The 115,343-nt window shown below is 61.6% G+C and carries 95 protein-coding genes and 2 pseudogenes (1 of these 97 running past the window's edge); 48 read left to right on the forward strand and 49 right to left on the reverse strand.

What is annotated here, in order from left to right:
• From FRT59_RS16725 to FRT59_RS16735, 3 genes are all read right to left on the reverse strand, one after another.
• A partial coding sequence (locus FRT59_RS16725; RefSeq protein ID WP_153871746.1) for a hypothetical protein occupies window positions 1–240 on the reverse strand: 240 nt, incomplete at its 3' end.
• A gap of 128 nt (window positions 241–368) precedes the next feature.
• The gene (locus FRT59_RS16730) at window positions 369–3,443 is read right to left on the reverse strand and encodes an efflux RND transporter permease subunit (RefSeq protein ID WP_153871747.1); all 3,075 of its coding nucleotides are present in this window, start codon (window positions 3,441–3,443) and stop codon (window positions 369–371) included.
• 2 nt (window positions 3,444–3,445) lie between these two features.
• Window positions 3,446–4,552, reverse strand: coding sequence for an efflux RND transporter periplasmic adaptor subunit (locus tag FRT59_RS16735; protein ID WP_153871748.1), 1,107 nt, complete (start codon window positions 4,550–4,552; stop codon window positions 3,446–3,448).
• Window positions 4,553–4,910: 358 nt separating this feature from the next.
• Between FRT59_RS16735 and FRT59_RS16740 the strand changes: the two genes are divergently transcribed.
• The 3 genes from FRT59_RS16740 to FRT59_RS16750 all read left to right on the forward strand — a co-directional run bounded on the left by FRT59_RS16740 (window position 4,911) and on the right by FRT59_RS16750 (window position 7,935).
• The gene (locus FRT59_RS16740; RefSeq protein ID WP_153839346.1) at window positions 4,911–5,777 is read left to right on the forward strand and encodes a pirin family protein; all 867 of its coding nucleotides are present in this window, start codon (window positions 4,911–4,913) and stop codon (window positions 5,775–5,777) included.
• A gap of 181 nt (window positions 5,778–5,958) precedes the next feature.
• Window positions 5,959–7,404 carry a mechanosensitive ion channel family protein gene (locus FRT59_RS16745; RefSeq protein WP_153871749.1) on the forward strand — a complete coding sequence of 482 codons (1,446 nt, stop codon included), beginning with the start codon at window positions 5,959–5,961 and terminating at the stop codon, window positions 7,402–7,404.
• 93 nt (window positions 7,405–7,497) lie between these two features.
• Window positions 7,498–7,935 carry a carboxymuconolactone decarboxylase family protein gene (locus FRT59_RS16750; protein WP_153871750.1) on the forward strand — a complete coding sequence of 146 codons (438 nt, stop codon included), beginning with the start codon at window positions 7,498–7,500 and terminating at the stop codon, window positions 7,933–7,935.
• Between the two features lie 27 nt (window positions 7,936–7,962).
• Here the strand turns inward: FRT59_RS16750 and FRT59_RS16755 are convergent, their stop codons facing one another.
• Window positions 7,963–10,119, reverse strand: coding sequence for a TonB-dependent siderophore receptor (locus tag FRT59_RS16755; RefSeq protein ID WP_153871751.1), 2,157 nt, complete (start codon window positions 10,117–10,119; stop codon window positions 7,963–7,965).
• A 431-nt stretch (window positions 10,120–10,550) separates the two neighbouring features.
• Between FRT59_RS16755 and FRT59_RS16760 the strand changes: the two genes are divergently transcribed.
• The 6 genes from FRT59_RS16760 (at window position 10,551) to FRT59_RS16785 (ending at window position 25,487) form a co-directional block, all read left to right on the forward strand.
• Entirely contained in the window at window positions 10,551–19,307 is an 8,757-nt protein-coding gene (locus FRT59_RS16760; protein ID WP_153871752.1) for a Tc toxin subunit A-related protein, read from the forward strand.
• 37 nt (window positions 19,308–19,344) lie between these two features.
• On the forward strand, window positions 19,345–21,183 hold the full coding sequence (locus tag FRT59_RS16765; RefSeq protein WP_034119202.1) for a Hint domain-containing protein: 1,839 nt from the start codon (window positions 19,345–19,347) through the stop codon (window positions 21,181–21,183).
• Complete coding sequence (locus FRT59_RS16770) at window positions 21,180–21,734, forward strand: hypothetical protein (protein WP_034119203.1); 555 nt, start codon at window positions 21,180–21,182, stop codon at window positions 21,732–21,734. Before FRT59_RS16765 ends, FRT59_RS16770 begins: the two co-directional genes overlap by 4 nt.
• Window positions 21,731–22,132 carry a hypothetical protein gene (locus tag FRT59_RS16775; RefSeq protein WP_153871753.1) on the forward strand — a complete coding sequence of 134 codons (402 nt, stop codon included), beginning with the start codon at window positions 21,731–21,733 and terminating at the stop codon, window positions 22,130–22,132. Before FRT59_RS16770 ends, FRT59_RS16775 begins: the two co-directional genes overlap by 4 nt.
• Before the next feature lie 65 nt (window positions 22,133–22,197).
• Entirely contained in the window at window positions 22,198–23,229 is a 1,032-nt protein-coding gene (locus FRT59_RS16780; RefSeq protein ID WP_153871754.1) for a phosphotransferase family protein, read from the forward strand.
• Entirely contained in the window at window positions 23,226–25,487 is a 2,262-nt protein-coding gene (locus FRT59_RS16785; protein WP_167524290.1) for a lanthionine synthetase LanC family protein, read from the forward strand. Before FRT59_RS16780 ends, FRT59_RS16785 begins: the two co-directional genes overlap by 4 nt.
• Here FRT59_RS16785 and FRT59_RS16790 read toward each other — a convergent pair.
• Window positions 25,465–26,367 (reverse strand): helix-turn-helix domain-containing protein, encoded by a 903-nt coding sequence (locus FRT59_RS16790; protein WP_034119207.1) that lies wholly within the window; start codon window positions 26,365–26,367, stop codon window positions 25,465–25,467. The two genes, FRT59_RS16785 and FRT59_RS16790, sit on opposite strands and share 23 nt — an antisense overlap.
• Window positions 26,368–26,505: 138 nt before the next feature.
• On the opposite strand from FRT59_RS16790, the gene FRT59_RS16795 reads away from it, so the two are divergent.
• Genes FRT59_RS16795 through FRT59_RS16805 form a run of 3 tightly spaced genes read left to right on the forward strand, consistent with a single transcriptional unit; the run spans window position 26,506 to window position 30,266 of the window.
• A complete protein-coding gene (locus tag FRT59_RS16795; protein WP_153871756.1) occupies window positions 26,506–27,864 on the forward strand; it encodes a glutamine synthetase family protein in 1,359 nt (452 codons plus the stop codon).
• 24 nt (window positions 27,865–27,888) lie between these two features.
• Entirely contained in the window at window positions 27,889–28,977 is a 1,089-nt protein-coding gene (locus FRT59_RS16800) for a polyamine ABC transporter substrate-binding protein (protein ID WP_153871757.1), read from the forward strand.
• A complete protein-coding gene (locus FRT59_RS16805) occupies window positions 28,974–30,266 on the forward strand; it encodes an NAD(P)/FAD-dependent oxidoreductase (protein ID WP_153871758.1) in 1,293 nt (430 codons plus the stop codon). The genes FRT59_RS16800 and FRT59_RS16805 overlap by 4 nt, the downstream gene beginning before the upstream one ends.
• A 511-nt stretch (window positions 30,267–30,777) precedes the next feature.
• Here FRT59_RS16805 and FRT59_RS16810 read toward each other — a convergent pair.
• Window positions 30,778–31,674 (reverse strand): LysR substrate-binding domain-containing protein, encoded by an 897-nt coding sequence (locus FRT59_RS16810; RefSeq protein WP_153871759.1) that lies wholly within the window; start codon window positions 31,672–31,674, stop codon window positions 30,778–30,780.
• A gap of 113 nt (window positions 31,675–31,787) precedes the next feature.
• Between FRT59_RS16810 and FRT59_RS16815 the strand changes: the two genes are divergently transcribed.
• The 3 genes from FRT59_RS16815 to FRT59_RS16825 are packed head-to-tail and all read left to right on the forward strand — an operon-like array spanning window position 31,788 to window position 34,050.
• Window positions 31,788–32,792, forward strand: coding sequence for an aldo/keto reductase (locus tag FRT59_RS16815; protein ID WP_153871760.1), 1,005 nt, complete (start codon window positions 31,788–31,790; stop codon window positions 32,790–32,792).
• A gap of 18 nt (window positions 32,793–32,810) precedes the next feature.
• Complete coding sequence (locus tag FRT59_RS16820) at window positions 32,811–33,608, forward strand: SDR family NAD(P)-dependent oxidoreductase (RefSeq protein WP_034119213.1); 798 nt, start codon at window positions 32,811–32,813, stop codon at window positions 33,606–33,608.
• 25 nt (window positions 33,609–33,633) lie between these two features.
• A complete protein-coding gene (locus FRT59_RS16825; RefSeq protein ID WP_198809818.1) occupies window positions 33,634–34,050 on the forward strand; it encodes an SRPBCC family protein in 417 nt (138 codons plus the stop codon).
• A 6-nt stretch (window positions 34,051–34,056) separates the two neighbouring features.
• On the opposite strand, the gene FRT59_RS16830 is transcribed toward FRT59_RS16825, so the two are convergent.
• From FRT59_RS16830 to FRT59_RS16840, 3 genes are read right to left on the reverse strand one after another with little or no spacing between them, the layout of a single operon-like run.
• The gene (locus FRT59_RS16830) at window positions 34,057–34,575 is read right to left on the reverse strand and encodes a P-loop nucleotide/nucleoside kinase family protein (RefSeq protein ID WP_153871762.1); all 519 of its coding nucleotides are present in this window, start codon (window positions 34,573–34,575) and stop codon (window positions 34,057–34,059) included.
• A gap of 30 nt (window positions 34,576–34,605) precedes the next feature.
• Window positions 34,606–35,742 carry a PAS domain-containing sensor histidine kinase gene (locus FRT59_RS16835; RefSeq protein ID WP_153871763.1) on the reverse strand — a complete coding sequence of 379 codons (1,137 nt, stop codon included), beginning with the start codon at window positions 35,740–35,742 and terminating at the stop codon, window positions 34,606–34,608.
• A complete protein-coding gene (locus tag FRT59_RS16840) occupies window positions 35,732–36,547 on the reverse strand; it encodes an alpha/beta fold hydrolase (protein ID WP_153871764.1) in 816 nt (271 codons plus the stop codon). Before FRT59_RS16840 ends, FRT59_RS16835 begins: the two co-directional genes overlap by 11 nt.
• A 131-nt stretch (window positions 36,548–36,678) precedes the next feature.
• Here FRT59_RS16840 and FRT59_RS16845 point away from each other — a divergent pair.
• A pseudogene (locus FRT59_RS16845) lies at window positions 36,679–36,909 on the forward strand (TPM domain-containing protein); the annotation flags it as partial.
• A gap of 315 nt (window positions 36,910–37,224) precedes the next feature.
• Here FRT59_RS16845 and FRT59_RS16850 read toward each other — a convergent pair.
• The 3 genes from FRT59_RS16850 to FRT59_RS16860 form a co-directional block, all read right to left on the reverse strand.
• The gene (locus tag FRT59_RS16850) at window positions 37,225–37,671 is read right to left on the reverse strand and encodes a hypothetical protein (protein WP_153871765.1); all 447 of its coding nucleotides are present in this window, start codon (window positions 37,669–37,671) and stop codon (window positions 37,225–37,227) included.
• 307 nt (window positions 37,672–37,978) lie between these two features.
• The gene (locus FRT59_RS16855) at window positions 37,979–38,491 is read right to left on the reverse strand and encodes a GNAT family N-acetyltransferase (protein ID WP_153871766.1); all 513 of its coding nucleotides are present in this window, start codon (window positions 38,489–38,491) and stop codon (window positions 37,979–37,981) included.
• A 126-nt stretch (window positions 38,492–38,617) separates the two neighbouring features.
• Window positions 38,618–40,033, reverse strand: a complete 1,416-nt coding sequence (locus FRT59_RS16860; RefSeq protein WP_153839362.1) for a purine-cytosine permease family protein — start codon at window positions 40,031–40,033, stop codon at window positions 38,618–38,620.
• A 250-nt stretch (window positions 40,034–40,283) separates the two neighbouring features.
• Here FRT59_RS16860 and FRT59_RS16865 point away from each other — a divergent pair, with 250 nt between their 5' ends.
• Window positions 40,284–41,195: a LysR substrate-binding domain-containing protein gene (locus FRT59_RS16865; protein ID WP_003190675.1), complete on the forward strand. Its 912-nt coding sequence runs from the start codon at window positions 40,284–40,286 to the stop codon at window positions 41,193–41,195.
• A gap of 125 nt (window positions 41,196–41,320) precedes the next feature.
• Here FRT59_RS16865 and argE read toward each other — a convergent pair whose 3' ends face one another.
• The 5 genes from argE to FRT59_RS16890 all read right to left on the reverse strand — a co-directional run bounded on the left by argE (window position 41,321) and on the right by FRT59_RS16890 (window position 46,081).
• Window positions 41,321–42,466: an acetylornithine deacetylase gene (gene argE / locus FRT59_RS16870; protein ID WP_153871767.1), complete on the reverse strand. Its 1,146-nt coding sequence runs from the start codon at window positions 42,464–42,466 to the stop codon at window positions 41,321–41,323.
• Window positions 42,463–43,140, reverse strand: a complete 678-nt coding sequence (locus tag FRT59_RS16875; protein WP_034119225.1) for a DUF1028 domain-containing protein — start codon at window positions 43,138–43,140, stop codon at window positions 42,463–42,465. The genes argE and FRT59_RS16875 overlap by 4 nt, the downstream gene beginning before the upstream one ends.
• A gap of 11 nt (window positions 43,141–43,151) precedes the next feature.
• Complete coding sequence (locus tag FRT59_RS16880; RefSeq protein WP_034119226.1) at window positions 43,152–43,562, reverse strand: RidA family protein; 411 nt, start codon at window positions 43,560–43,562, stop codon at window positions 43,152–43,154.
• Window positions 43,563–43,586: 24 nt separating this feature from the next.
• A complete protein-coding gene (locus FRT59_RS16885) occupies window positions 43,587–44,918 on the reverse strand; it encodes a flavin-containing monooxygenase (protein ID WP_411828939.1) in 1,332 nt (443 codons plus the stop codon).
• A 560-nt stretch (window positions 44,919–45,478) separates the two neighbouring features.
• On the reverse strand, window positions 45,479–46,081 hold the full coding sequence (locus FRT59_RS16890) for a LuxR C-terminal-related transcriptional regulator (protein WP_153871768.1): 603 nt from the start codon (window positions 46,079–46,081) through the stop codon (window positions 45,479–45,481).
• Window positions 46,082–46,190: 109 nt separating this feature from the next.
• Between FRT59_RS16890 and FRT59_RS16895 the strand changes: the two genes are divergently transcribed.
• Window positions 46,191–47,804, forward strand: a complete 1,614-nt coding sequence (locus tag FRT59_RS16895; protein WP_034119229.1) for an ATP-binding response regulator — start codon at window positions 46,191–46,193, stop codon at window positions 47,802–47,804.
• On the opposite strand, the gene FRT59_RS16900 is transcribed toward FRT59_RS16895, so the two are convergent.
• Window positions 47,794–48,129 (reverse strand): hypothetical protein, encoded by a 336-nt coding sequence (locus FRT59_RS16900; RefSeq protein WP_034119230.1) that lies wholly within the window; start codon window positions 48,127–48,129, stop codon window positions 47,794–47,796. The genes FRT59_RS16895 and FRT59_RS16900 overlap by 11 nt on opposite strands.
• Window positions 48,130–48,304: 175 nt before the next feature.
• Between FRT59_RS16900 and FRT59_RS16905 the strand changes: the two genes are divergently transcribed.
• Window positions 48,305–48,787: a GNAT family N-acetyltransferase gene (locus FRT59_RS16905; RefSeq protein WP_153871769.1), complete on the forward strand. Its 483-nt coding sequence runs from the start codon at window positions 48,305–48,307 to the stop codon at window positions 48,785–48,787.
• Here the strand turns inward: FRT59_RS16905 and FRT59_RS16910 are convergent.
• A complete protein-coding gene (locus FRT59_RS16910) occupies window positions 48,771–49,262 on the reverse strand; it encodes an HIT family protein (RefSeq protein ID WP_153871770.1) in 492 nt (163 codons plus the stop codon). The two genes, FRT59_RS16905 and FRT59_RS16910, sit on opposite strands and share 17 nt — an antisense overlap.
• 317 nt (window positions 49,263–49,579) lie before the next feature.
• Here FRT59_RS16910 and FRT59_RS16915 point away from each other — a divergent pair, with 317 nt between their 5' ends.
• Window positions 49,580–50,773 carry an integrase core domain-containing protein gene (locus FRT59_RS16915; protein WP_153871771.1) on the forward strand — a complete coding sequence of 398 codons (1,194 nt, stop codon included), beginning with the start codon at window positions 49,580–49,582 and terminating at the stop codon, window positions 50,771–50,773.
• A gap of 422 nt (window positions 50,774–51,195) precedes the next feature.
• On the opposite strand, the gene FRT59_RS16920 is transcribed toward FRT59_RS16915, so the two are convergent.
• Window positions 51,196–51,678: a copper chaperone PCu(A)C gene (locus FRT59_RS16920; protein WP_034119233.1), complete on the reverse strand. Its 483-nt coding sequence runs from the start codon at window positions 51,676–51,678 to the stop codon at window positions 51,196–51,198.
• The gene (locus FRT59_RS16925; RefSeq protein ID WP_034106413.1) at window positions 51,678–52,286 is read right to left on the reverse strand and encodes an SCO family protein; all 609 of its coding nucleotides are present in this window, start codon (window positions 52,284–52,286) and stop codon (window positions 51,678–51,680) included. The genes FRT59_RS16920 and FRT59_RS16925 overlap by 1 nt, the downstream gene beginning before the upstream one ends.
• A gap of 194 nt (window positions 52,287–52,480) precedes the next feature.
• Here FRT59_RS16925 and FRT59_RS16930 point away from each other — a divergent pair, with 194 nt between their 5' ends.
• From FRT59_RS16930 to FRT59_RS16940, 3 genes are all read left to right on the forward strand, one after another.
• A complete protein-coding gene (locus tag FRT59_RS16930; RefSeq protein WP_153871772.1) occupies window positions 52,481–52,864 on the forward strand; it encodes a DUF2946 domain-containing protein in 384 nt (127 codons plus the stop codon).
• 62 nt (window positions 52,865–52,926) lie between these two features.
• The gene (locus FRT59_RS16935; RefSeq protein ID WP_153871773.1) at window positions 52,927–53,472 is read left to right on the forward strand and encodes a putative natural product biosynthesis protein; all 546 of its coding nucleotides are present in this window, start codon (window positions 52,927–52,929) and stop codon (window positions 53,470–53,472) included.
• Between the two features lie 97 nt (window positions 53,473–53,569).
• Window positions 53,570–53,776 (forward strand): PLDc N-terminal domain-containing protein, encoded by a 207-nt coding sequence (locus FRT59_RS16940; protein ID WP_034119237.1) that lies wholly within the window; start codon window positions 53,570–53,572, stop codon window positions 53,774–53,776.
• Window positions 53,777–53,841: 65 nt separating this feature from the next.
• Here FRT59_RS16940 and FRT59_RS16945 read toward each other — a convergent pair whose 3' ends face one another.
• Window positions 53,842–54,318 carry a PA2171 family ribosome-binding persister protein gene (locus FRT59_RS16945; RefSeq protein WP_153839371.1) on the reverse strand — a complete coding sequence of 159 codons (477 nt, stop codon included), beginning with the start codon at window positions 54,316–54,318 and terminating at the stop codon, window positions 53,842–53,844.
• A 241-nt stretch (window positions 54,319–54,559) separates the two neighbouring features.
• Window positions 54,560–55,120: a type 1 glutamine amidotransferase domain-containing protein gene (locus FRT59_RS16950; protein ID WP_034119239.1), complete on the reverse strand. Its 561-nt coding sequence runs from the start codon at window positions 55,118–55,120 to the stop codon at window positions 54,560–54,562.
• 207 nt (window positions 55,121–55,327) lie between these two features.
• Between FRT59_RS16950 and FRT59_RS16955 the strand changes: the two genes are divergently transcribed.
• Genes FRT59_RS16955 through FRT59_RS16965 form a run of 3 tightly spaced genes read left to right on the forward strand, consistent with a single transcriptional unit; the run spans window position 55,328 to window position 56,696 of the window.
• The gene (locus FRT59_RS16955) at window positions 55,328–55,537 is read left to right on the forward strand and encodes a hypothetical protein (RefSeq protein WP_034119240.1); all 210 of its coding nucleotides are present in this window, start codon (window positions 55,328–55,330) and stop codon (window positions 55,535–55,537) included.
• Between the two features lie 2 nt (window positions 55,538–55,539).
• On the forward strand, window positions 55,540–55,971 hold the full coding sequence (locus FRT59_RS16960) for a DNA methylase (RefSeq protein WP_153839374.1): 432 nt from the start codon (window positions 55,540–55,542) through the stop codon (window positions 55,969–55,971).
• Between the two features lie 2 nt (window positions 55,972–55,973).
• Window positions 55,974–56,696: a DUF72 domain-containing protein gene (locus FRT59_RS16965; protein ID WP_153872054.1), complete on the forward strand. Its 723-nt coding sequence runs from the start codon at window positions 55,974–55,976 to the stop codon at window positions 56,694–56,696.
• On the opposite strand, the gene FRT59_RS16970 is transcribed toward FRT59_RS16965, so the two are convergent.
• Together FRT59_RS16970 and FRT59_RS16975 are read right to left on the reverse strand one after the other, a co-directional pair.
• The gene (locus FRT59_RS16970) at window positions 56,661–57,446 is read right to left on the reverse strand and encodes a DeoR/GlpR family DNA-binding transcription regulator (RefSeq protein ID WP_153871774.1); all 786 of its coding nucleotides are present in this window, start codon (window positions 57,444–57,446) and stop codon (window positions 56,661–56,663) included. The genes FRT59_RS16965 and FRT59_RS16970 overlap by 36 nt on opposite strands.
• A gap of 311 nt (window positions 57,447–57,757) precedes the next feature.
• Window positions 57,758–58,684 (reverse strand): alpha/beta hydrolase, encoded by a 927-nt coding sequence (locus FRT59_RS16975; protein WP_034119243.1) that lies wholly within the window; start codon window positions 58,682–58,684, stop codon window positions 57,758–57,760.
• A gap of 243 nt (window positions 58,685–58,927) precedes the next feature.
• Here FRT59_RS16975 and FRT59_RS16980 point away from each other — a divergent pair, with 243 nt between their 5' ends.
• The 7 genes from FRT59_RS16980 (at window position 58,928) to uvrA (ending at window position 70,275) form a co-directional block, all read left to right on the forward strand.
• Window positions 58,928–59,515: an NUDIX domain-containing protein gene (locus tag FRT59_RS16980; RefSeq protein ID WP_153871775.1), complete on the forward strand. Its 588-nt coding sequence runs from the start codon at window positions 58,928–58,930 to the stop codon at window positions 59,513–59,515.
• Window positions 59,516–60,213: 698 nt separating this feature from the next.
• The gene (gene lexA, locus FRT59_RS16985; protein WP_153871776.1) at window positions 60,214–60,831 is read left to right on the forward strand and encodes a transcriptional repressor LexA; all 618 of its coding nucleotides are present in this window, start codon (window positions 60,214–60,216) and stop codon (window positions 60,829–60,831) included.
• A complete protein-coding gene (imuA, locus tag FRT59_RS16990; RefSeq protein ID WP_034119975.1) occupies window positions 60,831–61,445 on the forward strand; it encodes a translesion DNA synthesis-associated protein ImuA in 615 nt (204 codons plus the stop codon). Before lexA ends, imuA begins: the two co-directional genes overlap by 1 nt.
• Window positions 61,446–61,452: 7 nt before the next feature.
• Entirely contained in the window at window positions 61,453–62,868 is a 1,416-nt protein-coding gene (locus tag FRT59_RS16995; RefSeq protein ID WP_034119974.1) for a Y-family DNA polymerase, read from the forward strand.
• Window positions 62,844–65,936, forward strand: a complete 3,093-nt coding sequence (locus FRT59_RS17000; protein ID WP_198809820.1) for an error-prone DNA polymerase — start codon at window positions 62,844–62,846, stop codon at window positions 65,934–65,936. The genes FRT59_RS16995 and FRT59_RS17000 overlap by 25 nt, the downstream gene beginning before the upstream one ends.
• Before the next feature lie 110 nt (window positions 65,937–66,046).
• The gene (locus FRT59_RS17005; RefSeq protein ID WP_153871778.1) at window positions 66,047–67,759 is read left to right on the forward strand and encodes an ATP-binding protein; all 1,713 of its coding nucleotides are present in this window, start codon (window positions 66,047–66,049) and stop codon (window positions 67,757–67,759) included.
• Window positions 67,756–70,275, forward strand: a complete 2,520-nt coding sequence (gene uvrA / locus FRT59_RS17010) for an excinuclease ABC subunit UvrA (protein ID WP_153871779.1) — start codon at window positions 67,756–67,758, stop codon at window positions 70,273–70,275. The genes FRT59_RS17005 and uvrA overlap by 4 nt, the downstream gene beginning before the upstream one ends.
• A gap of 118 nt (window positions 70,276–70,393) precedes the next feature.
• On the opposite strand, the gene tkt is transcribed toward uvrA, so the two are convergent.
• Window positions 70,394–72,451 carry a transketolase gene (gene tkt, locus FRT59_RS17015; protein WP_153871780.1) on the reverse strand — a complete coding sequence of 686 codons (2,058 nt, stop codon included), beginning with the start codon at window positions 72,449–72,451 and terminating at the stop codon, window positions 70,394–70,396.
• Window positions 72,452–72,626: 175 nt separating this feature from the next.
• Between tkt and FRT59_RS17020 the strand changes: the two genes are divergently transcribed.
• Window positions 72,627–72,851, forward strand: a complete 225-nt coding sequence (locus FRT59_RS17020; RefSeq protein WP_034119969.1) for an HP1242/YdcH family protein — start codon at window positions 72,627–72,629, stop codon at window positions 72,849–72,851.
• A gap of 139 nt (window positions 72,852–72,990) precedes the next feature.
• Here FRT59_RS17020 and hglS read toward each other — a convergent pair whose 3' ends face one another.
• Window positions 72,991–74,367, reverse strand: a complete 1,377-nt coding sequence (gene hglS, locus FRT59_RS17025; protein ID WP_153871781.1) for a 2-oxoadipate dioxygenase/decarboxylase HglS — start codon at window positions 74,365–74,367, stop codon at window positions 72,991–72,993.
• Between the two features lie 249 nt (window positions 74,368–74,616).
• On the opposite strand from hglS, the gene FRT59_RS17030 reads away from it, so the two are divergent.
• The gene (locus FRT59_RS17030) at window positions 74,617–77,253 is read left to right on the forward strand and encodes an MGH1-like glycoside hydrolase domain-containing protein (protein ID WP_153871782.1); all 2,637 of its coding nucleotides are present in this window, start codon (window positions 74,617–74,619) and stop codon (window positions 77,251–77,253) included.
• A 68-nt stretch (window positions 77,254–77,321) separates the two neighbouring features.
• On the opposite strand, the gene FRT59_RS17035 is transcribed toward FRT59_RS17030, so the two are convergent.
• Window positions 77,322–77,636 carry an SCP2 sterol-binding domain-containing protein gene (locus FRT59_RS17035; protein ID WP_034119964.1) on the reverse strand — a complete coding sequence of 105 codons (315 nt, stop codon included), beginning with the start codon at window positions 77,634–77,636 and terminating at the stop codon, window positions 77,322–77,324.
• 56 nt (window positions 77,637–77,692) lie between these two features.
• Complete coding sequence (locus FRT59_RS17040; protein WP_198809821.1) at window positions 77,693–78,403, reverse strand: histidine phosphatase family protein; 711 nt, start codon at window positions 78,401–78,403, stop codon at window positions 77,693–77,695.
• 193 nt (window positions 78,404–78,596) lie between these two features.
• Between FRT59_RS17040 and sohB the strand changes: the two genes are divergently transcribed.
• Window positions 78,597–79,622 (forward strand): protease SohB, encoded by a 1,026-nt coding sequence (gene sohB / locus FRT59_RS17045; protein ID WP_124386286.1) that lies wholly within the window; start codon window positions 78,597–78,599, stop codon window positions 79,620–79,622.
• 34 nt (window positions 79,623–79,656) lie between these two features.
• On the opposite strand, the gene FRT59_RS17050 is transcribed toward sohB, so the two are convergent.
• Window positions 79,657–81,165 carry an MFS transporter gene (locus FRT59_RS17050; RefSeq protein ID WP_034119960.1) on the reverse strand — a complete coding sequence of 503 codons (1,509 nt, stop codon included), beginning with the start codon at window positions 81,163–81,165 and terminating at the stop codon, window positions 79,657–79,659.
• A 150-nt stretch (window positions 81,166–81,315) separates the two neighbouring features.
• Between FRT59_RS17050 and FRT59_RS17055 the strand changes: the two genes are divergently transcribed.
• A complete protein-coding gene (locus tag FRT59_RS17055; protein ID WP_034119959.1) occupies window positions 81,316–82,212 on the forward strand; it encodes a LysR family transcriptional regulator in 897 nt (298 codons plus the stop codon).
• Here FRT59_RS17055 and dhaL read toward each other — a convergent pair.
• From dhaL to FRT59_RS17090, 7 genes are all read right to left on the reverse strand, one after another.
• On the reverse strand, window positions 82,169–82,816 hold the full coding sequence (gene dhaL / locus FRT59_RS17060) for a dihydroxyacetone kinase subunit DhaL (RefSeq protein ID WP_153871783.1): 648 nt from the start codon (window positions 82,814–82,816) through the stop codon (window positions 82,169–82,171). The genes FRT59_RS17055 and dhaL overlap by 44 nt on opposite strands.
• A 3-nt stretch (window positions 82,817–82,819) precedes the next feature.
• On the reverse strand, window positions 82,820–83,821 hold the full coding sequence (locus tag FRT59_RS17065) for a dihydroxyacetone kinase subunit DhaK (RefSeq protein ID WP_153839528.1): 1,002 nt from the start codon (window positions 83,819–83,821) through the stop codon (window positions 82,820–82,822).
• A gap of 69 nt (window positions 83,822–83,890) precedes the next feature.
• Complete coding sequence (locus FRT59_RS17070; protein ID WP_032876099.1) at window positions 83,891–85,006, reverse strand: MDR/zinc-dependent alcohol dehydrogenase-like family protein; 1,116 nt, start codon at window positions 85,004–85,006, stop codon at window positions 83,891–83,893.
• A gap of 27 nt (window positions 85,007–85,033) precedes the next feature.
• Entirely contained in the window at window positions 85,034–85,789 is a 756-nt protein-coding gene (locus FRT59_RS17075; RefSeq protein ID WP_153871784.1) for an SDR family oxidoreductase, read from the reverse strand.
• A 164-nt stretch (window positions 85,790–85,953) separates the two neighbouring features.
• Window positions 85,954–86,961, reverse strand: coding sequence for a substrate-binding domain-containing protein (locus tag FRT59_RS17080; RefSeq protein ID WP_034119955.1), 1,008 nt, complete (start codon window positions 86,959–86,961; stop codon window positions 85,954–85,956).
• Window positions 86,962–86,995: 34 nt separating this feature from the next.
• Window positions 86,996–87,973 carry an ABC transporter permease gene (locus FRT59_RS17085; protein WP_034119954.1) on the reverse strand — a complete coding sequence of 326 codons (978 nt, stop codon included), beginning with the start codon at window positions 87,971–87,973 and terminating at the stop codon, window positions 86,996–86,998.
• Window positions 87,970–89,457 (reverse strand): sugar ABC transporter ATP-binding protein, encoded by a 1,488-nt coding sequence (locus FRT59_RS17090; RefSeq protein WP_034119953.1) that lies wholly within the window; start codon window positions 89,455–89,457, stop codon window positions 87,970–87,972. The genes FRT59_RS17085 and FRT59_RS17090 overlap by 4 nt, the downstream gene beginning before the upstream one ends.
• Window positions 89,458–89,740: 283 nt before the next feature.
• Here FRT59_RS17090 and rpiB point away from each other — a divergent pair, with 283 nt between their 5' ends.
• The 3 genes from rpiB to FRT59_RS17105 all read left to right on the forward strand — a co-directional run bounded on the left by rpiB (window position 89,741) and on the right by FRT59_RS17105 (window position 93,129).
• The gene (rpiB, locus tag FRT59_RS17095) at window positions 89,741–90,202 is read left to right on the forward strand and encodes a ribose 5-phosphate isomerase B (protein WP_153871785.1); all 462 of its coding nucleotides are present in this window, start codon (window positions 89,741–89,743) and stop codon (window positions 90,200–90,202) included.
• Window positions 90,203–90,265: 63 nt separating this feature from the next.
• Complete coding sequence (locus FRT59_RS17100) at window positions 90,266–91,246, forward strand: sugar-binding transcriptional regulator (protein ID WP_153871786.1); 981 nt, start codon at window positions 90,266–90,268, stop codon at window positions 91,244–91,246.
• 314 nt (window positions 91,247–91,560) lie between these two features.
• Window positions 91,561–93,129: a TerC family protein gene (locus FRT59_RS17105; protein ID WP_153871787.1), complete on the forward strand. Its 1,569-nt coding sequence runs from the start codon at window positions 91,561–91,563 to the stop codon at window positions 93,127–93,129.
• A 28-nt stretch (window positions 93,130–93,157) separates the two neighbouring features.
• Here the strand turns inward: FRT59_RS17105 and FRT59_RS17110 are convergent.
• Window positions 93,158–93,439 (reverse strand): annotated as a pseudogene (locus tag FRT59_RS17110) (thioredoxin family protein); the annotation flags it as partial.
• Window positions 93,440–93,789: 350 nt separating this feature from the next.
• Between FRT59_RS17110 and FRT59_RS17115 the strand changes: the two are divergent.
• The 8 genes from FRT59_RS17115 (at window position 93,790) to FRT59_RS17150 (ending at window position 100,378) form a co-directional block, all read left to right on the forward strand.
• Window positions 93,790–94,638 (forward strand): transporter substrate-binding protein, encoded by an 849-nt coding sequence (locus tag FRT59_RS17115; RefSeq protein ID WP_034119949.1) that lies wholly within the window; start codon window positions 93,790–93,792, stop codon window positions 94,636–94,638.
• Between the two features lie 52 nt (window positions 94,639–94,690).
• Window positions 94,691–95,353, forward strand: a complete 663-nt coding sequence (locus FRT59_RS17120; RefSeq protein WP_153871788.1) for an amino acid ABC transporter permease — start codon at window positions 94,691–94,693, stop codon at window positions 95,351–95,353.
• 11 nt (window positions 95,354–95,364) lie between these two features.
• Window positions 95,365–96,027 (forward strand): amino acid ABC transporter permease, encoded by a 663-nt coding sequence (locus FRT59_RS17125; RefSeq protein WP_153871789.1) that lies wholly within the window; start codon window positions 95,365–95,367, stop codon window positions 96,025–96,027.
• Window positions 96,024–96,806: an amino acid ABC transporter ATP-binding protein gene (locus tag FRT59_RS17130; RefSeq protein ID WP_153839533.1), complete on the forward strand. Its 783-nt coding sequence runs from the start codon at window positions 96,024–96,026 to the stop codon at window positions 96,804–96,806. The genes FRT59_RS17125 and FRT59_RS17130 overlap by 4 nt, the downstream gene beginning before the upstream one ends.
• A gap of 15 nt (window positions 96,807–96,821) precedes the next feature.
• Window positions 96,822–97,211: a RidA family protein gene (locus FRT59_RS17135; protein WP_034119946.1), complete on the forward strand. Its 390-nt coding sequence runs from the start codon at window positions 96,822–96,824 to the stop codon at window positions 97,209–97,211.
• A gap of 169 nt (window positions 97,212–97,380) precedes the next feature.
• A complete protein-coding gene (locus FRT59_RS17140; RefSeq protein ID WP_034119945.1) occupies window positions 97,381–98,145 on the forward strand; it encodes an IclR family transcriptional regulator in 765 nt (254 codons plus the stop codon).
• 9 nt (window positions 98,146–98,154) lie between these two features.
• The gene (locus tag FRT59_RS17145; RefSeq protein ID WP_153871790.1) at window positions 98,155–99,363 is read left to right on the forward strand and encodes an amino acid deaminase; all 1,209 of its coding nucleotides are present in this window, start codon (window positions 98,155–98,157) and stop codon (window positions 99,361–99,363) included.
• A 109-nt stretch (window positions 99,364–99,472) separates the two neighbouring features.
• Window positions 99,473–100,378, forward strand: a complete 906-nt coding sequence (locus FRT59_RS17150) for a sugar kinase (protein WP_153871791.1) — start codon at window positions 99,473–99,475, stop codon at window positions 100,376–100,378.
• A 121-nt stretch (window positions 100,379–100,499) separates the two neighbouring features.
• Here FRT59_RS17150 and FRT59_RS17155 read toward each other — a convergent pair whose 3' ends face one another.
• From FRT59_RS17155 to FRT59_RS17205, 11 genes are all read right to left on the reverse strand, one after another.
• Window positions 100,500–100,775: a peptidylprolyl isomerase gene (locus FRT59_RS17155; RefSeq protein WP_003174397.1), complete on the reverse strand. Its 276-nt coding sequence runs from the start codon at window positions 100,773–100,775 to the stop codon at window positions 100,500–100,502.
• Between the two features lie 43 nt (window positions 100,776–100,818).
• Window positions 100,819–103,356, reverse strand: a complete 2,538-nt coding sequence (locus FRT59_RS17160) for a PAS domain-containing hybrid sensor histidine kinase/response regulator (RefSeq protein ID WP_153871792.1) — start codon at window positions 103,354–103,356, stop codon at window positions 100,819–100,821.
• A 139-nt stretch (window positions 103,357–103,495) separates the two neighbouring features.
• A complete protein-coding gene (locus FRT59_RS17165; RefSeq protein ID WP_153871793.1) occupies window positions 103,496–105,451 on the reverse strand; it encodes an acetoacetate--CoA ligase in 1,956 nt (651 codons plus the stop codon).
• A gap of 169 nt (window positions 105,452–105,620) precedes the next feature.
• Window positions 105,621–106,394 (reverse strand): 3-hydroxybutyrate dehydrogenase, encoded by a 774-nt coding sequence (locus FRT59_RS17170; RefSeq protein ID WP_034119940.1) that lies wholly within the window; start codon window positions 106,392–106,394, stop codon window positions 105,621–105,623.
• A gap of 7 nt (window positions 106,395–106,401) precedes the next feature.
• Window positions 106,402–107,793 carry a GntP family permease gene (locus FRT59_RS17175; RefSeq protein ID WP_034119939.1) on the reverse strand — a complete coding sequence of 464 codons (1,392 nt, stop codon included), beginning with the start codon at window positions 107,791–107,793 and terminating at the stop codon, window positions 106,402–106,404.
• A 282-nt stretch (window positions 107,794–108,075) separates the two neighbouring features.
• Window positions 108,076–109,479, reverse strand: a complete 1,404-nt coding sequence (locus FRT59_RS17180) for a sigma-54 interaction domain-containing protein (protein ID WP_153839538.1) — start codon at window positions 109,477–109,479, stop codon at window positions 108,076–108,078.
• 22 nt (window positions 109,480–109,501) lie between these two features.
• Entirely contained in the window at window positions 109,502–111,073 is a 1,572-nt protein-coding gene (locus FRT59_RS17185; RefSeq protein WP_153871794.1) for an ABC transporter ATP-binding protein, read from the reverse strand.
• 10 nt (window positions 111,074–111,083) lie between these two features.
• Window positions 111,084–112,106 carry an ABC transporter permease gene (locus tag FRT59_RS17190; RefSeq protein WP_167524291.1) on the reverse strand — a complete coding sequence of 341 codons (1,023 nt, stop codon included), beginning with the start codon at window positions 112,104–112,106 and terminating at the stop codon, window positions 111,084–111,086.
• On the reverse strand, window positions 112,106–113,167 hold the full coding sequence (locus FRT59_RS17195; RefSeq protein ID WP_153871796.1) for a microcin C ABC transporter permease YejB: 1,062 nt from the start codon (window positions 113,165–113,167) through the stop codon (window positions 112,106–112,108). The genes FRT59_RS17190 and FRT59_RS17195 overlap by 1 nt, the downstream gene beginning before the upstream one ends.
• Complete coding sequence (locus FRT59_RS17200) at window positions 113,167–115,026, reverse strand: extracellular solute-binding protein (RefSeq protein WP_153871797.1); 1,860 nt, start codon at window positions 115,024–115,026, stop codon at window positions 113,167–113,169. The genes FRT59_RS17195 and FRT59_RS17200 overlap by 1 nt, the downstream gene beginning before the upstream one ends.
• 130 nt (window positions 115,027–115,156) lie before the next feature.
• Window positions 115,157–115,343 carry the 3' portion of a peptidylprolyl isomerase gene (locus tag FRT59_RS17205; RefSeq protein ID WP_034119930.1) on the reverse strand. The gene runs 95 nt beyond the window's last position, so the window shows 187 of its 282 coding nt (coding positions 96–282); its start codon lies off the right edge, out of view; it ends in the stop codon at window positions 115,157–115,159.

Consider the following 115,343-nt stretch of genomic DNA (forward strand, 5'->3'; position numbering starts at 1 on the left):
ACCCACTGGGCAGCGGGCCACGGTGGAAAAATCCGCGTCGCTAAGGCTTACCGAACGCTGCGAATCCCCAACCCGCAACACCCGGTCCATGCCCAGCAACGACGGCATATCCGCCGCATGACTGACCGAGTCCAGCGCCTGCGAATACCAGGCGCCCATCTGCTGGCGGTACTCCACCAGGCTCTGATGAAAGCCATCCAGCTCGTGTTCGATATGGGCAATTTGGGAGGTGTGCTTCATCCGCGAGGACTTCCCACTGGGGAGGGCCACGCGACCAATGCGCTAACGAAAAAAACCATCTGCAATCCCTCGCACTGTTTGATCAGGCGAGGGACTTTGCAGAGGTTTTCAGGGCAGGGGAGTAGAGCTTATCCGGCGGTTGCGTGGGACGTTTCAGCAACCTTGTCGCGCAGCACCAGGCTGCACAGCGCCGGCAGGAACAACAGCGTCAGCACCGTGCCCACCAATACTCCGCCGATCAGCACATAGGCCAGGGACGACCAGAATACCGACAACGTCAGCGGAATAAACGCCAGCGCTGCCGCCAATGCGGTAAGGATCACCGGGCGTGCACGCCGCACCGTGGCTTCGATGATCGCTTCGCGAATCGGCATGCCGTGGTCCTGGTTCTGGCGAATCTGGTCGGTGAAGATCAGCGTGTTGCGCATCAGGATGCCGCCGATGCCGATCAAGCCCAGGATCGCGTTAAAACCGAACGGTTGGTTGAACAGCAGCAAGGTCGGCACCGCACCGATCAGGCCCAGTGGCGCGGTGGCGAAGACCATGAACATCACGCCAAAGGAACGCACCTGGAACATGATCACCGTAAGGGTCAGCAGGATCATGATCGGGAACAACGCCGCCAGGGCCACGTTGGCTTTGGCACTTTCTTCCACCGGGCCGCCGATGTCGATGTGGTAACCGGCCGGCAGCCTGGCGATCAGGGGGTGCAGGTCTTTGTACACGGCCATTTCCACATCGGGCGGTTGTACGCCGTCGATGATGTCGGCGCGCACCTCCACAGTGGTTGCGCGGTTGCGGCGCTTGAGGATCGGTTCTTCCATCACCGCCTGGAAATGCCCGACCTGGGCCAGCGGCACCGAAGTGCCGGTGCTGTTGGTCAGCGTCATGTTATCGAGGTTGGCAAGGTCTTCGCGCTGGCTGCCTTGGGCACGGGCTACCACGGAGACGGTGCGGTTGCCTTCGCGCACTTCGGTGATCGGGTTGCCGCTGAGCAGGGCGTTGAGTTGGGACTTGACCTCGTCGGGTGTGAAGCCGAGCAAGCGCAGGCGATCCTGGTCCAGCAGCAGGCGATATCCGCTGGCGCGCTCACCCCACTCAAGGAAGGTGTCCCGGGTCAGCCGATTGCCGGCAACCACTTGGCGCACTTGCTCGGCCAGCCCGCGCAGCACCTCCAGGTTCGGCCCGGACACACGGAACACCACGGGGAACGGCACTGGCGGGCCGAATACCAATTGCGTGACGCGCACCCGCGCCGCAGGGAATTCGCCGGCAGCGATGCGCTCGCGCATGCGCACTTTCAAGGCGTCGCGGGCGTGGGAGTCTGGAGTTTGCACGATCAACTTGGCGAACGCCGGGTCGGGCATTTCGGGGTTCAACGAGAGGAAGAACCGCGGTGCGCCGCCGCCTACATAGGTGTCGACCATACGTGTCTGCGGCTCCTGCAGCAGGGCTTTTTCCACCTGCGCCGCCACCGTTTCAGTGCTTTTGAATGCGCTGCCGGGCGGCATATACACTTCCAGAATCAGCTCCGAACGGTCGGAATCGGGGAAGAACTGTTTCTTCACCACCGTCATGCCCAGGCCGCACAGCACAAACGCGGCCACCACCAGCCCAGTTACCAGCCAGCGCCCGCGTACGCAGGCTTCTACCAGGCGACGCAGTTTCTGGTAGTAGCGCCCGGCGTAAATTGCATCATGCCCGCCAGGCACAGGCTTGATCTGCGGCAGCAGCTTCACGCCCAGGTACGGGGTGAACACCACCGCCACTAACCACGAAGAAATCAATGCAAAGCCAACGATCCAGAAGATATTCCCGGCGTACTCGCCCGCACCGGATCGCGCGAACCCCACGGGTAAAAAGCCGATGATGGTCACCAGCGTACCGGTCAGCATGGGCGCAGCCGTAGAGCTCCAGGCGTAGGTCGCCGCATGGATACGATCAAAGCCTTCTTCGAGTTTGACCACCATCATCTCGATGGCGATGATCGCGTCATCCACCAGCAAGCCCAGGGAAATGATCAGCGCGCCCAGGGTCACGCGGTCGAATTCTCGCCCCGTGACAAGCATGATCACGAACACGATCGACAGCGTCAGCGGCACCGCTGCCGCCACCACCACGCCCACGCGAAAGCCCAGGGCCAGCAGGCTGATTAGCATCACCACGGCGAGGGCGACGAAGAATTTGAGCATGAACTCATTCACCGCCAGGCTGATGTTTTTCGCCTGGTCGGAGACCTTGACGAAGTTCACGCCCAAGGGCAGGTCGGCCCGGATGCTGGTTTCCTGCGCCTGCAGGCTTTTGTCCAGTTCCAGGCCGTTCCAGTGCTTCTCCATGATCACCCCGAGCATCAGCGCCGGGTCGCCCTGATGGCGAATGCGGTAGCTGGGCGGGTCTTCATAACCGCGGCTGACGCTGGCCACATCAGCGATGCGCAGCACGCGGCCATTGACTTGCAGGGGCACGTTTTCAATCAGCGCCAGGCTGTCGAACGCCCCGTCGATACGGATATACGCGCGAGCGCCGGCGGTCTCGACAAAGCCCGACGGCGCCACGGCGTTCTGCGCGGCGAGGGCGGCAAAAATCTGCTCAGGCTTGATGCCCAGGGTCGCCAGGCGTTCATAGGAAAACTCGACAAACACCCGCTGGGCTTGCTCGCCGAGAATATTGACCTTCTTCACCCCCGGCAAGTTGAGCAAACCCTGGCGCAGAGTCTCGGCCATTTGCACCTGCTGGCGATGAGGCAAGTGCTCGGCTTCCAGGGCGTACAACGCAAAGTAGACATCGGAATATTCATCGTTGAAAAACGGCCCTATTACACCCTTGGGCAGTTTCGCCGCTTCGTCGCTGAGCTTTTTGCGCGTCTGGTAGAACAGCGCCTGGACTTCGCCAGGGCGCGTGGACTCCTTGAAGGTTATGCGCATCGACACAAAGCCGGGTTGAGCGATGGTTTCGACGCGGTCGTAGTAGTCCAACTCCTGCAAGCGTTTTTCCAGGCGGTCGGCGACCTGTTCCTGCATTTCCTCGGCTGTGGCGCCGGGCCAGGCGGCGGCGATGGTCATGACCTTGACGGTAAACAACGGGTCTTCGGCGCGCCCCAACTTGCCAAACGAGAACACCCCGGCGACGAGGATCGCAATGAGCAAGAACAGCGTGACCGCACGGTGTTTGACCGCCAGTTCAGAGAGGTTGATCCCGCGCATGCTCAGTGGTCCTGTTTGCGGTTGAGGGCGATTTCCTGGGCGGGTAGCAAGCGCACCGCGTCGCCGCTGTGCAGCAGGTGCGCGCCGAGGGCAACGATGGTTTGGCCCGGTGACACGCCACTGTCGAGCCACGCGTCTTCCTGGCCGAGGCGGGCGACTTTTACCGGCGCGAAGGTGAGCCTGTTGTCATCGCCAATCAGCCACACGCCGGGGCCTTGGCCTGCGTCCTGCAGTGCGCCAATCGGCACGCGGGTTTGTCGGGCCTGGCCGTTACCTTGCAGGCGTACGGTGATGGTGGAGCCGAGGGCGAAACGCTCTACCGCACCGTGCAGCACATAGCGGGCGCGGTAGGTGCGGGTGGTCGGGTCGGCGCTGGCAGACAGCTCGCGCAGGGTTGCGGTCACGGCCTGGTCGGGGGCGCCGAAGGGGAAGGCCAGGGCTTTTTGCGAGGCTTGGTCGCGCTGGTTTTCCGGCAGGTTGACGATGGCTTCACGGGCACCGTCATGGGCCAGGCACGCAACGATTTGCCCTTCGGCCACCACTTGGCCGCGGTCTGCGCGCACGTCGGTAATGACGCCGTCGCCATCGGCCTTGAGTACCGAGTAGGTGCGGCGGTTTTCAATCTGGCTGGCATCGGATTGCGCGGCGGCCAGTTCCGCCTCCGCGACGCGCAGGTTGGTGGCCGACTGGTCGAAAATCTGCCGCGACACCGCGCCGGTACTGGCCAGGCGCTGGTAGCGGTTTTCATCATCGCGGCGTTGACGCAGCTGGGCCAGGGCGGCGTTGACGCGGTGCTTGGCCGAGCGCAGCGCCAATTCGAAGTCGCCGATATCCAGCACCAGCAAGGTGTCGCCACGGGCAACGCGCTGGCCGGGGTCGACCTTGCGTTCGATCACCTTGCCGCTGACTCGGAAGCCCAGGTCGCTTTCGGTGCGGGCGGCGACTACACCGGTATAGGCACTTTGCTGAGTGTTGGCGGCTTCGACAGTGGCCGCCAGCACGGGGCGCGGCAGGGGCGTTTGAGCGGCATTGTCGGCTTGGCTGTTGCAGCCACCGAGCACCGTCAACAGGGCCAGGGGCGTGAGAAGACGCAGAGGGAGAGGGTGCATGGCGGGCTCCAGGGTGACCAGTGGGCAAAAAATTACGGTCATAATTTTTAACTTATATTATGGTTGAAATATAAATTAATCCAGCCCCGGATAATCCCCATGGCAAATGCCTCGGCACCTTCACGCAGCACATCCAGTGCGTGGGACCGCAGCGGATTGTGGTGATAGGCGTGACAATGGTGGCGGTTAGTGGAGGGCTGATGTTGCCCGGTTGACGTGCTTGGCCTTTGTCGCGTTCGCTCTGTTGCGGCAGCGGCAAGTTAAAGCATTGTCCTATGTATAGAACGATGCGGGCCAGTTTTGCCGGCTAGTGCCCAAGGGTGAGGCGATTTATTGTGTACTCACTTTGGAGGTACACATGAAAAAGCTGATTGGTCTCTACACCAGCCCCCGCGCCCACTGGGTCGGCGATGGCTTCCCGGTACGCACCTTGTTTTCCTACGACACCATGGGCAAGCACATCAGCCCATTCCTGTTGCTGGACCACGCCGGGCCGGCCGAATTCACGCCCACCGAACAGCGTCGTGGCGTCGGTCAACACCCGCATCGCGGCTTTGAAACCGTGACCATCGTCTACGACGGCGAAGTCGAGCACCGCGATTCCACGGGTGCCGGTGGCAAAATCGGCCCCGGCGACGTGCAATGGATGACCGCCGCCAAGGGCATTCTCCATGAGGAGTTCCACTCCCAAGACTTCGCCCGTCGCGGCGGAGCGCTGGAAATGGTGCAACTGTGGGTCAACCTGCCGGCCAAGGACAAAATGGCCGATGCCGGCTACCAGACCCTCGTGGATGGCGATATTCCGGTGCTGCCATTGGCCAACGACGCCGGTCACCTGCGCCTGATCGCCGGTGAGTTCGCCGGTACCCATGGCCCGGCCCATACCTTCACGCCGATTGACGTGTGGGACTTGCGCCTCAACGCCGGTAAGGCGGTCACGCTGGACCTGCACGCCGGGCGCAACACGGCCCTGGTGATCCTCAGCGGCACCGTGCTGGTCAATGGCGAGGAAGTCGCACGCCAAGGGCAGTTGGCGCTGTTCGAGCGTGACGGTGATCGGATCACCCTGGAGTCGAATGAGGACGCCAAGGTGTTGCTGCTCAGCGGCGAACCGATCGACGAGCCTATCGTCGGCCACGGTCCGTTCGTGATGAACACCGAGCAGGAGATCCACCAGGCGTTCGCCGACTTCCAGTCGGGCAAGTTCGGGCAGATGCACGCCTGAATACTGGGTAGGTTTATAACCTCTGTGGGAGGGGCTTGAACCCGATAGGGGCTGTCAGTTTGAGTTTTTCTGACTGACCCACCGCTATCGGGAGCAAGCCCCCTCCCACATTTTGCTTTGTGCTATACCCGCGATCTTCATTTCATGCGATCTTCTCGGCATTCGCCCTGGAGTCGCCTGGATGCCCTCATTTATCGCTGATCACCCGATGCTGTGCGCCGTCGCGTTGATCTTGATCGACATCGCCGTGTGGCGCCTGATCTCCGCCGACCTGGCCAACTGGAAACTCGCGGCGCGGCTGGTGATCTTCGCGGTGTTCAGTGCCGTGCTGTTCAACGACGGCATGAACCCCATGCAAGCGGCGCCTTATGCCGACGACACCACTCTGCACCTGGCTGCCACGGCGTTGCAGATCGGCTGGTGGCTGTTCGGCGCGCGCACCCTGACGGTGTTGCTCGGTGCGGTGATGATGCAGCGGGTCGGCCATACCGGGCGCCTGTTGCAGGACCTGATGGGCGCGGTGATCTTCCTGATCGCGATTATCGCCGCCATGGCCTACGTGCTCGACCTGCCGGTCAAGGGCGTGCTGGCCACCTCCGGCGCGGTGGCGATCATCGTCGGCCTGGCCTTGCAGAGCACACTGAGCGACGTGTTTTCCGGGATCGTCCTCAATACCACCAAGCCTTACCAGATCGATGACTGGATCTCCATCGACGGCACCGAAGGCCGCGTCACCGATATCGATTGGCGCGCCACGCGCCTGCAAACCTCCCAGGGCAGCCTGGCGGTGATTCCCAACTCCCTGGCGGCCAAGGCCAAGATCATCAACTTTTCGCGCCCGGCGGATATGTTCGGGCTGGCGGTCAGCCTGCAAGTCAGCCCCCATGCACGCCCGCAAACCGTGATCGACGCGCTGGAGCGTGCAATGCAGGGCTGCCGGCCATTGTTGGCCCAGCCGGCCCCGAGCGTGGCGTTCAAGGCGTCCACCAGTGGCGGCGCCGAATATGAGATCAGCGGGTTCGTGCCGGCCATGGGCCTCAAGCGCGAAACGCGCAACCTGCTTTACGACCTGGCTTACCGGCACTTACAGGCGGCGGGTGTGGGCCTGCTGTCCGCGACTGAAGGCAGCACGCCGCCAGCGCTTTCCGGAGCCCGGGCGTTGCTTGAACGCTCGCCGATCTTCTCCACCTTGCGCCAGGAAGAAAAAGACACCTTCAGCCACAACATGAGCCTGCACACCTACCGCGCCGGCGAGATGATCCTGGCGGCGGGGGAGGTCAGCGATCATCTGTTCATCGTCGAGTCCGGCGTGGTCTCGGTGCTGTTGATCAAGGACGGGCACACGTTCGAGGCCGGGCGCATGGGGCCGGGGGAAGTGATCGGTGAGGCGGGGATCCTGTCCGACCAGGCCGCGCTGGCGGACTTCTCGGCCAAGACCTTCTGCACGCTGTACCGCATCGAGAAGGAATACCTGAAGCCGTGCCTGGACGCGCGGCATGACATCGGCGAGGCAATGAAGGCGCTGCTGGATTTCCGTATGCATGCCGCCCAGACACTGACCCAGGACGCGCCGGTGGTACCGGTGAAGAAGGGCTTTTTGCAGTGGCTGAGGAACCGTGGCCTGTAGATTGGTCACCTGTTCTTCGCCCGGATTGGCTATTCCTCCAGAACGCTGCCGTGACTAACCTGCTCACCAATCCCACCGTTCTGGAGCACTACCATGCAAACCCGTACCGATTTCTACACCGCCTCCCCGGACGCCATGAAAGCCATGCTCGCCCTGGAGGCGGCGGTCGGCAAACTCTCCATCGAACTGCCGCTGCTTGAGTTGGTGCGCCTGCGCGTCTCGCAGATCAACGGCTGCGCGTTCTGCCTCGACATGCATACCGCCGACGCACGCAAGGGCGGTGAGACCGAGCGGCGCCTGTACACCGTGTCGGCCTGGCGCGAAACGCCATACTTTACCCCGCGTGAACGCGCTGCCCTGGCCTGGGCCGAAAGCCTGACGCTGCTCAGCCAGACCCACGCCCCGGACGAAGATTTCAACGCGCTGGCCGAGCAATTCAGCCCACAGGAACAGGTCGACCTGAGCGTGGCCATCGCCACCATCAACAGCTGGAATCGCCTGGCGGTGGGCTTTCGCAAGATGCCTAAGTAAACCCTTATTCCGGTAGGGGCGGGTGAATCAGAAATTCACCGACGCACTCAAGCGCGCCGTCAACGGCGCGCCCTGGAACAGATAGTCATCGCCCATGTACTCGCCCGCATCGCGCCAGTAGCGCTTGTCGAACAGGTTGTCGACGCTCAGGCGAAACACCGTCTCATACCCATCGACCTTGGTGGTGTAGCGGCTGCCGACATTGACCACTGCGTAATCACCCACCTCCACATTGCCGTTGCGGTTGGCGTACTTCTTGGCGCTGTATTGCACGCCGCCCAGCACCGCCAGCCCATTGACCCACGGCAACGCATAGTCGGCATACAAGCTGGCGCGCAGCTTGGGCACGTTGATTGCCTGGTGGCCTTCATAGTCGGGTGTACCGCTGCCGCTCACCCGCGCGCGGATCGCGGCGACGCTGGTTGCGATTTGCAAGCGGTCAGTGGCCCAGCCGTTGGCGGACAGCTCCAGGCCGGTGTTTTTCTGCTGGCCCTGTTGCATATAGGTAAAGTTGCCCGCGCCATCTGGCCTGGAATACTGATAGGCCTGGCGTGTCTGGAAAACAGCGGCGGCGAAGCTGATGCGGCGCCAGTCGTATTTCACACCGGCTTCAATCTGCCGTGACGTGGTGGGCGCCAGAGTGTCGCTGCTGTTGCTTGCAAACCATGGTGCGGTGCCGCCCAGGGACAGGCCCTTGCTGTAGCTGGTGTACAGCGAAACGTTTTCCACTGGTTTGTAGATCAACGACGCCTGGGGCAGAAACACGTATTGCTGGGTGTGGCGGGCTTGGTTGCCCTGCTTGTCGAAGGCTTTTTCATCCAGGCGCACTTCGCGCCCGCCGAGGATGGTTTGCCACTGTTCGTTGAAGCGAATGCGGTCAGTGACAAACAGGCCGTACTGGCGGCTGTCGAGGTTGCGATGGCTGTCATTCAGTGGCTTGTCGGTAGGTGAGAAGCTCGGCGCGTCCTGATGGATATTGCCGCTGCCGATGTACTCGTTGACCGAGTCGCGCTTGTCGATCACCCGGCGAAACGCGCTGGTGCCAAAGGTCAACTCATGGCCCAGGCCCGCCGTGTCGAACAGCCCGGTCATGGCCGCCTGGATTTCATCGTCGCGGCGAGTGTCGTCGGGGCTGCGGTAGTCGTAGATGTCGTAGTCACCTTCGGGGCTGAAGGTGTTGGCATTGCAGGTGCTGACGTAATAGCAGCCCCAGGCAAACGAGCTGTAGTCATCAATCACCACCTTGCTTCGCGCCGCGCTGATATTACCTTTCCACTGATCACTGAAGCGGTACTCGAACTTGCCGTTGAGGTTCAGCGAATCAATTGCCACCTGCTTGCCGCCGCTCTGATGCCCCAGCAGTTTTTTCGGCGAGGCACCCTGGGGCACTTCGGTACCGCCCAACAGTTGGTAACCCGGCACCGAACGCTGTTGCTTGTTCTGGTATTCGGCATCCAGTTGCAGCACGGCGTCGGGGCTGATGTTCCAGTCGAAGGCCAGGGATACAAAATCGCGCTGGCCGTTGGCGTGTTCTACATAGGAATTGAGGTCTTCATGGGCGACGTTGGCACGCAGACCGAATTGTTGCTCGCTGCCAAACCAGCCGCCGACGTCCGTGGCGATATAGCCGCTGCCGCGATCATCGGTGGAGACGGTCACCGAGCGCACATCCTCCGGGCGCTTGGTCACATAGTTGATCACGCCGCTGGGTTCGGAAATGCCGCTCTGCAACCCGGCCAGGCCCTTGAGCACTTCCACCTGCTGCTTGTTTTCCAGGGCGACGTTTTGCTCGCCGGTGATGGTGCGCCCGTTGATCTTGTAGCTGCTGGCCGCGTTCAGCGAGAAGCCGCGCACCACGAAGTTTTCGTAATAGCCAATCGGTGCATAGCTCTCACCGACAGAGGCATCGTTGCGCAACACTTCACTGAGCAGGCGCGCTTGCTGGTCCTTGATCAGCGCGGCGTTGATCACCGTGATCGAGGCGGGTGTGTCCAGCAGCGGCGCTTCATTGAAGCCACCGACCAAGGCGGTGTCTGCGCGATAGCTGCCGGTTGCTTCCCCCTGGATGGTGACCGGGGCCAGTTCGAGGTTCGCGGCCTGGCTCACGGCCACGCCACTGCACAGCAAGAGGCTGACGCTGTGCAGGCTCAGGTTCAACAGAGAGGAAGGGGGACGAATAGCCATCGAGGTTTCCGTTTTACAGACAGGTGGCAGCGAACGCGCGGGGCGCCGGGAAGGGTCGCTACGCTAGGGGCAAATGACTGCTTTTACAAGGTGTCGAGACTGCTCAATGGCTGATTGCGCGACATTCTTAGCCCTCCTTTGATTGATAGCCTTTTAATCTATCAATAGAAGTTGCAGAGAAAGTTATTGGACTAGTCTCGTATCTAGATGTGCAGCCAAGGATGGACGTGCTGGCTGACCCACTGCAAAAGTGGCTTTGGCATCTGTGTTTTTTATCTTCAACTCTTTGAAATAAGTGATGTTTCCATATTCGCTGATGTTTTTATCGGCAGAGTCTTCCTGTGTTTTTTTGTCGGACCGTCGCACTGCATCAAAGGGAATTCGCCACAGATAGCGGCTTGTTGAAGCCGCCGCCAAGGACAGGATCGATCATGAAGATCGTCGAGAGTGCGTTGCATGCTTTCTATGCCAAACATCCAGGTTTTGACCTGGCCACGTTTGATTTCATTGCCCAGGACAGTGCGCAGGCCCGCAAGAAAAAAGGGGCTGGCAAGACGCGAGTGTCCAAGGCGGAGCAGGTCGTGCGGGCGTACCAGCGACTGTTACACCTGAGTGGCAGCGAGAGTGCGGCGCAACGCCTCGTGGAGTTGGGATTCCATAGTGCCCATCAGATCGCCGCCATGCCCGAGTCGGTGTTCCACGCCAGGATTGGCCAGGACATGGACCCCAACTTCGCCGCGCAACTCTACGCCAATGCCGCGCATACCAAACATCAAGTCAGCCATCTGTGGGCCAACCTGGTGGCCTCACGGCCACAGTCGGCGGCGACGATGCTGCGCGCAAGCACCGTGACCGAAGATACCTTGGCTGAACTGCAAGCGCTGCCCAGTTACGCGGCCATGTTTGGCAACCAGAACTTCTGCAGCTGTGAGGACTGCAAGTCGATCTTCGGGCCCGCCGCCTATTACGTCGACATCATGCGCATCACCGATGCCTATGTCAGCCAGGTCAACAAAGACAGCCTTCCAGCGAAGTATCCCTTGGCGGTCCGGCGCAATGACCTTTTCACCTTGCCGCTCAGTTGCGCGACCACCCATGATCCGCTTGCGTACCTCGGTATCGTCAACCGGGTGTTGACCGACAAGTTGCGGGTCGAGACCCTACAGGCTGATATTCCCTGGCTGCTGGCGACCACCACGTACCCGTTCAGCACTCCGTTCAATCCTCACCGGATGTACGTCGACCTGACCCTGCAGGCCCTGGACCTGAGCTTGGCGCAGATCTACGGCACCACTGCGGGCTTTGCGTCTGCCGACCCCTATGCCCTGGCGCTGGCGGTGCTGGCGTTATCCCGGGAGCAGGCCACGTTTGGGGTGACGCCCCTGGCCACCGAGGCGCAATTGAAGACTGCCTGGGGGCTGCGTGCCGACAATACGCTGGCGAGCTTGTCGGAGCTGACGGTGTTCTCACACCGTTCGGGGCTGCCACGGGCAGCTGTGGCCGAGCTCACCCGCCAGGGCTTGACGGCCGAGGAACTGGAGGCCGGCCTGGCTCATGGGCTGTGGTTCAACCAGTCACTGCCGGCGGGGCAGTCGGTGCAGATTCAACTGGGCGATGACAGCCCCGATACGCTGACCCACCTGACGCCCACCACCCTTGACGCGGTGAACCGTTATATCCGCCTGGCCCGCTGGAGCGGGTTGGGGTTTACCGATCTCGGCTATGGCCTGGGTAGTCTGGGCCTGAATCTGTTGAACGCGGATACGCTCGCGACGCTGGCCATGGCCCGTGGTGTGGTGCAAGGCCTGGGCTGGACTTGGGCGCAGGCCTCGGCCTTATGGGCGGGCATGCCGACCACCGGTTCGGGTGGCGCGCCGGGCACGCCTTCGCTGTTTGATCAAGTCTGGAACAACCCGGTGGTGCTCGGTGGCGATGGCCAGGTGTATCACCCCGAGGACCCGTCCAATCCGCTCTACACCGATAAAGTCGCCACTTGGGATGTCATGGCCGGGCACACCGACCAACCCGGCTTTGACGCGGCGCGGTTGCAGGCCGGCCTTGGTGTGACCTCGGCCGATCTGCAGGCCTTGGCGGCGTTGGCGTTTCCCGATGATGACGCGGTACGCCTGACGGTCTCGAATCTCTCTTGCCTGTACCGCCTGGCCGCGCTGGCGCGGGCCATGGGCCTGGGCGTGGATGCGTTGCAGGCCACGGCGGCCTGGGTGCACATTGATATGACCCAACCCATCCCGCCGCAGGCCCTGGCACGCTGGCTGCTGGTCCCCAACTGGCTGGAGCAATGCCATCTGAGCGTGGATCAGGTGGACGCCTACCTCGATCCCCAGGCCCCGTTGCTGGTCGAAGCGGCCTCTGTTCTCAGTCATGCCGCGCTGCTATCGATCTGGACCCAGGCCCAGGGCAGCCTGTTCACCCCGACCGCGCTGGTGGGCAATACCGTCAGCGAAGTCATGGCAGACACGCTTTACGCGCAAATACTGGCCTTGAGCCCGGCGGTCGTGGTGGATGTACGCATGGCATACCATCGGCACATACCCAATGCGCCGGATATCGCCGTTGCCCTGGTGCCGCTGGCGGTCACCGAGGCGGCGCTGGCGGCCCTGGGTCTGAGTGAGGAAGAAACGCGGGTGGTGGCCCAAACGCTCAATCGCATGCACCGCAGCCAGGCGCAGGTCCTCGACAGCGGCCTGGCAACCTTGGCGGGCGTGAGCGTCGAGTTGATCGGTGCCGTGGGGGCAATGGTTTCGGCACAGCCCGAGCGGTCAGCCTGGCTGACGTGCCTGCTTACCCCGAGCGCCGACGGCGATGCTACCTGGCAGGTCAGCAGTCAAGCCTTGCTCGACGCCAGCCGTTTGCTGTTGGTCAGTGAAGCGCTGCCCCTGGATGCACCCGTGTTGACCGCCATGCTGGCCATGCCGACGGTGTTCGGCGTGATGCCGGCGGCGCTGTTCAGCCTCGACGCCTTGCAGGCCATGGGCGTGTATGTTCAGAGCCGCCAAGCCCTGGGGCTTTCCGATAGCAGCTACCTGGCCTACCTCTCGATGCCCGCCGACACCGCCTGTAGCGACGGTCAGAAGGCTGCTGCGTTGTGCACGTTGACGGGATGGTCGCAGGCCGACCTGTGCGGTGTGCTGGCAGCGCTGCAAACCACTGACCTGTTGTACGACACCACCCATGGCCTGCTGCGCCTGGCAACTATTTTTTCGTTGCTGCGCCGTGGCGGTTTCGGTGCCAGTGCTTACCAAGCCCTGCTGCACAGCCGGCAGTGGGCCTTGAGCGGCAGTGCCGCCACCGCCGACTGGCAGGCCTGGGAGCAACTGGCCAACACGCTGGCGGGCTCTGCGGCTGCACACCTGCGCGGCGCCTGGGCTGAAGTGGGTGGCGGTATCGACGCGCGGTTGCTGGAGGCCCGGCGCGACGTGCTGGTGCCCAGCCTGCTGTGGTATTACGAGGTCAGCCTGCCGTCAGTGCGCACGGTCAATGACCTGTCCGGTTACCTGTTGCTCGATGTACAGATGGGCGGCGCGAATCAGACCTCCGAAGTGGTACTGGCCTTGGCCTCGGTGCAGATGTACCTGAACCGGGTGCGCGCTAATATCGAGCCGGGTATCACCCAGCTACCCATTCCCCAGGTGTGGTGGGAATGGCTAACCACCTACCGGATGTGGGAAGCCAACCGTCGGGTGTTCATCTACCCGGAAAACTACCTGGTCCCGACCTTGCGTTCGTCGCGCACCACATTGTTCCGTGAGTTGGAAGCGGACCTGCTACAGACCAACATCACCCCTGAACGGGTGGAAAGCGCGTATCGAACCTACGTGCAAGGCCTTTCAGGGTACGCGTCGTTGCAGTTTGTCGATGCCTTCCGTGGCACCGTCAGCGACCCGCGCCGCGGTGAGATCGATACATTGTTCGTGTTTGCCCGCAGCGCCACCGAACCCTATTCCTACTACTGGGCCAAGCAGGAGCACCAGGCCAATTGGTCCCAGTGGACCGCCATCGATGTGACGATCAAGTCACCCTATGTAACCCCGGTGTATGCCTTCGGTCGCCTGTTTGTGTTCTGGGTGGAAACCAGCGTGGTGTCCAGTACCGCCATTGAAACCACCCAGGGCAATACCCAGTCGAGCAACAGCGTGGTGTACAAAGCCGCGATCCGCTACAGCTTTATGGATGCCAGCGGCACCTGGGTCGGCGACCAGACCCTGGCCCCCGAGCAGGTGATTTTCGCCGGGCCCAATAACGTCAAGTTGTCCACCCAGTCGGGTTACGACCTGTTCAATATCAACAGTCTGTTCTGGCAGAAGTGCAATGTGCTGCTGTTTGCCGGCACCGCGCCGATCGGCCCGGAAAACGATGTGCGCATCGACGAGAAAATCGCGGTGCTCTACGGGCCGTTCCTGGAAAACACCTCCAATGGCACGCCGATCGACACCTCGGTGCTTGCGCCCAGCGGCAGCCAAGTCAACCCGGCGGTGGCGCAGTTTGAAATCCAGGTGTACCAGCGCAGCCGCATCGTCAACCAGGCTATCGCCTCGGGCTTTCGCGGCCTGGTGGGGTTACGCGAGCCGCTGTTGCTCAACCGCGAGTTGCTCAAGGACTACCTGTTCCAGCGCACCGAATTCCTCAACCTGGCGGACAACTATGCTTTCGGCGTGCCGCCCACGGTGCAGCCGCTGTATGACTATGCGATGAACCGCTTGTATGCGCGCGGCACGCTCAATCCATTTCGCACCAACTACTATGGCGACTGGAATAACAGTGTCGACACCGCGCTGTTGCGCACCCCGGTCACCCCAGCCTTGGTGAAGTTCAGCGGGCTCGAACTGGCGGGAGCGCAGCAGTTGATCCTCGACCTGGTAGCCGCCGGTTACCTCAAGGCCGGCAGCAGTTCCGCCAAGTACGTGGTGCAACCGGGTTTCAGCAACAACGCCGATTTCCGCTTCCTGTTCTTCGGCGATGACAGTCGCGATGTGCAGATTATTCGCCTCTGGGCCAAACACTGCCTGTTGCAGGCCAGCATTGAAAGTCGCGAAGTGCAGGCGCAGACCTTCCTGATGACGCCCCTCGGCCAAGGTGCGGCCGACCAGGCCATGCTCGACCTGCGTGCCGCGGGCATTCTCGACAGCGGCGATTATGTGCGGTCCAGCTTTACCTCGGCCACGGACCTCTCGCAGATCCTTGACGGCGCACCGGATCATGCCTCGGTGGAGTTCGCCATTCGCCAGCAACTGTTCGTTGCCATGGGCGATGCGGTGCTGTTCGCGCGCCTGTCCAACCGGCAATGCTCGACCTTTGTGATCAAGAATCAGCCGTCGCACTTCGTCGGCAACGTCAATAGCGAAAGCTTCCTGGTGACCCCGGATACCTCGCGCGCTCCTGCGTTGAACGAGAAATCACGCGCGATGGGCCTGGAGACCGCGCAGTCGGTTACCAATACGTCGTTTATCAGCAGCGATATTACGGCGGCGGAGTCCATCGCGGTGTTCAACCTGCTGGTGCAGCACGGTGTGATCGACAACAAGGGGCGCCTGAGCGAGCCCTTCCTCAACAGCGATGACTTGAGTTACCTGTTCCCGGGCGAGCCGTTGCAAAGCCGCCAGATCAAGACCGCCCAGGTGCGGGTGGTACTGGTGGATCTACCGACCATGACCCTGGTGTCCTACTACGCCGAAGACGACCGGGTCATCATCACGGTGCAGTCGTTTTTGCGCCTGGGGATTTCCCAGAGCCAGGCCCAGTACGTCTTCGAGACCTTGAAGGCACGCCAGGTCATCGGGGCCCAAGGTTACATCAGCGCCAACTATGACCCCCTGGATGACCTCGACGACTTGTTCCCCGACGAGCCAGCCCAGAAAGCTGCGCTGTTGACCGCCGATGTCGCGTTGATCCTGCGCGTCTACTACGACAATACCTGGCGGCGCAGCGTGCAGGATCTTTATTACTGCTTCACACGGCTCACCACCGGCGCAGTGCCCAGGCTTGCCGCCGCTTTGCAGCAAGGCGGGGTGCCTGCGTTATTGAGCCTGCACCAGCAACAGGCGCCGGTGATTGCTACCACGCCGTTCAGCAGCTATGCGCCCGGCGAGCGGGTGCGCCCACCGGTGTTGAGCGACGCCACCCAAGTGGATTTCGACGGGGTCTACGGCCTGTACTACTGGGAGCTGTTTTTTTTCACCCCCCGGCTGATCGCCGATGCATTGTTCCAGGCCGGGGATTTCCAGGCGGCCCTGGGGTGGTTGCAATACATCTTCAACCCCACCGAGCGCCTGACCTCACTGAGCCCTCAGGATTTCCAGACCCCGGATATCTCACCCGAACAAGCCGATGCCGCGTTCCTCCTGCTCAAGGCCACTGCGGTGATCACTGTGCAGAACCAGGTGGCTGCCGACTACAGCCGGTTCACCGACCTGAGCTTCTTGTTCCCCCAGGTGGCAGACCCTGTCTTGCGCACGCGGATGATCGAACAGGTGCGTGCGGTGCTGTTCAACCACCAGACTGCCAGCCTGGCCTGCCAGTTCTGGCGTTTCCAGCCGTTTCGCAACCACACCCAGCAGTCCCTTGTGCAGACCCTGACCAGCCCCGTGCAGATTGCGGTGTACAACAGCGATCCTTACGACCCGTACGCCATCGCCCAACTGCGCATAGGAGCGTTCGAGCGGGCGACATTCTGCAATTACATTGACCTTCTCGTGGCCTGGGGCGACAGCTTCTTTGCGCGCAAAACCCGCGAATACCTGAATGCCGCCTACCTGCTGTATGCCATGGCCAGCGACCTGCTGGGGCCGCGCCCTGAAAGCGTCGGGCCCTGCACTGATCAATTGCCGGTGACCTTCAACGAAATCTTGCAACGCTATGGGGACGATCCTGCGGCCATTCCGCAATTCTTGCTGGACATGGAAAACCTGCTGACGGTGCGCGGCGCAGCCCTGGACGAAGCGGTGCCGATGGCTGGCGGGGCTTTCAATGAAATTGACGCGCTGTTCTGCGTGCCGCAAAACGACCAACTGATGGCGCGCTGGGACGGTGTCGAAGACCGCCTGTACAAGCTGCGCAACAACCTCGACCTGGACGGCAACACCTTGCTACTGCCGCTGTTTGCCGCGCCCATCGACCCTATGGCGCTGGTGCGGGCCGCTGCGGCCAATGGCGCGGGTGCCGGCTTTGCCGAACTGGCAGTGCGCCCGCCAACGGCGCAGACATTGCGTTTTGCCGGTCTGCTCATGAACGCCCGAGCAGTGGTCGGCGACCTGCAAATGCTCGGCAGCGAACTGGAGCAGGCCTTGACCGCGCAAAGCAGCGAGCAGTTGATGCTGTTGCAATCGACCCACGAGCAACGCCTGACTGCCGCGCAATTGCTCTCGTTCGAGCAGCGCACCCAGGCTGCCCAGCACACGTTGGAAGCGGTGCTCGCCACGCGGGCCACCACCGAACAGCGCAAGCAGTATTACGACGGGCTGATCAGCCAGGGCATGATCGCCGCCGAGATCGTTTCGATCACCCTGGGGATTGCCTCGCGGGTTGCCAGCTTTGTCGCGATCGGCTTTGAGACCGGCGCGGCGATTGCGGCCCTGGCGCCACAGGTGGGTTCGCCATTCGCTATGACCTACGGTGGCGAGCAGATTGAAACCGGGCTGCATCGCACGTCGGGTATCTGGCGCCAGGTCGCCGAGGTGGCCGATACCGCCAAGGACTTGAGTGACACCGTTGGCCAGTTCCAGCGCCTCAAGGCCGGCTGGGAGCAAGAGTCGACCCAGGCAGGTCTGGAACTCAAGCAGATCGATCAGCAGATCCTTAACGCTCGTTGCGACTTGGCGAGTGCCAAGGCTGACTACGCCGGCTACGAGATCGGCCTGAAAAACGCCGAGGCCCAGCAGGCGTTCCTGTTGAGCAAATTCGACAATCCGGACTACTACGCCTGGCGCGTCAGTCGCGCTACGGCCCTGTACTACCAGTTTTATCAATTGGCCCTGCAGTCGGTGGATGCTGCCCAAAGTGCGTTGCAATGGGCGTTGGGCGACACCACCGCTTACCTGACCAGCGACCCCTGGGACCCCAGGCGCCGTGGCCTGATGGCCGGGGCCAGCCTCAGCCTGGTGCTGGACCGCATGGACTATGTGTTTGCGCAGAAAGACGTGCTGCGACAGGAGATCGTGCGCGAGGTGTACCTGTCGCAACTCAACCCGGCGCAGTTGATTCGGCTGCGCGCCGAGGGTATCGCCGACTTCACGCTGAGCGAAGCACTGTTCGACTTCGATTTCCCCAGCCACTACTGCCGCCGCATCAAGACCGTCGCGGTCACCGTGGTCAACACGGATGACGCCTTGCCCAGTGGTATCCACGCCAACCTGACCCAGACTGCCAATAAGATCCTGCTCAAGCCCAACCCGGTCGGCCTGCAATACATGCTCGACGGGTCCGGCCACCCCGGCGGCGATGTGTGGGTGGACTGGCGCTCCAACCAGAGCGTGTCCCTGAGCCGTGCCGCCGCCGATGAAGGGGCCTTTCTGGAGTACTTCTCCGACGTCGAGAAGTTGCAGCGTTTCGAAGGCACCGGGGCGGTGTCCAATTGGCGCTACCAGTTGCCCAAGAACACCAACCAGTTCGATTTTTCGTTGATCGAGGACGTGCAGTTCAGCCTGCGCTATACCGCCACCGACGGCGGCAAGACTTATGGCGAACTGGTGCAAGGCAAACTCGCCGGAAGCACCTACAGCGCGGCGCTGATGGTCAGCCTGGCGACCGCCGAGCCCGAGGTGTGGGCGGCGTTTCTCGACGACACCGGCGACCCGCTGACCCAGGCCCTGGTGTTTGACATGCCCGCGCAATTATTCCCTCCCAACACCCGCGATCTGGTGGTGGACAAGGCCTACCTGGCCCTGGTGGTGAGCAGCGGCCTCCAGCTGCCACCCAGCGCCAGCTTCCTCACCCTGACCGCCGGTGGTCAACCGGCACAGGCAGTAACCACGGTGGGCCTGGCGGGTGAGGCCGCCTACGCGAAAATCCCCCTGCAGCAGATCGCCGGGGAATGGCGTGTGCTGTTCGATCTGCAAACCATGAAATCCAACCCCCTGTTGGCCGCTTTGCTCGATGGCAACGGCCATATAGATGGCGAGTCCTTGCTCAATCTGTTTGTGTCGGTGCAGTTCACCGCCAGCGTTTTCAAGTGAGCAGTCTCGACCTTCACGTGTTTGAAAGGAGATCACCGTGAGCGACCAATGTAAAAGCAGCCTCGAACCGGGTCAGTCCCTGTGCAGCGTGACCCACTGCGAAAGTTATCGCCAAAGCTCGGCCATGGCGCGCTGGTGCAAGTGCAAGGATTGGCAAGGCAATCCGATGCCCGACTGCACGCCCATGGGCGGCAACTTTCCCGTGGAAACCTACAACTGCTTCAACAAAACGACCAAGGAGCGCCGTGCCATCACCCAGGATGCCTGCCAGATCCTGCGCGACGACAACCACGACTGGTCGTGGCAGGCTTGCTACTGCTGCTGTTCCTGCTTTGCCTGGGGAACCCGCGTCACCGTGGCCGAGGGTGAATACCGCACGGTGCAATTCATTGGCGTGGGCGACCCGGTATTGACCAGCACGTTGGAGGTGGTGGGCGGCAAGCCCCGGCTCAAATGGGAAAGCCGGGCCGTGACGTTTTCCGACGGCATGGTCGCCGCGCCTCATCAACCGGCAGTGCTACTGCAATACGGTGATCAGGGCGAATTGGCGGTGACCCTTGACCAGCCGATGCTGCTTGCCAATGGCAGCCTCAAGTCGGCAGATCGCCTGACCCTGGATGACGAACTGGTCGACCGTGACGGCAAACCCGTGAAGCTGCATGCGGTGGTGCTAGGCAAGTTCACCCTCGGCTTTCATGCACTGGCAACCCAGGACTTTTCCCAGGCCGAGTTTGTCGAGCGCTACCTGGAAACCAATGGCGTAATCGCCGGCGACCACCTGGTCATGGCCATGCAGGACGATGACAAGCTGGCTTCGCGTTTTGTCAAAGGGCATGACGCCTTGCCTCGTATCGGCTCGTCGGCGTACGCCAAGACCCGCAAAGGCAGTTCTGATTACTCCCAGTTGAGCAGCAAGGCACGGGAGATCGCCAACGATGCGTTCCTGTCACTGGAAGAATTGCTCACCGGTCGTTCGGCGGTGCCCTATGGCGCTTCGCCCTACATGACCCAGAAACAGGCGGCGGATGTGGCGGTCAACGGCACCTTCCGCGGCTTGGGGCAAAGCTACCTGAGGGCTGAGTTCAACTACCTGGAGAAATTGTTCGAGGCGTTTTACCCCAAGATCAACTTTTATCTCGACTGGGAAGACCTGCACCCCAACCAATACGCGTTCAAGGCCTATGGTCAGGACACGGTCTACCTGTCCGGTCAACTGTTGCGGCTGGAGGGCATGCACAAGCAGGGGCTGGCATTGATCATGGCCCAAGGCGTCGGGCGATTCGTCAAAGCGTCCTATACCAATGACGAAGGCCTGACCTGCACGGGCCTGGCCGATTACTTTGGCACCAACGAGGTCTTGCAAACGGTGTTCTATGGCACCTGGGGCGCCTGGGTGAACCCAGGGCTGGAACAGGTCAAGGCGCTGTTTTCCCTGATCAATCCGGTCAATCTCATCGGCCATGAAAAGTGCTCCACACCTTCGATTCCTTGCCGTGTAGAAAGTATGCAAGCCGCGCTGCTTGGCATGCCTTTACCGGCGTGCGCCGGAGGCCCGGTGCCCAACTCGCTGACATTGGACAGCGCCCAATGGACCACCTACGAAGGTGCACTGGCCGTTCTGGTCAGCTTCAACCAGCGACTGAATATCCTGAGCGCGAAGATCCCCGCTAACTACGAGCTCAAGGCGGATGAGCAGCCGATTCCGGTCGCTCTGGTACAAATGGACAACAATCTGCCGTGGCAGGCATGGCTGGTGATCGATGAGCGCTTCAAACCCAGCGGCCAGGCCACGCTCACCGTGCGCGATATTCGCTCGGACAACGGCTCGACCCTCGACCCCGATGCATCCAGCGTGGTGGTGGAGGGTACGCCATGAGTGTCTTGGGCCTGGACACAGCGCAGTCCGAAAGCCAGATGTGCGCTCAATTCGCTGAACTGCTGGGCTTGCCCGAACCGGTCAGCGCCCAGGTCTTGCAGGCGGCGCTGCACAGCGACAGCTATGCCCGCAGCCTGCTGGCCAGCCGTCGCACCCCGGGGATGCTGCAGATGTTGCTGGCGTCACCGCCACACAACGTGCGCCCCAAGGCCGAGCACGGCACGGTCCAGTTGCTCCAGCGAGGCAGTCGTTCATTGGTGAACTGGGCCAAGACCGGGTTTTCCACCACCGATCCCCGGGAGCGCGAGCTACGTAGCCAGGCCTGCAGGCAATGCCCGTATCGGCAGGCCCCCGGCGCCAGCCTGTTGCAGGCCACCCGTTCGGAGCTGGGCATCTGCGGCCTGTGTGGTTGTCCGCTGTCGCGCAAGGTCTCGATGCTCTCGGAAAGCTGTCCCGGCGAAATGCCGGACAACCCTGGCGTCAACCGCTGGGGGCAAATCGTCACCGCGAGTCAACCGATGTACCCATCCAGTGAAAAGGAGTTGTCATGAACACATCTCACACACGCTCTGAGACATCTGTCGCAGACACCATGGCCGGCCTGTTGAGCGGCGAGATCCTCAACCAGAACTACCCAGGCGGGTTGCACGCCGCAGCGGGCAGCGCAGGCAAACACAGTGCTTCCGCAGGCGGTGGGACTGATGTGCAGGGCACCACGGCCAAGACCTGCAAGCCCACCCGCAACCCTTGCTGCAAGTCATCGGACGATTCCGCGCCGGGCGGCCAGGGCGGCGATGATGTGCAAGCCACGAAGGCCAAGACCTGCAAACCCACACGCAACCCATGCTGCAGGGGCGCTGAAGAATTGGTGGATGACACCGAGCAAGTGCAGGCCACCACGGCCAAAACGTGTAAGCCGACCCGTAACCCATGCTGCAAGGAAAGCTGATTCGCAGCGCGACCCATGGGGCGGCGTGACGCCGCCCCATGGCGCATCATTCTGGGGGGCACTGAATGATTCTGACCCGGCACAACACTGCCGTCTTTCTGATCAACCACGGGTTGCTCGATATCCGCAGCCTGCTGGACCAGGTCATCGCCATCCGTAGTCATAGCCAGCGCAATCGTGGCTTCAGCGTGTGCTGGCCGGATGGCCGGGGCTACTACATCAAGCAGCACCAGCCAGACGCCGGCCCCTGGGAAAAGCGCTCCAGCGTGGCCCATGAGGCCGCTATGCTGGAACGTCTTGCCGGGCTCGCAGGCGTACCGTCCCTGCGTTTTTATGAGCCCCTGCGCCAGGCGCTGGTGCTGGATTGGCTGGCCTCGAGCGAGGGCGCCGAGGCCCGTGCGATGGTCGGTGGTGTGCCGGACCTGGCGGTAGCGCAGGGCTTGGGCGGGTGCCTGGCGCGACTGCATCGAGGGCTGGTGGGCATTGCGAGCGATGATCTGGCGGGAGACCCTCCCTGGATCATCCGTATTGACCGTCTGTACCCACTGGCTGGCGAAGACCAGAGCTGGGGCCAAGCGCATCTGGTGGCGCAGGTCCAGGCGATGGGCGAGTGCATGGCTGCATTGGCGACACTGGCGGCCCACTGGCCGCGCGCGCAATTGATCCACGGCGATATGAAGTGGCAGAACTGTCGGTTGCGCGGGCACGACTGCATATTCATCGATTGGGAACTGGCTGACCGTGGCGATCCCCTATGGGATATGGCCGGCCTGTGCCAATCCTGGCTCAAGGACTGGATCGATCGCCAGGCGACGCAGCCGGATGCGGCTGAGACCACCCGGCAGGCCGCAAGCGGGTTCGTTCCCTATCAACGGGCACTGGCCCGGTTGTGGCAAGGCTACTGCCAGGCACTGGAGGCTAATCCTGACCCCGAACGGCTGATCGCACTGTGCGGCGCCCGGCTGCTGCAAACCCTGTACGAAGACCTGGCCGGTGAGGCGCAGCTGAGCGCTACCCACATCCTGCTGTTGCAACTGGCGCGCAATTTGTTGGTGGCCCCTCGGGACGCCGCCCGGCAATGGCTGGTGCAAACATGAACGCCATGAATCAAACCCCGCCGGGCTGGTGGGCCACCTTGAGCGAGGCCTTGAGCGGCCTGGCCAAGGATGAGCAAGGCACGCTCTGGCTGGACGGCCTGGCATTCACCGCCGCGCCCCTGGCGCAGCAGGCCGACCGCGTCGGCCATCACGATGACCCGCGCATAGAGCGATTGCAGCAGTACCTGTACCGGCGCTATTACGCGGCGTGTGTGGATGACCCCAGCCCTCAGCCGATGTGGTATCCGCCCGCGGTAAAGGCATGGGATGGCGGCCGTTGGCAGGTCCTCGAACAGTTGGGTAATGGTGCGCTGGCGGTGCAGCAGGGCAGGGTAGCCAGGCGTGTGGAAGCCGGGGAATACCTGTTCGATGGCGTACCGGCTCGGGCGATGCGCGGCCAGCACGTCACGGTCCAGCGGGCAGCCTGGACAGAGCAACTGGACCCGGCGTTCATCTACCTGTTCGGCGAAACCCCGCAGGACACCTGCAATGACGATTGCCAGGTGCGTTATTACCTGGCGCCGCAGCCTGCGCGGCTGGGGGACGTGGTGCAGGCATTAAGTAACGCCCTGGACCAGGCCTGCTTGCCCTACCTGCTCAAATACCCCAGCGAGCCTGCGGCTTGGCTGCGTCAGGATGCGGTGGTGCTGTACGTCGCGGCTCGGCATGGGCGCCAGGTGCATCGCTTGCTGGGACATCAAGCAGATTGGCTGCGAACACGCCTGCGCAGTACGTCGCCGCTGTGGACGTTGCCGCTGCTGCCGGGCTTGGGTTTTGCCCAAGACCCCGACGACGGGCGCAGTTTCGGTGAAAGCCGCTGCCGCGCGTTGGCCCTGGGCCTGTTGGACGCCGCCTGCCACGGCGCGGACCTGAGGCAAGCGGTGCAGGCGCAGTTCGACCTGTGCGGTATCGACTGGGATCACCCCCACCTGGAGGCCGACCCCGAGGACCGTTACGGTTTGCACCATTTGCACTTTGTCATGGGCGCGCCCGCCAGCGTCACGGCGGTGGCGCAGCCGCTGCAGGAAGCCATCCGCATCGGTCACCACGTGTGCGCCGAGGCCCTGTGGCTGGGCGAGCGCTGTACCTGGCTGAGCGATGACGCCGATGATAGCGATGGCCCGCTCAAAGCTTTTGCCTGCAGCATGAATGCCAGCCTGTACGACGGTACCGTGGGGGTCGCTGCGTTTCTGGTGCTGCTGGCGGAGCAGAGCGTGCAGCCCGCTTTCGTCGATACCGCCCGGGGAGCTTTGCGGCACGCTCTGGCATTCGCGGCGGGGAATACGCTGAGTCTCTACGAAGGGCGCCTGGGCACCGTGACCCAAGGGTTATGGCTAGCCCGTCGCCTGGGGGATGCAGAGCTGGCGCAAGACTATGAACGGGCGATCACGCCGTTGTTGCAGGACCTGCAAGGGTTGCCTGCCGACCCACAACCGGTGGACCTGATGCACGGCCTCGCCGGTGCGATCATTGGCCTGCTTGGCCTCGCCAACCAGGCGCCGGCGCTGGCCCCCCAGAGCCGCGTCATCGCACAGGCGCTCGGCCTGCGCCTTGTGCAGCAGGCACAGCGCACGCCACACGGCTGGCATTGGCCGGAACACGGCGCACATCTGGGATTGTGCGGGCTGTCCCACGGTAACGCCGGGATAGCCCTGGCCTTTGCGCAACTGGCCCGGGACTGTCCGGGCCTTGAATGGTCGCAGGCTCTGGCGCACACCCTGGCCTATGAAAGCCACTGGTTTATTGAAGAGCAGGGCAACTGGCCCTATCTGTTTGCCGAAGATGCCCGGCACCTGGATGACCGGGTGTCCCATTGCGGCATGGCCTGGTGCCATGGAGCGCCAGGCATCGCCTTGTCGCGACTGGCACTGTTGCAAATCAGTGGCGAGCAACACCATCGCGCCATTGCACGCCGGGCCCTGCAAACCGTCGCGGCTGACCTGATTGCTGTCACGTCCCTGGCCGGCAGCAGCTACACCCTATGCCACGGGCCGGCTGGCAATGCCGACATTCTGTTGACCGGGGCAGCCCTGTTGGGCGAGCCGGCCTGGGCCGAGTGCGCGCGGCAAGTAGCCAGTCGAGGCCTGGCCGCCGAGCGTGGTGCCTGGCGCAGCGGCTTGGGCGTGGCACAGGGGCAGTCGATGGGGTTGATGTTGGGCCTGGCGGGCACCGGGTACTTTTTATTGCGTTGCGGTGCGTCGGCGCCGGTACCGAGCCTGCTATTACCCTTGGGCCTTACGCCCATGGGCGATGTTTGAGGGTTTCACTGGGTAACTCCTTGAACAATGCGCGGTAGCTATGGGAAAACCGCCCCAAATGCCAGAACGACCAATTCATCGCCACTTCGGCGACGGTGCTGCTGGATGAGTTCAACAACTCCTGCCGCGCCCCATTCAACCGGCGCAACCTCAGCCACTGCGCCGGGCTCATCCCGGTGTAGGTCTTGAAGCCTTGCTGCAGTTGGCGCAAGGGCACGCCGGCAATCTGCGCCAGTTCCAGCAGGTTGACGGTTTCATCCGGCGCATCCGCCGCCCATTCGCCGATGCGCGCCATTAGCCGGCGCTCCTCGCTGCGTTTCTGCAACGAACTGCGGTCCAGGCACACGCAGGCGTTGTCGAGGATAAACAGGCAGTCGTCGAGCAGTTGCTGGGTGAGGGCGTCGCGGCTGATGGGGTCGGTGAGTGCTGACAAGCGCGTGAGGGTGCCACTGAGCCAGCGCGTGAACAAACCGTTCTGCTGGCAGGTCAGCGGCGCCATGAACAAGCCTTCGAGCCTGGCCACGTCGAGCCCATGGCGCTGCACAAACTGCGGGCCGAAAACCACTGCTACTTCACGGTAGTTTTCCGGGGTGATCCAGGTGTTGCGGCTTTCGCCATTGAGCAGGTACAGCGCGTTGTCGCTGCCGTCGAAACAGAACGCCAGGGCGCCGGGCGGTGCGTTGAAATGCTGTTCCACGCGGGTATTCATGCACTCTTCGTACACCTGCACGCCTTGCAGGTCGAGGTAGCGCACCCGACCGGCAAAATGCCCCGGGGACATCTGCTGGTATTGCTGTACCCAACCGGGTGTCGCACTGCATTGGGTGGCTACATCGCCGGTGGTGAAGGCCTGTACGCGCAAAGCGGTTGCCTGTGTCATGGGTGATCCGTGCGCACTCTATTGGTGCGTTGTGCTGCGTGCAAAGTGGATAGATGCCGTTTCAAGGCTGGCCCAAGATAGACCTCAATGCGCCGCGAGTACAAGCCGGCGTCGCATCCCACCCAAGACGAGGTCTTTATGAACGCCCCCTTCGATCAGCTTTCCACCTGGCTGAAAGAACACAAGATTACCGAAGTCGAATGCGTGATCAGTGACTTGACTGGCATCGCACGCGGCAAGATTGCACCCACCAACAAGTTCCTGCATGAGCGAGGCATGCGCCTGCCGGAAAGTGTGTTGCTGCAAACGGTAACCGGGGACTTTGTCGACGACGATATCTACTACGACCTGCTCGACCCGGCCGATATCGACATGATCTGCCGCCCGGTGGCCAACGCCACCTACGTGGTGCCGTGGGCCATCGAGCCCACCGCCATCGTGATCCACGACACCTTCGACAAACAGGGCAACCCCATTGAACTGTCGCCGCGCAACGTGCTCAAGAAAGTCCTGCAGCTTTACACCGACCAGGGCTGGCAGCCGATTGTCGCGCCGGAAATGGAGTTCTACTTGACCCAGCGTTGCGAAGACCCGGACTTGCCGTTGAAGACGCCTATTGGCCGTTCCGGGCGTGCCGAAACCGGGCGCCAGTCGTTTTCCATCGACGCCGCCAACGAGTTCGACCCGCTGTTCGAAGACGTCTATGACTGGTGCGAAGCCCAGGGCCTGGACCTCGACACGCTGATCCACGAAGACGGCCCGGCGCAGATGGAGATCAACTTCCGCCACGGCGATGCCCTCGACCTGGCCGACCAGATCACCGTGTTCAAGCGCACCCTGCGCGAGGCGGCGCTCAAGCACAACGTCGCCGCAACCTTTATGGCCAAGCCGGTGGCCGACGAGCCGGGCAGTGCCATGCACCTGCACCAGAGCGTGGTGGATATCGCCACCGGCAAACCGGTGTTCGTCGACGCCGACGGCCACATGAGCCCGCTGTTCCTGCATCACATCGGCGGCTTGCAGAAGTACATCCCCAAGCTGCTGCCGATGTTTGCGCCCAACGTGAACTCGTTCCGCCGCTTCCTGCCGGACACTTCGGCGCCGGTCAACGTCGAATGGGGCGAAGAGAATCGCACCGTCGGCCTGCGCGTGCCCACCTCCAGCCCCGAGGCGATGCGGGTGGAAAACCGCCTGCCGGGGGCCGATGCCAACCCGTACCTGGCAATTGCCGCCAGCCTGTTGTGTGGCTACCTGGGCATGATCGAGCAGATCGAACCCAGTGCGCCGGTGGAAGGCCGCGCCTACGAACGGCGCAACCTGCGCCTGCCGTTCACCCTCGAAGATGCGCTGGCGCGCATGGAGGACTGCGACACGGTCAAGCAGTACCTGGGCGAAAAATTCGTGCGTGGCTACGTCGCGGTCAAACGCGCCGAGCATGAGAATTTCAAGCGGGTGATCAGTTCCTGGGAGCGTGAATTCCTGCTGTTGAGCGTCTAAAACAATCATAAAAGGGGTGACGATATGCGTCTTGTGAACAAGCTTCTCCCGCTGGCCCTGGTGGCGGCGTTCAGCAGTGTCGGGCAGGCGTCGCCGACGGTCAGCGTCTACAACTGGACCGACTATATCGGCGAGACCACCTTGGCGGATTTCCAGGCCAAGACCGGGGTCAAGGTGATCTACGACGTGTTCGACTCCAACGAAACTCTGGAGGGCAAGTTGCTGGCCGGGCGCACCGGCTACGACGTGGTGGTACCGTCCAACCACTTCCTGGCGCGCCAGGTGAAGGCCGGCGCGTTCCTCAAGCTCGACCGTGCGCAGTTGCCAAACTTCAAGAACCTTGATCCCAAGTTGCTCAAGCTGCTGGAACAGAACGACCCGGGTAACGCGCATTCGGTGCCATACCTGTGGGGCACCAATGGCATTGGCTACAACGTGGACAAGGTCAAGCAAGTGCTGGGCATCGATCATATCGATTCGTGGGCGGTGCTGTTCGAACCGGAAAATATCAAGAAGCTCAACCAGTGCGGTGTTGCCTTCCTCGACTCGGCGGACGAACTGTTCCCGGCGATCCTCAACTACATGGGCAAGGACCCGCGCAGCGAGAACGCCGAGGACTACAAGCAGGCCGAAGCCAAGCTGCTGACGCTGCGGCCGTACATCACCTACTTCCATTCCTCCAAGTACATTTCGGACCTGGCCAATGGTGATATCTGCGTCGCCTTCGGTTATTCCGGCGACGTGTTCCAGGCGGCCAACCGCGCCAAGGAAGCCAAGAACGGCGTGAACATCGCCTATTCGATTCCCAAGGAAGGCTCCAACCTGTGGTTCGACCTGTTGGCCATTCCCGCAGACGCCAGCAACATCCAGCAAGCCCATGCCTTCATCAACTACCTGCTCGAACCCGAGGTGATCGCCAAGGTCAGCGCTTCGGTGGGCTACGCCAACGCGAACCCGGCTGCCAAGCCGTTCATGGCTGCGGAGCTGGTGAACAACCCCGAGGTGTACCCGCCCCAGGCGGTGCTCGATAAACTCTATATTTCCACTACGCCCAGCCCGGCGACCATGCGCCTGATGACTCGCGCCTGGAGCAAAGTGAAGACCAACAAATGATACTTTCCAATGACCACACCCAGTCCTATTACCGCGCCTCGGCCCACACCTTGCCTGAGCGTCCCTCGCTGGGCGCCGACCTTATTGCCGATGTGTGTGTGATCGGCGGCGGATTCACCGGGGTCAACACCGCCATTGAACTGGCCCAGCGCGGGCTTTCGGTGATTCTGCTGGAGGCACGCCGCATTGGCTGGGGCGCCAGCGGGCGCAACGGTGGGCAGTTGATTCGAGGCATCGGCCATGATGTCTCGGGGTTCGCTAAATATGTGGGCGAGGAGGGCGTGCGTTACCTGGAACGGGCCGGTATCGACTCGGTGGCGCTGGTAGGCCAGCGCATTGCCGAGCATGGCATCGATTGCGACCTGCGCTGGGGCTTCTGTGAACTCGCCAACACCCCGGCGCAGTTTGCTGCGTTCAAGGGCGAACAGGCGCATCTGGCGGCCATGGGTTACGCCCATGAAACACGGCTGGTTGCCGCCCAGGACATGGCGCAAGTGGTCGGCTCGACGGTGTATGCCGGTGGCCTGGTGGACATGGGCTCTGGGCATCTGCACCCACTCAACCTGGTGCTGGGTGAAGCACAGGTAGCCGAGGCCCTCGGCGTGAAGATCTTTGAACACACGGAAGTGCTCGAACTGATCCATGGCGACACCGTGCAGGTGCGCTGTGCCGGCGGCAGCGTACGCGCCGCCCAGTTGGTGCTGGCGTGCAATGCGCATCTGGAAGACCTGGAGCCGCGTTTGAGCGGCAAGGTGCTTCCGGCGGGCAGCTATATCATCGCCACCGAGCCGCTGCCTGAGCAGGTGGCCGAGCAATTGATCCCGCAGAACCTGGCGCTGTGTGACCAGAAAGTGGGGCTGGATTACTACCGGCTCACCGCTGACCGGCGCCTGTTGTTCGGCGGTGCCTGCCATTACTCGGGGCGAGACCCCCAGGACATCGCCGCCTACATGCGCCCGAAAATGCTCAAGGTGTTCCCGCAGTTGGCCAACACCGCCATCGAGTTCCAGTGGGGCGGCAAGATCGGCATCACCGCCAACCGCTTTCCCCAGGTCGGGCGGTTGCAGCAGTACCCGAATGTGTTCTATGCCCAGGGCTATTCCGGCCATGGGCTCAACGTGACCCACTGGTGCGCGCGATTGTTGGCCGAGGGTATTCATGCAGGTAGCAGTCGCGGCCTGGATATTTTCAGCCAGGTGCCGCACATGACCTTCCCGGGCGGCAAGGCATTGCGCTCGCCGCTTCTGGCGCTGGGCATGGCGTGGTATCGGTTGCGCGAGATGATCTGATTGCACGTTTTGTTAGCAGTTTGCCGAAAGGGAGAAGTGCTTTTTTCAAGGCGATTTTTCGGTCATTTGCCTACTGACTGTATGGGTGTGGCGGGCTCAGGGCCGTCCGGGAGGTTGGGGTTTTTGACTGAGTACATATCCGTTGCTGCGGGCCCCATCACTCGGCACCTCGCTAATGCTCGGTGTGCCCGAACGCAGGCTTGAATCCGTGGGTGCGGGTCAGTTAAGCGAACTAAATGCTCTAGGCAGCGAAGATCAAATGTGGGAGCGGGCTTGCTCGCGAAGACGGCGGCCCAGCAAACAGTGAAGTTGACTGACCCACCGCTTTCGCGAGCAAGCCCGCTCCCACAGGGGGGACGCGCACGCCACAACGATCAGGTCGGCTACAAGGCCGCCTCGCTTTTGCTTACTTTTGGGTCCTTTCAAAAGTGAGCCGCTGTAAGAGCGGAACCCTAAGCGGCCGTTACCGCAGCAATGGATATGTACTCGGTCCAACCACCCAACCACCCAGTCAAACAGCCGTAGTTTCAGTCAACACCTTGCGAAACGTCTCCACTAACGGCCGCAGGTTGACGCGGTGCCACGCCGCCCACAGCGGTGTGGTGTAAGTCATCCACGGCAATTGGCGCAACACCACGCCGGGCGGTGCGTTGCGGCTCAGGCCCTTTTGCACCATCGCCACCCCCAACCCCGACGCCACCAGCCCCAATGCGGTAAAGGGCTCGCTGGCTTCCATGGGAATTTGCGGGGTGAAACCGGCGCGGATGCAGGCGGCGACGAAATCATCAGCAGGGTTGGCGCCGGCTTTGCGCTGCACGCCGATCCATTGTTGTTCGGCCAGGTGTTCAGGCCTCAACTCACTGTGTGTAGCCAGCGGATGGTGTGCGGGCAGGGCCAGCAGCATTGGGTCGTCGAGCACTTGCAAGGCGGTCAGGTCCGGGTCGTCGGCGGCAGGCGGTTCGCCCACCAGGGCGATGTCCAGGCTGCGTTGGCGCAGGCCCTCCAATTGCTCCAGGGAAGGCAGGTTATACAGCTTGATATGCACGGTGGGCCGGTCATCGCGCAGTATGCGCAGGGCATTGGGCAGTACACCGGCGTGCATGGCGTTTTCGATATAGCCGATGCACAAACCGCCTTCTTCACCACGGCCCAGGCGCTTGCCCAGGGATTCCAGGCGGTTGGCGTGGGTCAGCAGCGCCTTGGTTTCGGCCAGGAAGGTCTGGCCGTCGCGGGTCAGGCGGATGCGTTGCTGGCTGCGTTCGAACAGGGTCAGGCCCAGCCGCTCTTCGAGCTGGGCGATCTGGCGGCTCAGGGGCGATTGAGAGATGTGCAGGCGCTCGGCGGCGCGGCCGACGTGTTCTTCTTCGGCGACCACTTCGAAGTAGCGCAGTTGGCGTAGATCGATCATGTAAGACCTCTGGGGACTCAAGTTGGTCGCAGTATGTCTTGGACGGTCTGATCAACGCAATCTAGCATCTGCTCAACGGTCACAACCCCCTTGAACCGATTGAGGATTCCACCATGAGCTTGAAAGACAAACTGCCCGGCGTACTGGGCTTTGGCACCGCCCCCCTGGGCAATATGTTCCGCGCCATTCCTGAAGATGAAGCCCAGGCCACCGTCGAGGCCGCCTGGAACCACGGCGTGCGTTACTTCGACACTGCACCCTTCTACGGCTCGGGCCTGTCGGAAATCCGCCTGGGCCAGGCCCTGTCCAACTACAAACGCGATGACTACGTGCTCAGCACCAAGGTTGGCCGGGTGATTCTGGATGAAGTCGAAGCCGGCTCCCGCGACCTCGGCGAAAAAAGCGGTGTGTTCGAACACGGCCGCCCGAACAAAATGCGCAATGACTACAGCGCCGATGCCACGCTGCGCTCGATTGAAGACAGCCTCGAGCGCCTGCAAACCGACCGCCTGGACATCGTGTGGGTTCACGACATCGCCCAGGACTTCTACGGCGACCAATGGCTGGAGTACTTCAACCAGGCCCGCACCGGCGCCTTCAAAGTGTTGACCCGCTTGCGTGAAGAGGGCGTGATCAAGGCCTGGGGCCTGGGCGTCAATCGCGTCGAGCCTTGCGAACTGACCCTGGACCTGACTGAGGCCCAGCCCGACGGGTTTCTTCTGGCCGGCCGCTATACGCTGCTGGACCACGAACGCGCGCTGCAACGCTTGATGGATGCGGCGTTGGCTCAGCACGTCGAGATTGTCGTGGGTGGCCCATACAGCTCCGGGATCCTTGCCGGCGGCGCACACTTTGAATATCAGCCAGCCAGCCCGGCGATCATCAGCAAGGTCGAACAGATCAAGGCAATTGCGCAGGCGTTTGGCGTCAGCGTAAAAGCCGCAGCGCTGCAGTTTTCCCTGGCGCATCCGGCGGTGGCGGCGGTGATTCCGGGTGCCAGTCGTCCGGGGCGGATTGCCGAAGACGTTGCGGCGTTGTCAGAGAAGATTCCAGCAGCCTTCTGGCAAGCGTTGCGCGAGGCCCGACTGATTTCGGACCGTGCGCCTTTGCCCGTCTAATTACTAAGGAGTTCAAGCATGAACATTGATGTGAGCGGCAAAGTAGCCATCGTCAGCGGCAGCACCGCCGGTATCGGCCTGGGCATCAGCCAGGCCCTGGCGCAATCCGGCGCCACGGTGGTGGTGATCGGGCGGGACGCGAGCAAGGTCGACGACGCCTTGGCCAGCATTCGCCAAGCGGTGCCCGCCGCCGAGTTGCGTGGGCTGGTGGCGGACCTTGGCACCCTCGAGGGTGCCGAGAAACTGTTTGCCGCCGAACCACGTGCGGACATTCTGGTCAACAACCTGGGCATCTTCAACGATGTGGATTTCTTCGAGGCGCCAGACAGTGAGTGGACGCGCTTCTACGAGGTCAATGTGATCTCCGGCGTGCGCCTGGCTCGGCATTATGCGCCGGGCATGGTCGAGCAGGGCTGGGGCCGGGTGATCTTTGTGTCGTCGGAATCCGGTGTGGCGACGCCGGCCGACATGATCAACTACGGCGTCACCAAAAGTGCCAACCTGGCGGTCTCCCATGGCCTGGCCAAGCGCCTGGCGGGCACCGGGGTGACGGTGAATGCGATCCTGCCGGGGCCGACCTTTACCGATGGCCTGGAACAGATGCTCAAGGCGGCCACCGCCGAATCCGGCCGCAGTGCCCGGGACGAAGCGGATGTGTTTGTGCGCCAGGCGCGGCCTACCTCGATCATCCAGCGCGCGGCAAATGTGGATGAAGTGGCGAACCTGGTGGCGTACATTGCTTCACCGCTGTCCTCTGCTACGACCGGTGCCGCGTTGCGGGTCGACGGCGGCGTCGTGGATAGCATGGCGATCTGATTTTTTCCTGTTTGGAGTATTTATCGTGGCAACAGCTTCTTCTGTGATTGAAATTCCGGTATCGGCCGACCAGGTCTGGCAACTGATCGGCGGCTTCAACAGCCTGCCCGACTGGCTGCCCTTCATCGCCAAGAGCGAGCCCGGCGATGGCGGCCGCGTGCGCCACCTGCACACCGCCGACGGCGGCCAGATAGTCGAGCGTTTGCAGACCTTCGACAACGTGGCGCGCACCTACAGCTACACCATTGAAGTGTCGCCGTTTCCGGTGAGTGCCTATCTTGCGACCGTGCTGGTTGAAGCGCTGACTGAGACGTCGGCGAAAGTGACCTGGTCCGGCGTGTTCACACCTGGCGCGGGCACCACGGATGCGGCGGTGGAAGAATTGTTTGCCGGCGTCTACAACGATGGCCTCAAGGCGCTGCGCGGCAATTTCCCCGGCTGAATCCGGCTAAAGCTCGACAGCTCCCACATTGAACAGATATGTGTGGGCTGTCGCAACTGCCTGTGCCGGCGTCATCCGCGCGGTGTCCAGCCGTAGCAACGGTTCGTCCCAGCTTTCATACTCATGCACCAGCACCGACTGCCACGTCGGCGGCACCAGCCCGGGAATATCGCCCACGCGGCTTTCCACACGGCGCCGGTGCTCCTGCTGATCAGAACACACCACCTGGATATTGATCAGCTCTACGCCAGCGGCCGTCGCCACTGCCTGCCACGCGTGGCGGCTCTCCCTGACCGGGTTCACGCAATCAGCGATAACCCGTTGGCCCACGTGCAAATTACTCAGCGCCAGTGCATTGGCCACGCTGTAGCCGCTGGCCCCCACATCGCCCGCCAGTACTGCTGCGTTACGCAGTGCCTGTTCGATCACATCCACGCGCAGATAAACCGCGCCGGTCTGTCGCGCCAGTTCCCTGGCAATCGTGGTCTTGCCGCTGCCTGGCAGGCCGCTGAATACAATAAGCATGGTCAAACCTCCGTTAGTGCAAGGCAGGTGCTAGAACATCACGGTAAACGTGGTGCCGGCCGTTGCACAGGAACTCACCGCCACATCGCCGCCATGCACCTTGGCCAACTCGCGCACGATATACAGGCCCAGGCCCACGCTACGCACCTCGCTGCCCTGGTCGGTGCCACGGGTCATGGGTTCGAACAGCCCGGGCAGCAGCGCTTCGGGAATCGCCGGGCCATGGTTGTGGACCGAGATGGCACAGGCGTTGTCGCCCAGGCGCGAGGTGATGGTGATCGGTTGCAGCAGGTCGCCATAGGCCACGCTGTTGGCGACGAGATTACCGATGATTTGTTGCACACGGTCAGCGTCCAGGCACGCCTGGCCGTGCCCCTCGGCCTGATGTACCAAGGTGGCGGTGGGGAAAGCCACCCGCAGTTCGTCCACTGCATGCTCAATCACGCCGTGCAAATCCAGTGGCACCGCCTTGATGGTGATGCCCTGGCCTACGCGGGCCTGGGTGAAGTCCAGCAGGTCGGCGATCATGCGATGGGCGCGTTCGGACGACTGGCCGATATGTCTCAGCAACTGGCGCTCCTTGGCCGTGCGCTCGCCGCGCTGGAGAAAGTCCGAGGCCATACGGATGGCGGTGAGGGGGTTTTTCAAGTCATGGCTGACAATCGCCACCATCTGTTCGGCAAACAACGCCCGGCGCTGGGCAATGGCATACGCCGCGCTCAGTTCGGCCTGGGCCTGTTTCAGGGCCAGTTCGGTGGCGGTTTTTTCCTGGAGCAGGGCTTCGGCCAACTTGCGCGCATTCAGCAGTTCGCGCTCGTACTTGTCGCGGTCGGTAGTACCAAACAGCGCCAGGTCATACACCACGCCGTCGGGCTCTTGGCGTTGGTTGGCATTGAGCAAGACGGTGACCTTGTGCCCGGCGCAATGGCGGATGTCGAGTTTCACCTCGGTGACACTGCCGTGCATGCGCAGCATCGGTGCCAGGTGGGTCTGGTAGAAAATCCGCCCGCCCATGGTCAGCAGGTCCTGGAAACGCCGCCCGTGCAACTCCGCTGCGCTGAAGCCAAGCCAATCGCACAAGCGCAGGTTGACGCGCAGGATCGTGCCGTCCTCTTGGGTGACGGCCAGGGCGCAGGCGGCGCTGTCGAACAGCGACTCAGTCGGCATCAATTGTGGCCCACGGCGCCAGGAACCGGTCCATCGCCACTGCGCACGCCTGGGGTGCGCTCATGTGTGGGCAATGGCCGACGTTGTCCACCAGGCAATAAGTGCTGTTGGGCAGCACGGCGTGCAGGTATTCACCCACGGCAACGGGCGCGATCAGGTCGTCGGTCGATTGCAGGATCAACACCGGGGTGGCCAGGCCAAGCAGATCCTGGCGGTTATCCGACAGGAAGGTGACGCGGGCGAACTGCTTGGCGATGTCTGGCTCGGTACGGCAGAAACTCTCGGTGAGTTCGGTGCTTAGCGCCGGTTGTGCCGGGGCGCCCATGATCACTGGGGCCATGGCGCTGGACCAGCCCAGGTAGTTGCTGTCGAGGGTGTCGAGCAGGTCTTCGATATCGTCGCGCTTGAAACCGCCGACATAATCTTCGGTGTCGATATAGCATGGCGATGGGCCGATCATCACGTGTGCGGCAATGCGCCCGGGGACAAAGCGGTCGGCCAGGGTACCGATCATCGCGCTGACCGAGTGGCCTACCAGGATCACCGGGCCTTGGGCGTAGGCGTCGATAATCTCGTTGAGGTCGTGGGCATAGCCGCCCAGGCTGCTGTATTTGGCCTTGTCGAAGGCACTCAGGTCCGACAGGCCGGCGCCGACCAAGTCATACAGCACCACGCGAAAGCGCTCGAGAAAGTGCGGCGCCAGGTAGTTCCACATCGCCTGGTTACAACCAAAGCCGTGAGAAAACACCAGGGTCGAAGGCCCGTGGCCCATCACACTGACATTGTTGCGGTGGCGTAGGTCCATGGCGTTCTCGTAGATGGCAAATAGCTATGCTGGCGTGGCAGCAGTTTAGATAGTCGCAGGCCTGGGGTCACGCGTTATACGTCGATAAGGTAGAGTCGGAGCCTTCAGGAAGAAACTTCAGGTAACAACGCATGTGGCGGGTATTGCGGCAATCCATCTTGAGTCTACTGGCCCTGTTGCTTGTCGGCGGGCTGAGCATAGCCCAGGCCGACACGTCGCCTATCGGGGTGGCTCTCGACCAACGGGTGATCGACCTCACCAACACCCTCGACGCTGCCACCACTTTGCGCCTCAAGAACCCGATCGCCGACCTCGAACAGCGCACAGGCACGCAAGTCGCGGTATTGATCGCCGCGGTCACGCTGCTGTTGGCGATGTATGGCGGTGGCCGTGATTGGCCGGTGTACCTGATGGCGTTTCCGATTGCGTCGTTTGCAGCGCCGTTTATCTTTGGCAAGACCTGCGAGCGGGCCGGGTCGAGCTCAAGCGCAGGGTCCGGTTCGAGCTCCAGCGGCAGGGGGGCGGTGGCTTAAGTGGCGATGGTGGTGCATCGGGCAGTGGGTAAGGATTTGGCTGATGTCCCCCATCCAACTGTAGGAGCGAGCAAGCCCGCCTACAGTTGGACCGAGTGCGGCCTGTAGCGTACCCAGCCTTTCGGAAAACAGTGGGGCGCAGTTTTACGCCTTGACCCAGCCGCCATTACCGTCGGATTTGATTTCGAAGTCGATGGCGTCACGCTTGGCGGAGACTAGCGAGTTGTCGATGGGCTTTTTGTCCGAGGGCAAGAGATCAGCGGCCGGCGGGCGTTCGGGGATTAGCGAGTTGTCGATGTTTTTTTTGTCGGTGGGCAAGAGATCGGCGGCCGACTGGCGTTCGGGGACTAGCGAGTTGTCGATGAACTTTTTGTCCGTGGCTGGGAAGTCGCGCTCTAACCGATTGCGGTTGGCGTGGGCCCGGGACTCGTCGCCGGCGCTTATCCGACCGTCCTTGACAGTGAACACTTCTGCATCTTCCCCAGCTGTTTTATCCAGGGCATTTTGCTTCGGTTTGTCGTTATCGATATGGCCTTTTTTTACGGGCTGGTACGCAGGTATGAACGGAACGGAATCATTGATTGAAGACATGATTGCACCTCTCTGATAGCTAGCAAATTGACCCGCCAGGACGTGGTCCCGGCCAGGCGTTTCGCAAGCTACAGCGCCATGAACGGTCGCTCAATGCGGCACATTTTGGGTGAATGTAACGGAGTGAAACCGCTGCGTGTACAGGTCACTGAATGTCAGGAGCGGCTGTAGGCACAGTCTGCGAGATCGTTTGCAACGCCAGGCTTGACGTCAGATAGCGCAGATGAATTCACGATTTTTACCCGTTGAAATGCATTTGTTCGCTGCGCGGTTTTTGGCGGTTTCACGCTTTGCAACATAAATACGATCACTGTCGTGGGGGGCGTCCTTCAAACACCATCACCATCTCATGCCACGCCATTCCACCGTGATCCGATGGCGATGGGCGCACATAGGTGTAGCCCATGCGCGTGTACAACGGCACATGCTGTTCCTTGCACATCAAGTGAATCGTCTGCTTGCCCAACGCGCGCATACGCTGCACGAACTCGGTCATCAGCACCTTGGCATAACCCTGGCCTTGATGCGCCGGGTCGACCACCACCGACATGATCACCACATTCGGTGCTTCGGGCGCATGGCCCACCAACTCCTTGAAGGCCTCGTCCGACATCACCACCTCATGGGCACAGCCCGAGTTGATAAAACCGACCACTTCGCCGTCCGCTTCCAGGATCAAAAAGCCCTGGGGATACTGCGCGATGCGCGTGGCGATCTTTTCCAGGGTCGCGGCTTCGTCGCCTTCGTAGGCGGTGGTTTCGATTTCAAAGCAGCGCGCGGCGTCGGCGGGCAAAGCGTTGCGCAAGGTGGGGGCGGGCATGGGCGTTTCCTGGGACATTGAGCGAAGGGCCACATCATAGAGAAACAATGGTGATTCATGAACATTCAAATGTGGGAGGGGCCTGCTCCCGATGACGTAGCAAGCCCCTCCCATACTCCTGACAGACTAAGCCCCGGTCATCAACTTGCCCCCATCCATCCGGCGCTTATACGCACTGTCCCGACTCGCCAGCCAGAAGTACAGCGGCGACGTCACCACCAACCCCACCACCCAGGACAAATCCGCACCGTTGATGTGCTCGGAAATCGGCCCCACGTACAGCGGCGTGTTCATGAACGGAATCTGCACCGCAATCCCCACCGCGTAGGCCAGCAGCGCCTGTGGGTTGTACTTGCCGTAGATCCCGCCATCAACACGAAAGATCGAAGCAATGTCGTACTTGCCTTTGTGGATGGCATAGAAGTCGATCAGGTTGATCGCCGTCCACGGCACCAGCACCACCAGCAACACCAGCACCATGTCGACGAAGTGGCCGATGAAGTCTTTGGAGGCGAATACGGCTGCAATCGCACAGGCAGCCAACACTAGAATCGAGATCACTGCGCGGCTTTTGGCGGTTGGAATCCAGCGGTAGGCGAAGGTCTGTACCAGGGTGATGATCGACAGCACGGCGCCGTACAAGTTGAGGGCGTTATGGCTGATCACGCTGAGCAGGAACAGTACCAGCATCAACGGGCCGATGGCGCCGGTGGCGAGTTTGACCGCGTCCATGGTGTCCATGCCCACCGGCGTGGCGAGCACGGCGACGGCGCCGAAGATGAAGGCCAGGCTCGAACCCAGGGCCGAGCCCAGGTAGGTGGTCCAGAAGGTTGAGGCAACGGGCACGTCGGCCGGCAGGTAGCGGGAGTAGTCCGAGACGTACGGCGCAAAGGCGATCTGCCACAGCGCGGCCAGGGAAACCGTCGCCAGCCAGCCGGAGATATTGAAGCTGCCGCGCGTCAGGAAGTCCGTTGTTTGCACGTGGGTGAAGATGTAGCCAAAGCCCAGCACGATACCGGCGCCCAACACCCAGGTGCCGATGCGGTTGAGCACATGGATAAAGCGGTAGCCGATGATGCCGATGATCCCGGAGCCGATGGCGCCGATGACGATGCCCACCGGCACGGGCACCGCGTCGACCACGCCGTGCAGGGATTTACCCGCCAGCACGATGTTGGAGGCGAAGAAACCGATGTACATCACCCCGGCAATCACCACCACCAGCAACGCACCGAGGGAGCCGAACTGGGCGCGGCTCTGGATCATCTGCGGGATGCCCATCTGCGGGCCTTGGGCCGAGTGCAACGCCATCAACACACCGCCGACCAGGTGGCCGACGAGGATGGCGACAATGCCCCACACCAGGTTGAGGTGGAACAGTTGCACACCCAGTGCGCCGGTGACGATCGGCAACGGCGCAATGTTGCCGCCGAACCACAGGGTGAACAGGTCTCTTACCTTTCCATGGCGATCTTCCGGGGGCACGTATCCAATCGTGTGTTTTTCGATAAGCGGGGCGGAGGATGTTGCAGTGGTAACCATGACGAGCTCCAAGGCAAGGTGAGTACGTTGACGTACTTCGCTGTGCGGCGCGTGGGTGCCGCTTTGTTGTTGGAGTGATCATCTGCAATGGGCGCAGGCAGGTAAATTAGTAAGTTTGTTGCTATAGACCTTAAAAAAAGTATCTCGTGTGGATTTTTGCTCCGGTATGTTGCATGGACTTCAATTGCTTGAAAAACCGGTGTTTGTGCGCACCTGTTTGGGGCGAAATCCCACGTTTATGGAGGTGCCGATGGCTGCCTACAACCTGCGCCAGCTCAGATATTTTGTTACCACGGCCGAATGCGGCAGCGTCGCCGAGGCGTCGCGCAAGCTGTATATCGCCCAGCCGTCGGTCTCCACGGCGATCAAACAGTTGGAAGACAGCTTTGGCGTGCAGCTGTTTATCCGTCATCACGCCCAGGGGGTTTCACTCACCCCCAGCGGCGCGCGCTTTTATCGCAAGGCCCTGGAGCTGCTGCGGGTGGCTCATGAGTTCGAGCAGAACGCCTTGGCGGACAACGATGTGGTGGCGGGGCAGATCGATATCGGCTGCTTTGAAACCGTAGCGCCGTTGTACCTGCCGCGGCTGATCGCCGGCTTCAAGGCGCGTTGGCCGGGGGTGGAGATCCGCATTCGCGATGGCGAGCAGCAGGAACTGGTGCAGGCGCTGACGGCGGGCAGTATCGATGTGGCGATGCTGTTCGAGCACGACCTGGGCGGCACTATCGAGACCACGCCGTTGATGCCGCCGCAACAGCCTTATGCGCTGTTGCCCGCGGATCACCGCTTTGCGCAACAGGCCAAGGTGTCGCTGGCCGACCTGGTGCTGGAGCCGATGATCTTGCTCGATGTGCTGCCGAGCCGCACCTACTTCGTGAGCATCTTTGAAGAGCGTGGGCTGACGCCGAATATTGTGTTCAGCTCGCCGTCCATCGAGATGGTGCGGGGCATGGTGGGGCGTGGGTTTGGGTTCTCGATCCTGGTGACCAAGCCGTTCAGTGAGTACACCTATGACGGGCAGAAAGTGGTGTGTATTCCGTTGGCGGAAACGGTCACGGGGTCGGGGTTGTCCGCCGTTTGGCTGAGACGGGCGCCGCTGACCAAGCCGGTGCAGTTGTTTGTGGACTACTGCCGCGAAGAATTGGCGCGGTTACTCGGTTAAAAGAACGCTGGGCAAAAGTGTGGGAGGGGGCTTGCTCCCGATAGCGGTGTATCAGTCAGCTTATGTATTGACTGAGCTACTGCAATCGGGAGCAAGCCCCCTCCCACATTGGATGTGTATTCACTTCAGACTTGAATGGAATCCAGCATTCGCCGCAGCATTGCATCGCAGCCGTCGAGCTGTTCCAGGCTCACAAACTCATCCGGCTTATGCCCCTGGTCCATGCTCCCCGGCCCGCACACCACGGTCGGAATACCCACGGCATCAAACAACCCACCTTCGGTGCCAAACGCTACGGTGCCAAACTCCCGCGAGCCGGAAAACGCCGCAATCAGCTCCGCTGCCTGGCTGCGTTCATCCGTGACCAATCCCGGGTAGGCCGACAATTCAGTAAACCGGATCGAACTCTGTTTGCTCACGGCCTGCATGCGCGGCAATACCTGCTGCATTGCGTAGGCTTGCAACGCCTCAGCCACTTCGCCCGGGTCCATGGAGGGCAGGGCGCGCACTTCAAAATCGAAGCGGCAATCGGCGGGCACGATGTTCAACGCCTTGCCGCCGGTAATCAGCCCCGTCTGCACGGTGCTGAACGGCGGGTCGAACCTTGGGTCCTGGCGCTTGTGCAAGCGCTGGCCAATACGCCCCAGTTCGCCGATCAACTCGGCAGCATGCTCAATCGCATTCACCCCCGAAGGCGCATACGCCGAGTGGCACGCCTCGCCATGCACATCGCAGCGCATCGCCAACTTGCCCTTGTGGCCCAGTACGGGTTTGAGCTCGGTCGGTTCACCGATGATGCACAGCATCGGCTTCACCGGGCGCTGTTCAAGCACGGCGAGCAACGAACGCACACCCAGGCACCCGACTTCCTCATCGTAGGACAGCGCAATATGCACCGGCAGGCGCAACTGCGCCTTGACCAGCTCAGGCAACAACGCCAGCACACAGGCGATATAACCCTTCATGTCGGCGGTGCCGCGCCCGAACAGTTTGCCGTCACGTTCGGTCAACTCGAAAGGCGGCAGCGTCCACGGTTGCCCGTCCACTGGCACCACATCGGTATGGCCCGACAGCACGATGCCGGGCAGGTCCACCGGGCCAACGCTGGCGAACAGGTTGGCCTTGCTGCGTTCTGCGTTGTAGACCAACTCACTGGCCACGCCAAACCCGGCCAGGTAATCGCGTACAAACTCGATCAACTGCAGGTTGGACTCGCGGCTGGTGGTGTCGAAGCCCACCAGCGTTTCGAGCAGTTCGCGGCTGCGGCTCATCGCTCGTCTCCGGCCACGCCGTAGCCGGGGGAACGGTCGGGGGCGAGGGCGCGGTCGATGTAGTCCTGCACTTGCGGGCGGTAGGCGTCCCAGAGTTTTTGCAATTCGCCAATCGGTGCTTCATCGGCCCAATCCACGCGCAAATTGATGATCGGCCAGGTCAGCTCGCCCACCACCACCAGCGCGGCGGAGTGCACCGGGCCGGCTTCGCCACCGGCGGCAATGGCGGCATGCATGGCCGCCAGTAGTCGGTCTGCCAGCTGCCCTTCACCCTGTTCAAAGGCGGTGACCATCGCTGAAATCACCTCGCGGTCGGCGAGCATATTGCCCGCCGCTACACATTGCTCGCCCGACACCGCATGGTGGGTGCCCAAGGTTTGGCTGCCACTGAAATGCACGCTGCGGCCCAGGTGATCAATCGCCGTCAGTTGCCGGTATTGGCTGTAGCCATTGCTCGTCAGGGCTTTGTCAATGGCGTCGGCCGGGGCCAGGCCCTGTTCCAGCAAGTCGAGTACGTCCGGGCCGAGGGCAGGCAAGGTGATGTTCTGGGTCGATACCGCGCCCACACCCGGGCGCAGCCACGGGCAGCGGGCGCCCACGGCGATGCTCGATGAGCTGATGGCGATACCCAGCTGGCCGGTTTCCGCGCAACGGCCGACGATTGAAAAGGTCATGGCTAGCCTCCTTACTCTGGAATAACCGCGATCACATCAATTTCCATCAGCCACTGCGGCTGGCCCAGGGCCGAGACCACCAGCCCGGTGGAAATCGGGAACACGCCCTTGAGCCACTTGCCGACTTCCTGATACACCGGCTCGCGGTAGCGTGGGTCGATCAAATAGGTGGTGGTCTTGACGATATGGCTGAGGTCACTGCCGGCCTCTTCGAGCAGTTGCTTGACGTTTTTCATCGCCTGCTCGGCCTGGGCGCGTGGGTCGCCGAGGCCCACCAGGTTGCCGTCGAAATCAGTGCCCACCTGGCCGCGTACATACACGGTGTTGCCGGCACGCACGGCCTGGCACAGGTCGTTGTCCAGGCTCTGGTTGGGGTAGGTTTGCTTGGTGTTGAACATGCGGATGCGAGTGTGGGTAGGCATCAAAAAAACTCCGGGAAAAAGTGATCAGGCGCTGACAGGGGTCGGGCGGACAAGCGGGGCGGCTTCGCGGTACTCAAGGTACTGACGCTGGATGGCGATGTGGTCGGCCACGTATTTGGCGTCGTGCCACACGCCCCAGATAAACGACGAGCCGCGCCGCGATTGCCACGGCAAACCGAGGAAGTAAATGCCGGCTTCGCTGGCTACACCGCGTTGATGCTGCGGCTTGCCGGCGGCGTCAAACGCATTGACCTGCAACCAGCTGTAGTCCACGGCGAACCCGGTGGCCCAGATGATCGAGGTGATGCCGGCTTGGGCCAGGTCCAGTTGCAGGATCGGGTGCTTGATGCACTCGGCGTCGGGGAACACGCGCCGCGCTTGCGGTTCCAGGGGCAGGTCGAGACCGTTGCGCTCGATATAGGCGTCGGCCGCGTCCAACAAGGCCAGGTAGTTTTCGTCGCCGCGTGCCAGGTTTTCCACCAGGTTGGGTTGGAACGTGGCCACGTTGCCGTCGAAGGCTTGGGTCAGGCCGACCAGGGTCATGCCTTGCTGGGCCAGTTCACGGAAGTCGATGGTCTTGCCGCCGTGGGCACCGCTCACTGCGATGGTCACGTGCTCACGGCCAGGTTTCATCGCTGCTTGGTCCCACTCGCCCAACACCCCCAGCCACCAGCAGAAATCCCGGTTGCGATAGGCGCGGGGCGGGCGGTCATGGGCGCCCACCGACAGGTACACCTGGCGACCGGAGCGCTGCAATTCATCGGCGATTTGCACACCGGAAGAACCGGCACCTACTACCAGTACAGCACCCGCTGGCAGTTGCGCGGGGTTGCGATAGTCGGCGGAGTGGATCTGGTGCAGCGCGGTGTCTTTCGGCGCGATGGCCGGAATCACCGGCTTCTGGAACGGCCCGGTGGCGGCCACCACGCGGTTGGCTTCGATCACGCCATCGCTGGTGTGCACGGTAAAGCCGGGGCGGCCGATGTTACGCACCACTGAGGTGACGTCCACGCCGGTGCGGATCGGTGCATTGAACTTGCGGGCATAGGTTTCAAAATAATCCGCTACGCGCTCTTTGGGCGCGAAGCCATCGGCAGGCACATCGTCGAATTCCAGACCGGGAAAGCGGTCGTGCCAGGCCGGGCCGTTGGCGACCAACGAGTCCCAGCGCCCGGTACGCCAGCGCTCGGCGATACGGCTGCGCTCCAACACCAGGTGCGGCACGCCTTGCTTGCTCAGATGCTCGCTCATGGCTACGCCCGCTTGACCGGCTCCCACTACCAGCGTGTCTATTTTTGTTATTGCTTGAGTCATGTGTCTGTCCTTGCGTAATGCAGTTGGATTCAGCTTGGGCATGACGTCAAGTTAGGGGGCGGCGGGGGATTAATAAAATATTATTAAGTTGGGAATTGAGCATAAATATCGGATGCAGAGCGGCGTGTGTGAGGGGCTAACTGATGCTACTCGGTCAAATGTGGGAGGGGGCTTGCTCGCGAAGGCGTCGGCCCAGCAAACATTGATGTTGACTGACACACCGCTTTCGCGAGCAAGCCCGCTCCCACAGGGGGTACGCGCACGCAGCATCGATCAGGTCGGCTATAAGGCCGCCTCGCTGTGTTTTTGATCTTGATCTTAAGCCCCCCGTTAAACCACGCTGGCCGGAATTCGATATTGATTTGGGGGGTAAACCGGCAGGGATGCCGGTTTAGCCGCCCCGCGCCATGGATGGCGCGTGGCGGCGGCCCCCCAAATTAATGTCGGATTACGGGCACACCGAGCCTAAGCGAGGTGCCGAGTGGTGGGGCAAGAGCCTTTTGGTTACTTTTGGGCTCTTTTCAAAAGTGACCCGCTGTAAGAGCGGAACCAATAGCAGCCGTTACCTAAATAATGGATATGTACTGGGCATACCAGACCACCTAGAACTCCCCCGAATACTTCACCGCCGCCGCCGCCCGTGACGGCACGTCCAGCGTGCGCAGCAGCGATGACACATGGATACGCACGGTAAACGGCGAGATATCCAGGGCCTTGGCGATTTCCTTGTTGGTCTTGCCCTGGGCAATCAGGCGCAGCACTTCCTGCTGGCGGGTGGTGAGGGTGTGAGTGTCGAGGGGCAGCAGACCCGAAGGTGCGAACTTGACCAATACTTCGCCGTCGCGGATCGCCAGCAGCGCCTGGCCGATCTCGTCGGGGGCGATGTTCTTGCCGATAAACCCGTCGGCGCCCAGGGCCATGACCTGTTCGATCAACGTGGCGTCGTCGACCATCGATACCACGATCAGGGTAGTGCGCCGCAGCTGCTGGCGCAGGTCGGCCAGTTGGCTGATGCAGGTCAGGCCGGGGAAGCGCAGGTCGAGGATCAGGGTGTCGACTTCGCCCGCCTCGCGCAGCAGCGCATTCACCGTCGCCAGGTCGCCGGCTTCTTGGACCAGGGCGCCGGGCAGCAGGCGTTGCACGGTGCGCGCCATGCCTTCGCGAAACATCGGGTGGTCGTCGGCGATGATGATCCGGCCGGTCATGGTGTGCTCCTTCCTGGGGCAAGGCTGTGCTGAGGCATGCTACTTTACCAGCGGGCCCGATGCCCGCTTAACACTTAGACATTGTAGGCACGTGACAAGGACGTAACCCATGAGTATCGAGACCAACTCCGAACTCGACCAGGCCAACCTGCGCATCGTAGTGGCCAGCATCGCCATTGTGTACATCGGCGCGCTGGGCTTCTTGCCCGGACATTCGTTGGACACCTACCTGCCGGTGATCCTGTATATCTTCCTGTTCCTGCTGGCGTCCATTGCGTTGCGCCAGGTGATCGCACGCTGGCCCGGGCATTACCCGACGCGGCGGATCTTCGGCATGCTCCACGACTACACCGGCACTTCGTTCGGCCTGGTGGTGGGCGGTGAAGCAGCGTTGCCACTGTATGCGGTGATGGTGTGGGTCAACCTGGGCAACGGCATGCGCTACGGCTCGCGCTACCTGGCGATTGCCACGGGGCTGGCGTTGCTGGCGCTGTTGATCGTGTACCAGCTCACGCCGCTGTGGCAGGCGCAGCCGTTCATGGTACTGATGCTGATGATCACCAGCACGGTGATCCCGGTGTATGCGCATATTCTGCTGGAACGCACGCGCAAGGCATCCGAACAAGCCATCGCCGCGAACCTTGAAAAGTCCCGCTTTCTCGCCCAGGCCAGTCATGACCTGCGCCAGCCGATCCACTCCATCGGCCTGTTCACCGCCTGCCTGCGCGAAGCCCGGCTGGGGGATGACGAGCGGCGGCTGGTGGACAATATCGACCGCTCGCTGCTTAACGTGTCGCAATTGTTCCGTTCGATTCTCGATCTCTACACGCTCGACAACGGCCGCCTGCTGCCCAAATACCAAGTGGTCCACCTGGGCGACTTCCTCGCCGACCTGGTACGCCAGAACGCTGAAGCCGCACGCTGGGCTGGCGTGGATTTGCGCTTGCGGCCTTGCGCCCACTGGGTGTTGGTGGACCCAGGAATGTTGGCGACCATGGTGCAAAACCTGCTCTCCAATTGCTTTAAATACGGTGCGCAACGGCCGGTGCTGATCGGCGTCCGCATTCGCGATAACGGCCTGGCGGTGGAAGTGCATGACCAGGGGCGGGGGATTGCCAGGGAGCATTTGTCAAAGGTCTTCGAAGAGTTTTATCGCGTGCGCCAACTGCGCGACAAAGACGTTGAAGGCGTCGGCCTGGGGCTGTCCATCGTCAAGCGCCTGGGGCAATTGATGGGGTTGCAGGTGAGCCTGCGTTCGCGGGTGGGCCGGGGTACCTCCGTGAGCCTGCACGGCCTGGCCCTGGCCACCGCGCCACGTCAACCGGCGTTGCGCGACGATGCACGCCAGGCCGGCCTGCTTACCGGGTTGAAAGTGTGCCTGGTGGAAGATGATCACAACGTGCTGCTCGCCACCCAGGCCTTGCTGGAGCGTTGGGGGTGCGAGGTACAGGCCGAGTCCAGCGGGCAGGGCTTGGTCAGCGACTGCGACATCATCGTCGCCGACTACGACCTGGGCAACCACGCCACCGGTATCGAATGCATCGACCAGCTACGCCAGCAGCGCGGCTGGGCGGTGCCGGCGTTGATCCTCACCGGTCATGACGTGGAGAAAATCCAGGCTGCGTTGCACGACCGTCAGATCGCCATCCTGTCCAAGCCGGTACGCCCGGCGGAACTGCGCGGCAGGTTGCGCGACCTCAGCCAGCAGAACATTACTGCATGAATGGCGTCAGCCCGTTGCCACGCGCCCCTTTGGGCATGCAGTAGGCGGCTGGCTTCATCAGGCCGAAGCTGGCAATCGCAAAGGCGCCACCACTGGCACCGCTGGGTACGGAGCAGTTGTATTCACCGGAGGCGGTGTTGGCCACGTAATAGGTGGTCATGGAGTCGCTGCGCACATTGGAGATACGTTTTACCGGCTCGCCCAGGTTGGTTTCCGACAGCGTCTTGAGGTGGTCTTCGGTGGGTTTGATATTGCTGCAACCGGCGACGCCGATGATCAGGGCGCCCAGCAAGGCAAGGCGAGTAACGGGGGATGGGAGTTTCATGGTGCTTCTTCCTTGGGGTTGTTATGGTTTTTCCAACGCACAACGAACCCGCGCGCAATGGATGCGCGGTGCCTGAGGAGCGTTGGAAGTGCCGAGGAATATAGCGCCGCAGGTTGGATGGGTCGATTAGCACAAATGGGCTAATGGCAAATTGAGGTCACACAAGGAAATCGCAATGCTGGAGATTACCCGCGCTACCCCCGAGGACGCCAATCGCGCGTTTGACATCCGCCTAGAAGCCATCCGCAGTCAATGCATTGGCGCCTATAGCGCCGAGCAGATGGCGCTCTGGACACGGGGCAAAGCCGCCGATGGCTATGACGCGCTGATGGATAAACAGTTTTACCTGGGGTGGGTGAACGGTGAAGCCATCGCCACCGGCATGCTAGACCTTGATAACAACGAAGTGGGGGCGTTGTTCGTGCGGCCCGCCTTCACCGGGCGGGGTTATGGCAAGGCGATGCTTGCCCACTTGGAGGACGTAGCACGGCAGCGGGCCATTGAAGAGGTGGTGCTGGATGCGACCTTGAATGCGGTGAGTTTCTACCGTGCGTGCGGTTATGTGGGTGATGAACAGGCGGTGTATCACTCGCCGTCGGGGTTGGTGCTGGCATGTATTCCGATGGCAAAGCGGCTGTTGGTCATGCCGGAATCTTGAAGGCTGCGCTTAACTGCTCAATCACTTGCTCAACCCCGGGCCCTTGAGTCTGCGGCGGTGTGGTGCTTTCACCAAACTCGCGCCACACAAACAGGGTCAGTTCGGCCCCATCGGTGAGTGTCTGCGCCGGTTCCTGGGCGCCAAAGGCGTGCAAAAGCCGATAACGCTCATCTCGCCAGAACGCTTGTTCTACCCAGTCATAGACGGGGATGAAGTGAAAGTGCAGCGGGAAGCCTGGCATATGGCCGTAGCGGCTGATGTACAGCCATTTTGGCTGGAGCTGAGTTTCCATCACCCGCTGGGTCTTGGCGAGCAAGCCGCCCAGCTCGGCCAGCGCGGCTTCGGGCATATCGGCGAGCGAATCAATCGGTGCCTTGGCGCCCAGCATCAAGTAGCCCGGCAGCTTTGATGCCAGGTGATGGTTGAGCAGCCAGTGCTCGGTCTGGTGAAGAACGAAGGCGGGGTCGACTTGCATCAGCACGCGTCCATGTGGGTTGGAGCGGCAGGATAACAAGTATCTTCTTGAATGGGCGTGGCTCCGAACCTGTGGCGAGGGAGCTTGCTCGCGCTGGTGGCCTGACAGCTGGCCAGGATGTTTTTGACCGAGTACATATCCGGTGCTGCGGTAACGGCTACTTAGGGTTCCGCTCTTACAGCGGGTCACTTTTGGAAGGACCCAAAAGTAACCAAAAGGTCCTCGCCGGTATGACTCACCCACATGGGTTACAAATCAGTTCACGCACATAGGTAACAGTTTTTAACCGGCAGGGTCGATTTCGCGAGGATCTGACCATGCCCTGGAAAGAGCTGAAACCTATGGACCTAAAAGTGATGTTTGTAGCTGAATATATGACTGGAAAACACAGCCTTAGCCAGCTATGTCGAGACTATGAAATCAGCCGAAAGACCGGCTACAAGTGGGTCGAGCGATACAAAGCAGAAGGTCCCAGTGGGCTTGATGAGCGTAGTCGTCGTCGGCACCAGCAGACTTATGTGGTGCCTTTGGCGGTAAAGCAGGCGATTATCGAACTTCGTTCTATAGGCGAGACAATCCCTGGGCCGAAAAAGATCCAGAGTGATTTGATAAAGCGTTTTCCGGACCAGGATCCGCCCTCGAAAACGACTATTTATAACATCCTCAAAGCAGCCGATCTGATCACGCCGCGACCCTTGCGGCCAAGGGTTGCTGTCTATCCAAAACCGTTACGTAAGGCAGATGTACCTAATCAGCTTTTCAGTGCTGACTACAAAGGCCAGTACCTAACGGGTGCGGGCGTATGGTGTTATCCGCTAACGATCATGGACCATGCCAGTCGCTTCTTGCTCGCCTGTCAGAGCATGCCCAGCACCAATTTCAAGGAGACCCAAGAGACGTTCGAACGGGTGTTTCGCGAGTATGGTTTGCCTGAGCGCATCCGTACTGACAACGGAGTGCCGTTTGCCAGCACAGGGCGCGGAGGGCTGTCACAGTTGTCGATCTGGTGGCTACGGCTGGGGATCATTCCAGAGCGTATCGAGCCCGGTCGGCCAGACCAAAATGGCCGGCACGAGCGTATGCACCGAACACTGAAAAGCACTCTACCCAATCCACCTGCAGTTGCTTGGGAGTCTCAGCAGAAACACTTTGATCGTTTCATACAGCACTACAATTACGAGCGAGGGCATGAAGCGCTGAGCCAGAAAACACCGGCTTCATGCTATTCACCTTCACCTCGAGCCTATCCGGAGAAACTGCCGGAGATGGGTTATGCAAGTCATATTGAGTGTTACCGGGCTGACTCAAACGGGATGATTTATCGGTCAGGTCTACGGATTTATGTGGGGAATGTACTGAAATACCAGACTATTGGATTGGAGATGCTGAGCGACGATGTGTGGGCTGTTATTTTCGGCCCAGTGATCCTCGGACAAATGGATGCGAGGAATGCAGACAAGGACGGCTATATTTCACTCAAAGTGTACCTATGTGAGTGCACTTTTGTGTAACCCATGTGGTTGTCCCGTACACGCCCCACCACTCGGCACCTCGCTGTGGCTCGGTGTGCCCGAACGCAGGCTTGAATCCGTGGGCCGCCGCAATGGGCCATCCCTGGCCCAGTGCGGCTAACCCGGCGTCCTGCCGGGTTACCCACGGATTCAAGCCTGCGTTCGGCCAGCGTGGTTTAACGGGGCGCCTGAGATCAAAAGCCAGATCAAGAGCGACTCGCTTCGCATCGTAGATACGCTGGCGGCGCTTCTGCTTTTCTGTGGGGGCGGGTCAGTTAAGCGAACGAAATGCTCAAGGCAGCGAAGATCAAATGTGGGAGCGGGCTTGCTCGCGAAGACGTCGGTCCAGCAAACATTGATGTTGGCTGACACACCGCCTTCGCGAGCAAGCCCGCTCCCACAGGGGGACGCGGATGCAGCAATCAATGCATCTTGCTGTGATCCATCTTGCTGTGATCCATGCCATCCAGGCCCCTGGCCGCGGCCTTGACTTCAACGATCTGCTTTTCACCCTTGGCATCCTGCACCGTGAGGGTCAGCGGCACCTGGTCGCCTTCCTTGATCTGACCGGTCAGGCCCATCAGCATCACGTGGTAGCCGTCCGGATCAAGCTTGACTGCTTTGCCTGCGGGCAGGGCCACCGAGTCCACCGGGCCCATGCGCATGACGTCGTCCTTCATGCTCATTTCATGGATCTGCACGTCCTTGGCCACCGGCGAGGCCACGCTCAACAGTTCGCTGTCGCGGTCGGCGGTGACGGTCATGAACGCGCCGCTGGATGGCTGGCCTGGTACGGAGGCGCGTACCCAGGCGTCGGTCACCAGCACCTGGGCGCTGGCGTGGGCGGCGAGGCCCAGCAGGGTGAGGCCCAGGGTCAGGCGTTTGAGGTGTTGAACGGCAGTCATTAGCAGACCTCCATGACGGTGAGCAGGTCTTCTGCGCACTCTTTAGCGGTAAGGGACGCCTGCAAGCCAAGGCGCAGGTTGCCACGGGTGTCGAACACGAAACTGGTGGCGGTGTGGGACAGGGTGTAGGTGTCGCCGGCGGGGATCTTTTCATAAAAGATCCCGAACTCCTTGGCGGCCACGGCGATTTCTTCCGGCGTACCGTAGAGCGCTTCGAAGCTGGGGTCGAAGGCCTTGACGTACTTGTCGAGGATTTCGGGGGTGTCGCGCTCGGGGTCGAGGGTGATGAACACTACCTGCATGATTTCACCGTCGCGGCCCATCAGTTTCTTGGCCTGGGCGGCGCGTGCCAGGGTGGTCGGGCAGACCGCCGGGCACTGGGTGAAACCGAAGAACACGACCGGCATCAGGCCACGGTACGAGCTCAGGGTGACGGTTTCGCCGTCGGTATTCTTGAGCTTGAAGGTGCGGCCCATGATCTTGTCACTGAGGTCCTTGCCGTATTTGAAATTCAGCTTGGGGCTGTAGTCACAGCCGCCCAGCAGGCTGCCCAGGCCCAACAGGCCCATGCCGGTCAGCACTTTGCGGCGGGTGAATAACGTACTCATCAACTGTGCATCCTGTGAAACGCCTGCATTGCTCTGGATCTACACATCAGGCTTTGAAAGCCAGGCTTTGAAACGTAGAAACGAGGAGGGCGCACAGTCTAGCAACCCTGGCTGGCCCGCGTAATCTGCGACGTTCTGCCACAGGTGCGCACTGCACTTCATCCTTTTGCGGCTTCGGTGGTAGAGTCGCCGCCATGAAATTGCGCCACTGTGACCGTTCGCTGATCGCCTGGGCCCTGTACTTCTGCGTGCTGATGAACCTGTTCGCCTGCGGTTTGGGGCATGGCCAGATGATGGGCCAGCAACTCAATGGCATCGGTGGGCTGTTCTGTTCGGTGGACGGCGGGCAGTTGCCAATTTCCGACAAAGGGTTGGCCAACCCAAATTCCAGCAACATCTCGAACTACTTTGCCTGCCCGGTCTGCAGTGCCGTCACCGTTGCCATCGTGTTCCTGATTGGCCTGGCCTGGTTGTTGGGCCTGGGGCAAACCCCGCGTCCTGCCCATGAGCGGCGCAACAAGGCACCGCCGCGTTATTCCTGGCCCTCAGCCAACCCTCGCGCTTCCCCCGCATCCTGACGTGTGCCTTGGGCCTCCTGTGAACAGGAGGCGTTCTATCGTCACGACTGTGAGTGTGATTCATGAATCCTCTATTGCCTGCAGGCGCCAGCCGCCTGGTCAGCAAGGCGGCTCGCCGCCTGCGTGCGGAACCGGCGCTGCCGGATTACCCCAGTAACTCCCGCTGTTTTGTGCATCTGGATGCACGCCTGTTGCCCCATTGGCACACCTTGTTCGATATCTGCCCGGCGCTGCTCAAGCTTGACCCGCCGGATGGGTTGAACCTGTTTCGCAGTTTCATGACCTGGGCCTACCGCCATCAGCCACCGCTGGACTGGACCTACCACCTGAACGTGTGCCGCTGGCTATTGGGCTCCGCGTACTGTGCGCAGATCGACGACGAACCCATCGAAGCCTTTATGGCCGCCTCGGCGGCCTGTTGGGTCAATACCGATCAAAGCCAGGCCCAGGGCGTGGTGTTGGCCTGGCGAGGTTCAAGGGTGTTCGATTGGAAGGGCGCGCCATTGCCGGGTGTCGAGCACCAGGCGCTCTGGGCCCCGGCAGAGGATTTTGCCTGGTGCGCGTTGACTCACCAGGCCGGTTTCAGTGGCTGGTTGCCAGTGCCGTGAGGTTTTCTAGAGCATCACAAGGGTAGGCTGGCTGGAAATCCGATGGAACCCTGAGCGCTAATGCCTGACCTAATGCATAGACCTTAGGAGGTGACTCATGCAATTAGAATATATCTGGATCGCGTTGGCGGTGATTTTGCTGCTGTTGGAATTGTGGGCAATCAACGTCGTATTGCGCAGTACCAGTGGCTGGGAGACCAAGGGGTTGTGGCTGGTGATCCTGATCTTTGTACCGCTGCTGGGCTTGATCGCGTGGGCGATGTTCGGGCCCAAGCGTGAGATGGCGCAGCAACACAAACACTGAGCCTTGTGCAACACACTGAACAGGCGCCTATCGAGGCGCCTGTTTGCGTTAAGGCGACTTGGGCATCAGGCAGCCAGTGGCTTACGGGTCAGGGCTTTTTTATAGGCCGCTTTCATCGCTTCCATTTCAGCCCCCAACTCGTCAAGCACCGCCTTGCCCAGCAGCTTTCTGGCCTGCGGGAACATTTCGGTTTCTTCTTCTTCGATGTGGTGCTCGAGCAATTCCTTGACCACTTTGACGCGACCGGAAAATTCGGTGGTGGACGGCTCGGTCTGCTTCAGGTCGGGCAGCACCAGTGCGTCGACGGTGCGGTGCTCTTCCTTGGCTTCGTGGTACATGATGTCCTGTTCCTTGCCACCGGCTTTCCTGAAAGCGGGGTAAAGGATTTCTTCTTCGAGCTTGGTATGCAGAGTGATTTCCATCTCGAGCTTGGCCAGCAACTCGGTGCGTTTTTTCACCCCACGCTCAGTGGACTCGCTGAGCTGGGTCAACAGGGCTTTCACGCGTTCATGGTCGGCTTTGAGAAGGTCGATGGCATTCATGTAGAACCTCACGGGTAGTTATCGGGCGTGTCGAAACGCACGCCTCGTAGTGAGGCTTTTGCATCAGGCGTACCAACTTGTGCCGTTATAAAATTATGTTTTAAATCATATAGATAGATATTTTGCGGTAGCGCACTGTCGTGCAGCTTGCATGGTCAGGCGCTGGCTGGGTTGCACAACGCCGGTCAGCACAAAGAAAACAGGCGCCCATTGGGCGCCTGATCTCATTTCAACGCAGTGATCAGCCGGCGACAGCCCTCGCAATCGCCTCGTTGAACGCCGGCAAATCGTCCGGCGTACGTGAGGTGATCAAGGTCCAGCCGTTGGCCTTGCACTCCTTGACCTCGGCATCGACCACACCCGCAGCACCGGCGTTTTCAAGGTCAATACGTACGCTCTTATACGAGGTCAGGGTCTTGCCCTTGATCACGCCAGCGTCAATCAGCGCCCATGGCCCGTGGCAGATTGCCGCGATGGTTTTGCCGGCCTGGGCGAAGTCATTGATCAAGCGCAGCGCGGCAGCATCCTGGCGCAAGGTGTCGGCATTCACCGTCCCGCCCGGGATGACCAGCGCATCGAAATTGCTGCTGTCCACATCCGATAATTGAACGTCGGATTCTACAGTGCCGGCCTTTTCGGTATCGCCGACAAAGGTCTGGGTGGTGCCACCCTTGCTGGAGGCGTGGGTCACGGTGGCGCCGTAGCCACGCAGGGTTTCCAGGGGCTTGAGCAGCTCATCGCGCTCGATGCCGGTGTTGGAAGTGATGACGAGGATGTGCTTGCCTTCGAGTTGCGAACTCATGGTCGAGTGTCTCCTTGGGTCATGGATGTTAATGGATGCCGTATACCTAAGTGTTGAGCGGGCACTTGTGCAAAAGGTTTAAATTTTTTTGCGCTTGTTGACCCAGCGGTATGGCTTGGCAATTTCCTTGAACTAATCCAAATTCACAGCGCTCTGCTGCATAGGGCCGCCACTTTCAGGCGGCCGTCATTGCCAGGAGATTGCACCGTGACCGAGCACCAGAACGCCGATAAAACCCCCGCACCCATCAGCTCTGAAGATGCACAAAAGGGTAAGGCTGACGCGACCAAAGGGCAGACCCTGGAGCGTCCCAACCCGAAGACCGAAACCATCGACAAGGTCGTGACGCCGACCTCGATCAAGGACATTGAACGCCAGACGAATGCGATCAATGAGAAGCTCAGCAAGGGGCATTGAGCATGGCGCGTGCCATCAGTGCGTCTGAACTGGGCATCGAGCTCAAACCCGACGATGACAGCAGCCTGTTCAAGTGGTTTATCGCGAGCTTTCTGATGGGCAAGCGCATTCAGGCGCCTATTGCCGCCCAGGCGTACCGGGTGATTGTCGAAGAGGAGCAGCGGGATACTGCGCGCAAGCTGCAGCACTGCACTTCCCGGCAATTGGTTGCGATGTTGGGGCGGGCGCATTACGTGCGTTATGACGAGACCACTGCCCAGCGTCTGCTGGATCTGAGCGCCAAGTTGAATGCCGAGTACGGGGGCAGGATCACTCGGATGAGGGAGGCCAGCGAAGATCGCCCGGCCTTTGAAAAGCGCCTCGGGGAGTTCGAGGGGGTTGGACCCAAGACCATCGAGATATTCATGCGTGATGCGGCCAAGGTGTTGTTTTGACGCTGCCTGTGTATGTGGGATGCGCTGGATGGAGCCTGCCACGCCAGCACTGGTCAGAGTTTGCCGAACAGGGCACCCACCTACAGCGCTATGCCTCGCGTTTCAACGCAGTGGAAATCAACAGTTCGTTTTATCGGCCGCATCTGCCTCAAACCTATGAACGTTGGCGTGAATCAGTGCCCTCGTGGTTTCGCTTTTCGGTCAAGATGCCCAAGCGAATTACCCATGAACTGCGCTTGCAACACTGTGGTACGGCATTGGACGAGTTCCTCGCGCAATGCCTGCAACTGGAAGAAAAACTGGGTTGCCTGCTGATTCAACTGCCACCGTCCCTGCGTTATGAGCCTGAGATTGCCGGCGCTTTTTTCGACGCGCTGCGCCAACGTTTTGCCGGTGCTGTGGTGCTTGAGCCTCGCCATGCCAGTTGGCTCGCGGCTGCAACCTTGTTACAGGCCTTTGAGATCGGTTGGGTCACCGCCGACCCTGCGGTAATCGAGCCGGGCGATGCCTGGCAAGGCGTGCGTTACTGGCGCCTGCATGGTTCGCCGCAGATTTATCACAGTGCTTATGGGCCCGAGCGGCTGCAGGCATACTCGCGCTTGTTACGTCGATCGGTTGAACACGGAACCCCCACCTGGTGCATCTTCGATAATACCGCCAGCGGTCATGCCGTCACCGATGCCCTGACCTTACTCAACAGCCACTCGCAGTACCTCCAGACCTAACCGCTCGTAAGCGTCCACACCTGGTACGCCCCACTCGGTAATCAGTGTCTGAATACGGCTGCACGGCGCCACTACAAAAGGTTCAACCGCACCGAGTTTATCCGCCGTGGTCACTGCCACCACATGGGAGGCGCTGTCGAGCAAGGCTTGCTTGACCGCCACTTCATCGAAATGCAATGAGGTGATGCCGATTTGCGGATGCAGGGCGCACACGCCGGTAAACAACAGATCGGCCTTGACGCCCTGGATCAAGCGCAGCGCTTCGTGACCACCGGTGGACAGAGTGGCGGGGTTGAGCTGGCCACCGGCGAGGATCACTTTCACATCGGGATGGTCTGCCAGGGCAATGGCGATCATCGGTGATGGGGTGACCACGGTGAGGCGGATCGAGTGCGGCAATGACTGGGCGATCTGCAGGGTGGTGGAGCCGGAATCGAACAGTACGATCTGGCCGTCTTCGACCCGCTGCGCAGCCACTCTCGCCAGGTGGCGCTTGACCTCGTTGGTCTCGCCGACGCGGGTAAAGAAGTCCTTGCCGGTATCCTTGGGCCGGGGCAGGGCGCCGCCGTGTACGCGTTGCAGCAACCCGGCGGCGGCGAGTTCGCTGAGGTCGCGGCGGATGGTGTCTTGGGACACGGCGAAATGCTCGACCAGGTCCGACGCCGTGACTTTGCCGTCGCGTTCGAGCAGCAACAGGATCTTCTGTTTGCGCAAGGAAGGCAGGTCGATAGCTTGATGGGTGTTATGCATGTTTGTGCGCTTTTTTGCGTGTTTATGCGAGATTAATCGGCTGGTGATGTAAACGCAATGGTGGGTCGCCCGGGCCTTTTACGCCGACACCTGCTCCTTAACCTGGAAGCGCTGCCTGAGCAAAAAAAACGTAAAAATATAAAAAGAGTTGTCCACGAAAACCGTGGGTATCTCTGTGGATAACTTTACGAAGGCCCGGCAGCGTTGGCGATTTCAAAGAAGGTCATTATTTGATCAACTTCTGTTTTGGGCCAGCATGGGCAGGGTTTGCGCTTGACAGCCAAGCGCGAACCCAGTGCCGAAAAGCGTGTTTATGACGCGTTGTCGCGAGCTGTGGAGTGCGTCACCACCTGGGCGGGCATCTTCGTGCGCATCAGGTTGTCCAGCGCCTGCCCATAGTTGCGCCCGGCCAGGCTCATGCTGTTGTTATGGCTGGCGCCTGGCACCAGCAGCAGGTGCTTGGGTTCCTGGGCGGCTTCAAACAATTGTTGGCTGAAACGCGGTGGCACGTAGCGGTCGTCGAGGCCGTGGACCACCAGCAGCGGCATATTAATATCGGCAATCTTGTCGATGGAATCGAACTTCTGCGACAGCAACCAGCGCACTGGCAATGAGGTGTTGGCGACCGCCGTGGCCACATCCGCCAGGGAGGTGAACGTGGATTCGATCACCAGCCCGCGTACCGGCAGGGGTACCTGCTTGCCCAGCTCGGCGGCGAGGTCGATGGCCACCGCGCCACCCAGGGAATGCCCGTAGATCAGGCGCTTGCTGGGGTCTGGTTGCAGAGTCTGGAAGCGCTCCCAGGCGATGCGTGCGTCCTCGTACACCGTGGTTTCCGAAGGCAGGTCGCCCTGGCTTTGGCCAAAGCCGCGATAGTCGATGGCCAATACCGAGTAGCCCAGGGCGTGCAATTGCTCGATGCGAAACAACTGGCCCGTGAGGTTCCAGCGCACCCCGTGCAGGTAGAGAATGGCCGGCGCGTCTTGGTTGGTTGCCGGGTACCACCAGCCATGAATGTTCTGCCCTGATTTGAAACTGGCGGGCTTGAGTTCGAATTCCTGCACCGCCTTGGGCAGGCCGGTGTACCAGCCGGCAGTACCCGGCTCGATGCGAAATACCAGCTCGCGTTCCTTGTGTTGCAGCACGGCGCAGCCGACCGGCAGGCCGACGATCAGTACAGCCATGCACAGCAGGGGCAGCCAGCGCAGGCCCAGGCGGGCGATAAAACGAGAGGGCATGAAGGCTCCAGGACAAAGACGAAGCACGGGTTTTACCAGAAGCCCTGAGCGCGCAGGCATTAATGCGACGGCCGTGACAGAGGAATTTGTTACAGCATTGAACAATCCAGCGCCGCCACCTGCACCCGATTGCGCCCCCGCGCCTTGACCAGATAGAGGGCCTGGGTTGTAGCTGTATGTGGCTTGCTTGACGCTGTATTGCCAGCGCGACATGCTCCTGCTCCTTTGAGCAAAGGCCCGACCATGGACAACAGCCCCGTTCGCATCACTGCCGAAGAAACCCTTTCGGACAGCTGGTACCTCTTGAAAAAATACAGCTTCGACCTGCGTCGCCGGGATGGCAGCTGGCAAGCCCAGACCCGCGAGGTGTACGACCGGGGCAACGGTGCGACCATCCTGTTGTACAACCGCGAGCAGCGCACGGTGCTGTTGATTCGCCAGTTCCGCATGCCCACCTTCGTCAACGACTACCCCGGTTACCTGATCGAAGCGGCCGCGGGGTTGCTGGATAACGCCAGCCCCGAAGAACGCATTCGCCTGGAGGCCGAGGAAGAGACCGGGTATCGGGTTAAGCATGTGGAGAAAATCTATGCGGCGTTCATGAGCCCGGGGTCGGTGACTGAGCGGATTCACTTTTTTATCGGTGAGTATCAGCCGGGGGATCAGGTCGGTGCGGGCGGCGGTTTGGAAGAGGAGGGCGAGGATATCGAGGTGTTGGAGTTGGGGTTCGAGCAGGCGCTGGGGATGGTGCAGAGCGGGGAGATTGTGGATGGGAAGACGATCATGTTGTTGCAGCATCTGGAGTTGCGGATGCTGAAAGACGGCTGGTGAGGGAGGTTGCTTTCGCTGGCGACCGGGCCGGATGTTGGTTTTTTTGACCGAGTACATATCCGTTGCTGCGGTAACGGCGGCTATTGGTTCCGCTCTTACAGCGGGTCACTTTTGGAAGGACCCAAAAGTAACCCATGTGGTTGTCCCGTACACGCCCCACCACTCGGCACCTCGCTGCGCATCGTAGATACGCTGGCGGTGCTTCTGCTTTTCTGTGGGAGCGGGCCATTCAATCGAACGAAATGCTCAAGGCAGTGAAGATCAAAATGTGGGAGCGGGCTTGCTCGCGAAGGCGTCGGCCCAGCAAACATTGAGGTTGGCTGACCCACCGCCTTCGCGAGCAAGCCCGCTCCCACAGGGGAACGCGTACGCCTCAACGATCAGGTCGGCTATAAGGCCGCCTCGCTGTGTTTTCGATTTTGATCTCGATGCCGGTTTAGCCGCCCCGCGCCATGGATGGCGCGTGGCGGCGGCCCCCCAAATCAATGTCGGATTACGGGCACACCGAGCCTAGGCGAGGTGCCGAGTGGTGGGGCAAGAGCCTTTTGGTTACTTTTGGGCTCTTTTCAAAAGTGACCCGCTGTAAGAGCGGAACCAATAGCGGCCGTTACCGCAGCAATGGATATGTACACCGACAGACCGACAGACCCACAACCCCGACTGACGGTCATTGTCAGAAATATCCCACAAGAGTACAAATGTACTCCATGACAATCCTGACCCCCCGCCGTACCGCCATCCTGACCTTCATCCGCGATCGCATCGCACAACAAGGCCAGCCCCCCAGCCTCGCCGAGATCGCCGAGGCGTTCGGCTTTGCCTCGCGCAGCGTCGCCCGCAAGCATGTGGTGGCCCTGACCGAAGCCGGCTTTATCGAGGTCAACCCCAACCAGGCCCGTGGCATTCGCTTGCTCAATCAACCCGCGCGTCCCGAGTGGCTGGATGTACCGGTACTCGGCCGTGTGGCGGCCGGGCGACCCATCGGTGCCGATGCCGAGGTGCACAGCCGCTTGCAACTGGACCCCGCCACCTTCGCGAAAACCCCCGACTACCTGCTGCGGGTCCAGGGCGATTCGATGATCGAAGACGGCATTCTCGACGGCGACCTGGTGGGCGTACGCCGCAATGCCGAAGTCTTGAACGGGCAGATTGTGGTGGCGCGCCTGGACGGTGAAGTCACCATCAAGCGTTTCGAGCGCAATGGCGACCGGGTTCGCCTGCTGCCGCGCAACCCGGCGTATCAACCCATCGTGGTCGGCCCCGACCAGGACCTGGCCATCGAAGGGGTGTTCTGCGGCTTGGTGAGGCAAGGCTGATGGGTGCCGTGGTTGCCCTGGACTCGCTGTTCAATGGCGGGCGAGTCTGGAAGGGCCGGCCCGCCGCGCCACCGGCCAGCGTGCACCCTACGGGGCTGGCGGCGCTGGATGCGGTGCTGCCCAGTGGCGGATGGCCGGAAGCGGCCTTGAGTGAAATCCTGATGGCCAAGGACGGTGTGGGCGAGTTGCAACTGGTGCTGCCAACCCTGGCGCGCTTGTCGGCCCTGGGCGAGCGCATTGTGCTGGTGGCGCCGCCCTATACACCGTACCCCCACGCCTGGCAGAACGCCGGGGTGGATGTGCGCCAGCTTTCCATCATCCAGGCCGAGGAGCGCGACGCGCTGTGGGCGGTGGAACAATGCCTGCGCTCCGGCAGTTGCGGTGCGGTGTTGTGCTGGCCGCGCAAGGCTGATGATCGGGCTTTGAGGCGCTTGCAGGTGGCAGCAGAAACCGGCCAGACCCTGGCTTTTGCCTGGCGCCCCTTGAGTGACGCGATCAATCCATCGCCCGCCGCCCTGCGTCTGGCGGTCGAGGCCAGGCCCGCGCAAGTACGGGTGCTCAAGTGCCGGGGCGGGTTGGCCCATCCGGCGCCGATTGCCCTGGCGGGGCATTGAGGTTGCCATGCGTTGGGTGTGTATTGTCTTCCCGCAATTGGCGCTGGACGGGGCGCAGCGCGTGCACCCCGAGCCCGACCAACCCCTGGCGCTGCTGGCCGGCACGCCGCAGCGGCGTGTGCTGCAAACCGTCAACGCCGCCGCTCGCGCCTTGGGCCTGCGGCCGGGCCAATCGTTGACGGCAGCCCATGCCCTGGCCAAAAGCTTTGCCTGCGTCGAATACGACCCGCTGGAAATCGAGCGCCTGCAGCAGTTTCTCGCCGCCTGGGCCTATCGCTTCAGCTCTCAGGTCAGCCTGTATTACCCGCGGGCCTTGCTGTTCGAGATCGAATCGAGCCTGGGCCTGTTCGGGCCCTGGCCGCAGTTCGAGGCACGCTTGCGCAAGGAGTTGACCGAGCTTGGTTTTCGTCATCGCATTGTCGCCGCACCCAACCCCGCGGCGGCACGGGTGTTGGCGAACCTTTACGATGGCCTGGCGGTGGCTGACGACGGCGCCCTGATGCAGGCCCTGGCGCCGCTGCCCATTGACCGCGCAGGTCTTGAACCGCAGGCCGCCACTGCCTTGTCGCGCATGGGCCTGCGCACCCTGGCCCAGGTGCAGGCACTGCCTCGGCATACCCTGGCGCGGCGCTTTGAAGCCAGCCTGCTCAAGCACCTCGACGCCCTGAGCGGGCAACGGCCATTGGCCCTGGCGTTCTATCAACCACCGGACCAGTTTGATGCGCGCATCGAGCTGAATTTCGATGTGCAATCCCACCAGGCGCTGCTCTTTCCCTTGCGGCGCTTGACTGGCGATCTGTCGGCTTTTCTCTGCGGGCGCGACAGTGGCGTGCAGCGCTTCGACCTGCACCTGGAGCATGCCCAGGCGCCCGACAGCGTGATCAAGGTCGGCTTGCTCAGCGCCGAGCGCGAGCCTTTGATGCTGTTTGAACTGGCCCGTGGGCGCCTGGAGCAAGTCCAAGTCACCTCGCCGGTGCGCGGTTTGCGCCTGATGGCCGAAGACTTGCCGGTGTTCGTGCCGCAACGCCATGACCTGTTTGACGACCGCCCGCAACAAACCCTGCCGTGGGAACAATTGCGCGAACGCCTGCGCGCGCGCCTGGGGGATGAGGCGGTGCAGGGCCTGCGTTTTCACGCCGACCACCGCCCCGAATGCGCCTGGCAAGCCAATACCGACAGCCGTTCATGCCCAACCCTGAACAAGGTCCGGCGCCCCGGCTGGTTGTTGCTCGAACCGACCTTGCTGGCCGAGCAGGGCGTGCAGATCCTGATGGGCCCGGAACGCATCGAATCCGGCTGGTGGGATGGCGCCGATATCCGCCGTGACTATTACCTGGTCCAGACCCGCGCCGGCCAACAGGGCTGGGCCTACCGCATTGTGGGCCAAAGCGATGGGCTGTGGCTGCAAGGCTGGTTTGCATGAGTTACGCCGAACTGCACTGCCTGTCCAATTTCAGCTTCCAACGCGGCGCTTCCAGCGCACTGGAGCTCTTCGAGCGAGCCAAAGCCCAAGGCTACAGCGCCCTGGCGATCACCGACGAATGCACGTTGTCGGGCATCGTCCGGGCCTGGCAGGCGGCGAAGGCGGTGGACTTGCCGCTGATTATCGGCAGCGAGATGCGCATCGAAAACGGCCCGAAACTGGTGCTGCTGGTGGAAGATCTCAGGGGCTACCAGCACCTGTGCCGGTTGATCACCCTGGCCCGGCGCCGTGCTGAAAAAGGCCGTTATCGCCTGCTGCAAGAAGACTTCGACCAACCGCTGCCCGGCCTGCTGGCACTGTGGGTGGCGCAAGACGACGACACCCAAGCCTCAATCCAATGGCTGCACCGCACCTTCGCCGAGCGTCTGTGGCTGGCGGTGCAGCTGCATTGCGGCCAGGACGATAGACGGCATCTGGAGCAACGCCTGAACCTGGCTGCCAGCCTGCAAATCCCCGCCGTGGCCTGCGGCGATGTGCATATGCATGCTCGCGGCCGTCGCGCCCTGCAAGACACCATGACCGCCATCCGTCACCACGTACCGGTGGCCGACGCCGGCACGCTGTTGCACCCCAATGGCGAGCGGCACTTGCGCAGCCTGGATACTCTGGCCGGGCTCTACCCGCAAGCATTGCTGGACGAAACCCTGGCGGTTGCACGGCGCTGCACTTTCGACCTGAGCCAGTTGCGCTATCACTACCCACGGGAGCTAGTGCCCGCAGGCCATGACGCGCAATCCTGGCTGCGCACCGTTACCGAAGAAGGCATCGCCCTGCGCTGGCCCGAGGGGGTCGATGTCAAGACCTTGGCGCAGATCAACAAAGAGTTGGAGCTGATCAGTGAGCTGGGCTACGAAAGCTACTTCCTCACCGTGCACGACATCGTGCGCTTCGCCCGCAGCCGTTCCATCCTGTGCCAGGGCCGCGGCTCGGCGGCCAATTCGGCGGTGTGCTTTGCCCTGGGCATCACCGAGATTGATCCGAGCCTGACCAGCATGCTGTTCGAACGCTTCCTGTCCAAGGAGCGCAACGAGCCGCCGGATATCGACGTCGACTTCGAACACGAACGCCGCGAAGAAGTGCTGCAATACGTATTCCAGCGCTACGGCCGCAACCGCGCGGCGTTGACGGCGGTAGTCAGCAGCTACCATGCGGCTGGCGCGGTGCGGGATGTGGCCAAGGCCCTCGGGCTGCCGCCGGACCAGATCAACGCGCTGGCCGACTGCTGCGGACGCTGGACTGACGACACGCCGCCCCTGGAGCGCCTGCGTGAAAGCGGCTTCGACCCGGACAGCCCACTGTTGCGCCGCGTGCTGACGCTCACCCAGCAATTGATCGGCTTTCCCCGGCACCTGTCCCAGCACCCCGGCGGTTTCGTGATTTCCGAATACCCGCTGGACACCCTGGTGCCGGTGGAAAACGCCGCCATGGCCGAGCGCACCATCATCCAGTGGGACAAGGACGACCTCGACGCGGTTGGCCTGCTCAAGGTAGATATCCTCGCCCTGGGCATGCTCAGCGCGATCCGCCGCTGTTTCGATCTGCTGCGCCGTCATCGCAACCTGGACTTGAGCCTGGCAGGCATCCCCAAGGAAGACCCGGCGACCTACGCGATGATCAGCAAGGCCGACACCATCGGCGTATTCCAGATCGAATCGCGGGCGCAGATGTCGATGTTGCCCAGGCTCAAGCCGCAGACATTCTATGACTTGGTAATCGAGGTCGCCATCGTGCGACCGGGGCCAATTCAAGGCGGCATGGTGCATCCGTATTTGCGTCGCAGAAATAAAGAGGAAGCAGAAACCTATCCTTCACCCGCGTTGGAAGCTGTGCTCAAACGCACTCTGGGCATCCCGCTGTTCCAGGAACAAGTGATGCAGATTGCCATGGTCGCTGCCGACTACGGCCCTGGCGAGGCCGACCAGTTGCGCCGCTCCATGGCCGCGTGGAAACGCCATGGCGGCCTGGAGCCGCACCAGCAACGCCTGCGCACCGGCATGCTCAAGAACGGCTACACCGAAGCGTTTGCCGCGCAGATTTTCGAACAGATCAAAGGTTTTGGCAGCTATGGCTTCCCCGAATCCCATGCCGCCAGTTTTGCCTTGCTGACCTACGCCAGTTGCTGGCTCAAATGCCATGAACCGGCGGCCTTTGCCTGTGCCCTGATCAACAGCTGGCCCATGGGTTTCTACAGCCCGGACCAGATACTGCAGGACGCCCGGCGTCATCGCTTGCAGATCCGCCCGGTGGATGTGCAGGCCAGTGACTGGGATTGCAGCCTGGAGCCTATCGACGGTCAGCAACCGGCGATTCGCCTGGGCTTGCGCATGATCTCGGGGTTTCGCGAGGACGATGGTCGGCGTATTGAGGCCGCACGCCAGCGGCAAATCTTCAGCGACATCGCCGACCTGGATACACGCGCCGGGCTGGATGCCCGTGCCCAGGCACTGCTGGCGGATGCCGGAGCCTTGCGTGCCCTGGCCGGCAACCGGCATCAGGCGCGCTGGGACGTGGCCGGCGTGCACAAGCAACTCGGTTTGTTTGCCGGCTTGCCCAGCCCCGATGAAGCGCTGGTGGCGTTGCCCGCACCCAGCGTAGGCGAAGACCTGTTTGCCGATTACGCCACGGTTGGCACCACCCTTGGGCCGCACCCATTGGCGCTGCTGCGCGCCGAGTTGCGCAAGCGACGCTGCCGCAGTTCCCAGGAGCTGCTGGCGGTGGAGCATGGGCGCAATGTGAGCGTCGCTGGGCTGGTCACCGGCCGCCAGCGCCCAGGCACGGCCAGCGGCGTGACCTTTGTCACCCTGGAAGATGAATTCGGCAACCTCAATGTGGTGGTTTGGCGCGATCTGGCCGAGCGTCAGCGCCAGGCGCTGGTGGGTTCGCGCCTGCTCAAGGTGGACGGCCGTTGGGAGGCGGTGGGCGAGGTGCGGCACTTGATCGCAGGGCGCCTGACCGACCTGACGCCGCTGCTGGAAGGGGTTACTGTGCGCAGCCGGGACTTTCGCTGAGCCCCCTGGTTTTTGCAGGGATGAGCACCTAATTTATACCCGATGAAACCATCCCTCTCGGGCGTGCTCCAAAACGTGCGACTGTCCTCTTCTTTGCACCGAGTCGAACCATGCAATTTTTAACCAACCCTCACGGCTGTGAAGGCTGGGCCGGTGAAATGGCCCAGCGTATTCGCGCGTTTGACTGGTCGACCACCGACCTGGGTCCCATCGACCGCTGGTCTACCAGCCTGGCCTGTACCGTCCAGATGATGCTGGCTTCCCCGGTGCCGATGGTGATGCTGTGGGGGCGCGCCGGCTACATGATCTACAACGACAGCTATTCAGCCTTTGCCGGCGGCCGCCATCCGTACCTGCTTGGCACGCCGGTGGAGCTGGGCTGGCCGGAAGTGGCCGAGTTCAACCGCCAGGTAGTCGACACCTGCCTGGGGGGCGGCACCTTGTCCTTCAATAACAAAGACCTGGTGCTGTCGCGCAACGGCAGGCCGGAAACGGTGTGGCTGGACCTTTATTACAGCCCCGTCGCCGGCGACGACCAGCAACCCGCCGGGGTGTTGGCGATCGTGGTCGAGACCACTGAGTTGGTGAAGTCTGAGCAGGTGCGCCAGGAACTCACCCACAACCTTGAGCAGCGTGTGGCCGCCGAAGTGCAGGCTCGCTCCGCCGCCGAAGACCAGTTGCGCCAGTCGCAGAAGCTGGAAGCGATTGGCGGCCTGACCGGCGGCGTGGCCCATGACTTCAATAACCTGCTGCAAGTGATCGCCGGCAACCTGCATTTGCTCGCCCGGCATGAGCCGGAAAACCCCCAGGTGCAACGTCGCGTCACCGCCGCCATCGCCGCGGTGGAGCGGGGCGCCAAGCTGTCGTCGCAGCTGCTGGCGTTTGCCCGGCGCCAACCCTTGTCGCCGGCGGTGTACAACCCGCAACGCATCTATGCCGGCCTGGGCGAGTTGCTGCAAAGGGCGCTGGGGGAAACTATCCATATCGACGTGCAATTGCCCCAGGATTCCTGGTGCATCAACGTCGACCGCAACCAATTGGAAAACGCGCTGCTCAACCTGGCGATCAACGCCCGCGATGCCATGCAGGGCGAGGGTGTGATTCGCATCACCGGCGAGAACGTCATCCTCAACCCTCCCGATTGCGCCGGCAAAGCCATCAAGCCCGGCGAATACGTGCGCCTGGCGGTGACCGATACCGGCGTGGGCATGTCCCAGGCAACTCTCAAGCGTGCGTTCGAACCCTTCTTCACCACCAAGCGTGAAGGCCAGGGCACCGGCCTGGGGCTGAGCATGGTCTTCGGCTTTGTGCGCCAGAGTGGCGGGCATGTGGAAATGTGGAGCGAGGAGGGCAAAGGCTCGGTGGTGCAGATGTATTTCCCCCACAGCCTGGAGCCCGAATGCCTCGATGCCCACAGTGAATTGGACCTGCACAGCAATGGCCAGGAAACCATCCTGGTGGTCGAGGACAATGAAGGCGTACGCCTGACCGTGGTCGAGTTGCTGGAACAGTCAGGCTATACCGTCATCACCGCCGAGGACGGCGACCACGCCATGCAGGCGTTGCGCAGCGGTGTAGCACCGGACCTGATCTTCACCGACGTGGTGATGCCCGGCCGGGTCAAGAGCACTGACCTGGCCGACTGGGCGCGAGCGCAACAGCCACCGGTGGCAGTGCTGTTCACCTCCGGCCACACCCGCGACATCCTGTCCTCCAATCATCTGCTCAGCGCCGATATCCACCTGCTGAGCAAACCCTACAGTCCTGAGGCCCTGACGCAGCGGGTGCGTACGGTGCTCAACGCAAGACAAGGTTGCCCATGACTTCACAGCGCAACATCCCTCCGGTCACGGCCCAGCATTTGGGTTTTGTGCGGGTGCGTGGCGCCCGCGAACATAATTTGCGTAACGTCGATGTGGATATCCCCCGGGATGCCCTGGTGGTGTTTACCGGCGTGTCCGGCTCCGGCAAATCATCCCTGGCATTTTCCACCCTGTATGCCGAGGCCCAGCGTCGTTATTTCGAATCGGTGGCGCCCTATGCGCGGCGCTTGATCGATCAGGTCGGCGTGCCGGATGTGGACAGCATCGAGGGTTTGCCGCCGGCCGTGGCCCTGCAACAGCAACGCGGCACGCCAAGTGCGCGCTCCTCGGTGGGCAGCGTCACCACCTTGTCGAGCTTGATCCGCATGCTCTATTCCCGCGCTGGCAGCTATCCGCCGGGGCAGGCCATGCTGTATGCCGAGGACTTTTCCCCGAACCTGCCCCAGGGCGCGTGCCCGCAATGCCATGGCCTGGGCCGTGTGTATGAAGTGACCGAGGCGCTGATGGTGCCGGATCCGTCCCTGACCATCCGCCAGCGCGCAGTAGCGTCCTGGCCGTTGGCCTGGCAGGGCCAGAACCTGCGCGACATCCTCGTGACCTTGGGCTACGACGTAGACATCCCATGGCGCGACCTGCCGAAAAAACAGCGTGACTGGATCCTGTTCACCGAAGAAACCCCCACCGTGCCGGTGTACGCCGGCTTCACCCCGCAGCAAACCCGCGATGCGTTGAAACGCAAGCTCGAGCCCAGTTACCAGGGCACCTTCAGCGGGGCGCGGCGCTATATCCTGCACACCTTCGCCCACACCCAAAGCGCACTGATGAAAAAGCGCGTGTCGCAGTTCATGCAAGGCAGTGCCTGCCCGTTGTGCGAAGGCAAGCGGCTGACCCAGGCAGCGTTGTCGGTGAAGTTTGCCGGGGTAGATATCGGTGAGTTGTCGCAACTGTCCCTGGCGCAATTGGCCGAGTTGTTGCAGCCGGTGGCGGCGGGGCAGGACAAGATGAAGTTGTCGGTGGAAAAACGCCTGGCGGCCCAGCGCATCGCCCAGGACTTGCTCGAACGGGTGAACACCTTGATCGAGTTGGGCCTGGGCTATCTGTCCCTGGAGCGCAGCACGCCGACCTTGTCGTCCGGAGAGCTGCAGCGTTTGCGCCTGGCCACCCAGTTGGGCTCGCAGTTGTTCGGCGTCATCTATGTGCTGGACGAGCCCTCGGCGGGCCTGCACCCGGCGGATGGCGAAGCGTTGTTCACGGCGCTTGAGCGCTTGAAGGCTGCGGGCAATTCATTGTTTGTGGTGGAACATGACCTGGAAACCATGCGCCGCGCCGACTGGTTGATCGACGTGGGCCCGGCAGCCGGTGAACATGGCGGGCAGGTGTTGTACAGCGGGCCGCCTGCGGGGTTGGTGGATGTCGAGGCATCGCAGACCCGCGAATACCTGTTTGCCGAACAGCGCCCGGTGAACCCGACGCGCCGCGAACCCAGCGCTTGGCTGAAGCTCGAAGGCGTGACGCGCAATAACCTCGCTGAACTGAAGGTAGATTTCCCGCTGGGCTGCTTTACGGCGGTGACGGGTATTTCCGGCTCGGGCAAATCCAGCCTGGTCAGCCAGGCACTCCTGGAGCTGGTGGGCAGCGGCCTGGGCCGCGTGCTGGAGAGCGACGACGAGCCGAACCTGGAAGACGCTGCACCGCAAGCCAGTGGCGGGCGCATCAGCGCCGGGCTGGAGCACATCCGCCGGTTGGTACAGGTAGACCAGAAACCCATCGGCCGCACGCCGCGTTCCAACCTGGCGACCTATACCGGGCTGTTCGACAACGTGCGCAAACTGTTTGCCGCCACGCCGGCGGCGAAAAAGCGCGCTTACGACGCCGGGCAGTTCTCCTTCAACGTTGCCAAGGGCCGTTGCTCGAACTGCGAGGGTGAAGGCTTTGTCAGCGTTGAACTGTTGTTCATGCCCAGCGTGTACGCACCGTGCCCGACCTGCCACGGTGCGCGCTACAACCCCGAGACTCTGGCGATCAAATGGCAAGGCTTGAATATTGCCCAGGTGCTGGGGCTGACGGTGGAGCAGGCGGTGGAGGTATTTGCCGAACAGCCTGGCGTACTGCGTTCGTTGCAGGTGCTGCGCGATATCGGCCTGGGTTATCTGCGCCTTGGTCAACCGGCCACCGAATTGTCCGGGGGTGAAGCGCAGCGCATCAAGCTGGCCACCGAGCTGCAACGCAATGCCCGCGGCGCCACCTTGTATGTGCTGGACGAGCCCACAACCGGGTTGCACCCCAAGGACGTCGACCGCTTGCTCAGCCAGTTGAATCACCTGGTGGACGCGGGGCATACGGTGGTTGTGGTGGAGCATGAAATGCGCGTGGTGGCCCAGAGTGACTGGGTGATTGATATCGGGCCGGGGGCAGGGGACCGGGGCGGGAAGGTGGTGGCGTGTGGTACGCCGCAGAAAGTCGCCAAGAGCAAGAGCAGCCGGACTGCGCCCTATCTGGCCCGAGAGCTGGTCTAAAGCTTGATGATGTTCAAATGTGGAAGGGGGCTTGCTCCCGATGGCGGCGGGTCAGTCACAGATGTATCACTGACAATCCCTCATCGGGAGCAAGCCCCCTCCCACATTTAGCCCATTGTTAGTCAGTGAGGTTATGTTGGGTCTGCTCCTTGGCCAGCTTCACCACGTTCTCCACGGTAAACCCAAACTTCTCCTGCAACTTGGCCAACGGCGCCGACGCGCCAAAGCTGTTCATTACCACCTTGGCGCCGGTCTGCCCGACATAACGGTCCCAACCCAAGGGGCCCGCCTGTTCCACCACTACGCGGGCTTTCACTGCGGGCGGTAAGACGCTGTCGCGGTAGGCCTGGTCTTGATCTTCAAACAGCTCCCAACTCGGCATCGACACCACGTGCGCGGCAACGCCTTCGCCCTTGAGCTGCTCATAGGCGGCCACCGCCAGGCTGACTTCACTGCCGGTCGCGATCAGGATGACCTCAGGTTTGTCCGAACCGGCCAACACGTAGGCGCCTTTGGCCGCGCCAGTGGCGCTCGCGTATTTCGTGCGATCCAGCGTAGGCAGCGCCTGTCGCGACAGCACCACACAGCTTGGCCGATGGGTTTGTGCCAGGGCTACCTTCCACAACTCCAGGGTTTCATTCGCATCGCCCGGGCGCAGGGTCAGTAGCCCCGGTGTAGCGCGCAATTGGGTCAGGTGTTCGATAGGCTGGTGCGTCGGCCCGTCCTCGCCCACGCCGATGGAGTCATGGGTAAACACGAAGATAACCGGCAACTCCATGATCGCTGCCAGGCGGATCGGCGGTTTCATGTAGTCGCTGAACACTAGGAAGGTCGAGGTGTACGGCCGCAGGTAGGACAGCGCCATGCCGTTGGCAATCGCGCCCATGGCGTGTTCGCGGATACCGAAGTGCAGGTTGCGCCCGCTGTAGTCATCGGCGCTGAAACGCCCGGCGCCGTCGAAGGTGAGGTTGGTCTTGGTCGAGGGCGACAAGTCCGCCGAGCCGCCCAGCAGCCACGGAATCTGTTGGGCAAAGGCATTCAGCACCTCACCGCCCGAGGCGCGGCTGGCGACGCCTTTGGCATCGGCGGCGAAGGTCGGCAGGTGCGCTTGCCATTGCTCGGGCATTTCCCCGGCGCGCATGCGCTGTAGTTCATCGGCCAGTTGCGGGTCGAGGGACGCCAGGGTCTGGTTCCACTCGGCGTACAGTGGCTCGGCACGCTCGTAGAGGGCATCGCGCAACACGCTGCGGGCTTCATCGGGCACCAGGAAATTCGAATCCTGCGGCCAGCCATAGGCGGCCTTGGTCAGGCGGATTTCCTCTTCGCCCAACGGTTCGCCATGGGCGGCGGCGGTGTTGTGTTTGTGCGGCGAGCCGTAGCCGATCACGCTGTCGACCACGATCAGGGTCGGTGCGCCGGTATTGGCCTTGAAGGTCTCCAGCGCCACGCTCAACGCCTGCAAATCATTGGCATCGGTGACGTGCACGGTGTGCCAGCCGTAGGCCTGGAAGCGCTTGATTACGTCTTCGCTGAACGCAAGCTCAGTGTGGCCCTCGATACTGATGGTGTTGTTGTCGTAGATCCAGCACAGGTTATCCAGCTTCAAGTGCCCGGCGATCGAAGCGGCTTCGCTGCTGATGCCTTCCATCATGTCGCCGTCACCGCACAGGGTGTACACGTTGTAGTCGAAGAGCACCTGGCCGTCGCGGTTGAAGCGCTCGGCCAGCCAACGCTCGGCCATGGCCATGCCCACGCTGTTGGCGCAGCCCTGGCCCAAAGGGCCGGTGGTGGTTTCCACGCCGGTGGTCATGCGGTACTCGGGATGGCCTGGGGTCTTGGAGCCCATCTGCCGGAACTGCTTGATATCGTCGAGGCTGATGGCCGGCTGGCCCGAGCGCTTGCCGTGGGCATCGATCTCCACCACACCGGCCAGGTGCAGCAGCGAATACAGCAGCATTGAGGCATGCCCCACCGACAGCACAAAGCGGTCACGGTTGGGCCAGTCGGGATGCTCCGGGTGATAACGCAGGAAGCGACTCCACAACGTGTACCCCACCGGCGCCAGGCCCATGGGCGTACCGGGGTGGCCCGAGTTGGCCTTCTGCACGGCATCCATGGCCAGGGTGCGAATGGTGTTGATGCATTGGGTGTCGGCAGCAGTGGCAACGTGATTCATAAAACCGTTCTCCCTCGGGTGGCGATCTACAGTGGAGGGCAGGGCACGGCAAAGGTTTGATCCCATCGCCAGGGTTACGACGAACGGACGCGTATTGACCGGGCACATGACAAGACCGGTTGGAATGGGCTAGCTTCAAGGGTGTAGGCCATTGAATAACTTGTGGAGGTACGCCATGCCAGTGAAACACGACCTGTATCAGGACTTGGGTTTTAGCAAGGAAGAGGTTCACAAGCGCAGGGCGGACGATAACCGGCTGGATTCGCTGCTCACTCATTATGACGAAGCCGACGCAAAGGTGCTGAAGGCAGAAAAAGCCAGTGCCGGCGATGAGGAAGTCGAAAACCTGAAGAAGAAACGGCTGTTGATCAAGGACGAGATCGTCGCGCGATTGGGCTAGCAGCAGGGCGGCAATATTTGTTCAGATTTGTATACGGGACATCGTAGGATTCAGTCTTTATGATGCGCCCCGTCCACCCGGCTCTGGGGACTTTTGTAGCGCAAGGATTGTGCTGCTGAGCCGGGGAGGACACCCTTTTTCATGCCAGCAGTGTTCCCATGCACTCATCGATGGAACGCTGCTGCGTCTGGCCGTAAAGCTGCAATTCATCAATCGTCTTGCGGCCCAGCGCCTGTTCAAATTCAGCCTGGTTGGCATTGGCCGCGTAATGATTCTGCGCCGCATCCCCCAGGTTTGACTGGAAGATCCCCGCCGCACTCACCGGCAGAAAATCCTCATACACCAATGGCTCCACTGCCACGTGACCGGCACTCACCAGCGCCTCAAGCGTGCGCGGCTGCTCGGCCTGACCGCGTGCTGCCAGGCCGATCTCGGTGACGAAATAGCGGAAGTACGCCAAGCCTTGCTCGCGCATCTGTGTGTGGTTATCAGGGAACGCCCGGAAGTGCTGTTCCATCAATTGCACATACCGCTCGGCGTGGGCCTCATTGGGGAACGCACCGAGTTCATCGCGGGCGGCGTTCAGCAGTTGGTCGTACAAGGCGCGGCCCTTGGGCGTCAGGGCGACGCCGCGTTGTTCGATTTCGCCAAAGCGCGCGCTGTGGCTGCCATGGGCATCGGTGAAGGCGATGGGTTCATCCAGGGCCTTGAAGCTGGTCTGGCGCAGCAGGATCGGGCACTGGCGCCGCGGCGGGCCTTCGATCACGGCCTTGGGCGTGATGCCTTTGCCAGGCATGGCAGCCTGCACCTGGTCGATGTCCAGGGTGCGTGGCGTGAGATGGTTGATGTGCGGGCCTTTGAAGGCGACCACGTCGGCGATCAGGCGGTGCTGGTCGCTGAGTTGCTGGTATTGGGCGCCTGTGACCGTGGCCGTGTGATGCCAGCGGAACGTCTCCAGCGCCTCGCGGATAAACGCCTCGGCGTCGCTGGCATTCAGGCCGCCTTGTGTTTCGGCTTGCTCGATCAACGCCAGGGCGCCCGAGGTGAAGATCGCGCGCTTGGCCAGGGCGCGGTCGGCGAATGCGCGCAGGTCGGCGTTTTCGATCAGCTCCAGGCGCAGCAATGAGGTAAATACGCGGAACGGGCTGGTTTGCAGCGCGTGTTCATGCACCGCTCTAAAGGCGGTGGAATGCACCGGCACCCCGGCAGGGCTGAGGTCGTAGTAGCCCACCGGTTGCATGCCCATGACCGCGAACAAACGGCTGATGGTCGCCAGCTCCGCAGCGGTGCCCAGGCGAATGGCGCCGTGGCGTTCCAGGTCCAGGCGCTGGATTTCCCCAGTGCGTTGCAGTTGCTGCGCAAGGCCCGGTTCGCTGTCGAGTACGCGAGCGTTGGTCTCGGCCACCAGTTCCAGCAGCGCGCCGTACAGCGGCACTTCATCCCGGTACATGTCGGACATGGCCTTGGAAAAGCCCTTGCGGATCTCATCGGGGCTGACATGTGCAGTGGCGTGCATAGAAAAATTCCTGATGGCTATGGCGATGAAAGTGGCCTTGCCCAGATTCTGTTGAGCGCCAGGCCGGCTTGCAAACGAAGATTCTTCTGGACTTCATTCTGCAAATGAATGCGACATGGCGCTTTGGGCACAGGCAACGATTGCAGCGCCTTACTCGAAGACACCTGCGCCATCTTCCAAGTCTTCATGTGCAACCGGGCGTCATTGGGTTCTACACTGCGCCTCACTGTGTAGGTGATGGAGGACTCAATGACGGCCGTACCCGTAACCAGCCTGCTTGACACGATTGAAGGCCAGCGCCTGGCCAAGCAAGACGCCGAACGTTGGCGCGAGTGGGGCCCGTACTTGAGCGAGCGCCAATGGGGCACGGTGCGCGAAGACTACAGTGCCGACGGTGATGCCTGGGCCTACTTCCCCCATGAACATGCACGTAGCCGCGCCTATCGATGGGGCGAGGATGGCTTGGCCGGTTTCAGCGACAAGGCACAACGCTGGTGCCTGGGCCTGGCGCTGTGGAACGAGCAAGACGCAATCCTCAAGGAGCGCCTGTTCGGCCTCAATAATGCCGAAGGCAACCACGGTGAAGACGTCAAGGAACTGTACTTTTTCGTCGATGGCATACCGAGCCATGCCTACATGCGCATGCTCTACAAGTATCCCCATGCCGCCTTTCCCTACACCGACCTGATCGCCGAAAACGCCCGCCGTGGGCTGGGCGATGCCGAGTATGAAATCCTCGATACCGGTGTGTTTGAAGACAACCGCTACTGCGACGTCAGCGTCGAATATGCCAAACACCAGCCCGACGATATCTTCATGCGCATCACCGTGCACAACCGCTCGGACCAACCGACGCGCCTGCAGGTGCTGCCCCAGTTGTGGGCGCGCAATGACTGGAGCTGGACCTTCGATGCGCCCAAGCCCAGGTTGACTCTGGAAGGTGGGCGCGTGCTGGCCCGTCATCATGAGCTGGACGATCGCCAACTCAGCGCCTGGGGCCAGGACGGGGTGCAATGGCTGTTCTGCGAAAACGAGACCAACTTCGCCAAACTGGACGGGCAACCGACGCCAGGGCCATTCAAGGATGGCATCAACGATTATGTGGTGGAGGGTGATCAAGGGGCGATTCGTCGCGACGTGGGCACCAAGGTGGCGGCGCATTTCAGCCTCGAGCTGGCGGGTCAGGAAAGCAAAATTATCTATCTGCGTTTTGCCCCTGTGGATGCGCCCGAGGTCAATGCGCGCAAGCTGTTTGCACTGCGCCGCCAGGAGGCCGATGAGTTCTACGCGGCCCTGCAACAGGGCATCGCCGATGACGATGCGCGTAATGTGCAGCGCCAGGCCCTGGCCGGCTTGCTGTGGTCCAAGCAGCTGTACTATTTCGACGTGAACCAGTGGCTCGACGGCGACCCGGACCAGCCCGCGCCGCCGCCCGAGCGCCTGCATATCCGTAATACCCATTGGCGGCACCTGTCCAACTTCGACATTCTGTCCATGCCCGATACCTGGGAATACCCGTGGTACGCCTCCTGGGACCAAGGCTTCCAGGCGGTAGCCATGGCGCTGATCGACCCGGGCTACGCCAAGCAACAACTGCTGTTGCTGGTTAAGGACCGCTTCATGCACCCCAACGGCCAGTTGCCGGCCTATGAATGGCGCTTCGACGATGCCAACCCACCGGTGCATGCCTGGGCCAGCTGGCGTGTGTATCAGCAGGACAAGGCGCTGACCGGCGTGGGCGATATGGATTTCCTGGAGCGCATCTTCCACAAGCTGCTGCTGAATTTTTCCTGGTGGGTCAACCGCAAGGACGCCGAGGGCCGCAACCTGTTCCAGGGTGGTTTTCTCGGCCTGGACAATATCGCCTTGTTCGACCGCTCGGCCGCGCTACCGCCCGGCTACCAGTTGGACCAGGCTGACGGCACCGCCTGGGTCGCGGCCTATGCCCTGGACCTGATGCGCATCGGGCTGGAGTTGGCCAAGCGCAATGTGGTGTACGTGGATATTGCCGTGAAGTTTTTCGAGCACTTCCTGTACATCGCCGGCGCGATCAACCGCGTCGACGACAGCGCCGAAGGCCTATGGGATGAGCAGGATCTATTCTTCTACGATGTGCTGCACCGCCCCGACGGCCAGGGCGAACCGGTGCGCCTGCGTTCCATCGTCGGCCTGATGCCATTGTTCGCCGTGTTGGTGCTGGAGCAGCGCGAGCATGAGGGCTTGGAAGGGCTGCGCGAGCGCCTGCTGGGGTTTATGCACCACCGGCCGGACCTGGCCAAACTGGTCTCACGCTGGAACGAACCGGGGCAGGGCAACCGCCTGCTGCTGGCGTTGCTGCGCGGTGAGCGCACCAAGGATTTGTTGCGGCGCATGCTCGATGACAATGAGTTCTTGTCCGCCTTCGGGGTGCGCTCGTTGTCCAAGGCGTTCGCAGAGCAACCCCTGGCACTGAAGATGAATGGCGACACCTTGTGCGCCAGCTACCAGCCCGGCGAATCCGATTCACGCTTGTACGGCGGCAACTCCAATTGGCGCGGGCCGCTGTGGATGCCGGTGAACTACATGCTGATTGAATCGTTGCGCGAATTTCATCGGTACTACGCGGATAATTTTTCCGTGGAGTACCCGACGGGCAGCGGTTACCTGTCGTCCATGGAGGAGGTGGCCGATAGCCTCAGCCAGCGCCTTACGCGGTTGTTTCTCAGGGATGAAAATGGTCTGCGGCCGTCAATGGCGGGGTATGCGCAGTTGGAGGCGGACCCGGCCAGCCGTGACCTGGTGTTGTTCCATGAGTATTTTCATGGGGAGACGGGGCGAGGGTTGGGGGCTTCACACCAGACAGGCTGGAGTGCGTTGGTGGCGTTGTTGCTGCAACCCAGAATCTGAATACCACGGCAGATCAATGTGGGAGGGAGCAAGCCCCCTCCCACAGGGATTCAGGTTTTACCCATGAATCAAGCTGGGAACAGCTCGCTCAGCTTCATGGCCAGCATCATGTCGCCTTCAGTGCGCAGCTTGCCGCCCATGAACGCTTGCATGCCGTCGGTGGAACCGTCGACGATGCCTTTCATGGTCTCGCCGTCCATGACCAGGGTCACTTGGGCGTCAGGGTTTTCGCCTTCGAGCAGTTCGCAGGTCTTGTCCTTGACTACCAGCGAGAAGTTCTGGGTGTCGTCGATACGAAAACCGAACACCAGGTCCAGGCCTTCGGCAGCGCTTGGGTTGAATTTGGCTTTCATTGCTTCTACAGCTTTGGCTACGTCAGTCATGGTTTCGATCCTTTTATGGTGAGTCCAGTGACCTTGGGGTCACGGTTGGCCGCAGTTCATCGGAAAGTGATGAGCTGCGGCGCCTTCAACAGTTGCAAGTGGGTATGACTGTTGAAGGAAGCCAGTGCCACCTCGCGACCGCGGAATTTCAGCTGGTTGAGCGAGGTGTTAACAATTTGCCAGTTCAGTTCGAACGCCTGGGCGGCAGGCATTCGGGTAATCAGGTGGAGCAGGGCGGTGATAGTGCCGCCGGAGGTAAACACGGCGATTTTGTCGGCGTTGTCGGCGGCCTCAAGGATGCGCTGCAAGCCACCCTGGACCCGCTCGACAAACCCCAGCCAGCCTTCCAGCCCTGGTGGATCATAGGTGCCGGCCAGCCAGCGCTCGATGAGCAGGGCGAAGATGCGCTGGAACTCACTGCGGTTCTGCGCGCCATTGCGCAGCACGTGCACGGCGTCGGGTTCGCTGCTGAGCAGGTCGGGTAACAGGCCGCGGATAATCGCTTCGCCGTCGAATTCGTTGAAGGCACTGTCGGTTTCCAACGCCGGAACCGGCAGGCCAAGGGCTTTGTATTGATCCAATGTGGCGGTGGCGGTGTGCTGCTGGCGACGCAGGTCACCGGCAACACAGCGGTCGAACGTAAGGCCCAGGTCTGCCAGGTGGCGACCGAGCACTTGCGCCTGTTCCACACCGACGGGCGACAGGACGTCATAGTCGTCTGCACCGAAGGAGGCCTGGCCATGTCGAATCAGATAGATGCTGCCCACGTCCGTTTTCCCGGTACGTTGAAAGTCTGGCGAGGTTATGAGGATGCCTGCGGGCTGTCAATGAAAAAACATACGCTTGTTTTAAAAGCGCGTTGGAGCCCGTCTGCTGGCGGTTTGATCACTGGCTCCAACGCGGTGGCGTCGGTATGCTGGGGCCATCCGCGCTTGGCGCAGTGCATTCTTAAGGAGACATATGGATTTTTTGGCCGAATACGCGAGCTTTCTGGCGAAGACCGTCACCCTGGTGGTCGCTATTCTGGTGGTATTGATCAGCTTCGCAGCGCTGCGCAGCAAAGGTCGTCGTAAATCCGCCGGCCAATTGCAGGTCAGCAAGCTGAATGATTTCTACAAGGGCTTGCGCGAGCGCCTGGAGTCGAGCCTGCTCGACAAGGACCAGCTAAAGGCCCTGCGCAAGTCCGAAAGCAAAGCCGAAAAGAAGCAAGGCAAGAAGAAACCCGAGGCCAAGCCGCGGGTGTTCGTGCTGGATTTCGACGGCGACATCAAGGCCTCGGCCACCGAGAGCCTGCGCCATGAAATCACCGCGCTGCTGAGCCTGGCCACACCCAAGGATGAAGTGGTGCTGCGCCTGGAAAGCGGCGGCGGCATGGTGCACAGCTATGGCCTGGCCTCATCGCAACTGGCGCGGATCCGCCAGGCCGGCGTGCCGTTGACCGTGTGCATCGACAAGGTGGCGGCCAGCGGCGGCTACATGATGGCGTGCATCGGCGAGAAGATTATCAGCGCACCCTTTGCCATCCTCGGTTCCATTGGCGTGGTGGCGCAGTTGCCCAACGTCAACCGCCTGCTGAAAAAGCACGATATCGACTTCGAAGTGCTGACCGCCGGTGAATACAAACGCACCCTCACGGTATTCGGCGAAAATACCGAAAAGGGCCGGGAGAAGTTCCAGGAGGACCTGGACATCACTCACCAGTTATTCAAGAACTTCGTCTCGCGCTACCGTCCACAGTTGGCGATTGACGAGGTGGCCACCGGTGAAGTGTGGCTGGGTGTTGCCGCCCTCGACAAACAACTGGTCGATGAGCTGCAAACCAGTGACGAATACCTGGCTACCAAGGCCAAGACCGCCGAAGTGTTCCACCTGCACTATGCCGAGCGTAAAAGCCTGCAAGAGCGCGTCGGCCTGGCGGCCAGCGGTTCGGTGGACCGGGTGCTGCTGACATGGTGGAGCCGGTTGACCCAGCAGCGGTTCTGGTAGCCAATTTTCAGAATGTAGGCCGCCCCTCCCACATTTAGCTGTGTGTGGGGATCGGCTTGCGCATCAACCTCCCCACCACCAGCGCCCCCAGCAACCCCAATAACCCCGCCACCCATAACACCCCGCTGAACCCGCCCACAAACGCCTGCCGCGCCAGCGGTTGTACCGTCACCCGCGCCGCTTCCGGCACCAGGCTCAGCGCCGCTGGCATATCGCCCGCCACCACCCGCGAAGCAATCCCCGCCACCTGTGCCTGCCATTGGGGGTCGATACTCGCGTTCAGCAGTTGCTCGCTATGGCTACTCAGCAATGCGCCATATACGCCGATAGCCAACATGATCGCGCTGAAACGCATGGTGGTGCTCATGCCCGACGCCATTCCCGCACGGTCCCGTGGTACACAGGCCATGATGTTTTTCTGCGTGTCGCCATTGAGCAATCCAGCCCCCGCACCGGTGACGGCAATCGCCAGGGCAAAGGGCAAATAGCCGCCAACCTGCACCGCCCAGGCGCTCAACAGGTTGCCGCAGCCCACCAGGGTCAAGCCGCTCGCCATCATTGTCGCCGGCGTGAAGCGTGCCGCCAGGCGTGCACCGATGCGCGGGCAGACCAGCATGGTCAAGGCGAACGGCAGCATGCCCAGGCCCGAGGCAATCGCGGAGAAACCGAGGCCGTTCTGCAGGTAGAACGGCAGCAGCGTCATCATCACTTGGGCACACCCGGCATAGGCAAACATGCCGAGCAAGGCGCCGATAAAACGTGGGTGCCGAAACAGCTGCAAGTCCACCATCGGTCGCTGTTGCAGCCGTTCGACCAGTACGAACACGCCCATCAACAGCCCGCCACCGATCAGGCGGGCGTAGGTCAGCGGGCTGTCCCAGCCGACACGATTAGCCTCGATCAGCCCCCAGATCAGGCACAGCAAGCTGCCACTGAACGCCAGGCTGCCCCAGGGATCCAGGCGCGCTGATTGAGTGTCGCGAGACTCCGGGATCGCCCGCAGCACCAGCGCCATCAGCCCCAGGCCCACCGGCAGGTTGAGATAGAAAATCCAGCGCCAGCCCAAGTACTCGGTAATCAAGCCGCCTACGGTCGGCGCTGCGGTCATCGCCACACCCATGCACGCGCCCCAGAACGCCCACGCCTTGGCCCGTTCCGTTTCATCGTGGAAGGTATGCCCGATAGAGGCCAGCGCGGAGGTCAGCAACAGGGCCGCGCCCACCCCCTTTACCGCCCGGGCGGTGTCCAGCCATAGCGCAGTGGGGGCCGCGCCGCAGCCAAGGGACGCAAGGATGAAAATCCCCAGGCCCCACACCAGGGTTTTCTTGCGGCCGAAGCGATCGGCGATACTCCCGGCCGGCAACAACAGCGCGGCGAACGCCAGCATATAGGCGCTGACCACCCATTCGATATCGGCAAAGTTGGCGCCCAGGTCGCGGGCGATGCTCGGCAGCGTGACGGCAACGATATTGGTATCGAGCACGATCAACGAACAGACGCCGGAAGCGGTCAGCAACGTCAGGCGTGGACTGACCCGGCTCATGATTGAATTACCTTGCAGGCAATAGGGAAAACACAGTTGACGTACATCGCAAGGGCTCTCTAATGTTGAGTTACTGCAAGCTTATCCCCGGCCAATCACATCTCTGTTAGGCGCGGGAAAGCACTTCATTACCTTTGAGCTAATGCTGCGATGGAAATCCGCCATTTTCGTTACTTCCTGGCCGTGGCCCGGCAGCGCAATTTCACCCGTGCCGCCGAGCAATTGGGCATCGCGCCGCCCACCCTGAGCCGGCAAATCCAGGACATGGAAACCAGCCTGGGCACGCGCTTGTTTATCCGCCAGCAGCGCGAAGTCAGCCTCACCGAAGCGGGTGCCGCGTTACTGATCGAGGCCGAAGCCACTGTGCGCCAGTTCGAGTTCGCCCAGCGCAATGCCCAGCGCGCCGGGCGTGGCGAGACCGGGCATATCGAGTTGGGCTATGTGGCCTCGGCGCTGTACTCGGGGTTATTGCAACGCCAGGTACAGGCGTTCAGCGAGGCGTTTCCCGACGTCAGCGTGACGGTGCGTGAATGCGCCATGGCAGCGCTGCCAGGCGCGGTGGCCGATGGGCGGTGCGATATCGGTTATATCCGCTCGCCGATGACCTTGCCTGACGGCGTGGACGCGGTGCGTCTGGACAGCGAAGGCTTTGTGCTGGCGCTGGCCCAGGATTCCTGGCTGTTGGGGCTCAGGGCGATCGCATGCGAACACCTGGAGAACGAGACGTTTATCTTGCCGGAGCAAATCAGCGGCACGTTGCACGTCGCCGCCCAAGGCGGCTACGCACCGCGCCTGGGGCCGCAGCCGGGCGGGTTGGTGGCGGTAGTGGCGCTGGTGTCGCTGGGGCAGGGCATAGCGGTGGTGCCGGCATCGATGGTCGGGCATGTGAGCCTGCCGGGCGTGGTGTACCGCACTATTCAGGGCTGCGATGCGTCGTCGTGGCTGTCGTTGATTCACCGGCGCTTTGAAAAAGCGCCGGCGGTGGCGCGGTATATCCAACAGGTCAAGCAGTCAGCCGCGGCTGCACCGAGTCGGCCAGCCGCGTAAGTATCAGGCAGCACGACACCGCCCCGGCATCCAGCACGCCGAGGGAGCGCTCGCCCAAGCGACTGGCGCGGCCGATCTTCGCCACCAGGTCCTTGGTCGAATCGCGCCCCTGGGAGGCCGCGGTTTTCATCGCCTCCAGCGCATTATTGAAGGAGGCCCCCGAGGCATGCGCCTGTTCAAACGCCTCTACCGCTGGAATCAAGGTATCCATCAGGCACTTGTCACCTACGCCCGCCTCGGTGATGTCTTGCAGTGAGGTCAAGCCGCCGCGCAACAGGTGGGCGAAGGTGGCGGCATCGATGTCTTCGCTGCCGCGCACTTCGTTGGCCATGCCGATAAACAGGCTGCCGTACAACGGCCCCATGGAGCCGCCGATGCCTTCCATCAAACTCAGGGTCAGTTCATCCAGGGCTTCGGCCAGGGTCAGTTGACGGCCTTCGATCATGCGACCGCAATGGGCGAAGCCCTTGGCCATATTGATGCCGTGGTCGCCGTCGCCAATCGCGCCGTCGACTTCGCTGAGGTATTCACGGTTGGCCACGATGACGCTGACCAGATCGGCGACGATGGCGCTGCCATCGCGGGTGGAAAAATGCTGGCTCATGGTTCACTCCGCCTGGGTCATGCCGATGGAACGGCAGGGTTGGTCGATCAGGGTTTTCAGTTCTAAGTCGAGGCCGAGCAGGGTCAGGGTCACGCCCATCATTTCCAGGGAGGTGAAGTAGTTGCCGACGTAGCAGCGGTGAATCTTCAAGCCCTTGGCCTTGAGCTGTTTTTCCACCTCGGCGTAGAAAATATACAACTCCATCACCGGTGTAGCGCCGAGGCCCGAGACCAGCACCACCACACTGTCGTCCTGGCTGAAATCACGATCCGCCAGGATCGGTGCGAGCATGCGCTCGGCCATGGCGGCAGCCGGCTCAATCGGGATGACTTCGATGCCCGGTTCGCCGTGATGGCCGATGCCCAACTCCATCTGGCCGTCGGGGATCTGGAAGTTCGGCTTGCCCACGGCAGCGATGGTGCAGGGCGTGAGGCCGATACCAATCGAGCGGCAGTGGTCGACGGTTTTCTGCGCGACGCGAATCACCCCGTCCAGGTCGTAATGCTGGGCAGCGGCGGCACCGCCGATCTTCCACATGAAAATTTCCCCGGCCACGCCACGACGCTTGGCGATATCCGCCTTGGGCGCCGAGGCCACGTCGTCGTTGGCGACCACGGTGCGGATGTGCATGTCTTTGCTGGCGGCCATTTTCATCGCCAGCTTGACGTTCATATTGTCGCCGGCGTAGTTGCCATACAGGCAAGCCACGCCTGCGCCATGGTCGGCAGCGCGGAAGGCGTCGAAAAAGCTCTTGGCGGTGGGCGAGGAGAAAATCTCACCGACGGCCACGGCATCCACCAGGCCCGGGCCGACATAACCGAGGAACGCCGGTTCATGCCCGGAGCCGCCACCGGTGACGATGCCGACACGGCCGCGGGCGGACGGCCTGGCTTTGACGATGACCCGTGGGTTGGTCTCGTACTGGCGCAGCTCGGGGTGCGCGACCAGGATGCCGCGCAGCATGTCCTCGACCACTTGGTCTGGATCGTTGATGACTCGATTCATAACGCGGGTTCCTGTGTTGTTGTTCTAGTGGTTCAACGCAATCCAGTGTGGGAGGGGCCTGTGGTGTGCTTAGGGCTCGAGGACCACTTTGAGCGACTTGTCCCCACGCTCCATCACCGCAAACGCCTCCTTGAAATCCGCCAGCGCAAACTTATGGGTCACCACATCGCGCATGTCGATCTTGCGGTTGCCGATAAAGTCGATGGCCCTGGGGTACATGTACGGCCCCAGGTGCGAGCCAAGGATATCCAGCTCCTTGCGGTCGCCGATGATCGACCAATCTACCGTGGCCTCGTCATTGAACACGCTGAACTCGACGAAGCGCCCCAGCTTGCGCAGCATCGCCAGGCCCTGGTTGACCGCCTTGTGGTGGCCGGTGGCTTCGATATAGATGTCGCAGCCGTAGCCGTCAGTGATCTCGCGGATTTTCGCCAGCACGTCCACTTCGGCCGGGTTCCAGACTTCGTCGGCACCCATGCGCAGAGCGAGGGCGGCGCGTTCGGGTTTCATGTCCAGCACGATAAGTTTTTTCGGGTTGCGCAACCGCACCGCGCCGATGATGCCCAGGCCCAGGGTACCGGCGCCGGCGACCACCACAATGTCGTCATGGTCGACGTTGGCGCGCTCCGCCGCGTGCAGCGAGCAGGCCAGCGGCTCGATCAAAATCGCTTCGTCCGGGGCGATGGATTCCGGCACTTTGTGGATGATGCCTTCCTTGGTAAAGATCATGTACTGGGCCATGGCGCCCTGCACATTATTCTGGAAGCCATACAGGTCGTGCTTCTGGCACATCCAGTACTGGCCGTGGTTGCAGAAGCGGCAACCCCAGCACGGCACGATCTGCTCGGAGATAACCCGGTCGCCGACGGCCACGCCGCGTTTCTCGGCGCCTGGACCGAGGGCGACTACCCGGCACACGAACTCATGCCCGGGAATCATCGGCGGCTTCACGTAGCGCGGTTGCTCGGCATCGCCCCAGAACGACGGCGCGCCGCGATAGGTCTTGATATCGCCCATGCAGATGCCGCACAGCTCGACCTTGGTCAGGATCTCATCGGGGCCGGGCGTGGGCACGTCGACGGTTTCCAGGCGATAGTCTTCCGGGCCGTGGCAGACCACGGCCTGCATGGTTTTCGGGATGCTCGGGGCGAGTTGTTCAGGTGTGCGTTCGGTGACGGTAGACATGACAAAACCTCACGACATAAAGATCAATTACTGAATGCTGTAGCCGCCGTCGATCACCATGTTGGCACCGGTGATCATCTGCGCGGCATCGCTGAGCAGGTACAACGCCAGCCCGGCGATTTCTTCCGGCTGGGCGAAACGGCCCGCCGGGATCTGCAATTTGGCCCGCTCACCCACTTCACCGGCCCAGGCTTTTTTGCCCAGGGCGGTTTCGACGATGGTGGGGGAGATAGCGTTGACGTTGACGTGTGGCGCCCATTCCATGGCCAATACCTTGGTCATGCCGACGATGGCCGCCTTGCTTGCACAGTAGGCAACGTGACGGTCCAGGCCGATCACGGCAGCCTGTGAGGCGAGGTTGACGATGCGCCCGCTGCCGCTGGCCAGCATGTGTTTGGCGCAGGCCTGGGCCATGAAGAAACTGGCCTTGAGGTTGATGTCCAGGGTGGTGTCCCAGGCGCTTTCGCTGACGTCGATGGCCTTGTCCAGCAGCACCACGCCGGCGCTGTTGATCAAGTAGTCCAGGCGTTGGAAGTGTGCGAATACGCGGTCGACGGTGGGTTGTATCTGGGCGGACTGGCCGAGGTCGACGGCAATGCCCAGGTGCCCGGTACCGAGGCGGGCGGCCACCTCGACCACTGCGGGGTCGCGGTCCAGCAGCGCCACGCGGGCACCGCGCTCCACCAGTAGGGTGGCGCAGGCCAGGCCGATGCCGGCGGCGCCGCCGGTGATTACCGCGCAACGGCCACTGAGGTCGAAGGCTTGGTTCCAGAATCCAGACATGAGTGACTCCATTTTCGAAAACGGTGAAGATCAAAATGTGGGAGGGGCGGTGCGACGATTCGACTTGCTCCCGATAGCGATATAACAGTGATAAATCGGTCGGCTGACACACTGCTATCGGGAGCAAGCCCCCTCCCACACTTGACTGTATTTCAAGTCAATAGCTACTTACCGCCGCTGACCTGTTTGTACAGCGCATCCGCATTGGCATTGGTCACCGGCACCCACGGCAGGATGTAATTCTTGGCCGTGCCGTCGCCCCATTTCACGTCCTTGGCATAGCGCTCCCAGATCACCGACTGCGGCTTGTAGTCCTTGCCGGCCAGGGCACGCAGGGCCACGTCCAGCGCGCCTTGGGACTGGGCCTGGGCATCCTGGAGAAAGGTCGTGACTTCATCCTTTTTCGCCGCCTGGATCGCATCCGGCATGCCGTCGATGGAGGTCACTGGCACGTCCTTGGACGTCAGGCCATGGGATTTCAGCGCCTGTACGGCGCCCAAGGCCATGTCGTCGTTCTGCGCGATCACACCGTTGATGCCCTTGGGGTGGGCGTTCAACCAGTCTTCGGTGAGGGTCAGGGCTTGGGCGCGGTCCCAGTTGGCGGTCTTCTTCTCGATGATCTTGATGTCCGGGTGCTTGCCCAGCACTTCCAGCTCGCCTTTTTCCCGGTCGATCTGCGCCGACTGGCCAATCGGGCCCTGGATGATCACCACGTTGCCCTTGCCGTTGAGCTTGTCGACCATGGCCTGGGCCTGCAGGCGGCCGCCTTCCACGTCGTCGTTACCGACATACGGCACGTTGGCATCGGCTACTTTCGTATTGGAGGCGATGACCACCACGTCGTTGCTCATGGCGGCCTTGACGGTACCCACGCCGGCCTTGGTATCAATCGGTACGAACAGAATCGCGTCGTAGCGTTGAGTCACCATGTTTTCGATTTGGTTGTTCTGGGTCAGGGCGTCGTAGTTGCCGTCGAACACCGTCAACTGCACGGTGCCATCCTTGACGGCCGGATGTTCCTTGAGCTCCCGGACCCAGTTCTGCATGAACTGGCCCTTGAGGCCGTAGACGGCTGCACCGATCTTGTAGGTCTTGCCATCGCCAGCCAGGGCGATACTGCTGGCGAGCAGGGAGAGGGCCGCCGCGGCGGCCAAGGGGGTACCCAGTTTCATAAGTAGAACTCCAGTTATTGTTATCGGTCGTTCTTCAGCGTTTTTTCTTGCGCCACACGTCGATCAGTACTGCGAACACGATGATCAGGCCCTTGGCGACCTGCTGGTAATAGGAGGACACGCCGAGCAGGTTCAGGCCGTTGTTGATCACACCGATCAACAGCGCACCGAACAAGGTGCCGACAATGCTGCCGGTACCGCCCGACAGGCTGGTGCCGCCGATTACCACCGCGGCAATCGCGTCCAGCTCATAGGAAACCCCAGCCTGGGGCAGGGCAGAGGTGGTACGTGCCGACAACACCACGCCGGCCAACCCGGCGAGCAGGCCCGAGACCACGTACACCGAGAACATCACCTTGCGCACGCCGATGCCGGAGGTGCGCGCGCTTTTTTCATTGCCGCCCACCGCGTACACATAACGGCCGTAGGTGGTGTAGCGCAGCACCATCCAGAAGATCAGCGCGACCACGGCGAAGATGATGATCGGCACGCCCACCGGGCCGATTTTGCCGATACCCAGGGCCAGGTAGGCGTCGGGCAGGTCGGTGATCGGGCTGCCGTCGTTGAGGATAAAGGTCATGCCCCGGGCAATGCTGAGCATGCCGAGGGTCGCCACGAACGGCGGGATCGACAGGTTGGCGACCATAAAGCCATTGACCACGCCGAGCATCGCCCCGGCAAACATCCCGGCGCTGACGGCTGCCAACAGGCCGTAGCCCTGGGTCGCGACCATGGCGCTGCACAGCCCGGCAAACGCCAGGATCGAACCCACTGACAGGTCGATGCCCTTGGTCAGGATCACATAGGTCATGCCCACGGCGAGGATGCCGTTGATGGAGGTCTGGCGCAGGATGTCCATCCAGTTGCGCCAGGTCATGAAGTATTCGCTGGAGAACGCCATCACCACGCAGAGCAGGATAAACACCAGCGGCAGGCCGAAGCGGTCGAGGGACAGGCGCAGGCGCTTGCGTGGCGCCGTGGTTACGGGGGCGACAATGGTTTTGGCATTCATGAGGCAAGACTCAACAAGGCTTCCTGGGAAAGGGCGGTGTCGGTGCTGATGGTGATCAGCCGGCCGCCCTTGAATACGGCGATGCGATCGCTCAGGTGCAGCAGTTCCGGGGCTTCCGACGAGACCACGATGGCGGCTCCCCCGGCCCGCACGAACTGGTCGAGCAGGTGGTAGATCTCCTGCTTGGCGCCTTCGTCGATGCCCCGTGTCGGCTCATCGCAAAGCAGGCACACAGGTTCCGTGGACAGGCATTTGGCGAGCACCACCTTCTGCTGGTTACCGCCGCTCATGGACGCCACCGGCAGTTCCAGGGAGCTGGTTTTGATTTGCAGGCGCTTGACCATGTCCTCAGCCAGTTGGGTTTCTTTGCGTGCGTTGATCAGCGACCAGCTCGACAAGCGCTTGTAGGCCGACAGTGCAATGTTCGACAGGATGCTGCCGCTCAGCACCAGGCCGCTGTCCTTGCGGTCTTCGGTGACCAGCGACATGCCCGCGTCGATGGTGGCCTTGGGCAGCCCGATGGGCATGGGCTTGCCTTGCAGGGTCACGCTGCCGGAATCCGCCACGGTCAGCCCGTAGATGCAATTGAGAAACTCACTGCGCCCGGAGCCCATCAGCCCATAGATGCCGAGGATCTCGCCGCGGCGCAGTTGCAGGCTGATGTCGTGGAACTCGCCGTTGCGGCTCAGGTTGTCGACTTGCAGGCAGGTGTCGGCGGCGCATTCGCGGCCGACCTTGTGGTCGATGCGCGTGAGTTCCTGGCCGACAATGCCGCGTACCAGGTGGTTGCGGTCGATATCGGCCATGCGCCCGCTTTCGACAAAGGCGCCGTCGCGGAAGATGCTGTAGTCATCGGCGATCTGCGCCAGTTCGCTCAAGCGATGGGACACATACACGATGCCGGCGCCACGCGCGGTGAGGCGGCGAATGGCCTTGAACAGGGTCTCGGCCTCGCGCTCGCCGATGGCCGAGGTAGGCTCGTCCATGATCATCACCTGGCAGTCATGGCTGAACGCCTTGGCGATTTCCACCAGTTGGATCTGCGCCACGCTCAAGCGGTGCATGGGGCGGGTGGCGTCGACGTCGAACTCCAGGCTTTCCAACAGCTCGCGAGTGCGCCGGTAAAGGGCCTTGCTGTCGACGATGCAACCAGCGCGGCGCGGTTCGCGGCCCAGCCAGATGTTTTCGGCAACGGTCATGTAGGGGATGGGTTCCAGCTCCTGGGTGATCATCGCGATCCCCGCTGCCAGGGCCTCACTGGGGCGGTTGAACTGCACCGGTGCGCCGTTGAGCACAATGGTGCCGGCGTCACGCTGGGTGATGCCCATCAGGATGCTCAGGAAGGTCGACTTGCCGGCGCCATTGCCGCCGCACAGCGCGTGGACGCTGCCGGCCCGCAGAGAGAGGCGCCCGTCACGCAGGGCAGGTACCCCGGCGTAAGCCTTGGCGACGTGTTCAGCCTGGAGCAGTAATGGCGTGGCCATCGGCGTGTCCTCGTGCTGTGAATTCTTATTAGGTCGCACAGTCATGTTTCGCTGTGATCATATGTGTATCAAATGAAATTCTGATCAGTCAATCTCTTTCACTGAAAAGCGTTAATTCTCATCTTGAGTGGTAATAACGCCTGTTTAGGTAGCTTTGACTGGGAGGTCAGTTAAATCACGCTTGACATGAAGGGCATAATGATCGCGAAATGAATGAGAGAAATTTCATTGGTTGATCATATGATCAGTCCTAATCAAGGTCAGGGCAGCGGAGCCAGACGCCATGAACACACTTTTCCCGGTGGCTATCGGATGCGATGAAGCGGGTTTTGAGCTTAAAGAGCTGTTGAGGCGTCATATCGAGGCGCTGGGTTACCCGGTGACCGACTTCGGCACCCATTCCACTGCGCCGGTGCTTTACCCGGACATCGCCCTGGCGGTGGCCAATGCCATTAACGCCGGGCAGCAGCGCCTCGGCGTACTGGTGTGTGGCACCGGGATCGGCATGGCTATCTCGGCCAACAAGGTGCTGGGTATCCGTGCAGCCCAGGCCCATGACACCTATTCGGCGGAGCGGGCGCGCAAGAGCAACGATGCGCAGATCCTGTCCATCGGTGCGCGGGTGATCGGTGCGGAGCTGGCCAAGAGCATTGTCACTGCGTTCCTGGCCTCGGAGTTCGAGGCGGCGCGTTCCGGGGCCAAGGTCGAGCGCATCAACGCGATCGAGCGCGATGGGCATCAGTAGTGGACGGCACGGGGCAAGAGTCGGGAGAATGCGCCTTTGACGCCGAAACGGAAGCCCGTCCCCATGAGTGACAGTACCCAGCGCATGGCCAGTGATATCGATCAAATGACCGAAGTGGCGATGCTCTATTACCTTGAGAACGTCACTCAGGAAGCCATCGCCAAGCGCTTCGACCTGTCGCGGGCCAAAGTCAGCCGCCTGCTCAAGCGTGCGCGGGATGAAGGCATTGTCGAGGTGCGCGTGTTGCAGCACCCGGCGATGAACAACGAGCTGGAGCGTGCGCTGGTGGAGCGCTTCAAGCTCGACCGCGCTTTGATCGCCGTCGACCACAGTGACCCCGACACCCAGCGTTCGGCGGTCGCCAGCCTGGTGGCCAACTACCTGAACAAGACCCTGGGCGACGGCATGATCGTCGCCGTGGGCATGGGGCGTAACGTGGGTGCGGTGGCCGACAACGTCTTTCTGCCGGTGACGCGCAACTGCACATTTGTGTGTGCCATCGGTGGTTCACTCAAGGCTGGCGAGTACATGAACCCCGACCATATCTGCCGGCGCCTGGCCATGCGCTTTGGCGGCGAGAGTGAAAGCCTGTACGCCCCGGCGCTGGTGGCCAACCCGGAACTGCGCGGGGTGTTGATCAATAACGATACGGTGCGTTCCACCCTCGACCGTGCGCGGCGTGCCGACATTGCCCTGATCGGCATTGGCGACATGAGCGAAAACAGCAACATGGTACGCATGGGCTGGTTCTCACCCCAGGAAATCGCCCAGGCGCGCTTGTCCGGCACGGTGGGCGACATGATGGGCTATGACTTTATCGACATTCACGGCCAGCCGGCGGTCAACGCCATCCAGGGCCGAGTGATCGGGTTGACAGTGCAGGAACTGTTCCGTATCCCGGATGTGGTGGCGATTGCCAGTGAAAACACCAAGGCGGCGGCCACGTTGGGGGCATTGCGCTCGGGGGTGATCAATACGCTTGCGACGACCGTCACCAATGCTCACACCATCCTGGCGCTGGACGACGCCACGCGTAAAACCTGACATCACACCATTCCAAATGTGGGAGGGGGCAAGCCCCCTCCCACATTGGTTTTGCATAAGTCTGGGAGACAGGTTTTGTAATAATTTTGCTATGTGAGCAATTTGTATATTAACTGTACGCTTCAAGCCCTTTTGTTATTTCAGGACCTGCATGAACACCCTCTCGGAGCCTCCCAGTCGTCTTTCCCCAAGGCACTTGCTGTCGTTGTTCCCGCTGAAGCACCCCGTATTTCGCCTGCTAACCTTGTCCCGGTCCACTGACCGCGCATAGCCGTGTCCGGCATTCTGAAAACTTGATTACAGAGATTCTATAAATGGAATGGTTAGCGGATCCAACGGCCTGGCTCGGCCTGTTGACCTTGATTGTGCTGGAACTGGTGCTGGGTATCGACAACCTGGTGTTTATCGCGATCCTGGCGGACAAGTTGCCGCCGGAGCAGCGTGACCGTGCGCGGTTGATCGGTTTGTCCCTGGCGTTGCTGATGCGCCTGGGCCTGTTGGCGAGTATTTCCTGGTTGGTGACCCTCACCCAGCCGCTGTTCGAGGTGTTCGACAAGAGCTTCTCCGGCCGTGACCTGATCATGCTGTTTGGTGGTGTGTTCCTGTTGTTCAAGGCCACCATGGAATTGCATGAGCGCCTCGAAGGCCATGTGGCCCAGCGCTCGGGCAATGTGGCCTATGCGATGTTCTGGCCGATCGTGGCGCAGATCGTGGTGCTCGACGCGGTGTTCTCCCTCGACGCGGTGATTACCGCTGTGGGCATGGTGGACGAGCTGGCGGTGATGATGATCGCGGTGATCGTGTCCATCGGCCTGATGATCGTGGCGAGCAAGCCGCTGACCCGCTTCGTCAACGCGCACCCCACAGTGATCATGCTGTGCCTGGGCTTCCTGATGATGATCGGTTTCGCCCTGACCGCCGAAGGCTTGGGCTTCCATATTCCGAAGGGCTACCTGTACGCGGCCATTGGCTTCTCGATTTTGATCGAGCTGTTCAACCAGATTGCCCGCTCGCGTCGCAAGAAGTCGGCACAAGGTGTATTGCCGGTGCGTGAGCGTACCGCCCACGCGGTGATGCGCTTGTTGGGCGGCCGCAGCCTGGCGGTGGAGGAGGTGGGTGAAGACGTTGCCGATCTGCTGGGTGAGCCAGATGCCGCGCAGGGTCCGCTGTTTGACCGACGTGAGCGGGTGATGATCAGCGGTGTGTTGCAACTGGCCGAGCGGCCGATTCGCACCCTGATGACCCCGCGGGCCAAAGTTGACTGCATCGACCTGGCAGACGATCCCGACACCATCCGCCTGAAATTGATGCACTCGTCTTACTCACGCCTGCCGTTGATCCGCAACGGCGCGGTGGATGAGCCCTTGGGCTTCGTGCACAAGAAGGAACTGCTCAAGGAGTACCTGGCCGGCAACGAGCCGAACCTGGAACACCTGGCGCGCCGGGCGATCAACCTGTTGGAAAGCTTTTCGATCCTCAATGCCCTGGAGCAGATGCGCCAGGAATCCACCCACATCGCCTTCGTGATCAACGAATTCGGGGATTTCATGGGCGTGTTGAGCATGACCGATATTCTTGAATCCATCGCCGGTGAATTGCCCGACGCCAGTGAGATCGAAGGGCCGGATATTGTCGAGGAGGGCGATGGCTTCCGTGCCAATGGTGCCCTGAACCTCAACCTGGTGCGTCAGCGCACGGGCTTCAAGGCTGCGGCGACCGAGGATTATCAAACCTTGGCGGGTTTGGTGATGAGCCTGCTCGACCGTCTGCCAGTGGTGGGCGATAGCCTGGAACATGAAGGCTGGCGCCTGACCGTGGCGGAAGTGGAGGAACGTCGGGTGACGCAGGTGCATTTGCGCCCTTGCGTGGGTCATAACGGCTGAAGATGCCCTGCACAAACTGCTCCTGTTCTTCCGGGGGGCCGAAGCCTTTGAATTTTTCTACCAAGGCGCCATTCAGGTAGATCAGCAGCGTCGGGGTACCTGTCACGTCAGGGTGCCTCGGCGTGTGCGCGCAATCGAGCACCAGGCTCACGACCCTGGGATGCTTCCAGGCGTGCAGTTCGAATAAGGGGCCTGCGTCCGCGCAAGCGGGGCAGTGCTCTGATACAAACAGAAGGAACACCGGGCGTGGTGTGTTCAGTACCCGTTCGAACGCCTTGGCGTTGGAAATTCTGCTCGTGGCAATTCCCATGGTGATCTCCCTTCAGGCCGCGTTGGTTTTTGCCAACGCTAAGCCGGTGGCTCACCGCCGTCTACTGTCAACCTTCACAGGTCGGCCTCGGTCGCTGCATTCAGCGTGCAGTCAGTCCAAGGCGGTCAGTATGGGGGCGCAGTAACACCGTTGTGGGGCGTCGCGTAGCAAATCCAGTGCGCTGATGTACGGCACCGTTTATCTCTCCAATATCTATCTAGCTGATCCATAACGGATTTCTCTCCAGCATATTTTTCCGCAAGCACCTGTGGCACACTTTCTGCTGTCTATTCCGTTGTTACATACCACGTTCCGGTATAGCGGAATACACAACTCCTGGAGTGCTTGTCATGCATCACCGACCTTCCGTGTTCAAAGCGTGTGTTTTTCTCTTCGCCGCATCGGCTTGCCTCGCCAGTGTTGTGCAGGCGGCGGACAGCAAGCTCGATAATGTGCTCAAACGTGGGCATCTCATCGTAGGTACAGGCAGTACCAATGCGCCGTGGCACTTCCAGGGAGCGGATGGCAAGTTGCAGGGGTTTGATATCGACATCGGTCGCATCGTGGCCAAGGGTTTGTTCAACGACCCGAGCAAGGTTGAATTTGTGGTGCAGTCTTCCGATGCACGTATTCCCAACCTGCTCACCGACAAGGTCGACATGAGTTGCCAGTTCATCACCGTCACCGCCAGCCGTGCGCAGCAGGTGGCCTTTACCCTGCCGTATTACCGCGAAGGCGTTGGCCTGCTGCTGCCGAACAACAGCCAGTACAAGGAAATCGAAGACCTGCAAGCGGCGGGCGATAACGTCACCGTGGCCGTGCTGCAAAACGTGTATGCCGAAGAACTGGTGCACCAGGCGCTGCCCAAGGCCAAGGTCGACCAGTACGACAGCGTCGACCTCATGTACCAGGCCGTGAACTCCGGTCGCGCCGATGCCGCTGCCACCGACCAGTCTTCGGTCAAATACCTGATGGTGCAGAACCCCGGCCGCTATCGCAGCCCGACCTACGCCTGGAGCCCGCAAACCTATGCGTGCGCGGTCAAGCGCGGCGACCAGGACTGGCTGAACTTCGTCAACACCGCGCTGCACGAAGCCATGACCGGTGTGGAGTTCCCCACCTACAAAGCCTCGTTCAAGCAGTGGTTCGGCGTGGATCTGCCAGAGCCTGCAATTGGTTTTCCCGTGGAATTCAAGTGATCCGGACCCACCGGGGCGTGCCTGAACACGCCCCACTCAGGTACTGCTGACCATGAACTATCAGTTGAACTTTGCCGCCGTCTGGCGTGATTTCGACACCTTGCTGGCGGGGCTCGGCCTGGGCCTGCAGTTGGCCTTGCTGTCGATCGCCATCGGCTGCGTGATCGGCCTGCTGATGGCGTTTGCCATGCTGTCCAGGTACCGCGCATTGCGCATCTTTGCCTCGGTGTACGTGACGGTGGTGCGTAATACGCCGATCCTGGTGTTGATCCTGTTGATCTACTTCGCCTTGCCGTCGCTGGGGATTCGCCTGGACAAGATCCCTTCGTTCATCATCACCCTGTCGCTGTATGCCGGGGCGTACCTGACCGAAGTGTTCCGCGCCGGGCTGTTGAATATTCCCAATGGCTTGCGTGAAGCCGGGTTGGCCATCGGCCTTGGCGAGTGGCGGATCCGCGCCTATATCACCGTGCCGGTGATGCTGCGCAATGTGCTGCCGGCGCTGTCGAACAACTTTATCTCGCTGTTCAAGGACACCTCCCTGGCCGCTGCGATTGCGGTGCCGGAGCTGACCTATTACGCCCGCAAGATCAACGTCGAAAGCTACCGGGTGATTGAAACCTGGCTGGTCACGACCGCGCTCTACGTGGCCGCCTGTTACCTCATTGCCATGCTGCTGCGTTACCTGGAGCAGCGTCTGGCGATCCGTCGTTAAGGAGGGTTTCCATGTACGAATCCCCCAGTTGGCTGCATGAGTTGTGGGTCGCCCGCGATACGCTCTGGGCCGGCTTTCAGGCCAGCGTGTACGTGTCGGCCCTGGCGATCATCTTCGGTACCCTGATCGGCATCGTCGCCGGGTTGATCCTGACCTACGGCAAGTTCTGGATGCGTGCGCCGTTCCGTCTGTATGTCGACCTGATCCGTGGCACGCCGGTGTTTGTGCTGGTGTTGGCGTGTTTCTACATGCTGCCGGCCCTGGGCTGGCAAATCAGTGCGTTCCAGGCCGGTGCGGTCGGGCTGACCTTGTTCTGTGGCTCCCACGTTTCGGAAATCGTGCGCGGCGCGCTGCAGGCCATTCCCCGTGGGCAACTGGAAGCGGGCAAGGCGATTGGTCTGACGTTCTACCAGTCGCTGGGCTATGTGCTGTTGCCCCAGGCTCTGCGGCAGATCCTGCCGACCTGGGTCAATTCATCCACGGAAATCGTCAAGGCCTCGACCTTGCTGTCGGTGATCGGCGTGGCTGAATTGCTGCTGAGCACCCAGCAGGTGATTGCACGCACCTTCATGACCCTGGAGTTCTACCTGTTCGCCGGTTTTCTGTTCTTCGTCATCAACTACGCCATCGAATTATTCGGGCGCTACATTGAAAAACGGGTGGCCTTGCCATGAACCAAGCTCAAACCAACCCAGCGCTGCTGGACATTCGTGGCCTGCGTAAACAATACGGTGAGGTGGAAGTGCTCAAGGGCGTCGACCTGTCCATGCAGCGCGGCAATGTGGTGACGTTGATCGGCTCCAGCGGCTCGGGCAAGACCACCTTGTTGCGCTGCGTGAACTTGCTGGAAGAGTTCCAGGGCGGGCAGATCACTCTCGATGGCGAATCCATCGGCTACAGCGAGGTCGGCGGCAAGCGCGTGCGCCATCCGGAGCGGGTGATTGCCCGGCATCGCGCAATGACCGGCATGGCATTCCAGCAATTCAACCTGTTCCCGCATTTGACCGCGCTGCAAAACGTCACCCTCGGCTTGCTCAAGGTCAAGAAGATGGGCAAGGATGAGGCGGTGGCGCTGGCCGAAAAATGGCTGGACCGCGTCGGCTTATTGGAGCGCCGCAACCACTTCCCGGGCCAATTGTCCGGTGGCCAGCAACAGCGCGTGGCGATTGCCCGCGCTATTGCCATGAACCCCAGCCTGATGCTGTTCGACGAAGTCACCTCGGCCCTCGATCCAGAACTGGTGGGCGAAGTGCTCAGCGTGATCAAGGGGCTGGCGGAAGAGGGCATGACCATGTTGCTGGTCACCCACGAAATGCGCTTTGCCTATGAAGTCTCAGACCAGATCGTCTTCATGAACCAGGGGCGCATTGAAGAGCAGGGCACCGCCAAAGACATCTTCGAGCGGCCGCAGTCGCCGCGCCTGGCGGAATTTCTCAAGAACATTCGTTTTTAACAAGGAGCAACTTTTATGAGCATTACTCGTTACGGTACCGGCAGCACCGCAGGTGGCGGCCAGCCACGTCCTTTCGCGCGTGCGGTGGAAGCCGATGGCTGGCTGTATGTGTCAGGCCAGGTGCCGGCGGTGGACGGCGAAATCATCAGTGGCGGCATCATCGAGCAAACCCGGCAGACTATGCGTAACGTGGTGGCGATCCTCGAAGAAGCCGGTTACGAACTCAAGGATGTGGTGCGCGTTGGCGTGTGGCTCGAAGACCCACGGGACTTCTGGAGTTTCAACAAGGTCTTCGGCGAATACTTCACCCCCGAACACGCCCCGGCGCGCGCCTGTGTGCAGGCCAATATGATGGTCGATTGCAAGGTCGAGATCGATTGCGTGGCCTACAAGAAAAAGGGCTGAATGCCCCCACCTTTAAGCCCACAGCAGACCCAGTGTGGGAGGGGGCTTGCTCCCGATAGCGGTGTATCAGTCAAAAATGTATTCACTGACCCGCCGCCATCGGGAGCAAGCCCCCTCCCACAGGAGATCTCTGCCGGACCCTTGAATTCTGACGGAACCCGCCACTGCCATGACCGAAGACACCATCAAACGCCGCGCCAAAGGCCTGGACCGTGCGTTCGATATCCTCGATTTTCTCAAGGAAATCGGCCAGCCCCTGCGCCCCAATGATATTGCCAGCGGCATTGGCAGCCCCAAATCCACGGTCTATGAACTGGTCGCATCCTTGCTGGAGCGGCGCATCCTTGAAACCGTGGGCAAGGACGGTCACGTGTATCTGGGCCGCCAGCTGTATTTCCTGGGTCAGGCACACCTGCGCCACTTCGACCTGACCCGCGAGGCCGACCATGCCTTGCAGGACATCGTCAGCCAAACCCACGAAACCGCGCAGATGTGCCTGCTCAATGGGCGCAAATACACGGTAGCGCTGATGCGCGAAGGCCAGCGGCATTTCCGTATTTCTTCGGATATCGGTGAAAACGCGCCGATCCCTTGGACCGCTTCCGGGCGCCTGCTGCTGGGGCACTTGAGCGACCAACAGATCGTCGACCTGATCGACCCCGACGATTTCATTCTGCCGGACGGCCAGCGCCTGGCGTTGCACAGCTTCCTGGCTCAGATCCGGCAAGCCACCCTCGATGGGTTCTTTTCCTTCGACAGTGTGGCCGACACCTTTACCCATTGCTTTGCCGCCCCGGTGCGGGACGCCCAGGGCGTCAGCATCGCGACTTTATGCATTGTCGCCCCCCGGGCCGATGCCAGCAAAAACTACCACGACTATCGCCGGGTGCTGATCAACAGTGCCAACAGCCTGGCCCGGCGTATCAACGAATAGGAGTTTTCCATGTCTGCCCTCAATGCCGTTGAAAAAGGCGCCGCCGCCGTCGGTGCCCATCTGGTTCGCGACGTCAGCCTGCCGGCCCTGGTGCTGCACCGCGACGCCCTGGAACATAACATCCGCTGGATGCAGGACTTTGTCAGCAACAGCGGCGCTGAGCTGGCACCCCACGGCAAGACCAGCATGATGCCCGCGCTGTTTCAGCGCCAGATTGCTGCCGGCGCCTGGGGCATCACCCTGGCCAGCGCCGTGCAGACCCGCGCCGCCTACGCCGGTGGCGTGCGCCGTGTGCTGCTGGCCAACCAATTGGTGGGCGCGCCGAACATGGCGTTGATCGCCGACCTGCTGGCCGATAAGGATTTTGACTTCCACTGCATGGTCGACCACCCGGACAACGTCGCTGACCTGGGGCTGTTTTTCGCCGCCCGTGGCCTGCGCCTGAACGTGATGATCGAGTACGGCGTGGTCGGTGGCCGGTGCGGCTGCCGCAGCGAGCAGGAGGTGCGCGAGCTGGCCAAGGCGATCAAGGCCCAGCCTGCACTGGCCCTGACCGGTATCGAGGGCTACGAAGGGGTGATCCACGGCGAGCACGCGATCAGCGGCATTCGTGATTTCGCCGCCAGCCTGGTGCGACTGGCGGTGGACCTGCAAGACAACGATTTTTTTGATCTGCCAAAACCTATCATCACCGCGTCGGGCTCGGCCTGGTATGACTTGATCGCTGAGTCGTTTGAGGCGCAGAACGCCGCCGGCCGTTTCCTCAGTGTGTTGCGCCCAGGCAGCTACGTGGCCCACGACCATGGCATCTACAAAGAAGCGCAATGCTGCGTGCTCGAGCGCCGCAGCGACCTCAACGAGGGCCTGCGCCCGGCGCTGGAAGTCTGGGCGCACGTGCAGTCGCTGCCGGAGCCAGGCTTTGCGGTGGTTGCCATGGGCAAGCGCGATGTGGCCTACGACGCCGGCTTGCCAGTGCCGCTCAAGCGCTACAAGGCCGGGATTGTGCCGGTGCAGGGTGATGATGTGAGTGCGTGCAAGGTCACGGCCGTGATGGATCAGCATGCGTTCATGAGCGTTGCGCCGGGTGTTGAATTGCGCATTGGCGACATCATTTCGTTCGGCACGTCCCACCCATGTCTGACCTTCGACAAATGGCAGGTGGGCTGCCTGGTGGACGAGCAGTTGCAGGTGGTCGAGTCTCTGCATACCTGCTTCTAGACCGCGTCGCTCCTATCGGGGGCAAGCCCCCTCTCACAGGAGAATGTATTCCAAATGTGGGAGGGGGCTTGCCCCCGATGAGGCCATCAGCCCCACCGAGACAGCAGCCATGACGACCCAACCCCGCATCGCCCTCATCGGCGAATGCATGATCGAACTGCAACACCGCGCCGACGGCAGCCTGCACCAGAGCTTCGGCGGCGACACCCTGAACGCGGCGGTGTACCTGCGCCGTGAGCTGGGGGATTTGGGCAGCGTCGACTACGTCACCGCCCTGGGCGATGACAGCTTCAGCGACGCCATGTGTGCCCAGTGGCAAGCCGAGGGCCTTGGCTTGGGCAGGGTCCAGCGTCTGCCCGGACGCTTGCCAGGCTTGTACTGCATCCAGACCGACGCCAACGGCGAACGTAAATTTCTCTATTGGCGCAATGAAGCAGCCGTGCGCGATTGCTTCACCACCGCGGCGGCCGAACCGATCCTGGCGGCGTTACCAGGTTATGACGTGGTGTATTTCAGCGGCATCACCCTGGCGGTGCTGGGCGTGGTCGGGCGCGAGCGCTTGCTGCAAACCCTGGTCGAAACAAGGCGCCGCGGTGGCAAGGTGGTGTTCGACAACAACTACCGGCCACGGCTGTGGGCCGATGTGGCAACGGCCCGTGAAGCTTATCGCAGGGTATTGGCTGAGGTGGATATCGCCTTGCTCACCGAGGATGACGAGCGCGGGTTGTTTGGTTATGAAGACAGCGAGCAGGTGTTTGCCGCCTATCCATCGATTGCCGAGGTGGTGCTCAAGCGTGGGGCGGATGCGTGTCTGATTCGTTGTGCGGGGGAACGCTTTGCGGTGCCAGCATTGAAGGTGGAGACGGTAGTGGATACGACGGCGGCGGGGGATTCGTTCAGTGCGGCGTATCTGGCCAGTCGGCTCAAAGGTGGATCGCCAGCAGAGGCTGCCTTGGCGGGGCATCGGTTGGCGAGCCGGGTGATTCAGGTGCCGGGGGCTCTAATACCGAGGTGAATGGCCGCCTGCGGCGGATCGGGAGCAAGCCCCCTCCCACAGTTGACCCTATTCCAACTGAAGGAATGCAGTCTAGTGTGGGAGGGGGCTTGCTCCCGATGGCGGTGTACAGCCAAGCCCATCAGTCCCTGTAAAACACCTGCACCAAATGATAACCAAACTTGCTCTTGATCGGCCCGTGCACCACCTTCACCGGCTTCTTGAAGATCACCGCATCAATCGCCCCCACCATCTGCCCGGGCCGCACTTCACCCAGGTCACCGCCACGCTTGCCCGATGGGCAGGTGGAATACTTCTTGGCCAGCACGTCAAAGGCTTCCCCCTTGGCAATGCGCTGCTTGAGTTGTTCGGCTTCTTCGCTGGTTTTCACCAGGATATGACGGGCTTGGGCTTTCATTGATCTCTACCAGGTGTGCGACGGCGCGCGATTATGCCTGAACTCATGCGTCGACGCCGATCATGCTGCGGATTTTGGTGGCCAGCAGATCGATGGAAAACGGCTTGGCCACCATGTCCATACCGTCCTCCAGGAAGCCTTGGCGCTCGGCGGCTTTTTCGGCATAACCGGTCATGAACAGCACCCGCAGGCCCGGGCGATGCTGGCGGGCGATTTCTGCCAGTTGCCGGCCATTCATGCCCGGCAGGCCGACGTCGGTCACCAGCAAGTCCACGCGCAGATCCGATTCCAGCAACGGCAGCGCGGCACGGGCATCCGCCGCTTGGTGGGCGGTATAACCCAGTTCGTCGAGGACGTTGACTACCAGCATGCGCACCGCTGGATCGTCCTCGACCACTACCACGGCCTCACCGGCCAGGGCCAACGGCGCTTCGGTCAGGCTGGCGGGCAGGTTGCTTTCCAGTGCGGTGCCATGCAGGCGCGGCAGGTACAGGCGCACACTGGTGCCCTGGCCCGGTTCGCTCTGGATCGTCACATGCCCACCGGACTGCTGGGCAAAGCCGTAGATCATCGACAACCCAAGGCCGGTACCTTGGCCGATGGGCTTGGTGGTGAAGAACGGGTCGAAAGCCTTGGCGAGGATTTTCGGCGCCATGCCGCTGCCGTTGTCACTCACGCCGAGCATCACGTAGTCGCCGGCCTTGACCGGCTCCAGGGTGGTGATGTCGGTGCCGTCCAGGTAGCTGTTGGCGGTTTCGATCAACAATTCGCCGCCGTCGGGCATCGCATCGCGGGCGTTGATCACCAGATTGAGCAGGGCGTTTTCCAATTGGCTGGCGTCGGTGTTCACCGGCCAGATGTCTTTGCCCAGTTGCACCTTGAGCGTGATATGCGCGCCCTTGGTACGCCTGAACAGGTCTTCCAGCGACGCCACCAGTTGGTTGGGGTCGGTGGGGCGCCGGTCCAGCGACTGGCGCCGCGAAAACGCCAGCAGCCGATGGGTGAGGGCGGCCGCGCGGTGGGCGGAGGACACGGCAGCATCGGCAAAACGGCCGATTTCGTCGCTGCGCCCGGCGGCAATATAGCGCTGCATCAGGTCCAGGCTACCGATGATGCCGGTGAGCATATTGTTGAAGTCGTGGGCGATACCGCCGGTCAACTGGCCCACCGCTTCCATCTTCTGTGCATGGCGCAGGGCGTCTTCGGCACGCTCGCGTTCGAACATCTCGTTTTGCAAGCGCTGGTTGGCCTCGGCCAGCGCCTGGGTACGCTGGGCCACGCGCTCTTCAAGGTTCTCGTTGAGGTGGCGCAGGGCTTCTTCGGTGAGTTTGCGTTCGGTCTCGTCGATCACAAAGATATAGAAACCATTCACCGAACCGTCATTGCTGAAGCGCGGCAGGTACTTCATCAGCGCATGGCGCGGGCGGCCATCGCGATGGGGCGTGACGGTCATGAAACTGCACGCCTTGCCGTTGAGCGCGGCGCTGATCTTGTCTGCACGCCCGGCATAGATCTCATCGCCGAGCACTTCGCGGATGGTCTTGCCGTACAGTTCCTGGGGCGTCTTGCCGTACCAGTCGAGGTAGGCACTGTTGTTGAGGCGAAAGCGCTGTTCGTGGTCGACATAGCCGATCAGCACCGGCATGGCGTTGATGATCAGTTGCAGCTCGGTCTGGCTCTGGCGCAGGGCCTGTTCAGTGTGTTTGCGCTCGGTGAGGTCCAGCGCGGCACCGAGGAAACGTGCAGGCCGGCCCTGTGGGTCCTTGTAGCAACGGCCACGGGCGAATACCCAGCGCACCTGGCCGTCGGCTTGCAGCAGACGGTACTCCTCGGCGTATTCGGTACCGAAGGTGATGCAATGCTTGATGCTGCGCGCCACCATGCCGCGGTCTTCGGGGTGCACGCCTTGCAGGTAGGCGCTGATGGGCAGCAGGCCGGCGTCATTCGGGTCGACGCCGTGCAGGTAGGCGAAATGCGCATCGGCAATGAAGCGGTCTTCACCGATGTCCCAGTCCCAGGTGCCTACGGCATCGGTGGCCGCCAGTGCCAGTTGCAGGCGCTGCTCGGTGTTGTGCTGGGCCTTGAGGCTCTCTTCGGAACGCTGCTGCAGTTCGAGGGTTTTGCTGCGCCGTTCATTGGTTTCGATGGCTGTGACCAGGATGCCGGCCACCAAGGCGCTTTCATCGCGCACCGGGCTGTAGGTCAGGTCGAGCCAGATTTCGGTGTCGCGACCCTGGCGTTGCACCACAAAGCGCTGCTCGCTGAAGGTGCGCACCTGGCCGCTGAGGACCGCGTCGTAGACCGGCCCGGCGAAGCTTTCCAGCTCCGGCCAGGTGTGGTGCGCCGGCTGGCCAAGGGCGACGGGGTGCTTGTTGCCCACCAGTCGGGCAAAGCCATCGTTGTAGAGTTGAGTGAGTTGCGGCCCCCACAGCAACACCATCGGCATCGGCGAATGTACGACGATATCGACGGCTGTGCGCAGGCTTTGCGGCCAATCACTGGCCTCACCGAGGGGGCTTTGCGCCCAGTCCAGCCGCTTGATCAGTGCAGCGGCTTCGCTACCGGTGGATGTACCATTCATGAAAAAGCCCTGAGTTTGACGCTTTGAAAAATGACAACACCCATTGTCCCAAGGGACAACAATGGATGACTACCCCCGAAAAATAGCATGCATTGAGGTTTTTTCTTCAAAACGCCGCGTCAGCGCTGAAACCTTTCATCTAATAATCCAATTCAGCTCGACTGCGAAATTGCTCCAGTGCCTGGGGGTTGGCCAGGGCATCGGTGTTCTTTACCGGCTCGCCATGCACCACGTTGCGCACCGCCAATTCAACGATCTTGCCGCTGATGGTGCGGGGGATATCCGTGACAGCGAGGATCTTGGCCGGCACGTGGCGCGGTGTGGTATTGGCACGGATCACCTGGCGGATCTGCTGTTGCAGCGCCTCATCCAGTTCGATCCCGTCATCAAGACGCACAAACAGCACCACGCGCACATCGTCCTGCCAGCGCTGGCCGATGGCGAGGCTTTCCAGTACCTGCGGGAGTTTTTCCACCTGGCGATAGATCTCAGCGGTGCCGATGCGCACGCCGCCGGGGTTGAGCACCGCGTCGGAGCGCCCATGAATCAACAGGCTGCCATTGGCCCTTTGCTCGGCATAGTCTCCTTGTGCCCATACGCCGGGGAACTGGCTGAAATAGGAGGCGCGCAGATGGGTCTGTTGCGGGTCGTTCCACAGCCCGATGGGCATGGCAGGGAAGTGCCGGGTGCACACCAGTTCGCCTTTTTCCCCGACCAGCGGGCGGCCCTGGTCGTCCCAGACTTCGATGGCCATTGCCAGGCTCTTGCACTGCATCTCACCGCGCCGCACCGGCAGCACCGGGTTGCCGATCACAAAGCAGGAGACGATATCGGTACCGCCAGACATCGATGACAGGCAAAGCTCGCCCTTGATCTCGCGGTACACATAGTCATAGCTCTGGGGTGACAGCGGCGAGCCGGTGGAGATCAGGCCCTTGAGGCTGCCCAGGTCGTGGCTCAGGCGTGGTTGCAGCCCGGCTTTCTCCAGGGTGGCGAGGAATTTGGGGCTGGTGCCGAACACGCTGATTTTTTCCGCATCGATCAGGTCGATCAAACGTTCGGGGCCAGGATGAAACGGTGAGCCGTCATACAGCACCGCCGTGGCGCCGAGCGCCAGCACCGACACCAGCCAGTTCCACATCATCCAGCCGCAGGTGGTGTAGTAGAACAGGCAATCCTCGCGGCCGAGGTCGGCATGCAGGCCGTGTTCCTTGAGGTGGGTGAGCAGCACGCCGCCAGTGCCGTGGATGATGCACTTGGGTACGCCGGTGGTGCCGCTGGAATAGAGGATGTACAGCGGGTGATCGAACGGTACTGCGACAAATTCAGGTTCGCCGCCGGCGAGGTAGAAGTCGTCCCACAGCGCGATCCGGGCTTGGGTGGTGTAGTCCCCAACCTGCGCCTCGGGCCGGGCGTAGGGCACGATGATCAGTTGTTGCAGGGACGGCAGGCGTTCGAGGATTTCATTGAGCTTGGCGCTCTGGTCGATGCTTTTGCCCGCATAGCGGTAACCGGCGCAGGTGATCAGCACCTTGGGTTCGATCTGGCCGAAACGGTCGATTACGCCCTGGGTGCCGAAGTCCGGCGAGGAACACGACCAGATTGCGCCGAGGCTGGTGGTGGCGAGCATGCCGACCAGGGTTTGCCAGGTGTTGGGCATGCACGCGGCGACGCGGTCCCCAATGCCGACACCCGCTGCGCGCAGACTCTGTTGCAGGCCGGCGACGTGGGCGGCCAGCTCGGCGTAGGTCAGTTGTTCGCGCTGGCCATCTTCGCTGATCGCCACCACGGCCGGGTGATCATCGCGGCGACGCAACAGGTGTTCGGCAAAATTCAGGGTGGCGCCGGGAAACCACTGGGCACTGGGCATTTCGGTGCCTTCGATCAGGGCCGCCGTGGGCGGGCTGCGAAACTGTACGTCGAAGAACGCGACGATGGCCTGCCAGAAGTCCGGGCGCTGGTCGATGCTCCATTGGTGCAGGGCAGGGTAGTCGCTGAGCTGCAGGCTGTGGCGGTGGTTGATGAAGCGGCGGAACTGGTCCATCCGTGTGTGGCGAATGCGTTCGGGGGAGGGTTGCCAGAGGATGTCGGACATTGCGAAATCTCTTGTTCTTGTATGAGGTTTGTCAGACAAAGCGAGTCCAAGGTGGGAGGGGGCTTGCTCCCGATGGCGGTGGATCAGTAAAGAATGTACTAACTGAAATACCGCCATCGGGAGCAAGCCCCCTCCCACATTTGAATACCTTCTGTCCTGTAGATCGAGGTTACTGGGCCAACCAACCACCATCGATATTCCACGCCGCACCACGCACCTGGGCACCAGCCTCGCTGCACAAAAACAGCACCAGCTCACCCAACTGTGACGGCGTCACAAACTCCAGTGACGGCTGTTTCTCCGCCAGCAAATCCTGTTGCGCCTGCTGCGGGTCGACCCCAGCAGCCACGCGATCATCGATCTGCTTCTGCACCAATGGCGTCAGCACCCAGCCCGGGCAGATGGCGTTGCAGGTCACGTTGCTGGTGGCGGTTTCCAGGCCCACTACTTTGGTCAGGCCGATCACCCCATGCTTGGCCGCCACATACGCGGCTTTGCCGACTGAACCGACCTGGCCATGCACCGAGGCGATATTGACGATACGCCCCCAGCCCTTGGCCTTCATGCCCGGCAAGCTCAGGCGTGTGCTGTGGAACACCGAGGACAGGTTGATAGCGATGATCGAATCCCAGCGTTCCACCGGGAAATCCTCCACCGCGGCCACATGCTGGATGCCGGCGTTGTTGACCAGAATGTCCACGCCACCGAATTCGCGCTCGGCGTAGGCGAGCATGTCGGCGATCTGCGCTGGGTCGCTGACGTCTGCCGGATGGTGCCCGACCTTGCCGCCAAATGCCTGCACCTGGGCGATCACCGCGCTGGCGTCGCCAAAGCCGTTGAGGATCAGGTTGGCGCCGGCCTTGGCCAGGCTCAGCGCTATACCCAGGCCGATGCCGCTGGTGGAGCCGGTGACCAGGGCGGTCTTGCCATTCAAAGTCGTCATGAAAACCTCACACAATGCCGGTGGCGTAGAAAGTACCGATCACCACGAACACCGCGAGGGTCTTGATGATCGTGATGCCGAAAATGTCCTTGTAGGCTTCGCGGTGGGTCAGCCCGGTGACCGCCAGCAGCGTGATCACCGCGCCGTTGTGGGGCAGGGTGTCCATGCCGCCGCTGGCCATGGCCGCGACTCGGTGCAGCACTTCAAGGGGGATATTGGCCGCGTGGGCCGCTGAAATAAAGCTTTCGGACATCGCCGCCAGGGCGATGCTCATGCCGCCGGAGGCCGAACCTGTGATACCGGCGAGCAGGGTCACGGTAATCGCTTCGTTGACCAGCGGGTTGGGGATGCCCTTGAGCCAGTCCGCCAGCACCAGAAAGCCCGGCAACGAGGCTATCACCGCGCCAAAGCCGTATTCCGATGCGGTGTTCATGGCCGCGAGCAATGCACCGCTCACCGCGCTTTTACTGCCTTCGGCCAGCTTGCTTTTGATCGCCGAGAAGCCGAACACCAACACCACGATAATCCCCACCAGCAGCGCCGCCTGCACCGCCCAGATCGCGGTGAGCTTGGCGATTTCGGTGGTCACTGGCGCGCTCATGCCTGGCAGGCTGAGGCTGTGGGTCTTGCCGTACCACTGCGGGATCCAGTGGGTGAACAGCAGGTTCATCACCCCCACCAGGATCAGCGGCGACAGCGCGACCCAAGGGTTGGGCAAGGTCAGGTTCTCGGCGGTTTCCGGCTCATTGCGCAGCTCGGTGCCATAGCCTTCACCGGCACGCTGGGCCTTGTTGCGCTGGCGCGCCAGGTAGAGCATGCCGGCGCAGAATACGAAGATCGTACCGATCAGCCCCAGCCACGGTGCGGCCCAGGCGGTGGTGTTGAAGAAGGTGCTGGGGATGATGTTCTGGATCTGCGGGGTGCCGGGCAGGGCGTCCATGGTGAACGAAAACGCACCGAGGGCGATGGTGGCCGGGATCAGGCGCTTGGGGATATTGCTCTGGCGGAACATCTCCGCCGCGAACGGGTACACCGCAAACACCACGACGAACAGGGATACGCCGCCGTAGGTGAGCAGGGCGCAGACCAACACGATGACCAGCATCGCCTGGCGGGTGCCGAGCAAGCGGATCGCAGCGGCGACGATAGAGCGTGAGAAACCCGACAACTCGATCAGCTTGCCGAACACCGCACCGAGCAGGAACACCGGGAAATACAGCTTGATAAAGCCGACCATTTTTTCCATGAACACCCCGGTAAAGGCAGGGGCGACGGCGGAGGGGTCGGTGAGCAGCACCGCGCCGAGGGCGGCAATGGGGGCAAACAGGATAACGCTATAGCCACGGTACGCAGCCAGCATCAGCAGCGCGAGCGCAGCCAGGGCAATGATCACACTCATGGTGTGTCTCCATCGGATTGTTATTTTTGTGGGGTGAAGCGGTGGGAAGGGCTATAGCCAGATGTGTGCCATGTTTTTAACTGATTGAAAAACAACAATATTTTCAGGGGTTTCAACAGCGCTTTGAAATATTATCTCTACTTTGAGACAAACAAATACCAAATGTGGGAGGGGGCTTGCTCCCGATAGCAGTGGGTCAGGTACAGATGCTCAGCCTGACACTCTGCTATCGGGAGCAAGCCCCCTCCCACATTGGATTGTCTTTATATTGAGAGTTAAGTCTTAATTTTGAGATTGGGTGAGGCCCAACGTTACCATCTTCTTGTACAACGTCGACCGCCCCAGCCCCAATCGCCTGGCCGCTTCCACCACATTCCCCGCGCACGCCTGCAACGCCGCGCCAATCACCTGCCGATCAAACCGCTCCCGCGCCGCCGCGAACGTTTCACCCTCGACCGCCGCCACCGCGCCTCGTTGCACCGGACTGAAAGTGCCAATCGCCGCGCGGATCTCACTGGCATTCAACACCAGGTCATCACTCAACAACGCCGCCCGCTCCAGCACATTGCGCAACTCGCGGATATTCCCCGGCCACGCATGCTGGGCCAACAACGCCAGGGCATCGCGGTCGAGTTCATGCTGGCTGCGCAGCTCTTCGAGAATCGCCTCGCTCAACGCCGGAATATCTTCCAGGCGCTCGCGCAACGGCGGCACCTGAATCGGCAGCACATTCAGCCGGTAATACAAATCCGCACGAAACTCGCCACGCTTGATCGCCGCTTCCAGGTCCATGGAGGTGGCTGCAATCACCCGCACATCGCTGTGCAGCATCTCGTTGGAACCCACTGGTTCGAATTCCTTTTCCTGCAACACCCGCAGCAGTTTGCTTTGCAGCGGCAGCGGCATGTCGCCGATTTCGTCGAGAAACAGCGTGCCGCCCTGGGCAATCTGGAACTTGCCGGGGCGGCCCTTGCGGTCGGCGCCGGTAAACGCGCCGGGTGCGGTGCCGAAGAACTCGGCTTCGAGCAGGTCATGGGGAATCGCCGCGCTGTTGATGCTCACGAAGGCTTTGTGCGCCCGCGGTGACGCGCCGTGGATGGCCTGGGCGAGCAGTTCCTTGCCGGTGCCGGTTTCTCCCAGCAGCAACACCGGCGACTCGGCGCTCGCACTGCGCCGCGCCCGGCGCTTCACCTCAAGGCTGGCGGCGCTGGTGCCGATAAAGTGCGCGAAGTTGTATTTGCTTTGCCGCGAACGCAGCAGCGAGCGCGTCGAGGCCAGCTCTTGCTGCATGCTCAGGTAACGCTCGATCAGCGGCGACAGGTTGCGCAGCTCATCGAACAACGCAAACCCAATCGCGCCGATGACCGCCCCGGCATCGTCGTGGATCGGCAGGCGCATCACCACCAGCGGGCCTTTGGGGGTGTCCTGGATATCCAGCAGGATCGGCTGGTCGTTGCGCACCACCTGTCGCAGCAGGCTGTTGGAGATCACCTGCTCGCAGGGCTGGCCGATGGCTTCATCGGCACGCTTGAGACCGAAGCGCTTGGCGTAACGCTCGTTCATCCAGACGATATTCGCGTCGCGGTCGACAATAACCGTGCCTTCGCTGGACTGCTCGATGATCTCGAACAACGACTGGATGGCCAGGCCGCGAACGTGTGGGTAGTCCTTGAGGCTCGTGCTCATGGAGGCAGAATCCTGTTAATGATCACAAGGGAATATGCGCCGCTGCCAGCAGTTCCTTGGTGTAGGGGTGCTGTGGTGCCTCGAAAACGTCATGGCTGGCGCCGCGCTCCACCACCTTGCCATCCTTGACCACGATCATGTCATGGGCCATGGCGCGGACCACCGCCAGGTCATGGCTGATAAACAGGTAGGTCAGGGCATATTTGTCCTGCAGTTCACGCAGCAGCGCCACCACTTGTTTCTGCACCGTACGGTCCAGGGCTGAGGTGGGCTCGTCGAGCAGCATCAGCGCCGGCTTGAGCACCAGCGCGCGGGCGATGGCGATGCGTTGGCGCTGGCCGCCGGAAAATTCATGGGGGTAGCGATGCCGGCTGGCGGGGTCGAGGCCCACGTCCTTGAGCACCTGGATCACTTGCGCATCGCGCTCGGCCAGGCTGCAGGGCGCGTGCACCTCCAGGCCCTCGCTGATGATTTGCTGCACCGACATGCGCGGGCTGAGGCTGCCATAGGGGTCTTGGAACACCACCTGCATCTGCTTGCGCCATGGGCGCATCTGCTTTGGATTCAGCGGGTCGAGCGCCTCACCCTGGAAACGGATGCTGCCGGTGGAGTCGAGCAAGCGCAGGATCGCCTGGCCCAGGGTGGACTTGCCCGAGCCGGACTCGCCGACAATCCCCAAGGTCTTGCCGCGCTGCACACTGAGGCTGATGCCATCGACAGCATGCAGATAGGTCTTGCGCCGAAACAACCCGCCACTGAGGGGGAATTTCACACTGAGGTCATCCACCTGCAACACCGTCTCGCGCTCATCGCCGCACAGCACATCGCCCGTGGGCTCGGCGTCCAGCAGCAGGCGGCTGTAAGGGTGCTGCGGGGCCGTGAACAAGGTCTGGCAGTCGGCTTGCTCGACGATTTCCCCGGCGCGCATCACGCATACCCGCTGGGCAATGCTGCGCACCAGGTTGAGGTCATGGCTGATCAGCAACAGCGACATGCCCAGGCGTTGTTGCAAGGACTTGAGCAGCAGCAGGATCTTGCGCTGCACGGTCACGTCCAGCGCCGTGGTGGGTTCGTCGGCAATCAGCAGTTCCGGCTCGCAGGCCAGGGCCATGGCGATCATCACCCGCTGGCGCTGGCCACCGGAGAGTTGGTGCGGATAGGCCTTGAGCCGCTCCTGGGGTTTCTGGATGCCCACCAGCTCGAGCAATTCCAGGATGCGCGCCTGCGCCGCCTTGCCACCCATGCCCTTGTGCAGCAGCAGCGTTTCGCCGATCTGTTTTTCAATGCTGTGCAACGGATTCAGGGAGGTCATCGGCTCCTGGAAAATCATCGCAATGCGGTTGCCGCGCAACTTTTGCAGAGTGGCCGGTGCTGCGCCAAGCAACTGCTGGCCGCGATACGTGATGGAACCGGTGGTTTCAGTACCGGCTTCGGGCAGCAGTTGCAGGATCGAATGAGCCGTCACCGACTTGCCCGAGCCCGACTCACCCACCAGCGCCAGGCACTCGCCGGGGCGCACGTCCAGGCTCAGGTTGCGCACCACGGTCTGGCCGCTGAACGCGACGCTCAGGTCGCGGATTTCGATCAGGTTCATAGGCAATTACTCATGAGCGAGGGTCGAAGGCGTCACGCAACGCCTCGCCGATAAACACCAGCAACGACAAAATCAGCGCCAAGGTGAAAAACGCGGTCAGGCCCAGCCAGGGCGCTTGCAGGTTCTGCTTGCCCTGGCCGATCAACTCGCCCAGGGATGCACTGCCGGCAGGCATGCCGAAGCCGAGGAAGTCCAGGGCGCTCAAGGTGGAAATCGCCCCGGTCAAAATGAACGGCAAATAGCTCAGGGTCGCGGTCATGGCGTTGGGCAGGATATGCCGGCGAATGATCTTGCCGTCGCCCAAACCCAGAGCGCGTGCAGCCTTGACGTATTCCAGGTTGCGCCCACGCAGGAACTCGGCGCGCACCACGTCCACCAGGGCGAGCCAGGAAAACAGCGCCATGATCCCCAGCAACCACCAGAAATTCGGTTCGACAAACCCCGACAGAATAATCAGCAGGTACAGCACCGGCAGCCCGGACCACACCTCCAGAATGCGCTGCCCGAGCAAATCCACCCAGCCGCCGTAGTAGCCCTGCAACGCCCCGGCGGTAATACCGATGGCGGCGCTGATGGCGGTCAAGGCCAGGGCAAACAGGATCGACACCCGTGCGCCGAAGATCACGCGCGCCAACACATCGCGGGACTGGTCATCGGTGCCCAGCCAGTTCACCGCCGACGGCGGGCTCGGGGCCGGGCGGGTCAGCTCGTAGTTGGGGGTGTCGTCGCTGAACGGAATCGGTGGGAACAGCATCCAGCCGCCATCCTGCTTGATCAGCTTTTGCACGTAGTCACTGCGGTAGTCGGCCTGGAATGGCAACTGCCCGCCGAACTGCTGTTCGGTGTAGCGCTTGAACACCGGGAAATACAGCTCGTTCTTGAAGCTGAGCACCAGGGGTTTGTCATTGGCGATCAACTCGCCGCCCAGGGTCAGGATGAACAGGCCGATAAACAACCACAGCGACCACCAGCCGCGACGGTTTTTCTTGAACCGTTCGAAACGCCGGCGGGCCACGGGAGACAGGTTAAGCATCAGGCGTTCCTCGCGGCGAAGTCGATACGCGGGTCCACCAGGGTGTAGCAGAGGTCACCGATGAGTTTTATCAAGAGGCCGAACAACGTGAATATAAACAGCGAACCGAACACCACTGGGTAGTCGCGGGACACGGCTGCCTCGTAGCTCATGCGCCCCAGGCCATCGAGGGAGAAAATCACCTCGATCAGCAGCGAGCCGGCAAAGAACACGCTGATAAATGCCTGGGGAATGCCTGAGATCACCAGCAACATGGCGTTGCGGAACACGTGCCCGTAGAGCACCCGGCGTTCACTCAAGCCCTTGGCGCGGGCGGTGACCACATACTGGCGCGTGATTTCATTGAGGAACGAGTTTTTGGTGAGGATAGTCAAGGTAGCGAAGCCGCCAATTACCAACGCCGTCACCGGCAGTACCAGGTGCCAGAAGTAGTCGGCGATCTTGCCCACGGTGCTCAGTTCGGCAAAGTTTTCCGAGACCAGCCCGCGTACCGGGAACCAGTTCAGCGAGGTGCCACCGGCGAACACCACGATCAGGAACATCGCAAACAGAAACGCCGGCATCGCATAACCGATCACGATGGCCGTGCTGCTCCACATATCAAAGCTGCTGCCATGGCGCACGGCCTTGCGTATGCCCAACGGGATCGACACCAGGTAGGTGATCAACGTGGCCCACAGGCCAAGGGAAATCGTGACCGGCATCTTTTCCAGGATCAGCTCGGTCACCGTTGCGCCGCGAAAGAAGCTGTTGCCGAAGTCCAGTTGGGCGTAGTTCTTGAGCATCAGCCACAGGCGTTCCGGCGCGGATTTGTCGAAGCCGTATTGTTTTTCGATGTCCTTGATCAGCTTAGGGTCCAGGCCGCGGCTGGCCCGCGAGCCGCTGCTGATGCCTTCGCCGGAAGAGCCACCGACCGCGCCACCGCCAATACCCTGCAGATGGGCGATGGCCTGTTCCACCGGCCCGCCGGGCGCGGCTTGCACGATCACGAAGTTCACCAACAGGATGATCACCAGCGTCGGGATGATCAGCAGCAGGCGCCGTACGATATAGGCAAACATCAACGGGCTCCTCCGCGTTTTTTCAGCTCGGCCTGCATTTGCTCGCTAGTCAGCGGCGTGGGGCTGACTTCCCACCAGGTTTCCAGGGCTTCGTCGTTCTTCGCCTCGATGGCCGGGCGGCCGAAACGGTTCCACCACGCGGCGGAGGTCCCTGGCGGGTAATAGTTGGGGATCCACAGGTAATTCCATTGCAGCACCCGGTCCAGGGCATGGGCGTAGGTGAGCATCTGCGCCTGGGTGTCGGCCTTGACCAGGCCGTGGATCAGCGTGTCGACGGCCGGATCCTTGAGCACAATGTAGTTGTTGGCGCCCGAATCGGACGCCGCGGCAGAACCGAAGTAGTTGTACAGCTCCATGCCCGGCGAGGTGGTGACCGGGAAACCGGTGACGATCATGTCGTAGTCCCGGGCCATCAGGCGGTTCACGTACTGCGAGGAGTCGATGCGGCGGATATTGAGGGTGATGCCGATCTGCGCCAGGTTGCGCTTGTACGGCAGCAGCAGGCGCTCAAGGCCGTTCTGGACATTGAGAAAAGTGAACTCCAGCGGCTCGCCTTGAGCGTTGACGAGTTTGTCGCCAAGCGGTTTCCAGCCGGCGTCTTCCAGCAGGGCCAGGGCTTGCAACTGTTTATCGCGGATCATCCCGCTGCCGTCGGTGACCGGGGCCTTGAACACCTGGGTAAACACCTCGTCGGGGATCTGCCCGCGCAACGGTTCGAGGATCGCCAGCTCTTCTGGGGTCGGCAATTGGCTAGCCGCCAGGGGGCTATTGGAAAAGTAGCTCTGTTGGCGGATATACAGGTTGCGCATCATCTGCCGGTTGGCCCATTCGAAATCCCACAGCATCGCCAGGGCCTGGCGCACACGGCGATCCTTGAAGATCGGTTTCTGCACGTTGAACACATAGCCCTGGGCCGGTTGCGGCATCTCCTTGGCCAGGTGCGCGCGTTGCAGGCGGCCATCGTCCAGCGCCGGGCCGTTGTAGCCGATGGAGTAACCGGTGGCGGAAAACTCACGGTTGAAGTCATAGGCGCCACCGCGCAGTACCTGGCGCGCCACTTCGGTGTCGCCGAAGTATTCCAGGCTCAGGTGATCGAAGTTGTACAGGCCACGGCTGACCGGCAAGTCCTTGCCCCACCAATCGGGGTCGCGGGTAAAGGTAATGGTGCTGCCGGAGTCGATCTTGCTGACCTTGTACGGGCCACTGCCCAGTGGTGCTTCGTAGCCGCCGCCATTGGCAAAGTCGCGGCTCTTCCACCAGTGCTCGGGGAACACCGGCAACGTGGCGATATCCAGGGGCAGGGTACGGTTTTCGTTGCTGGAAAAATCGAAGCGTACCTGGCGTTCGCCTTCGACTTCGACGTGCTTGACGTCGGCAAATAACGTACGAAAACGCAGGCTGCCTTGGGTCATCAGCAGATCAAAGCTGTAGCGTACATCTTCGGCGGTAATGGGGGTGCCGTCGGCGAAACGCGCCTTGGGGTTCAGGTAGAAGCGCAGCGACAGGCCGTCGTCGGCGCGTTCCATCTTTTCTGCCACCAGGCCGTAGACGGTGTAGGGCTCATCCAGCGAGCGCAGCGCCAGGGGCGCATAGACCCAACCGTCGACCTGGGACACGCCGATGCCTTTGTCGATATACGGCAGCACATGGTCGAACCGCCCGACCTCCAGCGCCGAGCGCCGCAGGCTGCCGCCCTTGGGGGCATTGGGGTTGGCATAGTCGAAATGACTGAAACCGGCGGAGTACTTGGCCGGCTCGCCGTAGACCGTCAGGTAGGTTTGCGGGGCGGCGATCACCGCAGTGCTGGCCAAGAGCAGGGCCAGGGTAGAAGAGAGCAGAGATGAAAAAGCCAATCGCATTATCAGCCTTGAACGCCGGGTAAAGAAGAATAAGGATTTGTACGCTAACGGCCTGGGCATCGCCAGCCGTCAGATGCACAACGGCCCACCAAAGGGTGGGCCGTTGTTTATAGCATCAGCGCAGATTGAATCAATCCTGGCGGCTGGTGACTTCCAGCAGGTGATAACCGAACTGGGTTTTCACCGGGCCTTGCACGGTGTTGACCGGTGCGCTGAATACCACGGTGTCGAATTCCTTGACCATCTGGCCCGGACCGAACGAACCCAGGTTGCCGCCGTCGCGGCTGGATGGGCAGGAGGAGTTGGCTTTGGCGACT

This window comes from Pseudomonas haemolytica, assembly GCF_009659625.1.
GTDB lineage: Bacteria > Pseudomonadota > Gammaproteobacteria > Pseudomonadales > Pseudomonadaceae > Aquipseudomonas > Aquipseudomonas haemolytica.

Coding starts and splice junctions, on each gene's coding strand:
- FRT59_RS16975 (WP_034119243.1), bottom strand. CDS start 58,684: ATGCCCTCTCGTTTTATCGCCCGCCTGGGCCTGCGCTGGCTGCCCCTG.
- FRT59_RS17090 (WP_034119953.1), bottom strand. CDS start 89,457: ATGGCCACGCCATTACTGCTCCAGGCTGAACACGTCGCCAAGGCTTAC.
- FRT59_RS17175 (WP_034119939.1), bottom strand. CDS start 107,793: ATGAGTGTGATCATTGCCCTGGCTGCGCTCGCGCTGCTGATGCTGGCT.
- FRT59_RS16750 (WP_153871750.1), top strand. CDS start 7,498: ATGCAAACCCGTACCGATTTCTACACCGCCTCCCCGGACGCCATGAAA.
- FRT59_RS16780 (WP_153871754.1), top strand. CDS start 22,198: ATGATTCTGACCCGGCACAACACTGCCGTCTTTCTGATCAACCACGGG.
- FRT59_RS16740 (WP_153839346.1), top strand. CDS start 4,911: ATGAAAAAGCTGATTGGTCTCTACACCAGCCCCCGCGCCCACTGGGTC.
- rpiB (WP_153871785.1), top strand. CDS start 89,741: ATGAACACACTTTTCCCGGTGGCTATCGGATGCGATGAAGCGGGTTTT.
- FRT59_RS16810 (WP_153871759.1), bottom strand. CDS start 31,674: ATGATCGATCTACGCCAACTGCGCTACTTCGAAGTGGTCGCCGAAGAA.
- FRT59_RS16960 (WP_153839374.1), top strand. CDS start 55,540: ATGGCGCGTGCCATCAGTGCGTCTGAACTGGGCATCGAGCTCAAACCC.
- FRT59_RS16935 (WP_153871773.1), top strand. CDS start 52,927: ATGAATCCTCTATTGCCTGCAGGCGCCAGCCGCCTGGTCAGCAAGGCG.
- FRT59_RS17150 (WP_153871791.1), top strand. CDS start 99,473: ATGACGACCCAACCCCGCATCGCCCTCATCGGCGAATGCATGATCGAA.
- FRT59_RS17125 (WP_153871789.1), top strand. CDS start 95,365: ATGTACGAATCCCCCAGTTGGCTGCATGAGTTGTGGGTCGCCCGCGAT.
- FRT59_RS16915 (WP_153871771.1), top strand. CDS start 49,580: ATGCCCTGGAAAGAGCTGAAACCTATGGACCTAAAAGTGATGTTTGTA.
- FRT59_RS16885 (WP_411828939.1), bottom strand. CDS start 44,918: ATGCCCAAGCTGAATCCAACTGCATTACGCAAGGACAGACACATGACT.
- imuA (WP_034119975.1), top strand. CDS start 60,831: ATGGGTGCCGTGGTTGCCCTGGACTCGCTGTTCAATGGCGGGCGAGTC.
- tkt (WP_153871780.1), bottom strand. CDS start 72,451: ATGAATCACGTTGCCACTGCTGCCGACACCCAATGCATCAACACCATT.
- FRT59_RS17035 (WP_034119964.1), bottom strand. CDS start 77,636: ATGACTGACGTAGCCAAAGCTGTAGAAGCAATGAAAGCCAAATTCAAC.
- FRT59_RS16995 (WP_034119974.1), top strand. CDS start 61,453: ATGCGTTGGGTGTGTATTGTCTTCCCGCAATTGGCGCTGGACGGGGCG.
- FRT59_RS16910 (WP_153871770.1), bottom strand. CDS start 49,262: ATGCAAGTCGACCCCGCCTTCGTTCTTCACCAGACCGAGCACTGGCTG.
- sohB (WP_124386286.1), top strand. CDS start 78,597: ATGGATTTTTTGGCCGAATACGCGAGCTTTCTGGCGAAGACCGTCACC.
- FRT59_RS16920 (WP_034119233.1), bottom strand. CDS start 51,678: ATGACTGCCGTTCAACACCTCAAACGCCTGACCCTGGGCCTCACCCTG.
- FRT59_RS17055 (WP_034119959.1), top strand. CDS start 81,316: ATGGAAATCCGCCATTTTCGTTACTTCCTGGCCGTGGCCCGGCAGCGC.
- FRT59_RS16940 (WP_034119237.1), top strand. CDS start 53,570: ATGCAATTAGAATATATCTGGATCGCGTTGGCGGTGATTTTGCTGCTG.
- lexA (WP_153871776.1), top strand. CDS start 60,214: ATGTACTCCATGACAATCCTGACCCCCCGCCGTACCGCCATCCTGACC.
- FRT59_RS17070 (WP_032876099.1), bottom strand. CDS start 85,006: ATGTCTACCGTCACCGAACGCACACCTGAACAACTCGCCCCGAGCATC.
- FRT59_RS17135 (WP_034119946.1), top strand. CDS start 96,822: ATGAGCATTACTCGTTACGGTACCGGCAGCACCGCAGGTGGCGGCCAG.
- FRT59_RS17200 (WP_153871797.1), bottom strand. CDS start 115,026: ATGCGATTGGCTTTTTCATCTCTGCTCTCTTCTACCCTGGCCCTGCTC.
- FRT59_RS17050 (WP_034119960.1), bottom strand. CDS start 81,165: ATGAGCCGGGTCAGTCCACGCCTGACGTTGCTGACCGCTTCCGGCGTC.
- FRT59_RS17085 (WP_034119954.1), bottom strand. CDS start 87,973: ATGAATGCCAAAACCATTGTCGCCCCCGTAACCACGGCGCCACGCAAG.
- FRT59_RS16860 (WP_153839362.1), bottom strand. CDS start 40,033: ATGGTTACCACTGCAACATCCTCCGCCCCGCTTATCGAAAAACACACG.
- FRT59_RS17140 (WP_034119945.1), top strand. CDS start 97,381: ATGACCGAAGACACCATCAAACGCCGCGCCAAAGGCCTGGACCGTGCG.
- FRT59_RS17075 (WP_153871784.1), bottom strand. CDS start 85,789: ATGTCTGGATTCTGGAACCAAGCCTTCGACCTCAGTGGCCGTTGCGCG.
- FRT59_RS17065 (WP_153839528.1), bottom strand. CDS start 83,821: ATGAATCGAGTCATCAACGATCCAGACCAAGTGGTCGAGGACATGCTG.
- hglS (WP_153871781.1), bottom strand. CDS start 74,367: ATGCACGCCACTGCACATGTCAGCCCCGATGAGATCCGCAAGGGCTTT.
- FRT59_RS17115 (WP_034119949.1), top strand. CDS start 93,790: ATGCATCACCGACCTTCCGTGTTCAAAGCGTGTGTTTTTCTCTTCGCC.
- FRT59_RS16865 (WP_003190675.1), top strand. CDS start 40,284: ATGGCTGCCTACAACCTGCGCCAGCTCAGATATTTTGTTACCACGGCC.
- FRT59_RS16735 (WP_153871748.1), bottom strand. CDS start 4,552: ATGCACCCTCTCCCTCTGCGTCTTCTCACGCCCCTGGCCCTGTTGACG.
- FRT59_RS16895 (WP_034119229.1), top strand. CDS start 46,191: ATGAGTATCGAGACCAACTCCGAACTCGACCAGGCCAACCTGCGCATC.
- FRT59_RS16930 (WP_153871772.1), top strand. CDS start 52,481: ATGAAATTGCGCCACTGTGACCGTTCGCTGATCGCCTGGGCCCTGTAC.
- FRT59_RS17130 (WP_153839533.1), top strand. CDS start 96,024: ATGAACCAAGCTCAAACCAACCCAGCGCTGCTGGACATTCGTGGCCTG.
- FRT59_RS16970 (WP_153871774.1), bottom strand. CDS start 57,446: ATGCATAACACCCATCAAGCTATCGACCTGCCTTCCTTGCGCAAACAG.
- FRT59_RS17185 (WP_153871794.1), bottom strand. CDS start 111,073: ATGAACCTGATCGAAATCCGCGACCTGAGCGTCGCGTTCAGCGGCCAG.
- FRT59_RS16730 (WP_153871747.1), bottom strand. CDS start 3,443: ATGCGCGGGATCAACCTCTCTGAACTGGCGGTCAAACACCGTGCGGTC.
- FRT59_RS17020 (WP_034119969.1), top strand. CDS start 72,627: ATGCCAGTGAAACACGACCTGTATCAGGACTTGGGTTTTAGCAAGGAA.
- uvrA (WP_153871779.1), top strand. CDS start 67,756: ATGACTTCACAGCGCAACATCCCTCCGGTCACGGCCCAGCATTTGGGT.
- FRT59_RS17165 (WP_153871793.1), bottom strand. CDS start 105,451: ATGTCCGACATCCTCTGGCAACCCTCCCCCGAACGCATTCGCCACACA.
- FRT59_RS16800 (WP_153871757.1), top strand. CDS start 27,889: ATGCGTCTTGTGAACAAGCTTCTCCCGCTGGCCCTGGTGGCGGCGTTC.
- FRT59_RS17155 (WP_003174397.1), bottom strand. CDS start 100,775: ATGAAAGCCCAAGCCCGTCATATCCTGGTGAAAACCAGCGAAGAAGCC.
- FRT59_RS16795 (WP_153871756.1), top strand. CDS start 26,506: ATGAACGCCCCCTTCGATCAGCTTTCCACCTGGCTGAAAGAACACAAG.
- FRT59_RS16905 (WP_153871769.1), top strand. CDS start 48,305: ATGCTGGAGATTACCCGCGCTACCCCCGAGGACGCCAATCGCGCGTTT.
- FRT59_RS17170 (WP_034119940.1), bottom strand. CDS start 106,394: ATGACGACTTTGAATGGCAAGACCGCCCTGGTCACCGGCTCCACCAGC.
- FRT59_RS17080 (WP_034119955.1), bottom strand. CDS start 86,961: ATGAAACTGGGTACCCCCTTGGCCGCCGCGGCGGCCCTCTCCCTGCTC.
- FRT59_RS16900 (WP_034119230.1), bottom strand. CDS start 48,129: ATGAAACTCCCATCCCCCGTTACTCGCCTTGCCTTGCTGGGCGCCCTG.
- FRT59_RS16745 (WP_153871749.1), top strand. CDS start 5,959: ATGCCCTCATTTATCGCTGATCACCCGATGCTGTGCGCCGTCGCGTTG.
- FRT59_RS16790 (WP_034119207.1), bottom strand. CDS start 26,367: ATGACACAGGCAACCGCTTTGCGCGTACAGGCCTTCACCACCGGCGAT.
- FRT59_RS16775 (WP_153871753.1), top strand. CDS start 21,731: ATGAACACATCTCACACACGCTCTGAGACATCTGTCGCAGACACCATG.
- dhaL (WP_153871783.1), bottom strand. CDS start 82,816: ATGAGCCAGCATTTTTCCACCCGCGATGGCAGCGCCATCGTCGCCGAT.
- FRT59_RS17120 (WP_153871788.1), top strand. CDS start 94,691: ATGAACTATCAGTTGAACTTTGCCGCCGTCTGGCGTGATTTCGACACC.
- FRT59_RS16785 (WP_167524290.1), top strand. CDS start 23,226: ATGAACGCCATGAATCAAACCCCGCCGGGCTGGTGGGCCACCTTGAGC.
- FRT59_RS16980 (WP_153871775.1), top strand. CDS start 58,928: ATGGACAACAGCCCCGTTCGCATCACTGCCGAAGAAACCCTTTCGGAC.
- FRT59_RS16950 (WP_034119239.1), bottom strand. CDS start 55,120: ATGAGTTCGCAACTCGAAGGCAAGCACATCCTCGTCATCACTTCCAAC.
- FRT59_RS16770 (WP_034119203.1), top strand. CDS start 21,180: ATGAGTGTCTTGGGCCTGGACACAGCGCAGTCCGAAAGCCAGATGTGC.
- FRT59_RS17005 (WP_153871778.1), top strand. CDS start 66,047: ATGCAATTTTTAACCAACCCTCACGGCTGTGAAGGCTGGGCCGGTGAA.
- FRT59_RS16840 (WP_153871764.1), bottom strand. CDS start 36,547: ATGGACCTACGCCACCGCAACAATGTCAGTGTGATGGGCCACGGGCCT.
- FRT59_RS17030 (WP_153871782.1), top strand. CDS start 74,617: ATGACGGCCGTACCCGTAACCAGCCTGCTTGACACGATTGAAGGCCAG.
- FRT59_RS16890 (WP_153871768.1), bottom strand. CDS start 46,081: ATGACCGGCCGGATCATCATCGCCGACGACCACCCGATGTTTCGCGAA.
- FRT59_RS17145 (WP_153871790.1), top strand. CDS start 98,155: ATGTCTGCCCTCAATGCCGTTGAAAAAGGCGCCGCCGCCGTCGGTGCC.
- FRT59_RS16760 (WP_153871752.1), top strand. CDS start 10,551: ATGAAGATCGTCGAGAGTGCGTTGCATGCTTTCTATGCCAAACATCCA.
- FRT59_RS16805 (WP_153871758.1), top strand. CDS start 28,974: ATGATACTTTCCAATGACCACACCCAGTCCTATTACCGCGCCTCGGCC.
- FRT59_RS16850 (WP_153871765.1), bottom strand. CDS start 37,671: ATGTCTTCAATCAATGATTCCGTTCCGTTCATACCTGCGTACCAGCCC.
- FRT59_RS17160 (WP_153871792.1), bottom strand. CDS start 103,356: ATGAATGGTACATCCACCGGTAGCGAAGCCGCTGCACTGATCAAGCGG.
- FRT59_RS16820 (WP_034119213.1), top strand. CDS start 32,811: ATGAACATTGATGTGAGCGGCAAAGTAGCCATCGTCAGCGGCAGCACC.
- FRT59_RS17100 (WP_153871786.1), top strand. CDS start 90,266: ATGAGTGACAGTACCCAGCGCATGGCCAGTGATATCGATCAAATGACC.
- FRT59_RS16945 (WP_153839371.1), bottom strand. CDS start 54,318: ATGAATGCCATCGACCTTCTCAAAGCCGACCATGAACGCGTGAAAGCC.
- FRT59_RS16855 (WP_153871766.1), bottom strand. CDS start 38,491: ATGCCCGCCCCCACCTTGCGCAACGCTTTGCCCGCCGACGCCGCGCGC.
- FRT59_RS17190 (WP_167524291.1), bottom strand. CDS start 112,106: ATGCTTAACCTGTCTCCCGTGGCCCGCCGGCGTTTCGAACGGTTCAAG.
- argE (WP_153871767.1), bottom strand. CDS start 42,466: ATGAGCCGCAGCCGCGAACTGCTCGAAACGCTGGTGGGCTTCGACACC.
- FRT59_RS16835 (WP_153871763.1), bottom strand. CDS start 35,742: ATGCCGACTGAGTCGCTGTTCGACAGCGCCGCCTGCGCCCTGGCCGTC.
- FRT59_RS16755 (WP_153871751.1), bottom strand. CDS start 10,119: ATGGCTATTCGTCCCCCTTCCTCTCTGTTGAACCTGAGCCTGCACAGC.
- FRT59_RS16925 (WP_034106413.1), bottom strand. CDS start 52,286: ATGAGTACGTTATTCACCCGCCGCAAAGTGCTGACCGGCATGGGCCTG.
- FRT59_RS16880 (WP_034119226.1), bottom strand. CDS start 43,562: ATGCCTACCCACACTCGCATCCGCATGTTCAACACCAAGCAAACCTAC.
- FRT59_RS16815 (WP_153871760.1), top strand. CDS start 31,788: ATGAGCTTGAAAGACAAACTGCCCGGCGTACTGGGCTTTGGCACCGCC.
- FRT59_RS17180 (WP_153839538.1), bottom strand. CDS start 109,479: ATGAGCACGAGCCTCAAGGACTACCCACACGTTCGCGGCCTGGCCATC.
- FRT59_RS17105 (WP_153871787.1), top strand. CDS start 91,561: ATGGAATGGTTAGCGGATCCAACGGCCTGGCTCGGCCTGTTGACCTTG.
- FRT59_RS16875 (WP_034119225.1), bottom strand. CDS start 43,140: ATGACCTTTTCAATCGTCGGCCGTTGCGCGGAAACCGGCCAGCTGGGT.
- FRT59_RS17195 (WP_153871796.1), bottom strand. CDS start 113,167: ATGTTTGCCTATATCGTACGGCGCCTGCTGCTGATCATCCCGACGCTG.
- FRT59_RS16830 (WP_153871762.1), bottom strand. CDS start 34,575: ATGCTTATTGTATTCAGCGGCCTGCCAGGCAGCGGCAAGACCACGATT.